The organism is Ensifer sp. KUDG1 (genome assembly GCF_050434285.1).
Lineage (GTDB): Bacteria > Pseudomonadota > Alphaproteobacteria > Rhizobiales > Rhizobiaceae > Ensifer.
In genome coordinates this window covers 957,385-1,064,276 of record NZ_JBNDIG010000001.1, presented here as the reverse complement: position 1 = coordinate 1,064,276, position 106,892 = coordinate 957,385, and the positions used below count along the sequence as shown (strand labels likewise).

The 106,892-nt window shown below is 61.9% G+C and carries 130 protein-coding genes (2 of these 130 only partly in view); 65 read left to right on the top strand and 65 right to left on the bottom strand.

Annotated features, from left to right (window positions below; translation table 11 throughout):
• Together M2267_RS05290 and M2267_RS05285 are read left to right on the top strand one after the other, a co-directional pair.
• Nucleotides 1-411, top strand: the 3' portion of a protein-coding gene (locus tag M2267_RS05290; protein ID WP_429112972.1) for a hypothetical protein. It extends 396 nt beyond the left edge of the window; 411 of the gene's 807 nt are visible here — the last part of the coding sequence; its start codon lies off the left edge, out of view; it ends in the stop codon at nt 409-411.
• Nucleotides 412-424: 13 nt separating this feature from the next.
• Entirely contained in the window at nt 425-1,339 is a 915-nt protein-coding gene (locus tag M2267_RS05285) for an SU10 major capsid protein (RefSeq protein ID WP_429112970.1), read from the top strand.
• A gap of 136 nt (nt 1,340-1,475) precedes the next feature.
• Here the strand turns inward: M2267_RS05285 and M2267_RS05280 are convergent, their stop codons facing one another.
• The 5 genes from M2267_RS05280 to M2267_RS05260 all read right to left on the bottom strand — a co-directional run bounded on the left by M2267_RS05280 (nt 1,476) and on the right by M2267_RS05260 (nt 5,561).
• Entirely contained in the window at nt 1,476-1,859 is a 384-nt protein-coding gene (locus M2267_RS05280) for a hypothetical protein (RefSeq protein WP_429112968.1), read from the bottom strand.
• A gap of 99 nt (nt 1,860-1,958) precedes the next feature.
• Complete coding sequence (locus tag M2267_RS05275; RefSeq protein ID WP_429112965.1) at nt 1,959-2,999, bottom strand: hypothetical protein; 1,041 nt, start codon at nt 2,997-2,999, stop codon at nt 1,959-1,961.
• A 108-nt stretch (nt 3,000-3,107) separates the two neighbouring features.
• Entirely contained in the window at nt 3,108-3,725 is a 618-nt protein-coding gene (locus tag M2267_RS05270) for a recombinase family protein (RefSeq protein ID WP_429112964.1), read from the bottom strand.
• Between the two features lie 170 nt (nt 3,726-3,895).
• Nucleotides 3,896-4,825, bottom strand: a complete 930-nt coding sequence (locus M2267_RS05265; RefSeq protein ID WP_429112961.1) for a hypothetical protein — start codon at nt 4,823-4,825, stop codon at nt 3,896-3,898.
• Nucleotides 4,826-4,835: 10 nt separating this feature from the next.
• Entirely contained in the window at nt 4,836-5,561 is a 726-nt protein-coding gene (locus tag M2267_RS05260; protein ID WP_429112960.1) for a hypothetical protein, read from the bottom strand.
• A gap of 114 nt (nt 5,562-5,675) precedes the next feature.
• Between M2267_RS05260 and M2267_RS05255 the strand changes: the two genes are divergently transcribed.
• Entirely contained in the window at nt 5,676-5,954 is a 279-nt protein-coding gene (locus M2267_RS05255) for a hypothetical protein (protein ID WP_429112958.1), read from the top strand.
• Between the two features lie 6 nt (nt 5,955-5,960).
• Here M2267_RS05255 and M2267_RS05250 read toward each other — a convergent pair whose 3' ends face one another.
• The 4 genes from M2267_RS05250 to M2267_RS05235 all read right to left on the bottom strand — a co-directional run bounded on the left by M2267_RS05250 (nt 5,961) and on the right by M2267_RS05235 (nt 8,089).
• A complete protein-coding gene (locus M2267_RS05250) occupies nt 5,961-6,875 on the bottom strand; it encodes a hypothetical protein (protein ID WP_429112956.1) in 915 nt (304 codons plus the stop codon).
• Between the two features lie 88 nt (nt 6,876-6,963).
• Nucleotides 6,964-7,218 carry a hypothetical protein gene (locus M2267_RS05245; protein ID WP_429112954.1) on the bottom strand — a complete coding sequence of 85 codons (255 nt, stop codon included), beginning with the start codon at nt 7,216-7,218 and terminating at the stop codon, nt 6,964-6,966.
• A gap of 63 nt (nt 7,219-7,281) precedes the next feature.
• The gene (locus M2267_RS05240; protein WP_429112952.1) at nt 7,282-7,677 is read right to left on the bottom strand and encodes a hypothetical protein; all 396 of its coding nucleotides are present in this window, start codon (nt 7,675-7,677) and stop codon (nt 7,282-7,284) included.
• A gap of 262 nt (nt 7,678-7,939) precedes the next feature.
• The gene (locus M2267_RS05235) at nt 7,940-8,089 is read right to left on the bottom strand and encodes a hypothetical protein (RefSeq protein ID WP_429112950.1); all 150 of its coding nucleotides are present in this window, start codon (nt 8,087-8,089) and stop codon (nt 7,940-7,942) included.
• Nucleotides 8,090-8,400: 311 nt separating this feature from the next.
• Here M2267_RS05235 and M2267_RS05230 point away from each other — a divergent pair, with 311 nt between their 5' ends.
• The 3 genes from M2267_RS05230 (at nt 8,401) to M2267_RS05220 (ending at nt 9,169) form a co-directional block, all read left to right on the top strand.
• Nucleotides 8,401-8,532, top strand: coding sequence for a hypothetical protein (locus M2267_RS05230; RefSeq protein ID WP_429112949.1), 132 nt, complete (start codon nt 8,401-8,403; stop codon nt 8,530-8,532).
• A gap of 63 nt (nt 8,533-8,595) precedes the next feature.
• Nucleotides 8,596-8,871, top strand: coding sequence for a hypothetical protein (locus tag M2267_RS05225; protein WP_429112948.1), 276 nt, complete (start codon nt 8,596-8,598; stop codon nt 8,869-8,871).
• Nucleotides 8,872-9,037: 166 nt separating this feature from the next.
• The gene (locus M2267_RS05220; protein ID WP_429112947.1) at nt 9,038-9,169 is read left to right on the top strand and encodes a hypothetical protein; all 132 of its coding nucleotides are present in this window, start codon (nt 9,038-9,040) and stop codon (nt 9,167-9,169) included.
• Nucleotides 9,170-9,193: 24 nt separating this feature from the next.
• On the opposite strand, the gene M2267_RS05215 is transcribed toward M2267_RS05220, so the two are convergent.
• The 6 genes from M2267_RS05215 to M2267_RS05190 are packed head-to-tail and all read right to left on the bottom strand — an operon-like array spanning nt 9,194 to nt 11,559.
• On the bottom strand, nt 9,194-9,361 hold the full coding sequence (locus M2267_RS05215; RefSeq protein ID WP_429112945.1) for a hypothetical protein: 168 nt from the start codon (nt 9,359-9,361) through the stop codon (nt 9,194-9,196).
• The gene (locus M2267_RS05210; protein WP_429112943.1) at nt 9,358-9,834 is read right to left on the bottom strand and encodes a hypothetical protein; all 477 of its coding nucleotides are present in this window, start codon (nt 9,832-9,834) and stop codon (nt 9,358-9,360) included. The genes M2267_RS05215 and M2267_RS05210 overlap by 4 nt, the downstream gene beginning before the upstream one ends.
• A 12-nt stretch (nt 9,835-9,846) precedes the next feature.
• Nucleotides 9,847-10,311 carry a hypothetical protein gene (locus M2267_RS05205; RefSeq protein ID WP_429112941.1) on the bottom strand — a complete coding sequence of 155 codons (465 nt, stop codon included), beginning with the start codon at nt 10,309-10,311 and terminating at the stop codon, nt 9,847-9,849.
• 22 nt (nt 10,312-10,333) lie between these two features.
• Nucleotides 10,334-10,606 carry a hypothetical protein gene (locus M2267_RS05200; protein ID WP_429112939.1) on the bottom strand — a complete coding sequence of 91 codons (273 nt, stop codon included), beginning with the start codon at nt 10,604-10,606 and terminating at the stop codon, nt 10,334-10,336.
• A 59-nt stretch (nt 10,607-10,665) separates the two neighbouring features.
• Nucleotides 10,666-10,935 carry an NUMOD3 domain-containing DNA-binding protein gene (locus tag M2267_RS05195; protein WP_429112938.1) on the bottom strand — a complete coding sequence of 90 codons (270 nt, stop codon included), beginning with the start codon at nt 10,933-10,935 and terminating at the stop codon, nt 10,666-10,668.
• A 3-nt stretch (nt 10,936-10,938) separates the two neighbouring features.
• Complete coding sequence (locus M2267_RS05190) at nt 10,939-11,559, bottom strand: NUMOD3 domain-containing DNA-binding protein (RefSeq protein ID WP_429112935.1); 621 nt, start codon at nt 11,557-11,559, stop codon at nt 10,939-10,941.
• A gap of 768 nt (nt 11,560-12,327) precedes the next feature.
• Between M2267_RS05190 and M2267_RS05185 the strand changes: the two genes are divergently transcribed.
• Both M2267_RS05185 and M2267_RS05180 read left to right on the top strand, forming a co-directional pair.
• The gene (locus M2267_RS05185; protein WP_429112933.1) at nt 12,328-12,687 is read left to right on the top strand and encodes a hypothetical protein; all 360 of its coding nucleotides are present in this window, start codon (nt 12,328-12,330) and stop codon (nt 12,685-12,687) included.
• Nucleotides 12,688-12,794: 107 nt separating this feature from the next.
• Nucleotides 12,795-13,151: a hypothetical protein gene (locus M2267_RS05180; protein ID WP_429112931.1), complete on the top strand. Its 357-nt coding sequence runs from the start codon at nt 12,795-12,797 to the stop codon at nt 13,149-13,151.
• A gap of 478 nt (nt 13,152-13,629) precedes the next feature.
• On the opposite strand, the gene M2267_RS05175 is transcribed toward M2267_RS05180, so the two are convergent.
• On the bottom strand, nt 13,630-13,968 hold the full coding sequence (locus M2267_RS05175; RefSeq protein WP_429112930.1) for a DUF2958 domain-containing protein: 339 nt from the start codon (nt 13,966-13,968) through the stop codon (nt 13,630-13,632).
• Between the two features lies 1 nt (nt 13,969).
• Entirely contained in the window at nt 13,970-14,128 is a 159-nt protein-coding gene (locus tag M2267_RS05170) for a hypothetical protein (protein WP_429112928.1), read from the bottom strand.
• Nucleotides 14,129-14,416: 288 nt separating this feature from the next.
• Here M2267_RS05170 and M2267_RS05165 point away from each other — a divergent pair, with 288 nt between their 5' ends.
• Entirely contained in the window at nt 14,417-15,490 is a 1,074-nt protein-coding gene (locus M2267_RS05165; RefSeq protein WP_429113046.1) for a DUF2336 domain-containing protein, read from the top strand.
• A 65-nt stretch (nt 15,491-15,555) separates the two neighbouring features.
• Here the strand turns inward: M2267_RS05165 and M2267_RS05160 are convergent, their stop codons facing one another.
• The 4 genes from M2267_RS05160 to M2267_RS05145 all read right to left on the bottom strand — a co-directional run bounded on the left by M2267_RS05160 (nt 15,556) and on the right by M2267_RS05145 (nt 19,481).
• Entirely contained in the window at nt 15,556-16,479 is a 924-nt protein-coding gene (locus M2267_RS05160) for a MerR family transcriptional regulator (RefSeq protein ID WP_429112927.1), read from the bottom strand.
• Nucleotides 16,480-16,543: 64 nt separating this feature from the next.
• Nucleotides 16,544-16,903: a DUF1491 family protein gene (locus tag M2267_RS05155; protein ID WP_429112925.1), complete on the bottom strand. Its 360-nt coding sequence runs from the start codon at nt 16,901-16,903 to the stop codon at nt 16,544-16,546.
• A gap of 78 nt (nt 16,904-16,981) precedes the next feature.
• Nucleotides 16,982-17,944 carry a peptidoglycan-binding domain-containing protein gene (locus tag M2267_RS05150; protein WP_429112924.1) on the bottom strand — a complete coding sequence of 321 codons (963 nt, stop codon included), beginning with the start codon at nt 17,942-17,944 and terminating at the stop codon, nt 16,982-16,984.
• Complete coding sequence (locus tag M2267_RS05145) at nt 17,916-19,481, bottom strand: sensor histidine kinase (protein WP_429113044.1); 1,566 nt, start codon at nt 19,479-19,481, stop codon at nt 17,916-17,918. The genes M2267_RS05150 and M2267_RS05145 overlap by 29 nt, the downstream gene beginning before the upstream one ends.
• A 643-nt stretch (nt 19,482-20,124) precedes the next feature.
• Here M2267_RS05145 and M2267_RS05140 point away from each other — a divergent pair.
• The 3 genes from M2267_RS05140 to M2267_RS05130 all read left to right on the top strand — a co-directional run bounded on the left by M2267_RS05140 (nt 20,125) and on the right by M2267_RS05130 (nt 22,077).
• On the top strand, nt 20,125-20,571 hold the full coding sequence (locus M2267_RS05140; protein ID WP_043620146.1) for a DUF5330 domain-containing protein: 447 nt from the start codon (nt 20,125-20,127) through the stop codon (nt 20,569-20,571).
• A gap of 184 nt (nt 20,572-20,755) precedes the next feature.
• Nucleotides 20,756-21,481, top strand: a complete 726-nt coding sequence (locus M2267_RS05135) for a hypothetical protein (RefSeq protein ID WP_429112923.1) — start codon at nt 20,756-20,758, stop codon at nt 21,479-21,481.
• A 173-nt stretch (nt 21,482-21,654) separates the two neighbouring features.
• A complete protein-coding gene (locus M2267_RS05130) occupies nt 21,655-22,077 on the top strand; it encodes a SufE family protein (RefSeq protein ID WP_429112921.1) in 423 nt (140 codons plus the stop codon).
• A gap of 131 nt (nt 22,078-22,208) precedes the next feature.
• Here M2267_RS05130 and mucR read toward each other — a convergent pair whose 3' ends face one another.
• The 8 genes from mucR to M2267_RS05090 form a co-directional block, all read right to left on the bottom strand.
• Complete coding sequence (gene mucR / locus M2267_RS05125; protein ID WP_043620098.1) at nt 22,209-22,640, bottom strand: exopolysaccharide biosynthesis transcriptional regulator MucR; 432 nt, start codon at nt 22,638-22,640, stop codon at nt 22,209-22,211.
• A gap of 401 nt (nt 22,641-23,041) precedes the next feature.
• The gene (mnhG, locus tag M2267_RS05120; RefSeq protein WP_043620151.1) at nt 23,042-23,383 is read right to left on the bottom strand and encodes a monovalent cation/H(+) antiporter subunit G; all 342 of its coding nucleotides are present in this window, start codon (nt 23,381-23,383) and stop codon (nt 23,042-23,044) included.
• A gap of 14 nt (nt 23,384-23,397) precedes the next feature.
• The gene (locus M2267_RS05115) at nt 23,398-23,781 is read right to left on the bottom strand and encodes a cation:proton antiporter (RefSeq protein ID WP_043620100.1); all 384 of its coding nucleotides are present in this window, start codon (nt 23,779-23,781) and stop codon (nt 23,398-23,400) included.
• On the bottom strand, nt 23,778-24,254 hold the full coding sequence (locus M2267_RS05110; RefSeq protein WP_043620102.1) for a Na+/H+ antiporter subunit E: 477 nt from the start codon (nt 24,252-24,254) through the stop codon (nt 23,778-23,780). The genes M2267_RS05115 and M2267_RS05110 overlap by 4 nt, the downstream gene beginning before the upstream one ends.
• The gene (locus M2267_RS05105; protein ID WP_043620104.1) at nt 24,251-25,813 is read right to left on the bottom strand and encodes a Na+/H+ antiporter subunit D; all 1,563 of its coding nucleotides are present in this window, start codon (nt 25,811-25,813) and stop codon (nt 24,251-24,253) included. Before M2267_RS05105 ends, M2267_RS05110 begins: the two co-directional genes overlap by 4 nt.
• Nucleotides 25,814-25,820: 7 nt before the next feature.
• A complete protein-coding gene (locus tag M2267_RS05100) occupies nt 25,821-26,198 on the bottom strand; it encodes a Na+/H+ antiporter subunit C (RefSeq protein WP_192447472.1) in 378 nt (125 codons plus the stop codon).
• Entirely contained in the window at nt 26,198-26,617 is a 420-nt protein-coding gene (locus tag M2267_RS05095) for a Na(+)/H(+) antiporter subunit B (RefSeq protein ID WP_429112919.1), read from the bottom strand. Before M2267_RS05095 ends, M2267_RS05100 begins: the two co-directional genes overlap by 1 nt.
• A complete protein-coding gene (locus M2267_RS05090; protein ID WP_429112918.1) occupies nt 26,614-28,974 on the bottom strand; it encodes a putative monovalent cation/H+ antiporter subunit A in 2,361 nt (786 codons plus the stop codon). Before M2267_RS05090 ends, M2267_RS05095 begins: the two co-directional genes overlap by 4 nt.
• Nucleotides 28,975-29,395: 421 nt before the next feature.
• On the opposite strand from M2267_RS05090, the gene M2267_RS05085 reads away from it, so the two are divergent.
• The 3 genes from M2267_RS05085 (at nt 29,396) to M2267_RS05075 (ending at nt 32,111) form a co-directional block, all read left to right on the top strand.
• Nucleotides 29,396-30,988 carry an EAL domain-containing protein gene (locus M2267_RS05085; RefSeq protein WP_429112915.1) on the top strand — a complete coding sequence of 531 codons (1,593 nt, stop codon included), beginning with the start codon at nt 29,396-29,398 and terminating at the stop codon, nt 30,986-30,988.
• 84 nt (nt 30,989-31,072) lie between these two features.
• Nucleotides 31,073-31,480 (top strand): peptide-methionine (R)-S-oxide reductase MsrB, encoded by a 408-nt coding sequence (gene msrB, locus M2267_RS05080; RefSeq protein WP_043620111.1) that lies wholly within the window; start codon nt 31,073-31,075, stop codon nt 31,478-31,480.
• Nucleotides 31,481-31,586: 106 nt separating this feature from the next.
• On the top strand, nt 31,587-32,111 hold the full coding sequence (locus M2267_RS05075) for a hypothetical protein (protein ID WP_052201899.1): 525 nt from the start codon (nt 31,587-31,589) through the stop codon (nt 32,109-32,111).
• 7 nt (nt 32,112-32,118) lie between these two features.
• Here the strand turns inward: M2267_RS05075 and trhA are convergent, their stop codons facing one another.
• Nucleotides 32,119-32,775 carry a PAQR family membrane homeostasis protein TrhA gene (gene trhA, locus M2267_RS05070; protein WP_429112912.1) on the bottom strand — a complete coding sequence of 219 codons (657 nt, stop codon included), beginning with the start codon at nt 32,773-32,775 and terminating at the stop codon, nt 32,119-32,121.
• Between the two features lie 207 nt (nt 32,776-32,982).
• Between trhA and M2267_RS05065 the strand changes: the two genes are divergently transcribed.
• Entirely contained in the window at nt 32,983-33,489 is a 507-nt protein-coding gene (locus M2267_RS05065) for a GNAT family N-acetyltransferase (RefSeq protein ID WP_429112909.1), read from the top strand.
• Between the two features lie 2 nt (nt 33,490-33,491).
• Here M2267_RS05065 and M2267_RS05060 read toward each other — a convergent pair whose 3' ends face one another.
• Nucleotides 33,492-33,836, bottom strand: a complete 345-nt coding sequence (locus M2267_RS05060) for a TraR/DksA family transcriptional regulator (protein ID WP_429112906.1) — start codon at nt 33,834-33,836, stop codon at nt 33,492-33,494.
• Between the two features lie 65 nt (nt 33,837-33,901).
• Nucleotides 33,902-34,324, bottom strand: coding sequence for a universal stress protein (locus tag M2267_RS05055; protein WP_043620117.1), 423 nt, complete (start codon nt 34,322-34,324; stop codon nt 33,902-33,904).
• Nucleotides 34,325-34,624: 300 nt separating this feature from the next.
• On the opposite strand from M2267_RS05055, the gene M2267_RS05050 reads away from it, so the two are divergent.
• Nucleotides 34,625-35,503, top strand: a complete 879-nt coding sequence (locus M2267_RS05050; protein ID WP_429112902.1) for a VOC family protein — start codon at nt 34,625-34,627, stop codon at nt 35,501-35,503.
• A gap of 61 nt (nt 35,504-35,564) precedes the next feature.
• Here the strand turns inward: M2267_RS05050 and M2267_RS05045 are convergent, their stop codons facing one another.
• Nucleotides 35,565-35,933 carry a winged helix-turn-helix transcriptional regulator gene (locus M2267_RS05045; RefSeq protein ID WP_371258899.1) on the bottom strand — a complete coding sequence of 123 codons (369 nt, stop codon included), beginning with the start codon at nt 35,931-35,933 and terminating at the stop codon, nt 35,565-35,567.
• 117 nt (nt 35,934-36,050) lie between these two features.
• Here M2267_RS05045 and M2267_RS05040 point away from each other — a divergent pair, with 117 nt between their 5' ends.
• The gene (locus tag M2267_RS05040; RefSeq protein ID WP_429112900.1) at nt 36,051-36,890 is read left to right on the top strand and encodes an SDR family oxidoreductase; all 840 of its coding nucleotides are present in this window, start codon (nt 36,051-36,053) and stop codon (nt 36,888-36,890) included.
• 166 nt (nt 36,891-37,056) lie between these two features.
• On the top strand, nt 37,057-39,216 hold the full coding sequence (locus M2267_RS05035) for an inverse autotransporter beta domain-containing protein (RefSeq protein WP_429112898.1): 2,160 nt from the start codon (nt 37,057-37,059) through the stop codon (nt 39,214-39,216).
• 61 nt (nt 39,217-39,277) lie between these two features.
• Here the strand turns inward: M2267_RS05035 and M2267_RS05030 are convergent, their stop codons facing one another.
• From M2267_RS05030 to M2267_RS05020, 3 genes are all read right to left on the bottom strand, one after another.
• On the bottom strand, nt 39,278-40,036 hold the full coding sequence (locus M2267_RS05030; protein WP_429112897.1) for a class I SAM-dependent methyltransferase: 759 nt from the start codon (nt 40,034-40,036) through the stop codon (nt 39,278-39,280).
• Nucleotides 40,037-40,149: 113 nt separating this feature from the next.
• Complete coding sequence (locus M2267_RS05025; RefSeq protein WP_429112895.1) at nt 40,150-40,515, bottom strand: SH3 domain-containing protein; 366 nt, start codon at nt 40,513-40,515, stop codon at nt 40,150-40,152.
• 168 nt (nt 40,516-40,683) lie between these two features.
• Entirely contained in the window at nt 40,684-40,956 is a 273-nt protein-coding gene (locus tag M2267_RS05020) for a DUF2798 domain-containing protein (RefSeq protein WP_043620131.1), read from the bottom strand.
• 147 nt (nt 40,957-41,103) lie between these two features.
• Between M2267_RS05020 and M2267_RS05015 the strand changes: the two genes are divergently transcribed.
• Nucleotides 41,104-42,024 carry a LysR family transcriptional regulator gene (locus M2267_RS05015; protein ID WP_429112894.1) on the top strand — a complete coding sequence of 307 codons (921 nt, stop codon included), beginning with the start codon at nt 41,104-41,106 and terminating at the stop codon, nt 42,022-42,024.
• 3 nt (nt 42,025-42,027) lie between these two features.
• Here M2267_RS05015 and M2267_RS05010 read toward each other — a convergent pair whose 3' ends face one another.
• Nucleotides 42,028-42,429 (bottom strand): winged helix-turn-helix transcriptional regulator, encoded by a 402-nt coding sequence (locus M2267_RS05010; protein ID WP_043610890.1) that lies wholly within the window; start codon nt 42,427-42,429, stop codon nt 42,028-42,030.
• A gap of 137 nt (nt 42,430-42,566) precedes the next feature.
• On the opposite strand from M2267_RS05010, the gene gstA reads away from it, so the two are divergent.
• From gstA to M2267_RS04985, 5 genes are all read left to right on the top strand, one after another.
• Nucleotides 42,567-43,181 (top strand): glutathione transferase GstA, encoded by a 615-nt coding sequence (gene gstA, locus M2267_RS05005; protein WP_429112892.1) that lies wholly within the window; start codon nt 42,567-42,569, stop codon nt 43,179-43,181.
• Nucleotides 43,178-43,573: a nuclear transport factor 2 family protein gene (locus tag M2267_RS05000; protein WP_429112891.1), complete on the top strand. Its 396-nt coding sequence runs from the start codon at nt 43,178-43,180 to the stop codon at nt 43,571-43,573. Before gstA ends, M2267_RS05000 begins: the two co-directional genes overlap by 4 nt.
• A 9-nt stretch (nt 43,574-43,582) precedes the next feature.
• Nucleotides 43,583-43,795, top strand: a complete 213-nt coding sequence (locus tag M2267_RS04995; RefSeq protein ID WP_429112890.1) for a tautomerase family protein — start codon at nt 43,583-43,585, stop codon at nt 43,793-43,795.
• Nucleotides 43,796-43,945: 150 nt separating this feature from the next.
• On the top strand, nt 43,946-46,054 hold the full coding sequence (locus M2267_RS04990; RefSeq protein ID WP_429112888.1) for a S9 family peptidase: 2,109 nt from the start codon (nt 43,946-43,948) through the stop codon (nt 46,052-46,054).
• A gap of 67 nt (nt 46,055-46,121) precedes the next feature.
• Nucleotides 46,122-46,640 (top strand): DUF1697 domain-containing protein, encoded by a 519-nt coding sequence (locus M2267_RS04985; RefSeq protein ID WP_429112887.1) that lies wholly within the window; start codon nt 46,122-46,124, stop codon nt 46,638-46,640.
• 57 nt (nt 46,641-46,697) lie between these two features.
• Here M2267_RS04985 and M2267_RS04980 read toward each other — a convergent pair whose 3' ends face one another.
• Nucleotides 46,698-47,312: a TetR/AcrR family transcriptional regulator gene (locus M2267_RS04980; protein WP_043610901.1), complete on the bottom strand. Its 615-nt coding sequence runs from the start codon at nt 47,310-47,312 to the stop codon at nt 46,698-46,700.
• A 238-nt stretch (nt 47,313-47,550) separates the two neighbouring features.
• Between M2267_RS04980 and M2267_RS04975 the strand changes: the two genes are divergently transcribed.
• The 8 genes from M2267_RS04975 to M2267_RS04940 all read left to right on the top strand — a co-directional run bounded on the left by M2267_RS04975 (nt 47,551) and on the right by M2267_RS04940 (nt 56,451).
• Entirely contained in the window at nt 47,551-48,507 is a 957-nt protein-coding gene (locus M2267_RS04975) for a homocysteine S-methyltransferase family protein (RefSeq protein ID WP_429112885.1), read from the top strand.
• Nucleotides 48,508-48,660: 153 nt separating this feature from the next.
• Nucleotides 48,661-50,166 (top strand): protein adenylyltransferase SelO, encoded by a 1,506-nt coding sequence (locus tag M2267_RS04970; RefSeq protein ID WP_429112883.1) that lies wholly within the window; start codon nt 48,661-48,663, stop codon nt 50,164-50,166.
• A 423-nt stretch (nt 50,167-50,589) separates the two neighbouring features.
• Entirely contained in the window at nt 50,590-52,923 is a 2,334-nt protein-coding gene (locus tag M2267_RS04965; RefSeq protein ID WP_429112881.1) for a glucose/quinate/shikimate family membrane-bound PQQ-dependent dehydrogenase, read from the top strand.
• Between the two features lie 104 nt (nt 52,924-53,027).
• Nucleotides 53,028-53,495 (top strand): hypothetical protein, encoded by a 468-nt coding sequence (locus M2267_RS04960; RefSeq protein ID WP_429112880.1) that lies wholly within the window; start codon nt 53,028-53,030, stop codon nt 53,493-53,495.
• Nucleotides 53,496-53,721: 226 nt separating this feature from the next.
• Nucleotides 53,722-54,597 carry an alpha/beta fold hydrolase gene (locus M2267_RS04955; RefSeq protein WP_429112877.1) on the top strand — a complete coding sequence of 292 codons (876 nt, stop codon included), beginning with the start codon at nt 53,722-53,724 and terminating at the stop codon, nt 54,595-54,597.
• 124 nt (nt 54,598-54,721) lie between these two features.
• Entirely contained in the window at nt 54,722-55,135 is a 414-nt protein-coding gene (locus M2267_RS04950) for a MerR family transcriptional regulator (RefSeq protein ID WP_043610910.1), read from the top strand.
• Nucleotides 55,136-55,349: 214 nt separating this feature from the next.
• Entirely contained in the window at nt 55,350-55,853 is a 504-nt protein-coding gene (locus tag M2267_RS04945; protein WP_043610912.1) for a GNAT family N-acetyltransferase, read from the top strand.
• A gap of 10 nt (nt 55,854-55,863) precedes the next feature.
• Complete coding sequence (locus M2267_RS04940) at nt 55,864-56,451, top strand: DJ-1/PfpI family protein (RefSeq protein ID WP_429112873.1); 588 nt, start codon at nt 55,864-55,866, stop codon at nt 56,449-56,451.
• A 53-nt stretch (nt 56,452-56,504) separates the two neighbouring features.
• Here M2267_RS04940 and M2267_RS04935 read toward each other — a convergent pair whose 3' ends face one another.
• The 4 genes from M2267_RS04935 to M2267_RS04920 all read right to left on the bottom strand — a co-directional run bounded on the left by M2267_RS04935 (nt 56,505) and on the right by M2267_RS04920 (nt 59,570).
• Complete coding sequence (locus tag M2267_RS04935; protein WP_043610916.1) at nt 56,505-57,179, bottom strand: nitroreductase family protein; 675 nt, start codon at nt 57,177-57,179, stop codon at nt 56,505-56,507.
• 59 nt (nt 57,180-57,238) lie between these two features.
• Entirely contained in the window at nt 57,239-58,153 is a 915-nt protein-coding gene (locus M2267_RS04930; protein WP_429112871.1) for a c-type cytochrome, read from the bottom strand.
• A gap of 105 nt (nt 58,154-58,258) precedes the next feature.
• On the bottom strand, nt 58,259-58,705 hold the full coding sequence (locus M2267_RS04925; protein WP_043610920.1) for a c-type cytochrome: 447 nt from the start codon (nt 58,703-58,705) through the stop codon (nt 58,259-58,261).
• A gap of 229 nt (nt 58,706-58,934) precedes the next feature.
• Complete coding sequence (locus tag M2267_RS04920; protein ID WP_043610921.1) at nt 58,935-59,570, bottom strand: LysE family translocator; 636 nt, start codon at nt 59,568-59,570, stop codon at nt 58,935-58,937.
• A 131-nt stretch (nt 59,571-59,701) separates the two neighbouring features.
• Here M2267_RS04920 and M2267_RS04915 point away from each other — a divergent pair, with 131 nt between their 5' ends.
• Nucleotides 59,702-60,397 carry a helix-turn-helix transcriptional regulator gene (locus M2267_RS04915; RefSeq protein WP_043610923.1) on the top strand — a complete coding sequence of 232 codons (696 nt, stop codon included), beginning with the start codon at nt 59,702-59,704 and terminating at the stop codon, nt 60,395-60,397.
• An 84-nt stretch (nt 60,398-60,481) separates the two neighbouring features.
• Here M2267_RS04915 and M2267_RS04910 read toward each other — a convergent pair whose 3' ends face one another.
• The gene (locus tag M2267_RS04910) at nt 60,482-61,084 is read right to left on the bottom strand and encodes a superoxide dismutase (protein ID WP_043610924.1); all 603 of its coding nucleotides are present in this window, start codon (nt 61,082-61,084) and stop codon (nt 60,482-60,484) included.
• A 218-nt stretch (nt 61,085-61,302) separates the two neighbouring features.
• Here M2267_RS04910 and M2267_RS04905 point away from each other — a divergent pair, with 218 nt between their 5' ends.
• From M2267_RS04905 to M2267_RS04890, 4 genes are all read left to right on the top strand, one after another.
• Nucleotides 61,303-61,641 (top strand): hypothetical protein, encoded by a 339-nt coding sequence (locus M2267_RS04905; protein WP_429112865.1) that lies wholly within the window; start codon nt 61,303-61,305, stop codon nt 61,639-61,641.
• A gap of 215 nt (nt 61,642-61,856) precedes the next feature.
• Nucleotides 61,857-62,198, top strand: coding sequence for a hypothetical protein (locus tag M2267_RS04900; RefSeq protein ID WP_192447501.1), 342 nt, complete (start codon nt 61,857-61,859; stop codon nt 62,196-62,198).
• 146 nt (nt 62,199-62,344) lie between these two features.
• Nucleotides 62,345-62,926, top strand: a complete 582-nt coding sequence (locus M2267_RS04895; RefSeq protein ID WP_429112863.1) for a TetR/AcrR family transcriptional regulator — start codon at nt 62,345-62,347, stop codon at nt 62,924-62,926.
• Nucleotides 62,927-63,110: 184 nt separating this feature from the next.
• On the top strand, nt 63,111-63,626 hold the full coding sequence (locus M2267_RS04890) for a hypothetical protein (protein WP_429112861.1): 516 nt from the start codon (nt 63,111-63,113) through the stop codon (nt 63,624-63,626).
• Nucleotides 63,627-63,701: 75 nt separating this feature from the next.
• Here M2267_RS04890 and M2267_RS04885 read toward each other — a convergent pair whose 3' ends face one another.
• Nucleotides 63,702-64,583 carry a branched-chain amino acid aminotransferase gene (locus M2267_RS04885; RefSeq protein ID WP_402323114.1) on the bottom strand — a complete coding sequence of 294 codons (882 nt, stop codon included), beginning with the start codon at nt 64,581-64,583 and terminating at the stop codon, nt 63,702-63,704.
• Between the two features lie 151 nt (nt 64,584-64,734).
• On the opposite strand from M2267_RS04885, the gene M2267_RS04880 reads away from it, so the two are divergent.
• The 6 genes from M2267_RS04880 (at nt 64,735) to tam (ending at nt 69,390) form a co-directional block, all read left to right on the top strand.
• Entirely contained in the window at nt 64,735-65,268 is a 534-nt protein-coding gene (locus M2267_RS04880; protein ID WP_429112859.1) for an N-acetyltransferase family protein, read from the top strand.
• The gene (locus M2267_RS04875; protein ID WP_429112856.1) at nt 65,265-66,305 is read left to right on the top strand and encodes a zinc-dependent alcohol dehydrogenase family protein; all 1,041 of its coding nucleotides are present in this window, start codon (nt 65,265-65,267) and stop codon (nt 66,303-66,305) included. The genes M2267_RS04880 and M2267_RS04875 overlap by 4 nt, the downstream gene beginning before the upstream one ends.
• A 96-nt stretch (nt 66,306-66,401) precedes the next feature.
• Complete coding sequence (locus M2267_RS04870; protein ID WP_429112855.1) at nt 66,402-67,085, top strand: YoaK family protein; 684 nt, start codon at nt 66,402-66,404, stop codon at nt 67,083-67,085.
• A gap of 106 nt (nt 67,086-67,191) precedes the next feature.
• Nucleotides 67,192-67,752: a phosphatase gene (locus M2267_RS04865; protein ID WP_429112853.1), complete on the top strand. Its 561-nt coding sequence runs from the start codon at nt 67,192-67,194 to the stop codon at nt 67,750-67,752.
• A 190-nt stretch (nt 67,753-67,942) separates the two neighbouring features.
• Nucleotides 67,943-68,605: a haloacid dehalogenase type II gene (locus M2267_RS04860; RefSeq protein WP_034789254.1), complete on the top strand. Its 663-nt coding sequence runs from the start codon at nt 67,943-67,945 to the stop codon at nt 68,603-68,605.
• Nucleotides 68,606-68,616: 11 nt separating this feature from the next.
• Entirely contained in the window at nt 68,617-69,390 is a 774-nt protein-coding gene (tam, locus tag M2267_RS04855) for a trans-aconitate 2-methyltransferase (RefSeq protein ID WP_205239282.1), read from the top strand.
• 20 nt (nt 69,391-69,410) lie between these two features.
• On the opposite strand, the gene M2267_RS04850 is transcribed toward tam, so the two are convergent.
• Nucleotides 69,411-70,304 carry a LysR family transcriptional regulator gene (locus tag M2267_RS04850; protein WP_429112850.1) on the bottom strand — a complete coding sequence of 298 codons (894 nt, stop codon included), beginning with the start codon at nt 70,302-70,304 and terminating at the stop codon, nt 69,411-69,413.
• A gap of 138 nt (nt 70,305-70,442) precedes the next feature.
• Between M2267_RS04850 and M2267_RS04845 the strand changes: the two genes are divergently transcribed.
• From M2267_RS04845 to M2267_RS04835, 3 genes are all read left to right on the top strand, one after another.
• Entirely contained in the window at nt 70,443-71,624 is a 1,182-nt protein-coding gene (locus M2267_RS04845) for an MFS transporter (protein WP_429112847.1), read from the top strand.
• A 104-nt stretch (nt 71,625-71,728) separates the two neighbouring features.
• Complete coding sequence (locus tag M2267_RS04840; RefSeq protein ID WP_043610947.1) at nt 71,729-72,565, top strand: aldo/keto reductase; 837 nt, start codon at nt 71,729-71,731, stop codon at nt 72,563-72,565.
• Nucleotides 72,566-72,821: 256 nt separating this feature from the next.
• The gene (locus tag M2267_RS04835) at nt 72,822-73,982 is read left to right on the top strand and encodes an MFS transporter (RefSeq protein ID WP_429112845.1); all 1,161 of its coding nucleotides are present in this window, start codon (nt 72,822-72,824) and stop codon (nt 73,980-73,982) included.
• On the opposite strand, the gene M2267_RS04830 is transcribed toward M2267_RS04835, so the two are convergent.
• Nucleotides 73,979-74,890 (bottom strand): LysR family transcriptional regulator, encoded by a 912-nt coding sequence (locus tag M2267_RS04830; protein ID WP_429112843.1) that lies wholly within the window; start codon nt 74,888-74,890, stop codon nt 73,979-73,981. The genes M2267_RS04835 and M2267_RS04830 overlap by 4 nt on opposite strands.
• A gap of 105 nt (nt 74,891-74,995) precedes the next feature.
• Here M2267_RS04830 and wrbA point away from each other — a divergent pair, with 105 nt between their 5' ends.
• Both wrbA and M2267_RS04820 read left to right on the top strand, forming a co-directional pair.
• On the top strand, nt 74,996-75,628 hold the full coding sequence (gene wrbA / locus M2267_RS04825; protein WP_429112840.1) for an NAD(P)H:quinone oxidoreductase: 633 nt from the start codon (nt 74,996-74,998) through the stop codon (nt 75,626-75,628).
• Nucleotides 75,628-76,830 carry a CynX/NimT family MFS transporter gene (locus M2267_RS04820; RefSeq protein WP_429112837.1) on the top strand — a complete coding sequence of 401 codons (1,203 nt, stop codon included), beginning with the start codon at nt 75,628-75,630 and terminating at the stop codon, nt 76,828-76,830. Before wrbA ends, M2267_RS04820 begins: the two co-directional genes overlap by 1 nt.
• 73 nt (nt 76,831-76,903) lie before the next feature.
• Here the strand turns inward: M2267_RS04820 and M2267_RS04815 are convergent, their stop codons facing one another.
• Nucleotides 76,904-77,296 (bottom strand): hypothetical protein, encoded by a 393-nt coding sequence (locus tag M2267_RS04815; protein ID WP_034789243.1) that lies wholly within the window; start codon nt 77,294-77,296, stop codon nt 76,904-76,906.
• 250 nt (nt 77,297-77,546) lie between these two features.
• Here M2267_RS04815 and M2267_RS04810 point away from each other — a divergent pair, with 250 nt between their 5' ends.
• Entirely contained in the window at nt 77,547-79,121 is a 1,575-nt protein-coding gene (locus M2267_RS04810; RefSeq protein WP_429112835.1) for a helicase HerA-like C-terminal domain-containing protein, read from the top strand.
• 148 nt (nt 79,122-79,269) lie between these two features.
• Here the strand turns inward: M2267_RS04810 and M2267_RS04805 are convergent, their stop codons facing one another.
• Entirely contained in the window at nt 79,270-79,512 is a 243-nt protein-coding gene (locus tag M2267_RS04805) for a hypothetical protein (protein ID WP_429112832.1), read from the bottom strand.
• Nucleotides 79,513-79,659: 147 nt separating this feature from the next.
• Between M2267_RS04805 and M2267_RS04800 the strand changes: the two genes are divergently transcribed.
• Nucleotides 79,660-79,947 carry a DUF1236 domain-containing protein gene (locus M2267_RS04800; RefSeq protein ID WP_192447517.1) on the top strand — a complete coding sequence of 96 codons (288 nt, stop codon included), beginning with the start codon at nt 79,660-79,662 and terminating at the stop codon, nt 79,945-79,947.
• Nucleotides 79,948-80,027: 80 nt separating this feature from the next.
• Here M2267_RS04800 and M2267_RS04795 read toward each other — a convergent pair whose 3' ends face one another.
• Nucleotides 80,028-80,450, bottom strand: a complete 423-nt coding sequence (locus tag M2267_RS04795) for an organic hydroperoxide resistance protein (protein WP_043610962.1) — start codon at nt 80,448-80,450, stop codon at nt 80,028-80,030.
• A 116-nt stretch (nt 80,451-80,566) separates the two neighbouring features.
• Here M2267_RS04795 and M2267_RS04790 point away from each other — a divergent pair, with 116 nt between their 5' ends.
• Nucleotides 80,567-81,043, top strand: a complete 477-nt coding sequence (locus M2267_RS04790) for a MarR family winged helix-turn-helix transcriptional regulator (protein WP_402323127.1) — start codon at nt 80,567-80,569, stop codon at nt 81,041-81,043.
• A gap of 73 nt (nt 81,044-81,116) precedes the next feature.
• On the opposite strand, the gene M2267_RS04785 is transcribed toward M2267_RS04790, so the two are convergent.
• The 4 genes from M2267_RS04785 to M2267_RS04770 all read right to left on the bottom strand — a co-directional run bounded on the left by M2267_RS04785 (nt 81,117) and on the right by M2267_RS04770 (nt 86,416).
• A complete protein-coding gene (locus M2267_RS04785) occupies nt 81,117-81,905 on the bottom strand; it encodes a L,D-transpeptidase family protein (protein WP_043610966.1) in 789 nt (262 codons plus the stop codon).
• Nucleotides 81,906-82,044: 139 nt separating this feature from the next.
• Nucleotides 82,045-84,378: an EAL domain-containing protein gene (locus M2267_RS04780; RefSeq protein ID WP_429112828.1), complete on the bottom strand. Its 2,334-nt coding sequence runs from the start codon at nt 84,376-84,378 to the stop codon at nt 82,045-82,047.
• A 174-nt stretch (nt 84,379-84,552) separates the two neighbouring features.
• Nucleotides 84,553-85,923: a PepSY-associated TM helix domain-containing protein gene (locus tag M2267_RS04775; protein ID WP_429112825.1), complete on the bottom strand. Its 1,371-nt coding sequence runs from the start codon at nt 85,921-85,923 to the stop codon at nt 84,553-84,555.
• 124 nt (nt 85,924-86,047) lie between these two features.
• On the bottom strand, nt 86,048-86,416 hold the full coding sequence (locus tag M2267_RS04770; RefSeq protein ID WP_429112823.1) for a hypothetical protein: 369 nt from the start codon (nt 86,414-86,416) through the stop codon (nt 86,048-86,050).
• 197 nt (nt 86,417-86,613) lie between these two features.
• Between M2267_RS04770 and M2267_RS04765 the strand changes: the two genes are divergently transcribed.
• Nucleotides 86,614-87,276, top strand: a complete 663-nt coding sequence (locus M2267_RS04765) for a glutathione S-transferase family protein (RefSeq protein ID WP_429112821.1) — start codon at nt 86,614-86,616, stop codon at nt 87,274-87,276.
• Nucleotides 87,277-87,304: 28 nt separating this feature from the next.
• On the opposite strand, the gene M2267_RS04760 is transcribed toward M2267_RS04765, so the two are convergent.
• On the bottom strand, nt 87,305-88,243 hold the full coding sequence (locus M2267_RS04760) for a LysR substrate-binding domain-containing protein (RefSeq protein ID WP_429112820.1): 939 nt from the start codon (nt 88,241-88,243) through the stop codon (nt 87,305-87,307).
• 89 nt (nt 88,244-88,332) lie between these two features.
• On the opposite strand from M2267_RS04760, the gene M2267_RS04755 reads away from it, so the two are divergent.
• A complete protein-coding gene (locus M2267_RS04755; protein WP_429112817.1) occupies nt 88,333-88,527 on the top strand; it encodes a hypothetical protein in 195 nt (64 codons plus the stop codon).
• Between the two features lie 40 nt (nt 88,528-88,567).
• Complete coding sequence (locus M2267_RS04750; RefSeq protein ID WP_429112815.1) at nt 88,568-88,948, top strand: MmcQ/YjbR family DNA-binding protein; 381 nt, start codon at nt 88,568-88,570, stop codon at nt 88,946-88,948.
• Here the strand turns inward: M2267_RS04750 and M2267_RS04745 are convergent.
• Nucleotides 88,924-89,514 carry a dihydrofolate reductase family protein gene (locus M2267_RS04745; protein ID WP_429112813.1) on the bottom strand — a complete coding sequence of 197 codons (591 nt, stop codon included), beginning with the start codon at nt 89,512-89,514 and terminating at the stop codon, nt 88,924-88,926. The genes M2267_RS04750 and M2267_RS04745 overlap by 25 nt on opposite strands.
• Before the next feature lie 166 nt (nt 89,515-89,680).
• On the opposite strand from M2267_RS04745, the gene M2267_RS04740 reads away from it, so the two are divergent.
• Nucleotides 89,681-90,586 (top strand): bestrophin family protein, encoded by a 906-nt coding sequence (locus M2267_RS04740; RefSeq protein ID WP_429112812.1) that lies wholly within the window; start codon nt 89,681-89,683, stop codon nt 90,584-90,586.
• Between the two features lie 17 nt (nt 90,587-90,603).
• Here the strand turns inward: M2267_RS04740 and M2267_RS04735 are convergent, their stop codons facing one another.
• Both M2267_RS04735 and M2267_RS04730 read right to left on the bottom strand, forming a co-directional pair.
• Entirely contained in the window at nt 90,604-91,224 is a 621-nt protein-coding gene (locus M2267_RS04735) for a glutathione S-transferase family protein (protein WP_429112810.1), read from the bottom strand.
• A gap of 261 nt (nt 91,225-91,485) precedes the next feature.
• Complete coding sequence (locus M2267_RS04730; RefSeq protein WP_429112808.1) at nt 91,486-91,857, bottom strand: DUF4406 domain-containing protein; 372 nt, start codon at nt 91,855-91,857, stop codon at nt 91,486-91,488.
• A gap of 92 nt (nt 91,858-91,949) precedes the next feature.
• On the opposite strand from M2267_RS04730, the gene M2267_RS04725 reads away from it, so the two are divergent.
• The gene (locus M2267_RS04725; RefSeq protein ID WP_429112807.1) at nt 91,950-92,702 is read left to right on the top strand and encodes a DeoR/GlpR family DNA-binding transcription regulator; all 753 of its coding nucleotides are present in this window, start codon (nt 91,950-91,952) and stop codon (nt 92,700-92,702) included.
• 69 nt (nt 92,703-92,771) lie between these two features.
• On the opposite strand, the gene M2267_RS04720 is transcribed toward M2267_RS04725, so the two are convergent.
• Complete coding sequence (locus tag M2267_RS04720) at nt 92,772-93,779, bottom strand: asparaginase (protein WP_429112805.1); 1,008 nt, start codon at nt 93,777-93,779, stop codon at nt 92,772-92,774.
• Nucleotides 93,780-93,850: 71 nt separating this feature from the next.
• Between M2267_RS04720 and M2267_RS04715 the strand changes: the two genes are divergently transcribed.
• The 3 genes from M2267_RS04715 to M2267_RS04705 all read left to right on the top strand — a co-directional run bounded on the left by M2267_RS04715 (nt 93,851) and on the right by M2267_RS04705 (nt 95,468).
• Entirely contained in the window at nt 93,851-94,588 is a 738-nt protein-coding gene (locus M2267_RS04715; protein WP_429112803.1) for a DUF3750 domain-containing protein, read from the top strand.
• 88 nt (nt 94,589-94,676) lie between these two features.
• Nucleotides 94,677-95,162, top strand: a complete 486-nt coding sequence (locus M2267_RS04710) for an NUDIX hydrolase (RefSeq protein WP_429112802.1) — start codon at nt 94,677-94,679, stop codon at nt 95,160-95,162.
• 30 nt (nt 95,163-95,192) lie between these two features.
• Nucleotides 95,193-95,468: a hypothetical protein gene (locus tag M2267_RS04705; protein ID WP_429112801.1), complete on the top strand. Its 276-nt coding sequence runs from the start codon at nt 95,193-95,195 to the stop codon at nt 95,466-95,468.
• A 12-nt stretch (nt 95,469-95,480) separates the two neighbouring features.
• Here the strand turns inward: M2267_RS04705 and M2267_RS04700 are convergent, their stop codons facing one another.
• From M2267_RS04700 to M2267_RS04685, 4 genes are all read right to left on the bottom strand, one after another.
• Nucleotides 95,481-96,479 (bottom strand): NAD(P)H-quinone oxidoreductase, encoded by a 999-nt coding sequence (locus tag M2267_RS04700; RefSeq protein ID WP_429112799.1) that lies wholly within the window; start codon nt 96,477-96,479, stop codon nt 95,481-95,483.
• Nucleotides 96,480-96,575: 96 nt separating this feature from the next.
• Complete coding sequence (locus M2267_RS04695) at nt 96,576-98,372, bottom strand: EAL domain-containing protein (RefSeq protein ID WP_429112798.1); 1,797 nt, start codon at nt 98,370-98,372, stop codon at nt 96,576-96,578.
• Nucleotides 98,373-98,591: 219 nt separating this feature from the next.
• On the bottom strand, nt 98,592-99,026 hold the full coding sequence (locus M2267_RS04690; RefSeq protein ID WP_429112796.1) for a DUF3995 domain-containing protein: 435 nt from the start codon (nt 99,024-99,026) through the stop codon (nt 98,592-98,594).
• Between the two features lie 33 nt (nt 99,027-99,059).
• The gene (locus tag M2267_RS04685; protein ID WP_429112795.1) at nt 99,060-99,461 is read right to left on the bottom strand and encodes a hypothetical protein; all 402 of its coding nucleotides are present in this window, start codon (nt 99,459-99,461) and stop codon (nt 99,060-99,062) included.
• An 83-nt stretch (nt 99,462-99,544) separates the two neighbouring features.
• Here M2267_RS04685 and M2267_RS04680 point away from each other — a divergent pair, with 83 nt between their 5' ends.
• A complete protein-coding gene (locus tag M2267_RS04680; protein WP_429112793.1) occupies nt 99,545-100,120 on the top strand; it encodes a TetR/AcrR family transcriptional regulator in 576 nt (191 codons plus the stop codon).
• Nucleotides 100,121-100,122: 2 nt separating this feature from the next.
• Here the strand turns inward: M2267_RS04680 and M2267_RS04675 are convergent, their stop codons facing one another.
• A complete protein-coding gene (locus M2267_RS04675; RefSeq protein ID WP_034789210.1) occupies nt 100,123-100,671 on the bottom strand; it encodes an HdeD family acid-resistance protein in 549 nt (182 codons plus the stop codon).
• A gap of 146 nt (nt 100,672-100,817) precedes the next feature.
• Between M2267_RS04675 and betI the strand changes: the two genes are divergently transcribed.
• From betI to betA, 4 genes are all read left to right on the top strand, one after another.
• Entirely contained in the window at nt 100,818-101,420 is a 603-nt protein-coding gene (gene betI, locus M2267_RS04670) for a transcriptional regulator BetI (RefSeq protein ID WP_043620060.1), read from the top strand.
• The gene (betC, locus tag M2267_RS04665) at nt 101,417-102,952 is read left to right on the top strand and encodes a choline-sulfatase (RefSeq protein WP_429112792.1); all 1,536 of its coding nucleotides are present in this window, start codon (nt 101,417-101,419) and stop codon (nt 102,950-102,952) included. Before betI ends, betC begins: the two co-directional genes overlap by 4 nt.
• A gap of 1 nt (nt 102,953) precedes the next feature.
• A complete protein-coding gene (betB, locus tag M2267_RS04660) occupies nt 102,954-104,417 on the top strand; it encodes a betaine-aldehyde dehydrogenase (protein ID WP_429112791.1) in 1,464 nt (487 codons plus the stop codon).
• Nucleotides 104,418-104,634: 217 nt separating this feature from the next.
• Nucleotides 104,635-106,284 (top strand): choline dehydrogenase, encoded by a 1,650-nt coding sequence (gene betA / locus M2267_RS04655; protein ID WP_429112790.1) that lies wholly within the window; start codon nt 104,635-104,637, stop codon nt 106,282-106,284.
• Nucleotides 106,285-106,288: 4 nt separating this feature from the next.
• On the opposite strand, the gene M2267_RS04650 is transcribed toward betA, so the two are convergent.
• On the bottom strand, nt 106,289-106,771 hold the full coding sequence (locus M2267_RS04650; RefSeq protein ID WP_429112789.1) for a DUF6644 family protein: 483 nt from the start codon (nt 106,769-106,771) through the stop codon (nt 106,289-106,291).
• A protein-coding gene (locus M2267_RS04645) for a DUF6152 family protein (RefSeq protein ID WP_429112788.1) crosses the window boundary here: on the bottom strand, nt 106,768-106,892 show its final stretch. The gene runs 265 nt beyond the window's last position; only the last 125 of its 390 coding nucleotides appear in the window; its start codon lies off the right edge, out of view; the stop codon is at nt 106,768-106,770. The genes M2267_RS04650 and M2267_RS04645 overlap by 4 nt, the downstream gene beginning before the upstream one ends.

The following is a 106,892-nucleotide window of genomic DNA, read 5'->3' as shown; positions in this document are numbered from 1 at the left end:
CTCGCGGAACAGAATATCCGCTGGGAGAAAGATCAGCACGCACTCAAGCAGACCGCTGCACTCGAAGAATTTTCGACCAAATACGTTGAGTTTGCCGACAAGCAGAAAGCACCGGCACTCCTGAACGAACTCGGTCAGTTCCTCTCAGATAACGGCTTTGGTCGCGAAGAAATCGAAGGCATTGCCGACGCTCGCATCATGGACATTGTTTATCGCCTGTACCGTTCTGAGGTCGTGGCGAAGCAGGTTCCGCATGCGGTGAAGGCGCTGGAGAAGCGCGCTCAAGCAGTTTCGCCGGGTACTTCTAGAGGTGCGTCTGCTACGGAAAATGGGTTCCAGAAGGATGCACAGAAATACAAGCGCACAGGCGATTTCAACGACGCCGTAAGCGCAATCAGCAAACTACTATAAGGAGAAGCCAAAAATGGCCACACTAAAGACTACCGATATCAAACACGCCCGCGAAGACCTGGGCAATTTCATCTCCATGATCTCGCCGGAAGAGACACCGGTTCGCACCGAGATCGGCAAGAGCAAGGCAAAGGGCACGTACCACGAAACCCTCAGCGACTCGCTCGACGCTCCGAACAAGGACAACGCTGCTGTTGAAGGTGCTGACGCTCCGCTCAACGCGCTGACCACTCCGCTCCGCACTGGTAACTGGACGCAGATTTTCACCAAGGACGGTGCTGTTGCCCGTACTGTTGAATCTGTCGACAAGGCAGGCGCTAAGAGCGAAAAGGCTCGTCAGATCGCCAAGAAGGGTCTGGAACTGAACCGCGACATCGAGGCTGCTATCGTTTCCTCGAACGCTTCCGTTGCTACTGGCGCTCGCAAGTTGGGCGGTATGGAAGCATGGATCAAGACCAACGCTGATCACGGCGCAGGCGGTGCTACAGCAGGTTTCTCCAACGGTCTCGTTGGTGCAGTTACTGCCGGCACGACTCGTCCGCTGACAGAAGCAATGTTCAACCAGATGGCACAGGACGTTTGGGTTGCTGGTGGTGATCCGACTCTAGTTATCGCTCCGGGCAATCTCAAGGTTGCCATCTCGAAGTTCGACGGCAACGCTACGAAGTATCAGGAAGCCAACAAGTCGAAGACCATCTACGCCGGTGTTGACGTGTACGTTTCCAACTTCGGTACACACCAGATCATCCCACACCGCTACATGAGCGAAACAACTATCATTGCTTTCGACAAGAGCCTGTGGAATGTCGCTGTTCTCGACGGCGTACAGAAGCACGATCTGGCCCGTACAGGTGACGCTGAGAAGTTCCAACTGGTAACAGAACTGACTCTCGAATCTCTCAACGAAGCAGGTTCGGGTACCCCTTAACCTCGCTGTATGACGCTCCATTGGACCCCGCGGTAGCAAAGCCGAGCATAGCCAGGCCAAACGCTACAGGTCATGACAAAGCCCTAGCCGTTTCCGACTAGGGCTCCCGATTGCTTGCGCAAACAACCGTTGCTGTTTACTTGGCCTTGTTTTTCGCACGGCCCTTCTTGAGCCGTTCGCTGCGCTCGGCGGAGAACTGCGTGATGTGCTCCTGCAGTTTCTTGTCCTGCTTGATTGCCTCACGTGCAGCGTCGAGGATCGTAACTACACCGTCGAGATCAGCAGCGCGGAACAGTTTGCTGCCGGCAATCTCGAAAGCATTGCGGCCGATCCGTACGATGTAGCCAGCACCGTCCTTGCGGAACCACGTGCTGCGAGAGTTAACCGGCTTGCCTTCCTTCATCTGCTTGGCAAAAGCAATCTGCGTATCGATCTTGCTGTAGAAGATGTCCAGCGGATTACGGCCACCAACGGTACCGGTCGTTGCACTTGCTTTGAGGAGTTCCAGTGCGTTCGTCATTTGCTATAGCCTTTGCACCAGCGCCCAATTGCGCTGTGCTGTCCGATCAATAGCCTTTGAGAAATCAGGGCAACCGAAGATAAATGCTCCTAAGCGGTTTTATCTCCCCAATGATGTCAGCATGGTATCGAGATTGTCAGCCAGCACTCCGGTAAAATCGTCAAGGTCGCGCTTCATTTCGAGCATTTTCACGAGGTCTGCGCCGCTTAAGCCTATAATCAGTTTGCCGTGCTCCCTAAGTGCTCCTTCCCTGGCATGCTTCGCTCCATCATCCTCCCCATTTCGAGCGATCATTATCGCGACCGTGCGGAGAGCATGTGTGAACAGATACTTTTCAGTCGAGTAAATCTGGTCCTGCCCAATCGCGTCTTTGTAGTTCTTGAACTCGAACACTATATAACGAGATCTGAAATCAGAACGTAGATGAGCCCAAAAATTATCCGGCTCCGAAGGCTTTATGCTCGCTATCAAGTCAATAACATGGAAGCGATCGGCCACAGGATGTTGGTCGTGCAGTACTCCTAATTCGTCTCCGAAAAGTTCAGCGATTGCTTCGAAGCAGATTGCCTCGTAGGGAGGTCCTAAAGATTGCGGACAGGTATCGTGCCTACGAATGATGCTATTGATCCTCTCAGAACTGTCATCCAGAACGACCGGTTCCAGAGCGGTCAATTCTGCTCTCGGCTCAACTGCTTCTAAACTAGATACTCGCAATAATTCATTTAGTCGGTCAATTAGACGCAAGTTGCCAGAACTCAGTGATCTTAAATTTTCCGCAGTTAGAATCTCGTACGGAACGGCGAAATCCGTACGATATCCGCCTCTTCCACTCGTTTCACTTACGATTAAGATCGCTTTTTGCTTTCCCGCTTCGTGAGCGACATTGGTTATTTTCTCAAGGATACGATTTATTACTCCGGGGCCGGGTCGGTGGGTGCGGTAAAATTTGATCTCTACGCCGACTTCGGCTCCGCTCGGGTCGACCCCTTCGAAATCGAAACCCTGCGCTGGGATATATTTTGAGTCGCTGGCAGACCCATCGTGTAGCGGCCACTTCGACTTGTAGCCCGCCGACAAAAGGATTTGGATAGCGATATCCTCAAACTCATACGCGAACCCAATTACGCTTCTTATGTTCATCGGCCCCTCGCCCAATTTCAAAACTTGCAGAAAATCGCATCAAATGGTTTTCAAGCACATAAAGATTTTTAAGACCCCATAGGGGGTGGTGCCCCTGCGATATCCCCCTCACCTACCGATCCTGCGAAGTAGCCGAACCACCTGTCCGGGTCCCCATTCCGCGCCACGTGGCGTTCGTATACTGGCTTCGTTCAATGCACGCGCAATTGCTGCTGGGCTATCTATACCGCTGTCTATCAGCGTCTGTAGGTGCCGCTGAATGCTATCGGCAAATGCTCCCGCTTCCTGAACACGCGCTGCATTAGTTCCCCATTCCGAACCTCGTGCACGATTTGCAGCAATTGCTTCCTTCGTGCGATGGCTGATCATCTCACGTTCTTTTTCCGCTACTGCTGCCATTATGTGGAATTGGAAGTTATCTGCGTGCGACATATCACATGCCTTGATCGGCACGTTGCGCTTCAACAATCCCGATATGAAATGCACATCGCGTGACAAGCGGTCGAGTTTGGCGATGACCAGCACTGCATTGTTCTGCTTTGCTAGGTTCAGTGCCTTCTCTAATTCTGGTCTGTCATCGCGCTTTCCAGATTCTACCTCTGTAAACTCAGCGATGATTTCCTGTCCGTGTGTGAATTGGAGAACTGCTGCGCGCTGCGCTTCGAGACCTAAGCCCGACTTCCCCTGCATCTGTGTGGAAACACGATAGTAAGCGACGTATTGCATTGGCGACCTCTGACATTGAACGTGCGTTCTTTGTCTGTTGCCAAAAAGAATGCAAAGCGAGCGAAAAGATAGATTGCCCTTTGAAGCAAAAGGCACAAAATTCGCCGTTTTGAAATATCTACGCCGAGTTTGGATACGTTTGCTGTCGCTGTGTGTAAATTGACTATCCGTTAGATATCCAACTTATACTGCTGATTATCTGTTGATCCGATATCCATATTGATGGACATGGCACGCTTCATTCGGATGTCTATGTCATTCTCGATCCATTGCGTTAATACAGATCTTTTTGCCTGTTGCATCATCTTCTTTGATTGATCGATCTCATTTTTAAGAAACTCACTTTGGTTGTTGTTTTCCCGATCCTCGAAATACATAAGCGCCCGACATGCCGCGTCCCAACTGACCAACTCATCCAATACCGGCTTTAGATCGTTGTATAGTTGCACACCATATACGAATTCTATCTTTGTCGCATGTCTGGCTATTTCCTCCGCACGCTCCAACGTGAGTTCTTCTCCGTCCCAGTTCTCCATAGCGTTCGTAAAGAACACATACAAAGCGAAACGCTCTTGAAACAAGGTCACGCGATAGTTCGCCTGCGCGACATCCTGTTGTAGTTTGATCTGCTCTCGCAATGCGTTCGATTGCGTCCACATGAGATTGGTTTGTTCATTCGCGGCTTTGGCCTGCTCATCGGCTGCCTTCGCCTGATCCACCATCACCTTACGGTTAGCCGCGATTTCCTGCCTTTGCAGTGCTAATTCCTTGCTTTGCAATCGGACTGTCGCGATTAGCCAGAGCAATGCCAAAGGGGATATGATACCGGCGATGAAATCCCCGAGACTGTTGAGTTTGATCTGATCAACGATCTCCCCGATGCCGTTGATGCGCCCTGACAACCACCAACCAATTGCAAAAGCACTTAATGCGGCGACAAGCCCCACATAGATCAGTGTCATCCACCAAAATACGCGGGTGTTGTCGAGGCCTTCCGTAGTTTTTAGACCGGCTTCTTTATTCTGGTTTCCGCCCTTATGATCTGCGAGATCGTCAATCTCCTCCTCAGCCATCGTCGATGGATCGATCACGTTCACCATTATCAGTCCCCTATTCGATGTCCTCTGGAAGCCTTAGCGATTCACCTAGAACCTCATCCACACGTTCCATCGTTAGGTTATCAAAGAACCATTGTTGCTTCTCATGAATAGCAACCAATGCGTCATTCCACTCCTGCCGCGAACCCGGAACAATTCCTTGTCTCTCTAGCGTTCTTTCTAACGCCTCAAGCGCATAGACCAGCCTACGGAGTTCTCTTGCTTCCTCGATGAACGTCGCAATCCAGTTGTTGACGACATCACCAAAGACGAACTTGGCATCGGCTGCACACCTATGGATGAGTTTCCTTGTTTCCTGTGTCACATCACCATCGGTGATTATTGCGAACTCAACATCGAGAAGCCGTTGGTAAGCAATCATTCTCTTGTCGTGAACCTGAACTTTATAGTTGGCCCTTGCCGCACTTAACGCGATGGTATTTTGCCTTTCAATTTGCCGCATTTGGGCGTCGATAACACCTTGGCCTTTATTGAACTGGTCACGTGTCTCGTTCAGTTCTTGGCGCTGCGTGAGGACTGCTGCTGCAAGGAGAACAAAGGCCGGGAACGCGAATATGCCCGCGAGGAAATCACCGACCGTGTTTAACTGGGTATTGCCGTGGAAGAATGTCCAGATTGATTGCGGACCGAGAAGCCAGAGGAAGACGCCCACATAGCCTATGACGACCGCAAGTCCCCATGCGATCCAGTTCGTCTTCGTGGCCTTCTTATCCGACATACCCGGTCCTATCGCTCCCACTTATGCGAGTTGGAAACACTGTAGAATCCTACAATTTCGAACCCGCGCTCGAACAACTATAACGGGCGCGTTGATTCACGGAAGGGCACCGGGATGGAATTCACTTTGTGGGCGTATCAGGTCACGCCGGGATCGGATCATAACCTGTACTTCGCGGAGCATGAGGCCGATTGCCGTCGTGCTGCACTTGAGCAACGTGCCGAAGTCAAAGAGGGCGATCCCGATGACGACGAATTGGGCGCGATGGCGCTCTACGTGTTTGTGTTCCGGGTCATGACTGCCGGGGAACTCGTTGCGATTCTGAATGGCGAGACCTCGCTAATTGAGACCTGCGCCGTAGACCGGAAACTTGTCGGGTTGATTGCAGACTAAGCCTGCTTATTCGAGGCCGTAGTATTTGAGGAGCGCTTTTTCCAAAATTACGCCGCCAGTCTGTATCCCTACATTCCAAGCGCCAGAGGCGGCCTTGCCGAGCATCTTGCCAACCCATTGACCGACCTTTGGGCCATACTTCTTGTCAGCGCTGATCTGAGGTTCGCTTGCGATGGCGACTTCAAGTTCCTTGATGTCTTCCTCTGCAATTCCATGCTGCATCAACTGCTGTCGGAGGTCACCAAAATTGCCCTGGCCTACCGTGATGTTAACGGTCGCATTTTCTCCGTTCCCGACGACCCCCGCATTGCCGTTGATGGTCGTGTTGAATATCTGGTTCACCGTCTTTTCCACCGCTGGCTCCTTAATCGAGATGCCGCCGACTTCGCCGGCGTTTGGATATTTTTTTGACAACGCAAGAGCGAATTCAAGGACACGATTGCGAACAGCATCAACGATCCCCAAGACCTGAGATGCGGGAATTTCCCCCCAGAATCGAGATATATTAAAACTGCTGTCAAATATTCCGCTTTGCTGCAATATCAACGAATAGTTGTCGAGGTTTATGTTCATCGTAGCAGACCCCTTGATTTCATCTTCATGGATCGTGCCAATCGCTTGACGGCATTTGAACATATCGAAATCGGGATCATCCAGCGCAGTAGCAACGAGGGCCTGCGGTACTGGCTGATTTTTCACCTGCCACGCAAGATTGTTCGCGCTCACCTTAAAGTTTATCCGTATCTTTCGATAATCCGGGACTTCGGCATCTGCTGGATAGCCCTTAAGTTCGTAGAGCACCCAATCCTCAAGAAGGCCGCTGTCGAGGTTGTGGGCGAGAACTAAGCACTTGCGCAGAAGCGTCGAGGCAGGCGTGGTATCGGAAATCGCGTCGTTTTGTATTTCTGCCAGCAAGCCCATTTTTCACCCCGCGTTGTGCCGCCTAAATTTAGGGGCGCGCGGGATCAGTTACCAGAGATTGTGGTGGGTTATCCCCTGGCGTTCTCACTCAAGATTCGCCACCGTGGGTCAACTTGAACAGCATCGCGTCTTCGATACTGGCAAGGATTACCTCGATGCGGTCTTCGTCAGACCCATCGATCTCGTATGTGAGGTCGGGGAATTGAGGGTATCTTTTGCGAATTGCCATATCGAGCAACTTCCGCGCTATTCGTCCTGTCTCATAATCGTCGCAGCCCGGACACCACTTCATCGCCTTTCCGTAATAATCGGGCCAACTGAATAGAACTTTGATCTTGTGCACGATGCATACCTCCTGAATTCGTGTATCGAAGGTATTTATCGCCTCGTTTCAACGTGATGCCGATCAGTCGTCTACATCCTCTGGATTGACTGCATCTGCAATTCCTTTGGCATCCAAAGTTTCGGGGAGTCTCGGATTTGCAGCCCAACGCTGTGCAAGCCTCACTGCGCCCTCAGCGAGTGATAGTCCGATCATGCCGATTGCAAATGCAAGGCCATTGTTGGTTGCTAAATCCAGCATATTAAGCCCGATCCAACCACCGATTACCGGTGATAGATAGATCGCACAAAGCGCACCAACGATTGATCCCATTACGACTTCATACCAGCAGCGATTGCCCTGTATGAATGCGCGGACTAGCGCACCCGCAAGCCCCGCTAGTAGATGTGCCGGATTGATACCAACGCTTGTGAGGAATGCGGCGAGTGCCTTGATGAATGCGATTGTAGATTCGAGCATGATGGGTTTCTGCCTAGTTTTGAACCCATCTGTAATGCGAGTTCTGCTCGTGTATTTAATCGGAGCAGTCGATTTCGACTTCATATGGAAAAGCCCGGGGAAATGAGTGAACCCGGGCTTTCCATCGAACAGGAGTAGTATGCAGTAGGCTTTCACCTACATGTTTATTTATGCCAAAGCGCTGGAAACGCGCTCATTTGTCGAAACGAAAAAGCCTCCCGAAAATCAATCCGGGAGGCTTCTCGTTTGAACCGATTATCCCTTATGGTAAGATTCGGCCTAGCAGCGAAACGAGCGAATAAAACTTCATGCTGACATCCAGCATGCCGACCATTCGGATCGTCTCGCCCTTGGCACTGCGATATTCAAAAGCGACCAGTGCTTGCACAGGTGCTCCTTCATATTGCTGCATGGAAGCCTCCAAGGCTGACCATTCCATGCTCGTAAGCCGACGCTCGCAAGGGTTTTCCTCAAGATTACAACGGCCGTTGATGAAACCCTTGCGAGGAAACGTCGTGGCCCTTTCCGTGGGGCATTAGCGCCCGTTAAACGAGAAGATGGTGGCTCCATTTCGCGGCGTCAAGGGTTAACGAGAATTAAGAGAGATTATGAGTAGATTAACAAATGACCCCTAGATTTAGCCACGAGGGCGGCGAGCGGTTCTACGAAACAACCATCTGCTCGTACCCTGCGAAAAGTGTCGTCGCTAAGGGCTAACTGGAAATGGAACTCACCTACAACTCTGTCTCGTTCTCGCTGACCTCGGTGGTCGTCATCGTCCTCATTATCGCTGTGTTTCAACCGAGGTTGCTCCCCGCCGTGATCGAGGCGATCAAAGATTGGGGTAAGCGATAAGAGGCCTTGACCGCCTTGGGAATATGTTCCTATTTTGTTCTCGATCCGCAAATGGTGAGAGACATGAAACACAAGCGAGGAATCGAACTAACAGCACCGTTCCGACCGGCCCATTACGTCGAGCATAATCCGAGCCAGTACCACACGATCAGGGGAATGAATCAGTGGGAGGTACTTGGCGCAAAGTGTGCGGCCTGTGGACACATTGGCTGGCTCGACAAGGACGCAATACTGCGCACGTTCGGTGACATGTACCTGATGAACCTGCGTAACCGGCTGCGCTGCGAATGCGGGAGTAGCGCTGGCAATGTCGTGCTGATCGGCAATCTGCCGAGATAGGAAAAAAGTTAGCCCCGCGTGGCGCACCTCCCATCTGTTCCGGCTATGTAAGTGGTGCAGGAAATAGGGCCAACAGTAGTTAGCCCGCACTCCTCCCTAAAGGGACAACAGCCGTCGCGCTCGCGTCCGTTATCCGAAAAATCGAAACACTTGAAAGGAGACTCCCATGGAGGCTTTTGCCGCCGCTGCATGCCTGTGGATTGGAAAGAAGATTGCTGAGGACATCTACAACTGGCTGAAACCGCTCGTGCTTGCGAAGTTCAAGCGTCCGAAGCGGTATCAGATAATGTTCATCTAGGACCACGCATGGAAAACCCCGCATTCAGCGGGGTTTTTCGTACTTTATGGCCTTCCGAGTGAGGAGAACGATTTCCCTTTGATAGAAATCCCTGAGTTCCAGCAACTCCGCCGAGGGACGATCACTCCTTGCGATCGCTTCCTCGATGACTTTCAGCCGGGACTTCAGTCCTGTAATCGGGTCTTCCTTCACGCTGTGCCTCCAATTACGAACTTCTCGATTTCAGCCTTGAATGCTGCGGCTTCCGTTGCGTCTGTGAAGTGAACACGCAACGTCTTTGTAATCCAACCAAGTCCGCTATACTCCACTTTGAGACCGATTGTCTTGTGCGCACTCGGATACTGTGCCTTGATCCTAGTCAGTGCTGAAAACTTTACATCGTCGCCATACATGGGAAACATATTGCCGAATTCTCGACTAACACCGAGGATAGCGACATAGCCGCCATTTGGCCATTTCAGTTCAGTTTCCGACATGGGGGAAACATTTGGATATGTTGCAGCATACCAATCGTTGTATTCCTTCTCAATTCGCTTGCGCTTGTTCTCATCTGCTTTGTGTCCGTATCCGAACGCGCCGTCATCGATTGATAGTTCATCGTAAAGCGGACCCGCTGGTACGTTCTCAACCTTCTCGATTTGTTCCTTCTTAAAAATGTTAAACATTGTCATTACTCCTTAAAATGTCTTTCCAGTATTCATTTCGTAGAATTCAAGCGTGCCGCATCCTGCTAGGCGCTTACCAGAGCGCAGTTCATTGATTAGTGTTGGCAAGTGCTTCAGTTGCGCTTCGCTGTAATCCTTGCGCGGCAATACCTTGTCCGCATACAGACCATCGACGTATTGCTGCCACGTCTGCTTTCCACCTGTTTCACGCTTTGCAGTAGAATAGCCGAGCATGATGATCTTATCCTCACGATACACGTCACCGATCATTGCAAGTTCCTCGATGAGGAAATCGAGCCAACGACGGTCTCCATTCGAGAAGTCCATAAATGGTACTGCTGTGCGTCCGTAACGCGCGGTGTAATCCAAGCGCATGTTATTGCGCTGCATGTCGGACAGTGGGTCCAAGCGAGATGGCTTGGCTTGAACCGTGATGTTGAGATTCGAGAATATGTCTTCGAGATTAAGGGTGTTCATTTCGTAATACTCCTGTTAGAAATTACTTCTTGCTGAAATGTTCGATTGCCTTTGCAATGGCTGCGTCGGCTTGATCGAATGCGTTTAGATCGCACTTCTGTTGGTCTGCGAGTACCTGAACCAATCCCGCTTGAATTGCTTCTTTTTCTGCACGTCTGCGTGCATGAGCAGCCTTTGTCCCATCTGCAATACGCTTGCGTTGTTCAGATGTGCGCTTTCGGTTTCTGCCAACCGGCATAGGCTTGATAATTCCGAGGGTGATGAAAATGGATTTAACAATCTTATTGAGGTGCATTTTGATTTCCTACTGCAATGTTCTTCAAATGTATTTATTGTTTAGTTCTCAAATACGCTTCAAATGGCTGAACTAGGGTTTATTCCTGCGGCTGCTGCACGCTTTGCAGCCCAGTATGCGCGGGCGGCTTCGGCACGCTTTGCGTTTGATTCAGCAGTTTTCGGTTTGCCCTTGAGGCCAGCGGAGATGTTGGCGCGATGGGTTTCGTCGTACGTCTGGCCGGTCTTCGTTTCGGAGATTTGCTGCTTGACGGACTCGGGGCGTTTTTTGCCCCTCTTCGCGTCGGCCATTTTCTGCTTGCTGGCCGCTGTGTGCTTGTGTCCTCGCATGGGTCACTTCCCTTCGCGCTTTGCAGCCCAACGGGCTTTTGCTGCCGCGCGCATCTTTTCAATTTGCTCGGGGGACTTCTGCTTGCCCTTCAGCCCAGCACTGATCGCCGCGCGGGTTTCTTCATCGCGGGCCTTGCCCTTCTTCGCTGCCGCCATCTTGTGACGGGTCGCATCGGTGGCTTTTTTGCCGGTTCGCGCTTTGCGGATCAGGTTGATTGATTCAGCGCTGTGCGTATCACCGGGGCCGAACTGCGCGGCGCGTTCGCTGTCCTCGCGATTGAGGTAAGCGGCAGTGTTGGCGTCCATCACGCCCTCCTTATATGCTTTGCGGTTCTTCCAGGTGAGGACGTAACCGTAGTTAGATTTCATGAAGCGCTCGAACTTGCGCTCGGCCATTGCCTTCTCCATGCGCTTGCGACGGCTCGGAGTGATGAGAGCAAAGAACTCGGCTTCGGTGAGATTGACCGTGCGACCCTTGAGACGCTGGTACGCGATTGCGTTCTCGTACTGAGCGCGAAGTGCAGCATCGACGGCAGCGGCGATTTCGGCTGGGTCAGATCGCTTGTTAATATTGCGGATGATGTCCTGTGCGGACGCTTTTTGTGGTTTTGGCGGATAGTTCATTTTGTTCTCCATTAAGTAGCGCGGGGCTCAACAGCGCTTTCGTATTTCTATTTATGCCAATCATCCTATTACACCGGCTAAATGCCTGTCATTATTCATGGTTTTGGCAAAGAAAGACCCGGATCGTGTTGAGCAGCAATCCGGGTCAGCATGTTTGGAGAACATGTGGTCACGATGACCAAAAGTATTTATCACATTGGCATTACTTGGCTTGTTCGTTAGATTTGATTGCACCGTTCACGTACTAGGTTGATTAGACCCATATACATTAGAACAGGCATTACACTGACAAGTAATAGAATAATTAGATCCATATACATATATGTATATGGACCCAAATAGTCCCATTTCTTATCAGCGCAAAGCGCTGGCGACTGCGTCTCGCTTCGCGTTCTTTCGTTGGCACTCAAGACCCGCTCTCTCGACTTGGCGCGGTCGCTTTCGCTCCTTCCCAGTTGGGAAGTCCCATTCGGGACAGGCGGCATAGCCGTTGGGTTTGGTCGCTACGCTCCACGGTTCCCGTTTGGGTTATTGGGTTTATCGTTGGCTGGACCATTGGTGGGTTGATAAAAATGGGCGACGACGAGCAGCACCTAAGTCCCCAGCAGAGACAGGCCGGAAACACATCAAAGAGCGTCTTCCGCTGCGATGCAGGTCTTCCGTACAGCAAAGTGCGCGGTGTCGTGCTGGCGCTCTATGAGCCTCTATGACGCGTTGTCGTTGACGCGGAAATCAGCCATCAATACCCCATGCAAAAGGAGATCGTCGATGTACGCTGGCGAACGGGAATACGATGAAGATGTTCACTACTTCGAGGTGGCTTGGGCGAAAAGACCTGATGTGACCTCGTGCCCCGTTACGTACTTCGCCCGCTACGAGGATGCCTTAGGATACGCAACGTTTTTGAACGACGAGCGCCAGTGCGTCTGGATTAGCGAACGGGAAAAAGACGCCGACTGGAAGGTCTTCTGGTGGGGAACACAGGTCACTGAGTTTTACGAGTATGGTCCGCAGGGCAGAGGCTTTGGTGTCTACCCAGACGGTACTGGTCACGACAATGACCGGCGCTTTTATCGGTATGTGCCGCTCGACCCGGAATACCATCGCAAAGGCCAACCAGTCGCGTAAATATCGTGGGCACAAAAATTGCCCGGACTGCTCGGCCCTGAGAACAATAGCGTTCTCAGGGTTTTTCTTTATCGACGGGCTGACATCGACGGCTGCACAATACGCGAATGGACCTACATTCTGAGATCACCAAAAAATTCGACACATTCTCCCTGCGTCAACGTCACGGCTTGCGACAACAAGTGGATATGACAGCGGATGATTTCATTCGCTTCATTGTCAAGCACGGAATCGTTGATCGCGTGGTAGCGCGCAAGAAGGGTTTGCCAATTAAACGTATCGATGGCTGCAAGCCTTGGAGCATCGACAACATAGAAGTTCGACATCGACAAGATGCGGCCAAAGCACAGTCTGAACGGAGAAAGAGACGGACAAAGCCACTAGCCAGATACGGCGGTGAAGTCCTGACAGTTGCGGAATGGATAGACGAACTAAGGGAGCAACAAGAAAGCTCCAATGCATAAATACATATGCATTAGATTTTCCTTTTCCTCGGATCAAATGCCTACAAAGACCCTACTAGGAACCTCACCCTAGTAGGGTTTTCTTTTGTTGCAAAAGTGCGCGCTACGGCACTAGCGTTAGGCGGTATAGTGTGAGGTGTTATTGTGACTATTGCAGACGGAATTGAATGGATAATGAACCGACCGCTTCACAACATTGCGGTCGTACTTGGAACAGCATTAGCAGTTGCAGTCTTTTACGGACTAACACGGAAACAGAGACGCGAGGAGGAATAACCCATGCATATCCTGCTTACACTTTTTTGTATCTGGCTGGTCGTCGTTGCGCTTGGATGGACCATATTGGGCATCTTTTGGCTATGCCAGAAAATCAGCGACTTCGAGAACTGGTGCAATCGTAAAATTGCAGAACGCTTCGGCGTCTAGCATCAATCATGGTAATGGCTCGGAACTGTCTCCGAGCCATTACCATGATTGATCAGGCGTGATCGGGATCGACAATGCGCCTGTGCTGTTTTGCTGCAAGCGCCCACACGCTCAACGGCTTATCCGTGTGGAAGTACAGATCGCGCTCGATCGTCAGACCGGCTGGACCTCTAACGCTCTCCAGCTCCTCGACACTGACATAGCCGAGTTCAGGTTCGCCCATGCCGAGATCACAGAGGCCGAAGCAAATGCCGTCCTCTTCCATCTCCGTCAGAATCCACGTTGCCCCTCCCCACGGTACGAAGAATTTGACCACCGGAATGTGATCGTCTTCGCGACGGGTGTTGTTTTCGATCAGTTGGGCTTTGATTTCGTCGGTGAGCAATTTCATGTCAGTTCACCGACTTCATGCCATAGACCTCGATATCGTATCGAGTTTCATTGATTCGCCGCCATGCGCGCCATGCAGCAACGCTTGGAAACTCTCTGTCGAAGCGTTCACCAGCGAACATGCCCCATACGCGAAATGCAGTGTTTTGTTCTGCTTGCATCTGTATCTCCATTTGCAACTAACAATGGAGACACTAAAGCCACACACCAAAAGGGCGAGCGCAAATATTCAAATTATCTGAAATAAATCGTTCATGCTCTGTTAACCGTGATCCGTTACCCTTTCTTAGCGTCAGCCTAAAGCAAGGTAAAGCAAGTATGGACGTAGAAAGCGTGTAGAAACATACGCTTAGCACAAACCAGTGCAGTGTATGTAATGCGCGCTAGACTAACGCTTTTCTTCTAATTTTTGCGACGTGTGCCGTTCCGGATCGCCGGCAATGGCGATCATGTTTTGCGTGCAGGGAATTATCGTGACGGATCGCTTTCGTGAGTTGGAAAGGCCACAGACTGGCCGCTTGAAGGACGTCGTCCTGATGGCGACCGTCACGGGTTTCGAAAGCCTGCGTTTCCCTCGCAAGTCCGACATGAAGCAATTTGCCGAGCTGTTCGAGCCGCTGTTCCTCGGCTCCAGCAACGAAGCCCGCCGCCAGGCGGCAGCAGCCCTTTCGCAATGCCAGCAAATCCCGGAGACAGTCGCAGCGCTGATCGGCGGCATGCCGATTGCCATCGCAGCGATTTTCCTGACCCGCTCGAAGGCCATCGCGGACCGGACGCTGATAACGATCATCCGCGAGCGCGGGCCGGAACATGCGGCCGCCATCGGCCGCCGCCCGAACCTCTCCCCCCTCGTCGTCGATGCGCTCGTCGAACATCACAACCCGCCGGGACTGGCAGCGCGCAGCAGCCCCGTGAAAGCGGCAGAAGCCGAACAAACGAGCCAGGAAGACGAGGCCGCCTCGTTGCGCTCGGCGCGCGAAGAAGCGCTTCGCCGCGAGATCAAGGCGCTTGCCGGCGCCCGTTCGCGCGATATTCCACAGACGCCGTCGTCGACGACGATTACCGACGTCATGGCTGCACTGCTCGTGCGCTTTGCCAGGAGCGGCGAGATCATCCTTTTTTCGCGTGTCCTCGGCCAGGCCCTCGACACCAGGGATGCGCAGGTCGAGCGTATCCTGCTCGATATTTCCGGACAGCTGCTGGCAACGAGCCTGGTCGCGCTCGACATCGAGGCGGCCGATGCCGGTTTCATGCTTCAGGCCCTTTATCCGCATCTTCGCGAGCCCTTTGGCGACACCAGCCATGCGGCAGCCTTGATCGGCGCCATGGACCGCAGCGCCTGCCGCGCGCAACTGGATGCCTGGCTCAAGGCGGAAGCCGAAGAAGCTACGCCCACGGCACGGCACGAAGCCTATTTTGCCGAAAACACTGCCAACGACACACGCCACGTCGGCGCGCGCAAGGTTGCAGCCACGTCCGTCAACGTGCAGCCGCAGCGACTGTTTGGCCGCCGCCGCGGCTGATACACGCTTCCGCCCACGGGAGGCATGTCCGGCAATGCCGGCCCAATGGAGCCGAGGTCCCTACCCTAGAAGAGCTGTTTCATCGCGTCGATGATCCAACTCCACTCACGACCGGTCGGGGCCTGCGGCGCTTGCCCTTGCAGTATTGCCATCAATTCCTGGTAACGCGCCGAACGCGCGTGGTGCTTGCGGTACTGTTCGAGCTGCCACTCCAGGAAAGCCTCATCCGGCGCCCGCTTCATCGCCCTTGAGGACTGCGCCAGCCAGTCGGCGGCGATTTCTCTGGCGACGGCCGACTGAGGCCCCAGGCCATTGTCGATCGCTGCCCTCACCCGCGCGAAAGTGGCGTCCGCCGCCTGGGCGTAGGCGGCGGGGTCGAATTCCTCGGTCCACAGGTTCGACATATGGGCGCGCATCTCGGCGGCATAGGCCTTGTCGGACAGCATCTCCATCAGTTCCGACCAGGCGTCGATCTGTTCGGCTGTCGGGTCTTCGGGCAGATCCGGCGTACTGGCATCCATCATCTTCTTTTTCCACGCCGTATCCATCTGTGCGCCGCCGGCGACGTCATCATAGAAACGCTCGAGCGCGGCACGAAATTCCGTCTTTGAAATCCTGGTCACGGTCCACAATCTCCTGAGATCCGTTGGGGAGGGTTCATGGATCTTCAAAGCCATTCGCAGGGCCGTGGCGATCCGTCGCTTTGACCGGATCTCCGTTTCGAGCGTCCGAAGCCGCAACGCCAGAACGTCGGCAAGCGAGGTTCTATTGGCCAGGATCTTGCCGATGTCCGTGAGGCTCACGCCCGCTTCACGCAGGGCAAGCACGAGGTCCAGCCGCGCCAGGTCGGCCCCGGAATACATGCGGTAACCGCTCTCCGTCCGTGTGGACGGTGGCAGCAACCCCTTGTCCGAGTAAAACCGAAGCCGCCGGACCGGTATGCCGCTCAGCTTCGAAACTTCGCCTATCGAAAAGATTTGATCGTCCATGAACGCGTCCTACGGCCTCCACCAAGTGGAGAGTCAAGCAGGCCGGTGCAATCGGCAAGAGGTGTCAGGGTCGGCCTTTGCCATCGTCGGCAACGACCTCGAACAGGTCGTTGCGGTCGTCCAGTTCGATCTCCACGATCCAGCAATCCGGATCGAAGCGGATCTCGCTTGCAAGCGCCGCATCGACCTTTTCGGCGTCGCTGTCCTGCAGCCGCACCTCGAACTTGCGGCCGAGATCGATCTCGTCGGCGAAGAAGTTCTGCGGCGCCGGGGCAAAGAGCGTCTCGGTACCCACCCGCGTCCGCTGGCGAATGAAGATTGCGCCAGCGTCCTCGGCTCCCTTGCGCAGCACCGCCGCATAGCCACCGAGCGAAAACGCACGACGCAGCAGGGACGAGACGAAGATATGGGACTTCAGGCGCATGGGAGGCTGATACACGCGCACGGCGAAGGAGGCAAATCGCGCCTGAGCGACGACAGGGGTGAGCGCGCGTCAAATGCGTCAGAGCGCGCCGATTTCCTTGAGCTTCTTCAGCACTTGCGGATTGGGTTCGCCGGTTTGCGGCAGGCGGTAATGTTTTTCGAAGTGGCGGATCGCTGCGCGCGTCTGCTCTCCGGCAACGCCATCGACCGCCACGTCCGCATAGGCGAGGTTGCTGAGACCCTTCTGGATGTTCAGCACCAATTCGCTCGACACTGGAATTTCCGCACGCGGAACGAAGGTGCTTTCCTTCTCGGCCGAGCGGATGGCTGCAGCGACCGGATCAATCTCCACGCCGCCGCCCTTGGCTTCCGAAAGCGGCCGTCCAGCCGGAACCGCGGCAGCCTTTTCAGCCGGTGCAGATCTCAAGACCTGGAGCAGCTCGACACTCGCCGCGCCGGTCCCCGTGCGGCCCGCCCGCTCCTCGAACCTCAGGATTGCCGCAGCCGTCCGCGGGCCGCTCCGTCCGTCCGGAGCGCCGTCATAAAGGCCGATGCGGCCCAGTTCCTTCTGGATCTCCGAGACAAGCTTCGACTGCGCCGGATCCGGCACGCTCGCCACCCGTTCGGGCGACGGCTTTTCCGACTGCGGATCCGCGGATGCAGCCGCGATCACATCCTCGACGTTTTCAGTTTTTGCCTCACCCTCGCGCTCGATGACGAAGGTGGTTACCTTTCGCGGCTCGATCTCCTCGCCCTTGGCGATCGCGATGCGCTGCGCCGTTTCGGCGCTGACAAGCGGAACGCGGGTGCGCAGAAGCGGCGACGGGTGCGAGCCGTGCTGATACCACATGGCATTGGCCGCGACGAAGGAGAACACGACGAGAAAGGCGGCCGAGCCGCCGGACACCAGCGGATGGCGCGCCATCAGACGACCGGCAAGCCCAGCACCCCGTCCGGCAAGGACCAGCCCGCGCACGGCCAGGCCGGGCGTTTGCCGCGCGGCCTTCTTCCGTTCAGGCTGTTTTCGCTTGCGCGGCGCCATATCCCCGTTCCTCGTTCAAACTTTTCCCCTCGAACCGCCCCCCTTCGGCGGCCGGGGCGACATCACAATCCTTCAGGCGCGGCGGAAACTCCACCGTCACCGGCGCACGTGCTTCTTCCTGCTCCGCGCAGGCGATACCGGAGCCATCGCGCGGCAGCGTGACGACGATAACGGTCCCCTCGCCCTCGCGGCTGCGGATGGAAAGCTCTCCGCCGTGCAGCGCAACCAGGCCCTTGACCAGCGAGAGGCCAAGGCCGGTGCCTTCGTAGCGGCGAGTATAGTCGTTCTGGATCTGGACGAAAGGTTGACCAAGCAGCGCCAGCTTGTCGGCCGCAATGCCGATGCCGGTATCGCTGACGGACAGCTTCAGCATCGCCCCGTCGGCCTCGGCGTCGATCGTGACGACACCGCCCTGATCGGTGAACTTGACGGCGTTGCCGACCAGATTGATGAGGATCTGCTGGAAGGCGCGCTGGTCCGCGTTGATCTCGCCGATGCCGCGGGTGATGCGGCTTGCGAGCTTGACGCCCTTTTCCGTGGCCTGGTGCGACAGCATCGCTTCGCAGGCGGAAACCGCCTCGGCGACACCGAAAGGCTCGGGCATCAGCTCGTAGCGACCGGCCTCGATCTTGCTCATGTCGAGCATGGTGTTGACGACGGAAAGCAGGTGCTCGCCGGACTTGTGGATCAGGCCCACATATTCGCGCTGGCGATCGTTCTCGAGCTTGCCGAAATATTCGCCTGCAAGCACGTCCGAAAAGCCGAGAATGGCGTTGAGCGGCGTGCGCAGTTCGTGGCTGACGGCGGCCAGGAACCGCGTCTTGGCATCGTTTGCCGATACCGCCTCAGCGGTTCTGGCTGCAGCTTCGGCACGCAGGCCCGCTTCCTGCGAGACATCGCGCGACTGGGCGAGGATCGCGACCAGGCGACCATTGTCGTCGCGCAGCGGCGCCAGCTCGCAGGACATGTAAACGAACTGTTCGCCCTCGATCGGCAACGTGCGCCGCTCGATGCGGATGTCGACCGTCGCCCGGTCGCCGCCCTGGCGAAGGATGTCGATCGCGCTCAGGAAGGTGATGCGATCGGAAACGTGGATCTGCTCGATGAAACCGCGTCCTGCCGGATCGCGCATCAGGGTCAGATGCTCGGCCGCGTCGCGGCCATGGACGGAAAGCACGTTGCCGCGCAGATCGTGCACGGTCACCAGGCCCGCAAAGAGGTCATAGGCGGCAGAGAGGTCCGGCACGACCGGATCCGATACGGCGGCCACCTCTTCCGGCGCGCGGCCGCGAACAATCGCGCCAGCGGCCGCAAGCAGCGAGGCCGAGGCCCAAAGAGCGGTGCCCAGAGGGAGAGCCGAAGACACGGGCATGGCGAGCGACAGGGCAAGCGGCACCGCCGGCAGAGCCGTCAAGGAAACAGCCGCGAGAGTACGCAGGCGCTTCGCATGGCGGAGGTCGGCCGGCGAAGACGCTTCACGACGGGGAAGCCACAGGGCCGCGACCTCGTCCACACGGGACGTCCATCTGCCAGCCATGTTACGCAATACGCTCACGCTTTACCCTGCTACATTTGTTGTTCTTGCGAGACCGACACTCTGTGTTTTCACGACCCTTTGGATCGAGACTCAAGCCGCCTCGTGACATGTCGGAATCTCGCATCCCCGGCTTAATGAAAGAATAAACGCGGCCGTGCCGGAACCGTGCGAAACGGTCGAAAAATCCCGTTTTGAGCCAAATCGGGCGACCTTCATTTCTTGTGGTTAATGGGGCGTAAGCAGCGGATTTCTGTGCATTTTCTGCACTGTGTTAACGATTGTGGCGCGGGTTTTGCGGTGTGATTCCCGCTGCCTTCGGGGTTGCCGCGCGCGGCTCTGCCACGAACCTTAACGGCAAACGCTAAAATGCGACACAAATGCCCCCGCAAATCGCCGGACACCGGCATTTCCTTAAAATTTGAAGCAAATGCCGCTCGATTTCGAAAAGCCGTCTTGTGATTCCCACCGTAATGTCGATCTCAACAAGGGGCCGGGCACCAAGAGAACGCCGGCAGGCTCCTAAGGTTTAGAAGGTGGCGTGAACGGGTATCAGGGGATACCACGGCGCTGCGGGATGCCGAAGGTGCAAAAGCCGGCTACAAGACTGGCGGGCCGCGGCAGCCGAACGAAGGATGGGCAGAACATGTGGTTTCTCATCAAGGCGACATTCTGGTTTTCGCTGGTGCTGGTGTTGCTGCCATTCCTCGACCCTTCGAGCGCGCAGAAACTCGAACACGCCCCGAAAGTAGAACTGGGCGACACCTTCTCCGCTGCCAATGAGGCGTTCCAGTACATCAGCGCCATCTGCATCCAAAAGCCGGATGTCTGCGAGAAGGGTGCCGAAACCTTCGTTGCCCTGGGCCACCGGGCGCGCGAAGGCGCCCGCATCGCCTACGAATTCCTCGATACCCAGTTTGCCGAAACCGATGCAACGACGCCGGATGCCAAGGTGACGACCGGTACGGTCACGCCGGCTGCCGACATGGTAACTCCGGCGACCGAGGTCAGCACCATCGACGCCGAACCCGTGTTCAAGCGCACCCCGGTTCCGGAAAAGCGCCTCGACCCCAAGGCTGCCGTTATCCAGTAACAGCACCCCTTCCGCACATTTCTGACTTACTGCCTGACTTGCCGTCCTGTTGCGGCCGCCGCGAGGAGCCCATCCCCTCGCGGCGTTTTCTTTTTTGCGCCCGCAACCGCTGATTTTCTCGCCGCACAGCCACACGCAAGCCCTGCCTGTTTAGGTCCGCCATACCGACAGGTGGAGGCAGACAATGCAGATCTATGGGCTTTTCTCGAACGCCGGCGTGACACGCCCGGCAACGTCCGGCGCCGCCCCCGGAACAGTGGGCGAAAGCAAGAGCCCTGCGTCAACCGCCCTGCTTCTTGGCCGCGACGACGAAAGTGCTGCGAACCGCGCTGCTGCCGTCAAGAAGAAGCTCGACGAAGTCAAGGAGCAGCTCCGAATGCTCCGGTTCTTCGCATCGGACCCGGAAACGCTTGCAAGGCTTGCCAAGCAGCTTGCACAACAGCTCGGCACGGCCGCCCAGCAACTGGCCGGCGCCGGCGGCGGGGGAGCTGTCAGCGGCGTCTCATCCGCCGCGACTGCGGCCACCACGGCAGCCACCGCGCTTGCCGATGCCGGTAGCGGGCAAGCGGAAGCGTCCGGCGCGCAAGCCGATGCCGCCGCGGCTGACATTGAGGCTGAGCCCTCATCGGGACCGGCAAGCTTTGCCGAACGCGCCTATCGCGAATTCGGCGGGGATAACGACGGCTCCGATCCCGTGGCGAAGGTGGCAGCCGAACTCAAATCCGTTGCCGAACAGGTGAAGCAACTGCTGCGCAAGGCGGAGCAGGAATTGCGCGCCAAGGGATCCGGCCGTGATGCGGATGAGGCCCGTACTGCCGGCCAGGCGCTTTCGGCCGCCACCGGCAATATCGAGGGCGCCGGCGGTGGCACGACCGTTTCCCTCAGCATCCCGACAAGTATCTCGGTCTGACAGGGAAAGCGGTTGCCGTATCCGTCGCACATTTGCCGGTTCTCAATGGCTCTGCCATCGCCTATATGATGGCTGAAAGCCCGAGCGCCTGACGGCGGCGGGCAAGAACAGGGATGAAAGTGTTCGCGGCAAGGGCCGGCGAGCTTATAATCACCCGACGAATGGACCGGACCATGACGACGCTCGACCAGATCATCGACGATTTCGCCTTTCTTGAAGAATGGGAGGATCGCTATCGCTTTGTGATCGAGCTCGGCAAGGCGTTGCCGGAGATGCCTGAAGCCAAGCGCACGCAGGAAAACAAGGTTCAGGGCTGCGCCAGCCAGGTGTGGCTCGTGACCAATGCGGCCGGCAATCCCGAGGATCCCGTCCTCAACTTCGAAGGCGAATCCGACGCCCATATCGTGCGCGGGCTCGTCGCGATCGTGCTGGCCATCTACTCCGGCAGGCATGCCTCCGAAATCGCCAGGATCGACGCGATCGACACCTTCGGCAAGATCGGCCTGATCGAACACCTTTCGACCCAGCGCGCCAACGGCCTGCGCTCGATGATCCGCCGCATCAAGAACGAGGCGGAGCTTCGCCTGGCGGCTTGAGCAGAGTGCCGGCCGGACGCGCAATCTTTCCATCCCATGCAAACACAAAGGCCGGACACTTTGGTCCGGCCTTTGTGAAACATGCCCATATCCGTCATGCGCCGGGCAGTTGGGCCCGCGAGACGAAGGTCTTACTTGCCGCGACGCTTGCGGCGCTGGCCGAGGCCCATTTCCTTGGCGAGGCGCGAACGTGCTTCCGCATAGGCGGGCGCGACCATCGGGTAATCGGTCGGCAGGTCCCACTTCTCGCGGTATTCTTCCGGCGACAGATTGTGGTGGGTCATCAGGTGGCGCTTCAGCGACTTGAAGGTGCCACCGCATTCGAGGCAGGTGATCTGGTCGTCCTGAACGGACTTGCGAACCGATACGGCCGGCTTCGGCTTTTCGACGGGAATGACGACCGGCGCGGGAGCCGCCGTGTTGTTCAGCGCCGAATGCACATCTGCGATCAGCGTGGGAAGCTCGGCGACCGGAACCACATGATTGCTGACGTAGGCGGCAACGATTTCCGCCGTCAGCTCAACCAGAAGTTCATGGCTCGCGCCAAGCGCTGTTTCAGTCATTTCTTTCTCCTATCGGACTTAAGCACAACCCGAAACGGCGTTTCGGGGGAGGAACGCTTGCAAGAGCCGTCAGGAAGCCTTGGCTGCCTTGGGATGGACCATCAACGCGGCAAGGAGAAACACCGGCCGCGATATCAAGAGCTGGAACTTGATTACAAAACCTGCTGCCGAGTCACCGGTGACGACCGAACTCTCAAAGCAACGATCAACATTCACAACTCAAGCTGGAATTTCAGATCAAAGTATTTTCCACGACGACACTTTACATTTACTCGATTAACATCGATGCGCGAAATGTCCAAACATAAATTTAGCGGCACTTAGCAAGTTTATCTCCAAATTGCTAAAATGGCCACACTCGATCGTAATGTTCTGAAATACAGTTTCAGAACTGTCGTCGATCAGTCGCGACGCGGCTCTTCCTTTTGCGGAAGCTGATCTATGACAGACAGCTTAGTCAGCCTGTAACCTGCCTGATGTGCGGCTTTTGCCAAGAGATGAGCCGAGATCGGCGCAGTCAGAACGAAGAAAAAGAAGCCTGCAAGCGCGCGAATCAAAATAGCCGGATCGAGAGAATGCACGCCCGCGGCCAGAAGCAACAGGCCCGATCCGATCGTGCCGGCCTTGGAGGCCGCATGCATGCGCGTATAGAGATCGGGGAAACGGACGATGCCGATCGCCGCCAGCAACGAAAAGATCGCACCACCGACCAACAGGACGGCGACCAGCAGGGTAACGGCCATATCGAGCACCGGGCTCATCGGCGTCCTCCCTTGCGTTTGCGCTGCGTCGATTTGCCCCTTGGCGCGGACCCGCCTTTGGCCTGCGGCACGCGTCCGTCGGCGACGGCTTTCTCGGGCGAGAGGCCGCGCGCCAGCACGAAGCGCGCAAAGGCGACCGTCGCCAGGAAGCCGACGAGACCTAGCGCGATGGCGATGTCGATGTAAAGGTTGAAGCCCGTGCGGATCGCCACGACTGCAATCAGACCAATCGCAATCGCCACCAGCATGTCAAGGCCAAGCACCCGGTCAGGCAGCGTCGGGCCGCGAATGATGCGCCAGACCGTCACCAGAAGAGCGATGGACAGCACGACAAGCGCAAAACCCGTGGCAAGGGATTCTATCTGATCGGCCAGGGTCATTCGAAGGCCTCCTTGATCCGGCGCTCGAAGCCATTGGCGATATCGCGCCTGAGGCCACCCGGATCGGCGCAGTCGAGCGCATGGACATAGAGCGTCTTGCGATCGTCGGAGACGTCGACCGACAGCGTTCCCGGCGTCAGCGTGATGAGATTGGCCAGCAGCGCGATTTCGAAGTCGCTCTTGACCGTCAGCGGATAGGCGAAGATGCCCGGCTTCAGCACCATCTTCGGCTGGATGACCAACAAGGCGACCTTGGTCGCCGAGATCGCCAGTTCCTTGAAGAACAGCGCGGTCAGCAGGAAGAGCTTGATCGGGCGCACCGGGTAGGCAACGGGCTCAAGCTCGCGCCGGATGAGAAAGAGCGACAACGCTCCGACGGCAAAACCGAGGATCAGGTTGGCAGGCGAGAAGCTGGCGCTGATCGCGCCCCAGATCGCCGTGAACACGAGATTGATGGTCAGGAACTTGGTCACGGGGCACCTCCCGGGAAGACCGAGTTCAGGTAGGCCGACGGTTCGGAAAGGCCTGCGGCGGCATTCTGAACCATGGATAGCAGTGGCTCGGGATAAAGGCCGATGGCGAGCGCCAGCACAGTCAAGGCGGTGAGCGGCAATAGTGCCGCCGGCGCGATCGTCGCGGATGCAGAGGCGCCCTCACTGGACCCCGCATCGCGCCAATAGGCGAGCAGGAAGAAGCGACCGGTGACGATGGTCGTGAGGAAGCCGGTCAGAAGCAGGACGGCTGCTAGCCACCAAGCGCCGATATCGAGCGCCGCCTTGACCAGCATGACCTTCGGCCAGAAGCCGGAGAACGGCGGCAAGCCGGACACGGCGAAGGCCAGCATGAGCGTCAGCGCGGCGAAACCGGCATGGCGGCGATAGAGGCCTGCCAGCGAAGTCAGCGAGAAGCTGCCGCCGAGCCTCGCTGCGACACCGGACGCGAGGTAAAGCGCGGTCATGACGAGCATCGAATGCAGCGCATAGAAGATCGCGCCGCCGATACCACCCGGGCCGCCGACGGCGACGCCGGCAAGGATCGAGCCGATGCCGGAGACGACGAGATAACCGAGCATGCGGCGGAAGTCCGACTGGGCCAGCGCACCAAGCACGCCGACGAGCATCGTCAGCGCGCCGGCAATGGCGATGACGAAGCTCAGTTCCTCGCGCTCGACCGGGAGCAGCATGACGGTGACGCGAATGAGCGCGTAGATCCCGACCTTGGTGAGAAGGCCGGCAAACAGGGCCGAGACCACCACGCGCGGCGTATGGTAGGACGCCGGCAGCCAGAAATTCACCGGAAAGGCTGCGGCTTTCATGCCGAAGGCAAGCAGGAACAGTGCCGTCAGCGTCATAAGCGGCGCTGTGCCCGCGAGCCCCTCGGCCTTACGGGCGATGTCGGCCATGTTGAGCGTGCCGAAGCTTGCATAGAGATACCCTGTGGTGATCAGGAACAGGGTAGTCGCAACGAGGTTGAGGAAGCCGTATTTCACCGCGCCGTCGATCTGCTCGCGTTCGGAGCCGAGTACGATCAGGCCGAAGGACGAGATCAGCAGCACCTCGAACCAGACGTAGAGATTGAAGACATCGCCGGTCAGGAAGGCGCCGGACACACCTGCCATTAGCAGCATCAGGAACGGATAGAAGCCGTAGCGCCGGCCGCTGTCGTTGATATCGGCAAGCGAATAGATGCCGCCTGCAAGCGCCACGACGGAGGCGGTGAGCGCAAAGAGCGCGCCGGTCAGATCGACGGTGAAGGCAATGCCGAAGGGTGGCAGCCAGCGCCCCATCACCATCGTTACGGGTCCGCTTGCAAGCACATGGCGCAGAAGAAGCACATCGATGATGACGAGCCCGGCCAGTCCGGCAACGGCGACGTAGGGATGCCAATCGATCTTCCGGCGCAGCATTACGAGCAGCGCGCCGATTGCGAGGCACCAGGCAACCGGCAGGATCACCAGCCAGTCGGCAGACGCGACGGGCTCGAGCACGAGCGCGGCGGAGAGATCTGCGGGAGGAGAGGTTGTAGCGGCCATGGGTCGGTCAGTATCCAAGCGGCGGGGCCGGCTCGTCCTTCGGCTCGGCAACGCGCATCTCGTCGGTGTTGTCGGTTTGCAGCTCCTCGTAGGCCCGCCAGGCGAGAACCAGCAGGAACGCGAAGAAGGAGAAGGAGATGACGATCGCCGTCAGGATCAGCGCCTGCGGCAGGGCGTTGGCGGCGGGACCGACGAGCGCATCCTGATCGCCAGGGACGACCGGTGGCACGCCGCGGGTCAGCCGACCGCCGGTGAAGATCAAGAGGTTGACGGCATTGCCGAGGATGGCGACGCCAAGCAGCACCCGGATGATATACTTCGACAGGAGCAGATAGACGGCGACCGTGAAGAAGATGCCGACAAGCAGAGCGAACCAGGCCTCCATTACTCGCCTCCCCGCTCTTCGAGCGAAAGCGCAATCGAACTGATCGCACCGACGACCACCAGATAGACGCCGCAATCGAACAGCATCACCGTCGAGAGCGGCACTTCCAGGCCGAGCACCGAAGGATAGATCCACAGGCCGGTCATGAAGGGCACGCGGGCGGCGATAGAGACCAGGCCGGCGATCGTCGCGGCCAGGAGGCCCGCCCCGGCAATCGCCATCGGGTGGAAATAGATCGCACGACGCACCGTCTCGACGCCGCAGGCGATGCCGTAGATCGCCAGCGCCGACACCGCGATCAGGCCGCCGATGAAACCGCCGCCGGGCTCGTTGTGGCCGCGCAACAGGACGAAGATCGAAAACAACACCATCAGGCTCGTCAGGAACGGCGCGACGGCGCGGAAAATCACCGACTTCATGCGCGCTCCTCCGCATCCGGATCGTTATCGGCGATACGCCGGAGCGAACCTGCCCTCAGGCGAACGAGCGACAGGATCGCAAGGCCCGTGACCATCACCACGGCGATCTCGCCGAGCGTGTCCGTGCCGCGGAAATCGACGATGATGACGTTCACCACATTGGCGCCGTGGGCGATCGACTTCGAATAGAGGTTGAAGAAGTCGGTGAGCGTCGTATCGAAGGGCACCCCCGTCACTTTCAGCAGCATCAGCCCGAAGCCGAGGCCGCAGGCGAGTGCGATGGCGAGATCCGGGATCTTCTGCGCAAGCGGACGATGGTCCGACGGCGAAAGCCGGAGCCGCGTCATCACCAGCGCAAGCACGACGACCGAAAGCGTCTCGATCATGAACTGAGTAAAGGCCAGATCCGGTGCGCCGTAGAGGAGGAAGATGACGGCGACGGCAAAGCCCTGGATGCCGAGCGAGACGATGGCGGTCAGCCGGTCGGCGGCAAGCACCACCGCGACGAGGCCGATGACCGCGATCGCCATGATCGCCAGTTCATGCAGCGGCACGTCTGCGGCAAAGAACGGCGCGCGCGGGAACTCGCCATAGGCGATCGGCACGACCAGGAGCACAAAGGCGACCAGGATGAAGGTCGCGGTCATGTAGACTTCGAGGCGCCCCGACTGCAGCCGTCGCGTCAGCGCGACGGAGAAACGGACGAGGCCGCGAATGAACTGGTCGAAGCCGCGATCCGGACCCCAGCCGATATCGGAAAGGATCGTCGCCATGAAAGCGCGCACGCGGTCGAGCTTCAGATAGAAGCCGATGCCGATTACGGCGGTCGCGATCGACATCATCAAGGGTAGGCCAACGTGAGGAAGGACCGATATCGTCACCGTCCGCGGCTCGCCGGCAACCGCCGACGCCATCGGCGTCGATACCAGTTCGTGCGTCAGCCCCGAAAGCAAGGCGGCGGAGAGCCCCTTGGCCGCGAGCAGCGCAGGGCCGAGCCAGAGCAGGATCGGCGCCTCGTGCGCCGCCTTCGGCGTCTCGACCTTGGCGCCGATGAACGGCTTCAGCGCGACTGCAAAGGCCACGGCGAACATCAGCGCGTTGCCGAGGATCGCGATTGCGGCAAAGACCAGGGAACGGCGATCAAAACCGGAGAGAGCGTAGTAGATCTCCTCCTTGGCGATGAAGCCGAAGAAGGGAAACAGCCCGCCCATCGAGAACGCCGCGGCAAGCGCGATGACGAAGGTGAGCGGCATGGCGGAGCGAAGGCCCCCTAGCCTCGTCACGTCGCGCGTGCCGGTCTCGTGATCGATGATGCCGGCGACCATGAACAGGGCGCCCTTGAACAGCGAATGGGCGACGAGGTAGAGCACCGCCGCTTCGATCGCATGGGGCACGTCAAGCCCGATCAGCATGACCAGCAGGCCGAGCGACGCCATCGTCGTATAGGCGAGCATCAGCTTCAGATCGGTCTGGCGGCAGGCAAGAGCCGCGCCAATGACGAGCGTCGCACCCCCGAAGAGCGGCAGAAGGATCTGCCACTCGGGCGTGCCGCCGAGCACCGGGTTCAGCCGCATCAGCAAGTAGACGCCAGCCTTCACCATGGTCGCCGAGTGCAGGTAGGCGGAGACAGGCGTCGGGGCTTCCATGGCGTTCGGCAGCCAGAAATGGAAGGGGAACTGCGCCGACTTGGTAAAAGCGCCACCGAGAACGAGAAGCAGCGCCGCCAGATAGAACGGGCTTTCGCGCATCTCTGGCCCGAAAGCCGACAGCAGCGAGAGCTGGGTGACGCCGCTGACATTCCAGATGATCAGCAGTCCTGCGAGCAGGAACAGGCCCCCGCCCCCGGTCACGACCAGCGCCTGCAGAGCCGCGCGCCGCGCCGCCTCGCGCGAATGATCAAAACCGATCAGCAGGAACGAGGTGATCGAGGTCAATTCCCAGAACACGAACAGCATCAGGAAGCTGTCGGAGACCACGAGCCCGAGCATCGAGCCCATGAACATCAGGATGAAGGAAAAGAACCGGCCCTGCTGCGGGTGGCCTTTCAGATAGCCACCGGCATAAAGCACGATCAGCATGCCGATGCCGGCAATCAACAGGACGAATGTGAGCGACAGCCCGTCGATCAGCCAGGAAAAGCTGACATTGAACGAAGGTATCCAGGCATAACCGCCCGTAACCACCTCGCCCTTGGCCACTTCCGGCCAGAAACCGGCGAAGTGCAGAACGACGCCCAAGGGGAACAGCGCAAGCACCCAGGCCGCATTGTGGCCGAGAAGGCGCGTCAGAAGCGGCGCGAGCAATGCCGCGACGAAAGGCAGTGCAAGGGCCAGAAATGTCAGGGCCGCAACATCCATCGTCCAGGCCTGCTCCTTTTAATTCATCGTATAATCGATCGAACCCCCGACATAAAAGAAGGGGGTTGGGGTCTCAAGCCTTATCCAGATAAAATCGGCGTTATGTGTCTGCCAGTTCGGCCGGACGAACCGAAGCGGAGCCCCTGCAATACCAGATTCGCGCGCTTTAGGCGGCGGCCGCCAACAACAATTAAAATGCTGTTAGCAACATCTTCATCGGGCGGCGGGGGATAGATCGAACATTCTGGAAACCGAACTGCAAGACGTGATAGTTGTATTTGCAGACACCCTCAATTCAGAATGAACAGACGCGACGACGACGCCGGCAGACCTTGCGACGGCTGAGACGCGGTTGCCGGTGCCGCAGTCGCTAGCGGCAGGCACGAAACAGAAGACCACACATCGAATGGGCGGGACCCGCTTGGAACGATCTCGCATAGTCGTCATCGCCAGTATCCTGGCTGCCCTCGGCGCGATCCTGCCGATGCTGGCAGCCTATTACCTTTCCTGGTCGATCGCCGTGCGTAGCGAGCAGGCACGGCTTGCCCGCCTCGCCGACTATGCCATCATGCGCGCCGACGCCGCGCTCGATGAGGCGTCGCGGGCGCTGAAGACAGCCGACCGGCTCGACCTTCCGCCATGCATGGCCACACATATCGCGGCGCTGCGCTCGCTGGTCGTCAACATCACCGCCATCGAGGACATCGGCTATTTCGAGAACGGGCTGCTCAGATGCACCTCGTGGGGCTACCCGCCGCGCCGCCTCACCCGCGCACCGCCTGCCGATTTCTTCGCAAGCAACGGCGTGGAGGTCATCCCGCGGATGTATCCGACAATCAGCACCGGCGCGCCCATGACGGCATTCCGGTACCATTCCTACACGGTGCTGACCAACCCGGTCCGTTTCGTGGACGTGATCGCAGAGCCCGGCACCCGGCTTGCCGTCGCCACCAAAAACGGCGTGCTGGTCAGCACCCTCAACGATCCTGACCCGCAGCTTACGGAGCAGCTTGCCGATCTTCCGAAGACCGGCAGCAATGCCGACGACCTCTTTGCAACGTCACGGGATGCCAACTGGATCGCGGTTGCCACTGCGCCCAGTATCGCCATTCTCAGCGACATGGATCGGGAACGCCTGCTGCTGCTGCCGGGCGGGGCGCTGGTTGCGGCGCTGATGGTCGGGCTCGTCGTCTGGCTGTCCCGGCGTCGCCTGTCGCCGCTCGGCGAGCTTTCGATTGCCGTGCATCGGCGCGAGTTCATCGTGCACTACCAGCCGCTGATCGAGCTCAAGACCGGCATCTGCGTCGGCGCGGAGGCTCTGGTGCGCTGGCGGCGGCCGGATGGGCAGATGGTCCGGCCGGATCTCTTCATCCCTCTTGCAGAGGAAAACGGGCTGATCGAGGAGATCACCGATCAGGTTCTCTATGCGACGATCGCCGAGCTGAAGAGCGTGCTCGTCGCCGACCGCTCGCTGCACATCGCCATCAACCTCGCCGCCGACGACCTGAAATCCGGGCGCATCCTGCCGGTGATCGAGAGGGCGCTTCGAAACACCGGCATAATAGCGGAACAGATCTGGCTGGAGGCAACCGAACGCGGCTTCATGGACGTGAAATCCGCCCGGACGACGATCGAGGAAGCGCGTCGGCGCGGCCACTCGGTGGCCATCGACGACTTCGGCACCGGCTATTCGAGCCTGCAATACCTGCAGGAGCTTCCGCTCGATGCGCTGAAGATCGACAAGTCCTTCATCGACACGATCGGCACCGATTCGGCCACCAGCTCGATCACGCCGCATATCATCGACATCGCCAAATCGCTCGATCTCTACATCGTCGCCGAGGGGATCGAGCGGCAGGAACAGGCCGACTATCTCATCGAGCGGGGCGTGCAATACGGCCAGGGCTGGCTGTTCTCCAAGGCGCTGCCGGCGGCCGAGTTCATCACCTTTTACAACGACAGCAAACGCAGGCTCGGGGCCGGGCCGGCGGTGATCCGCCGCGAAATCGCTTGAGGTCCGTCGCGGAACGGGCGCTGGCGATGTTTGCGCGCGCGGTCGCGCATTCCTATATAGTCGCCGCAACGACAGGAGACTTTCATGACGACCGTAAAGACGCCGAAAGTGGTGAAAACCGATGCGGAATGGCGGGCGCAGCTCTCGCCGGAGCAGTATCGCATCACGCGACAGCAGGGCACCGAGCGTCCGTTTACCGGTCCTTTCCTCAGCAACAAACAAACCGGCACCTACGAATGCGTCTGTTGCGGCCGGGCGCTGTTCCGCTCCGACACCAAGTTCGATTCCGGTTGCGGCTGGCCGAGCTACTTCGCCGCGATCGACGATCAGGCGATCCGCGAGATCGAGGACCGCTCCCACTTCATGGTGCGCACCGAAATCCGCTGCGCCGATTGCGACGCCCATCTCGGTCACGTCTTTCCCGACGGCCCGCCGCCGACGGGGCTGCGCTATTGCCTGAACGGCCATGCGATGACGTTTACCGAGGATTGACACCGGAGCCTGGAAGGAGTGGCATGGGGTGCTGTTCCGCCGGGAACCGCCCCGTGGCGCCAACCGCGCTAGAAGTAATAGATCGAGCAAGCGAGAGGAGGTCCGCATGCTACGCATCCTGACTGCCCTCGCCTTGCTGCTCCCTTCCGCCCTGACGGCGTCGGCGGCAGAGGATTGGGTTCCCTACGCCAACGCCCGATTTGGCTATGTGCTCGACATTCCCCCCGGCTTCGAACTGCAGAGCGAGGGCGATAATGGCGATGGCGCGAGTTTTCATGCCAGCGACAACGGCGCGACCCTTTCGGTCTTCGGCAGCACGCTCATGGACGGTGACTTCGAGACCGACGTCAACGACCGCATGGGTTACGAGCGGGAGGGTGACTGGCGGATTTCCTATTCCCGCGTGACGGCGGCCTGGGCGAGTTTCTCGGGCGCGCGCGGTGACGAAGTGTTCTATACCCGCGCGATCGCGCTCTGTGACGGCAGCGCCGCCTATTTCCGCCTGCAGTATCGCAAGACCCGGCTCACCAGCTTCGACGGCGTGATTTCGCGCATGGCGGAGGCCCTGAGGCCTTCGGAAGGCTGTCAGCATCCACCGATCGCTGCTGCGGCCGGCGAAGCGCCGAACTGATCGCCCCTCAGGACGCGGCGCTGAAACAGGTCAGCACGGCCGAATAGTGCACCGCCGCGCCTGTTACGACGAAGCCGTGCCAGATGGCGTTCTGGAAGCGCAGTTTTTCCCACACATGGAAAATCACGCCGGCGGAATAGATGATGCCGCCGATCAGGATCAGCACCAGCGTCGTTGCCGTCAGCGCCGACAGCAGCGGGCCAAGCGCGAGCACGCCGCTCCAGCCCATGGCGAGATAGAGCAGGATCGCCAGCCGGTCGAAGCGCCCCGGAAAGAGACACTTGATGGCGACGCCAAGACCGGCGATCGCCCAGATGCCGATCAGCATCACGAACAGGAACGGATCATCGAGGCCGCGCTGCAGGAACGGCGTATAGGTGGCGGCAATCAGAACGAAGATCGAGGAATGGTCGAAGCGGCGCAGGAACCACTTGGTGCGTGAAACCGGGTAGAGATTATAGAGAAAGGAGATCGAGAGGGTCGCAAGCAGCCCGGCGCCATAGACGGCCGCGGCGGCGAGCTGCCCCGTCGTGCTCCATAGCGTTGCGTAGAAGATCAGCGCGGTCACGCCAACCAGTGCAGCCGCCAGGCCGATGCCATGAACGATGCCGTCGGCAATCAGTTCCGAGCGGTCATAGTTCCATTTGACGCCTGCGAATTCCACGTCTTCCCTTTCCCCGAGCCTTTTCTTCTCCAGCGGCGCGCATGCCCGTCGCACCGCAACGTTTCCACCATCCTGCCACAAGGCCTCTTCGCCGCAAAGAAGTAGCGGCGTGGCAAAAGCATCAACTTTTGCAACGCACTACAACAATGCCATAACAAATCTGCGAAGTTTGGAACGAGACTTGCCCAAGGCCACGGCGATGACCACATGAACGGCCGGAACACGCCGATCGGGAGGATCATCATGTCAGTCTTGCGCACCCCTCAGCCGGAGGAAGCGGCCGTGCTCAGCGACCTCTGCCTGCGATCGAAGGCTATTTGGGGCTATGACGAGGCTTTTCTTGAAGCATGTCGACCGGCCTTGACGCTCACGGCCGACGACTGGACGGATTCGGACCTGCAGGTGGCCACGGACGGCGAACGCATCGTCGGCCTGGCGCAGGTCCGCGGGAGCGGCAACCACGTCGAACTCGACAAGCTGTTCATCGAACCGGAAGCACGGGCGGCAGGCATTGGCCGACGGCTTTTCGACTGGTGCGTCGCCGCGGCGCGCAGGCGTGGTGCAACGGTCATGACGATCGACGCGGATCCCGGTGCCGCCGACTTTTACCGCCGCATGGGGGCCGTCGATGATGGGGTCGTCGCGTCGAGCGTGATCCCCGGGCGGTTCCTGCCCCGGCTGAAAGTGGATTTGGGGAGCGGCACGACCGCCTGACGTCACCGCCCGCCGCGGGCGACCTCGGCGGCGCAGTCCTGACAGAGCGGCGCATGAGGAACGGCCTGCAGGCGCGCCGCCGAAATCGGCAGGCCGCAGCGCACGCAGATTCCGAAGGTGCCGGCGGCGATCCGATCGAGCGCGGCGTCGATCCCGCGGATTTCCTCCTGGCCCGCAAGGCCAAGGCCTTCGAGCACCTCGTCCCCTTCCCGCTCGGTCACCCGGTCCGGGACATCAGCATTCATCGGCTCATCGAGATCGTGCTCGATCTTGACCAGACGCCCCTGCAGCTCGGCCTTGCGGCGGGTCAGGCGGTCGTGAAAGTCGTCAAGCCCATGTTTGTCCATCTGAAGACTCCTTGGCGGTGGCGGCGCGAAGGTCACGCGCCGCATGCGCTCTTGTTGTTCGTGGCTTACCGGTCGACGAGAACGGCACAGGGGCAATGGCTGACGACCCGGCTTGCCGTCGATCCGATGAAGTAGTCGATGAGGCCCGGCCGATGGGATGCGATGATGACGAGATCGGCGTTTTCTTCGCTGGCAAAGGCGTTGATGGTGCCGGCGGCCCCGCCGGTGCGGATTTCGATGCGGCCCTTGATCCCGTGCTTGGTTTTAAGCGCCTCGAGCGTCTTCAGCGCCTGCTTGCGGGATTCCTCGACCATTTCCAGCGGGAAGTCGACGATCATGTAGCCTTGCGCATAGGCGTTCAGGTCCTCGACGACGTTGAGCAGGATAATCTCGCCCCCTTCATCGATCAGCTTTTCGGCAATGCCAAGCACGGATTCGCCGTGTTCGAGCTGATCCATGGCAATCGGGACGATGATCTTCTTGTACATGCTGTACTCCTTCTGTTGCCCACTCGGATCGCCAGGCTGCTGCCACAGGCCAATCCCTCGTCTCAAGATTGCGCCTCGACGGCATCTTCGGCTTTGATTGAAATCAAATCGAAAGCGCTGCGCGCGCACGGCCCCACTCGAAATGAGGTAGGGCGACGACAATCACTGTCAACGCGCGTCGAACACAACATCAAGTGACTGACAGTCTTCCGTGAACGAACGAGGCGGCCCATATTCCGAGCAGTTTCGACGAAACTGAAACGGCGAACCGGCCGTAGCTTCGATACCAAGGAGACCGATATGACCTCGCAGGAGACTTTCCACATGCTGACCGACCATGCGCTTGCCATGCCCGCGCATGTCGAGCATGCGCATCTGGTCGTCCAGGACCTGCCGGCCGTTTCCGCCTGGTATCAGAAGATCATGGGCTTGAGCCCGATTGAAACCAGCAAGAGCGGCGAGACGCTCGGCGTCAACGGCCGCCCGCTGCTGACGCTGACGACCGAGGGCAACGCCGCGCGGGCACCGCGCAACGCGCCCGGCCTGTTCCACAACGCCTTTCTCGTGCCGAACCGCGAAGAGCTCGGCCGCTGGCTCGCGCATATCGCACACAACAATGTCCGGCTGCAGGGCGCGTCCGACCACCTGGTCAGCGAGGCGATCTACCTTGCCGATCCCGAAGGCAACGGCATCGAAGTCTATCGCGACCGACCGCGGGCCGAATGGAGCTTCAAGGCCGACGGCACCGTCGGCATGGATACGCTGCCGCTCGATCTGCAGGCGCTCTACGACGAAGCGCCCAAGGACAACTGGGGCGGCATGGCGGACGGGACGGCCATCGGCCATATCCACCTGCAAGTTTCCGATATTCCTCAGGCCGACGCCTTCTTCCGCGATGTGCTGGGCCTGGGGCTGATGGCACGCTATCCCGGTGCGAGCTTCTTCGGCGCGGGCAAGTACCACCATCACGTCGCCGCCAACATCTGGAACTCGCGCGGCGCGCCGAAACGTGAAGGCCACATGACAGGACTGTCGGACTACACGATCCAGTACAAGGAGCCGGCTGAACTCACGGCAGCGCTTGCGAAGCTCGAAGCGCTGGAAATCGCCGTCAACCGCAACGGCAGTGGCCACACCCTCGTCGATCCCTGGGGCATCGGCCTCAAGCTCGTCGCCTGATCCTCTCTCCCAGGCCACAGGCGCCTTTGCGCCCGTGGCAAACTTGCCGGCCGCAGCCGCCTCAGGCGCTGCGGTCGTATTTTTGCTGGGCTTGCAGCACGGCCTCTATGTTCTCCTCCGCCCAGCGCGTCAGCGCCGCGACCGTCGAGGTCAGCGTGCGGCCGAGCGGCGTGATCGCATATTCCACCGTCACCGGCACCGTCGCAAAGACGCTGCGGCTGACGAGCCCGTCCCGCTCCAGCTTCTTCAGGGTCTGGGACAGCACCTTCTGCGAGACGCCGTCGATCTCGCGCTTCAACTGGTTGAAGCGCACCGGCTGTTCATCGAGCTTTCCGAGCACCAGCACGGCCCACTTGTCGGCAAGCCTGTCCAGCACCAGGCGGGTCGGACAGGTCTGGATATAGACGTCGTACTCCATCGGGCACCCCATCGCGGTTTCCGGGCGGAAACCATGTCACCAAAAACTGCCTCCTTTACAGCATTTTCCCGCACGAATATCTAGTATCCATTAGCAACATGGTTTCATTTGGATACTTAGGAGAAAACGATGGCAGGCAAGATTCTGGTTCTCGGATCGAACGGAACGATCGGCAGCAAGGTGGTGCGGGGACTGGTCGCGCGTGGCGAGACGGTCAAGGCCGCGTCCCGCAAGGCGACAGCCGTTGACGGCGCGGAAGCCGTCGCCTTCGACTACGAGGATGCCGCAACCTTTGGCCCGGCGCTCGAAGGCGTCGACCGTCTGTTCGTGCTGACACCGGCGGGATATCTCGATCCGGTCGGGCTGGTCGGACCGATCATGGCCGCCGCTGCCGCGCGCGGCATCAAGGTTGTGCTGATGACCGTCATCGGCGTCGACGCCGACGACAAGATCCCCTATCGCCAGCTTGAGCTGCAGCTCGAGAAAAGCGGAGCGCCCTTCGTCATCCTGCGACCGAACTGGTTTTCCGACAATTTCCAGAGCTACTGGATAGAAGGTATCCGCCACGGCGCGATCGCGGTTCCGGCGGCCGAAGGCAAGACGAGCTTCATCGACACCCGCGACATCGCCGAAAGCATCGTGGCAGCGCTGACGAGCGACACCTTCAACGGCCGCGCCTTCAACCTCACCGGGCCGGAAGCGCTGAGCTATGACGAGGCGGCAGCGATCCTGTCGCGTGTGACCGGCAAGCCGGTCGCCTACACGCCGGTCGATGACGGGACCTTCGTCGGCATGCTGGTCGGCGCTGGCGTGCCTGAGGACTATGCCCGCTTCCTCGCTTCGATCTTCCATCCCGTGCGCGAAGGCTGGGTGGCAAACCCGACCGGCGATGTGAAGACGCTGACCGGCCACGCGCCGCGCAGCCTGGAAACCTACGCCAGGGACAATTCCGAGGCCCTCAAGGCCTGACCGGCCCCCCACGATGGCCGCCCGTCCACACCCGGGCGGCCTGCGTCAACACGCCGCTGGATAGTTCGCCGACAACCGATCAATAAACTTGAGTATTATACTCACATATTTTAACCGCATGCCCAATCGGCCTCGCCCAAGGCCGCATACATGCGGAGTTAATAATATGAAAAATAAGAATTTTCTTGCTGCTGCCCTCGCAAGCAGCGCACTTCTTTCGAGCCCCGCGCTGGCGGTGGATTTTCGTCCGCAGGCGGAAATCGAAGGCGGCTTCTTCAGCGGAGGGTCAGCTGCCGGCGGCGGCTTCTTCCTCCCCTTCGTGCTCGATTCGGGCAATGCGATTTTCATCGATACACGCGGTACCATTGCCAATGACTCCGTCCGACAGGGCTCCATCGGTGCGGGCTATCGCTTCCGCGCCAACGACCAGTGGGTCATCGGCGGCTACGGCTATTACGACTATCTGAAAAGCGACTACGGCAATTCCTTCAGCCAGCTGTCTTTCGGTCTCGAGGCGCTCAGCGGTGACCTCGAAATGCGCAGTAACTTCTACCTGCCCCTGACCGGCGCCAAGACACTGAGCGCCTTCAATGCCGCCTATGTGCGCGACCACGTGCTCGTCTTCCAGGAAGGCAAGGAACGGGCGCGGCGCGGCATCGACGCCGAAATCGGCGGGCGCCTGCCTGTTTTCGCCGAAGACTCCAACGTTCAGCTGAAGGTTTTCGGCGGCAGCTACTGGTACGGCGGCCGCAACCTCGGCGACATGTTCGGCGCCAAGCTGCGTGCAGAGCTGACCTTTGCCGACCTGCCGGGTCTTTCAGAGGAATCGACCGTCTCGCTCGGCGTGACCGGCACCTATGACAACGAGGACAAGCTGAAGGGCGCCGTCATGGCACGGCTGCGCATCCCGTTCGGCGCGACCGGCTCGACCGCCGACGCCTTCGATCCGATGACCCAGCGTGTCGAACGCGCCACCCGCATCCGCACCCATGCCGGCGCCACCGGCGACGTCGAGGCCGCACAGCTTGCCGGCACCGGCCGTAACGCCGGCCGGGTCGTGACCGTTTCATCGGCCTCCGGCAATGCCTCCGACATCAACGCCCTGATCGGCGCTGCCGGCGCCGACGCGCTGATCCTTGCAGACGGCAACCTCGGTCTCGACCGGACACTCGCGCTCGGCAACGGCCAGACGCTCCTTGGCGGCGGCGGCGCAATCGCCGTTAACGGCGCGCGCAGCGGCGCGACCGCAACCTTCGTCAACCGGGGCGCAGCCACGACGATCACCGGTTACAACCCGGCCCAGGACGTCATTGCCATGGCGTCGGGCAGCACCATCTCGTCGCTTTCGGTCCGCGGCGGTCTTGCGGGTATTTCGGCGACCGACGCCAAGGGCGTTACCGTCGACAATGTCGATATTGCCGCGACCAACCACGACGGCATCCGCTTCACGCGGGTCGATGGCGCACTGGTCCAGAACAGCCGCATCCACGACCTCTACATCTGCGAAAACAACACGACCTGCGAATTCTCGATCTACAACCCCAACAAGGCACCCTATGCCGCCGTCAGCTCCGTCGGCAGCCGCAACGTAACGGTGCGCGATACTGTCATCGACAAGGTCACCTATGGGGTCTTTGCCGGCGGCGAGTTCAGGAAAGTCGGACGGACCGATTACGAACTGGTCACCGGCACGCAAAACGTCACGCTCGATAACGTGACGATCAGCAACTCCCGCCGCGAAGGCGTGCTGCTCGTCGCCGGCAAGGATGTCAGCCTCAACCGCGTGACGGTCGACAATGCCAAGCAGGACCGGGACATGGATCTCGTGGTGCTACAAGGCACCTCCAATGTCGCGATCAACGACATGCGGCTCTTTGGCGGCATCAACGGGCTGATGCTGGTATCGAGCCCGAACCTCGATGCGACGACCACCAACGTCAACGTCAAGGGACTGACCGTCGACGGCACCCGCAACGCCGGCATCTTCTTCAATCCGGTCTCGGGGATTTCGCTCGAGGACGTCAAGGTAACGAATGCCGGCACCTATGGCGCCTTCATCTACGGCAACGAGTTCGAATTCCTTGGAGGACCGGTGCGCGACATCGTGCTGAAGAACATGACCGTCGACAAGGCCGGGAAGGCCGGCCTCTACTTCTCGGGCCCGGCCGAAGACGTCACCGGCAATGTCAACGTCACCAACACGCCGAAGGATTGCACACTCGACAATGGTTGGTCGGCCGGGACGATCACCCAGTCACCAGGCTCTGTTCTGACCGTCAATGGCGCCAAGCTCGACCAGGGCAACGCCGCGGCCCGTTGCCGCTGATAGCCCGAAGCCACGCCCGGGCGACCGGGCGTGGCTCTTTTTGCCGGTTTGCTTCGGTGCACTATGCCGGGCGGCGGCATTCGAAGGTGACAACATGGTCACCTTCCTTTGGAGCACGGCCCAAGGCATAGTCGCCGGAAACGACGAGATCGACGAAGCCGGCCGCCTGTAGCGTCAGTGCCATTTCCTGAACGCCCCACCAGCGCATGGTGAAGAATTCAAGCTCGCTCGACGCCAGTCGTCCTTCTTGCCAGAGGTCGTAGCGCAGGTGGGAAACGGTCGTCTGGCCGATGATGTCGGTCTTCACCCGCTGGCTGGTCAGGGTCAAAAGCTCGCCCGCCTCCGTCTGCCAGCTGCGCACATTCGGCTGCAGGTCCGCGACCATGTCGCCCGGGTAGAGATCGAAGATCAACCGACCACCCGGCGCCAGGTGATCGTAGAAGCGCTTCAATACGGCCGATGCCGCTGCATGATCGGCGATCAGCTGCAAGGAACCGGCGGGCACGACAATCGCCTCGAAACGCTTGTCATAGGTGAAGCTCTCGAAGGTCTGGCGAGACAGGGCCGGCGCAAAGCCGCGGCCAGCACATTGGGCGAGGCAATAGTCGAGCATGTCCTGCGAAGCATCAAACCCGGAGACATCGAAACCGGCCTCCAGCAACGGGATCAGCGCTCGACCGTTGCCGACAGCCGGCTCCAGGATCGGCCCACGACAGCCGTCGAGCCTCTTCCGGTAATACTCGATGTCGCCGAAAGACTTTCCAATATATTTGTCTAAATTATAAACATGAGAGGCAAGTCTGCCATAGGTATTGTTCACGATACCTCAGCTCCCGATAAAACAAAGCAACGCTGCGCTTTATACGGAAGTACGTGACCAGGGGTTGTTGTTTGCCGGCCACGCCTACGGTTTATCGTCGCCGCCCAAACGCGTCAGAAGCGCGCCGGCCGGATGAACTTGCCGTAGACCCAGCCCTCCTGCCAGTTTCCGTTGCGCTGCGGATCGTGCCAGATCTGGCACCAGGTGGCTCGCACGGCCCGGCGCTGGGCGGAAACCGACCAGCGAGCGATGCGCTTCAGATCGACGCCGTTCATGCAGCGGCCGGTCATCTGCAACTTCGTGCCGTTGGGATAGCCGGCGCGGATCGCCGAGGAGGAGGATGGCCAGGCCCGCGCGTTGAGCACGTCGTTCCAGTCGACCCCCGACACTTCCCAGGCGACGAACGTGCTTGCAGTGGCGGGAAGTGCAGCGGAGAGCGCCCCGGCCAGGATGGCCGCCGGCATCAGTTTGTTGAACATGCCCATCTCGATTGCCCCTTGGTCAGGCCGCCGGTTGTTGCGGCAGGAAACAGAATGCGGCCCCTCGCCTGAATTGCAACTGAATGGATTTCACGACGAGAGCGCCGCCCCTATCCGAGAACGACCTGGGCGAAGCCGCCCGTCCCGGCTTTCCGGGACGGGGCTTTGTCAGCCTGGCAGGCGGCAGACGACGCCGACCAGCCGCGCGACCACGGGGCGGACCATGAGCACGCAGAAAAAGGCGACGGGCATGGCAAGCGCGTAGGAACCGAGCACGCGGGCCGGGTAGCCGGCGTCAATGCCGGTGTTGGCGCCGACGATGACGCAGCACATCAGGAACGCCATGATCGCCGACATGAAGAAGGCAAAGGCAATGGGCGCCGCGCGCGACGGCAGCTTGCGGCTACGCGCGAGCCGCGGCGCCGATAGGGTGTCTTCCATCGGAAGTCTCCTGGTTTGATCGAGGGGACCACCCCCTCGTTTCTGGCCGCACTATACGGATCGAGTCTTCGCCAGGTAGGCCATTGCAGCCTTGTTCAGAAACAGGCAAAACCATCGAATAGATGTTTCTATTCGATGGATTGTATTATGGACACTTTGCGTGGCGTCGAGAGTTTCGTCAGGAGCGTCGAGGAAGGCAGCATCGCTGCTGCAGCGCGAAAGCTCGGGATTACGCCCGCTTCCGCGAGCCAGAACATCGCCCGCCTGGAACGAACGCTCGGCAGCCGGCTCTTGAGCCGCACCACGCGCCAGCTGGGTCTGACCGAGAGCGGGCGGATCTACTACGAGCGGGTGCGCGGCGTCGTACACGAGCTGGAGCTTGCGGCCGCCGCCGTCTCGGCACTCAGTGCCGAGCCGCGCGGACCACTCAAGATCGCCTCGTCCGTCGCCTTCGGCCGGCATGTGGTTGCGCCGCTCGTTCCCTCCTTCGCCGCCAGATATCCGGATGTCTCGATCGAGCTCGTCGTCACCGACCGCGAGATCGACCATATCGGCGAAGGCATCGACATCAGTGTGCGCTTCGGCCTGCAGCTCGAACAGGGGCTGATTGCCCGCAAGCTGGCCTCCGTGCCGATGATCATCTGTGCGGCCCCCTCCTATCTGGAGCGGCGCGGGCGCCCGCAGCGGCCGGAAGATCTCGTGCACCACGATTGCCTCGTCTACCGCTATGCCGGGCATGGTCGGATCTTTCGCTGGGCGTTTACCCGCGACGGCCTGCGCTTCGAGCCGGAACTGAAGGCGACGATCGTCAGCAACGATATCGACACGCTCGCCGAGATGGCGATCGCCGGCGCCGGCATCACCCGGCTCGGCGCCTTCATCGCAGCGCCCTTGATCGAGCGCGGGCTGGTGGTGCCGCTCTTCGGCGAACTGCCGCAGGAGGGATTGGCCAGCACCGACCACGAGCCCTTCGACTTCTACGCCTGTTTTGCCGACCGCCAGGCGCAAACGCCGAAGGTGCGCGCGTTCATCGAGCATGCGGTGCAGAGCCTGAAGGGGCGCTGGTAGGTCTTATCCACCGGTGGCCGGGACCGGAGCGGCAGGCGTTTCCTTGCGCACGACCTCGACGCCTCGCCGCTGCTTCAGCCGATAGCCGACCTCGACGATGGCATGGATGGCCGGGATGAACTCCGCGCCGAGCTCACTGAGGCTGTATTCCACGGAAGGCGGCGACGTCGGCATGATCCGCCGCTCAACAGCGCCCTTCTCCTCAAGCTCCTTCAACCGGGTGCTCAGCACCTTTGCCGAAATACCGGGCACGTCGATCCTCAACTCGCTGAAACGGCGCGGCCCGGCGCTCAAGGACCAGAGGATGTTCGGCGTCCATGCGCCACCGAGCAGCACCATGCACTCGCCGACCGGGCAGTTCGGCGGCAAGGCCGCAGCCCGATTTTTCCGAATTTTCAAGCTCATGGGCAAAACTTTGCAGTTACCGCCGGGAAACCGGAAAGGGAGGTAACATAAGGTTATCTGATATACAAAGGTTATCGCTTCGGCTTAGGTTCCGCCGTCCTCGACAAACGGGCAATCATTTCAGAAGGAACCAGATCATGAAGCTCTATTACGCCCCCGGCGCCTGCTCGCTTTCCCCCCATATCAGCCTGCACGAGGCCGGCGCCGACTTCGAGATCGTCCGGGTCGATACCAAGACGCATCGCACCGAGACCGGTGCGGATTACAAGGCGGTCAACCCCAAGGGCTATGTGCCGGCGCTGGTGCTGGAAGGCGGCGAAGTCGTTACCGAAGGTGCTGCCGTGGTGCAGTACATCGCCGATCGCTTTCCGGCGGCGAAGCTTGCGCCTAAAAACGGCACGCTGGCGCGCACCCGCCTGCAGGAACAGTTGAACTTCATCGCGTCGGAACTGCACAAGGCCTTCTCGCCGCTGTTCAACCCGAACGCATCCGCCGAGGCAAAGGAGGCAGCCACGCTGCAAGTGGCGAAACGCTTCGGCCATGTCGAAAGCCTGCTTGCGGACGGACGCCCTTATCTGCTCGGGGAGGCCTTCTCCGTCGCCGACGCCTACCTCTTCACGGTCGTCAACTGGAGCAGCGGCACCGGGATCGCGCTCACGCAATGGCCGCATCTCGCCGCCTACATGCAACGGATCGGCGCACGTCCTGCCGTGCGCGCCGCGATGCAGGCAGAAGGCCTGGTCGCGGCATGAGTGCGTCACCGAAGGATCCGCAGTTTACAGCCGTCATCGACGTCCTCCAACGCTACTTCGACGGGCTCTATCGCAGCGACGCCGACATTCTCAGGCAGGTCTTCCACCCGAAAGCGCTCTATGCCACCGCGACAGACGGAACCCTGCTCGAACTCGACATGGACAGGTACTTTCCGATCGTCGAAAAACGTCCCTCGCCCGAAAGCCGAGGCGAAGCGCGCATCGACCGTATTCTCTCGATCGAATTCGCCGGCCCCGTAACCGCGTTTGCCAAGGTGCAATGCGCCATCGGCGAGAAGGCCTTCACCGACTTTTTGTCCCTGGTCTTTATCGACGGCCGCTGGCAGATCATCGCCAAGGTCTTCCACTACGACATCGCATCAGCGCAATAGGAGAAGCTTGTGCCCTACGTAAACATCAAGATCACCCGCGAGGGTGCAACCGCCGAGCAGAAAGCAGCCCTGATCAAGGGCGTCACCGATCTGCTCCACACCGTGCTCAACAAGGATCCGGCCACCACCTTCGTTGTCATCGACGAAGTGGCGCTCGAAGACTGGGGCGTCGGCGGGCTGCCGGTCGATGCGTATCGACGAAAAGCCAAGGATAATTCCTAGCCGACCGCATCGCCCCTTGCCCGCTGCGGGCAAGGGGCGATGCGGTCGTCCGATGGCACACCGGCCGTTGGGCGACCGCTTTGCGCTTGATCGCTTTCGACAGGGTCTCTATCTCATTGTCTCCCGCCGCATTGATCCCGGAGACGTATCTTGTCCGTATTCAGCAACCTCCCCAAAGCTCCCGTCGCCGCAAAGAAGCCGGTCAGCGACACGCGCCACGGCATTACCCGCACTGACGACTATGCCTGGCTGCGCGCGGACAATTGGCAGGCGATGTTTAAGGATCCCTCGATCCTCGATCCGGATATCCGCAAGCATCTGGAGGCCGAAAACGCCTACATGAACGCGGCGATGGACGACACGAAGGCGCTGCAGAAGACGCTTTTTTCCGAGATGCGCGGCCGCATCAAGGAGGACGACAGCTCGATCCCGGTCAAGGATGGTCCCTTCGCCTACGGCCATGCCTATGTCACCGGCGGCGAACAGCCGCGGTACTTCCGCATTCCCCGTGACGGCGACCACAAGGACGAGGCGATCCGGCAGTTGCTGCTCGACGGCGACAAGGAAGCGGAAGGCAAGGCCTATTTCCGCCTCGGCGGCCTCGACCATTCGACCGACCACAGCCTCGGCATCTGGGGCTATGACGACAAGGGTTCGGAGTATTTCACGCTCCGGGTGCGCAACCTAGCAACGGGCGAGGACCTCGCCGACGTGATCGAGAACACCGGTGGCGGCGGCGCCTGGGCGCCGGATGGCAAGAGCTTCTTCTACACGGTGCTCGACGACAATCACCGCCCGTCGAAGATCTTCCATCATATCCTCGGCACCGCCCAGGCTGACGACCGGCTGGTTTTCGAGGAGACCGATCCGGGCTTCTTCATGTCGGTCGGCGACTCGCTGCTCGACGACTTCATCTACATCGACATTCACGATCACGAGACCAGCGAGTACCGGCTGCTCTCGACCAAGGATCTTCTGGCTGAGCCGAAGCTCGTCGCCGAGCGCGTCACCGGCCTCGAATATGCAATGACCGAAGGCGGCGACGTCTTCTACATCCTCACCAATGCCGATGGCGCCAAGGACTTCAAGATCGTCGAAGCGCCGGTTACTGCACCCGGCAAGGAGAACTGGCGCGAGGTGGTCCCGCACAAGCCGGGCACGCTGGTCCTCAGCCACATGGCCTATGCCCGCCATCTCGTCTGGCTGCAGCGCCGCGAAGGCCTGCCTGAGATCGTCATCCGCGACCGCAAGACCGGTGAAGAGCATGCGATCGCCTTTGCGGAAGAAGCCTATTCGCTCGGCCTTTCGGGTGCTGCCGAATACGACACCGACGTCATCCGCTTCTCCTATTCCTCGATGACCACGCCGTCGCAGCTCTTCGACTACAACATGGCGACACGTGCCCGCACGCTCCTGAAGACCCAGGAAGTGCCTTCGGGCCATAACCCGGACGACTATGTCACCCGCCGCGTCTTCGCGCCCTCGTGGGACGGCACCGAAGTGCCGGTGACGCTGCTTTACCGCAAGGACACGCCGCTCGACGGTTCGGCGCCCTGCCTGCTCTATGGCTACGGCGCCTATGGCATCACCATTCCGGCCGGTTTCAACACCAATTGCCTGTCGCTGGCCGATCGCGGCTTCGTCTATGCCATCGCCCATATCCGCGGCGGCAAGGATCGCGGCTTTGCCTGGTACGAAGACGGCAAGATGGCCAAGAAGACCAATACCTTCAAGGATTTCATCGCTGCCGCTGACTATCTGAATCAACAGAAGTTCACGTCCTACGCGAAGATCGTCGCAGAAGGCGGCTCGGCCGGCGGCATGCTGATGGGCGCGATCGCCAACATGGCGCCGGAGAAGTTCACCGGCGTTATCGCCGCCGTCCCCTTCGTCGACGTGCTCAACACCATGCTCGACGACACCCTTCCGCTGACCCCGCCGGAATGGCCGGAATGGGGCAACCCGATCGAGAGCCGGGAGTTCTACGACATCATCGCCGGCTACTCGCCCTACGACAATGTCGAGGCGAAGTCCTACCCGGCGATCCTGGCGCTCGGCGGCCTCACCGATCCGCGCGTCACCTATTGGGAACCGGCCAAGTGGGTCGCGCGGCTGCGCGAGAAGACGACCGGCAGCGCGCCGATCCTGTTGAAGACCAACATGGATGCGGGCCATGGCGGCGCGTCGGGCCGCTTCCAGCGGCTCGAGGAAATCGCCTTCGAATACGCCTTCGCCATCAAGGTCGCCGGCAAGATGTAAACGGATCGGGATGAGGAACCTGTTTGCGGTTCCTCGTCCCTTTCTCACCTTATCCCGGAGTCCCGCCATGTCCGTCCACGTCGCCCTGCTGCGTGCCGTCAATGTCGGCGGTACGGGATCACTTGCAATGGCCGACCTCAAAGCGATCTGCGAGGGGCTCGGCTTTGCCGACGTCAGGACCTACATTCAGAGCGGCAACGTGCTGTTCCGCTCCGATCTGCCGGCGGCAGAAGCAGCCGCAATGCTGGACAGCGCCCTTCAGGAAAAGCTCGGTAAGGCGCCGGGCGTAATGATCAGGAGCGGCGCGCAATTGCAGGCGATCGCCGATCAGGCACCCTTCCCGGACGCCAAGCCCAATCTGCTGCTTGTCGTTTTCCTGCGCGAGCCGGCGCCATCAGACGCGCTCGACAAGCTTGTGGCACCCGATGGCGAAGAAGCCCAGGTTGCCGGAACTGAGATCTATATCCACTTCCCGAACGGCTCCGGCCGGTCGAAGTTCAAGCTGCCGGCGGCCAAGTCCGGCACGGCGCGCAACCTCAACACGGTGCGCAAGCTTGCTGCGATGGCGCTTGAGATGGAAGGCTGACGCTCCTCAAAGGCGCCGTTCCGGACCGAAAACCGCTTCACACTTTTCCGGAAGTGCTCATGCCGCCGGCTGGAACAGTAGCCGGACAAAGGACCGGAGCACCAGCAGTTGCTGTGGCAGGCTTTCAGGCTGCTTCAGCGCCTTCGACAGGATGATCCCACCTTCAACCACGGTCGAGACCATGTCGGCAAGCTGGTCGACGTCAAGCGGTTCGCGTGGCCGGTAGACCTGCATGATCGCCTCGAACATCGTGCCAAAGCGCCGACGCCACTTCAGCGCCGCCTGCCGGTTGATCTCCTGGATCTCGCGATCGAAAGCACGCTCCTGCGTGCACATGACCGCGACCAGGCAGCCGGGATGGCCGTTCGGCAGGTCGGCGAGAATTTCCGACAGCATCTTCAACCCCAGGAGAAACGCCTGCAGCGGGTCGTCGGACAGTTGATGGGCGCGGCCGAAGATCTCGTCGTAGATGCGCTCGTCGTTCTCGATGTAGCGCTCGAGCAGAGCCCGCGCGAGCTCGTTCTTGTCACGAAAATGGTAGAAGAATCCGCTCTTGGTGATGCCGGTTTCGGCGATCAACTCGTCGATCGACGTCGCGCCGAACCCCTTGGCAAGCACCGCCGCCTCGGCAACGTCGAGGATTCTGGCGCGCGTTTCCTCACCCTTTCGCATTAGCTGCTCCCTACCATTGGTACGGTTTCCAGCAATTACTCGGCGGCCAGCCCCTAGCGCAGCGACGGCAACAGAACAGTAAGTCACTGATTTTGCGACAGTAATTTAGTATATTAGCAATAGTATACCGCAAGTCGTCTAGTTTAGAAGATGATCATAAGGCAGAAATTTACTTGGCTCTGCGGTGTTGGAGGCATCCGCGGGCCCTTCAGCCAAGACTGAACCGGTGGAGACCGATATGGCCAAATACAGACGCAGCCTGCCGCTCTTGAAGGGTGGACTGTTCCTGAGTGACGGCGGCATCGAAACGACGCTGATCTTTCATGAAGGCATCTCCCTCCCGCATTTCGCCGCTTTCGTGCTCATTTCGACGGCGGACGGGCGGCGACGCTTGCTCGACTACTACAAGCGATACCTCGCGATCGCCCAGCAGCACGGCACCGGCTTCGTGCTCGACACGCCCACCTGGCGCGCCAGCGCCGACTGGGGCATGAAGCTCGGCTATGACGCCTCGGCCCTCGCCGAGGTCAACCAGAACGCCATCTACATGTTGGCGGAACTGCGCACCGAGTACGAACGTCCGCAAGCACCGATCGTGCTGAGCGGCGCCATCGGGCCGCGCGGAGACGGCTATCGCCTGGGCCGCATGAGCGCGGACGAGGCCGAGGATTATCACGGGCCACAGATCTCGGCCTTTGCCGCCAGCGACGCCGATATCGTCGGCGCCTATACGCTGACCAGCATCGACGAGGCGACCGGCATTGCCCGGGCGGCCCAAAGCCATGGCATGCCCTGCTCGATCGCCTTCACGGTGGAAACCAACGGCCGGCTCCCAGACGGCCGTACCCTTCAGGCCGCGATCGAAACGGTGGATGCAGAAACCGGCGGCTATCCCCACTACTACATGGTCAATTGCGCCCATCCCGATCATTTCGAGACCAGCCTTGATACGGGGAGTGCCTGGGCGCAGCGCATTGCCGGTATCCGCGCCAATGCCTCCAGGATGAGCCATGCCGAGCTCGACAACAGCGAGACCCTGGAAGCCGGGGATCCCCTCGACCTCGGCCGGCGTTATCGGACACTGACGACCCATTTGCCACGACTGCGCATCCTTGGCGGTTGCTGCGGCACCGACCATCGCCACATCGCGGCAATCTGCGAGGCCTGCCTTCCACCGACGGCGCTCAGCGCCTGAGGCGCGGGGCCTCGCCCTCCCCGGCCCTCTCGCAAGCAATTGCGGGAGGGCGCCCTCTCGTCGCCACCCTCGCGAAAGCGATAGCGGTCGTGTAGACTTGGGCGGAAAGGACGGCAGCCGGACATCCCGGCAAGAGCCGTTGACCGCATCGTCATGAATTACGCTCCCCCGTCGCCGACCGGAAATGCCGAAGCCTTTGCCTTCGACAACAGCTACGCGCGCCTGCCGCAGCAGTTCTTCGCGCGCGTCGCGCCCACTCCGGTGGCGGAGCCCTGGCTGATCAAGCTCAACAAGCCATTGGCCGAGGAGCTCGGTCTCGACGTGGCGACGCTCGAACGCGAGGGCGCCGAGATCTTTTCGGGCAACCGTCTTCCCGCCGGTGCCGATCCGCTCGCCATGGCCTATGCCGGCCATCAGTTCGGTACCTTCGTGCCGCAACTCGGCGACGGCCGCGCGATCCTTCTTGGCGAGGTGATCGACCGCAACGGAAAGCGGCGCGACATCCAGCTCAAAGGACCGGGCCAGACGCCCTTCTCGCGGCGCGGCGACGGGCGCGCAGCGCTCGGCCCCGTGTTGCGCGAGTATATCGTCAGCGAGGCAATGTACGCACTCGGCATTCCGACGACACGGGCCCTTGCCGCCGTCGTCACCGGACAACCGGTCTACCGCGAGCAGATCCTGCCGGGCGCAATCGTCACGCGGGTTGCGGCAAGCCATATGCGCGTCGGCACCTTCCAGTTCTTTGCAGCGCGTGGCGACATGGAATCGGTAAAGGTGCTTGCCGACTACGCGATCGATCGCCACTACCCCGAGGTCAAGGACGCTGAACGACCCTATCTGGCCTTCTACAAAGCGATGACCGCGCGCCAGGCGGAGCTGATCGCACGCTGGCTGCATGTCGGCTTCATCCATGGCGTGATGAACACGGACAACATGACGATCTCGGGCGAGACGATCGACTTCGGCCCCTGCGCTTTCCTCGACACCTATGATCCGAAGAAGGTGTTTTCCTCGATCGACCAGGTCGGTCGCTACGCCTATGCGAGCCAGCCGGCGATCGGGCAATGGAATCTGGCGCGGCTGGCTGAAACGCTGGTGCCGCTGTTCGACGACAACCAGGATACGGCGGTGGAACTGGCCAACGATGCGCTCGGCGAATACGGCGCGATCTTCCAGCGCCACTGGCTGGACGGCATGCGGCGCAAGATCGGATTGGCCATGAGCGAAGAGGGAGACCTCGACCTGTTGCAGGCGCTGCTGACGGCGATGCATCAGGGAGAGGCGGATTTCACCCTCACCTTCCGGCTGCTGTGCGACAGCGCTCGCGACCCGGCCGCCGACGCCGTGCTCACCTCGACCTTTGCCTCGGCCGAGGCAATCGGGCCGTGGCTGCAGAACTGGCGTCAGCGTCTCAGCCGTGAGCAGGCGACGCCGGATGAACGCGCGACCGCCATGAAGGCGGTCAACCCGGCCTATATTCCGCGCAACCACCGGATCGAAGAGGCGATCGCCGCGGCGACGGAGGATGCAGACTTCTCGCTCTTCGAGGCCCTCGTCGAAGTGACCGCCAACCCCTATGCCGACCAGCCGCAGTTTGCCCGCTACCAGGCTCCGCCGAGCCCGCAAGAGGAAGTCCAGCGCACCTTCTGCGGCACATAGGCGCCGTGCGGGAATGCGGCACACCCATGCCTGTGTTCCCGCAGTCCCTGGGCATTCGCTGCCAGACAGATTCACCCAATCGCTCTATGTCGCTGTTTTTACGCGATGACCTTCGGTCGATCGCTCTCGGGCGACGCGCTGTCCGCAGCGGTTCAATGCGCGTGGCTCACGCTCGGCCGTCCCTCGCTTGAGCGCAAGCTTATTGCGGGCCTGCGAAAATTTCCGCATTGCGGAATGTGGCTATTGAAAGGCAGAGATCGCGCGTTAGGTGCTAGAAGGACAGGCGCTCTGCGCCTTGCCTGACCGGGCGGCCGCGACATGCGCGACCGCCGCCTCAAAGCCCACCTGTCTCACGCGGTCCGGCGAGGACCGCCGCAATGGAAAGGTGCCACGGCACCGTTCTTCGATGCGGGAGTTCCCATCATGCTCGTACTGACGGCCATCGTCTTTGCTCTCATCGGCCTCGCGCTTGGCGGCGGCGGCGCCAAGCTGCTGACGCTTGGTGGCAGCCCCTATTACCTCGCAATCGGCATCGGCTTCCTGCTGACGGCGGTGCTGCTGTTCATGCGGAAATCGGCGGTGATCTGGCTCTATGCGTTCATGATCCTCGGCTCGCTCGGCTGGGCGGTGTCTGAGGTCGGTTTCGACTGGTGGCAGCTTGGCCCGCGTGGCGGCGTCATCGTCCTTCTGGGGCTCTGGCTGCTGCTACCGGCCGTGCGCCGGCCGCTCGGCTTCGAAAGCCCGACAGGCGAGCGTTATGCCGTGAGTGCCTGGCCGCTGGCCCTTGCGGTGCTGGTGTCGGTCGGTGTCGCCGGATACGCGATCATGCAGGACCCGCACGACATCCGCGGCGACCTGCCAAGCGATGTCGTCGCGGAAAATCCGCCGCTCGGCGGCTCGGTACCGCCAGACGAATGGCACCAGTACGGGCGCACCGCCTACGGCCAGCGCTATTCGCCGCTCGATCAGATCACGCCTGAGAATGTCGCGGGGCTGAGGGTCGCCTGGCAGTACCAGACCGGCGACGTCAAACGCCCCGACGACGTGGGCGAAACCACCTATCAGGTAACGCCGCTCAAGATCAAAGACACGCTCTATGCCTGCACGCCGCACAACTGGGCGATCGCGCTCGATGCGGCAACCGGCGAAGAGAAGTGGAAATATGACAGCAACTCCGGCATGAACCCGGACCGCCAGCACCAGACCTGCCGGGGCGTCACCTATTGGGCCGACCCGGCTGCAGCCCCGGGCGGCCCCTGCGCCGAACGCGTGTATCTCCCAACTTCGGATGCGCGCCTGATTGCGCTTGATGCCGCGACCGGCTCGGTCTGCACCGGCTTTGCCGACAACGGCGTGCTGCATCTCGAAACGGGGATGAAATACAATCCGGCCGGCTACTATTATTCGACATCGCCGCCGGTTGCCGTCGGCGGCAAGCTCATCATCGGCGGTGCGGTCAACGACAATTATTCCACCCAGGAACAGTCCGGCGTCATACGCGCTTTCGACATCAACACCGGTGCACTGATCTGGAACTGGGACAGCGGCAATCCTGACGTGACGACACCGCTTCCAGAGGGGCAAACCTACACGACCAACTCGCCGAACAGCTGGTCGGTGATGAGCTATGACGAGGGCCTCGGCCTCGTCTACGTTCCCATGGGCAACCAGGTGCCCGACCAGCTCGGCATGGGCCGCAGCGAGCACGTCGAAAAGTACTCGTCCTCGATCGTCGCGCTCGACATCAACTCCGGCGCGGTGCGCTGGGTGCGCCAGACCGTGCATCACGATCTCTGGGACATGGACGTGCCGGCCCAGCCGGCGCTGCTCGACATCACCAAGGAAGACGGCACCGTCGTGCCGGCGCTGGTCGGCCCGACGAAACAGGGCGACATCTACGTGCTCGACCGCAGGAGCGGCGAGCCGATTATCCCGGTCGAAGAGGTCCAGGCGCCGGGCGGCGCGATCCCGGAGGACTTCACCGCCCCGACCCAGCCGGTCTCCGGCCTCACCTTCATGCCAGCGCCGCTGCAGGAAAAGGACATGTGGGGCGTCACGCTGTTCGACCAGCTCGCCTGCCGTATCGCGTTCCGGTCGCTGAAATACGAGGGCCGCTATACGCCGCCGTCGATCGAGGGCACGCTCGTCTATCCCGGCAACTTCGGCACCTTCAACTGGGGCTCCGTGGCGATCGATCCGGAACGGCAGGTGATGTTCGGCATGCCGACCTATCTCGCCTTCACCTCGCGGCTCGTGCCCCGCGACCAGGTGCCGCCGAAGGGCCAGGACGAGAAGGGCTCTGAACAGGGCCTCAACCGCAACGACGGCGCGCCTTACGGCGTGTTCATGGGGCCGTTCCTCGGGCCGCTCGGCATTCCCTGCCAGGCGCCGCCATGGGGTTACGTCGCTGGCGCCGATCTCAGGACCGGCAAGATCGCCTACAAGCACAAGAACGGCACGGTCGAGGACATGACGCCGTTGCCGCTGCCGTTCAAGGTGGGCGTTCCCGGCATCGGCGGGCCGATGATCACCAAGGGCGGCGTCGCCTTCCTGGGTGCCGCGGTCGATGATTACCTGCGCGCCTATGACCTGACGACCGGCCGCCAGCTCTGGGAGGCGCGTCTCCCCGCCGGCGGCCAATCGACACCGATGAGCTATGCGGTCGGCGACAAGCAGTATGTGCTGATCGTTGCCGGCGGCCACGGCTCGGTCGGCACCAGGCCGGGTGACTACATCATCGCCTACACCCTGCCCTGAGGCGCGCGAGATATCCCTAATTCTCGCTAGAGGGTTGCAAAAGCAAGCTCCGCGCAAGCCCGCGACAGCAGCTTCCCCCGGACGACAGATTCCGGGGGATTCCCATGAAGATCGACAACAGCATCTCGAGCTACTACTTCTCCCAGCGCCGCCAGCAGGGGGGCACCATCGCGCCGATCGAAGAGAGCGGCAGTGATGCGCGCCCACGCCAGGCACCGACGATCGCGCCGCCTTCGACATCGAACGCGCTTTCCAACGCACTGTGGATGACGGCGACCCGGGACGGCGAGAGCACGGCTTCGATTTCCGCCAAGGAAGGCCCGGCGGCTCCGGACGGTTCGGTCGGCGACGAGTTTCTGAACGAAGCGAAGAAGAGCCTCGTCGAGAGAATCCGCGAACAGGTCCTCAAGGCAATGGGCCTGACCGAAGGGGATCTCAAGGAGATGCCCGCCGAAGAGCGCCAGGCCGTCGAGGAAGAGATCCGCAAGGCCGTCGAGCGCGCCATGGGTGTGGAGCAGCAGCGCGACACCGCGACCGCCGATATCGCCAATGGCGGCGGCGACACCCTCTGACTGGGCCGCTTGTGCCGATCGGCTTGTCTCGTTCGGACAATCGATGATATCCAGCGATCTCCAGAGAGGACCAAGTTCCATGCGCCTGATCCGTTAGCGACGTTCACCGGCAGAAAACGACCGACGCCAAGGCCGCCTTTCGGCGGTTTTTGGCATGGCTTTTTCCGGCCGCCTGAACGCCTGACATGGATATGACCGTTCACCGGCCATCGCTAGGATCATCCTCATGACCACCAAAGACGGATTTGTTTCCGAAGCCGGCAGCCTTCGCGCCGGCCCCTTCGACCTCAGCTATCGGATCGAAGGCAGCGGCATGCCGCTGCTCGTCGTCGGCAGCGCCACCTACTATCCGCGCACCTTCTCCCAGGCGCTTCGAGAGAGGTTGCAGCTGGTCTTCATCGACCATCGCGGCTTCGCGCAGGCGCGGACCGACTATGCCGCTGTCGATATCGGTTTCGAGACGGTGCTCGATGACATTGAGCGGATGCGCGCGCATCTGGGTCTAGAACGCTTCCCCATTCTCGGCCATTCCGGCCATGGCTACATGGCGCTCGAATATGCCAAGCGGCATCCGGAGAAGGTCAGCCACGTGATCATGGTCGGCACCGGCCCGAGCCATTCGGCCCGCCACATGGCGCTCTCCGATCGGATCTGGGAAGAAACCGTGTCGCCTGCGCGCAAGGCGATCTTCGAAAAGGAGATGGCCAAGCTTGGCGACGACATCGCCGCACGGCCTGAGGCGCGCTTCAAAGCCCTGCTGATCCGGCTCGGCGCGAAAAGCTGGCATCAACCGGATTTCGACGCAGCACCGCTTTGGCGCGATGTGACCATCAACAATGCGGTGTTCGACCATCTCTGGGGCGAGGTCTTTCGCGACATCGATATCCGCAAGGGTCTGAACAGGCTGGCGGCGCCGGTGCTGCTTGCGCTCGGCCGCTCGGACTATCTCGTCGCTCCTGCCTTCAGCTGGGATGAATATCGGGCGGACTTCAGAGACCTGACGGTGCGGCTCTTCGAGGAGAGCGGGCATACGCCGCAGCTGGAAGAAAGCGATCTCTTCGACGAAGCCCTGCTCTCGTTCCTCAAAAACCACCGCGGCTAGACCACGCCGGCTCGCAGTGTCCAGCATTCGGAGGGGCCGGGACCGGCCCCTCCTCCTCCTTGCCATTGACACAGAATTAGGCTCAACTATCTAATGCTCCAGAAGCTATAGGTTTGAGGCGAACATGTATTCCATCGGCGATCTCTCCCGGCGCACCGGCGTCAAAATCCCGACGATCCGCTATTACGAGCAGATGGGGCTGATCGCGGCACCGGAGCGTTCCGAAGGCAACCAGCGGCGCTACGAGAAAAGCGAGCTTGAGCGGCTGGCCTTCATCCGCCATGCGCGCGACCTCGGCCTGTCGATCGATTCGATCAAGGATCTGCTCGCCCTCAGCCAGCATCCGGAGCGCCCTTGTGGCGAGGCCGACCGCATCGCCAGCGAGCACCTCACGACGGTCCGCGAGAAGATCGCGCGGCTGAAGAAGCTGGAGCAGGAACTGGAACGCATCGTCGCCTGCGACGGCAACCACACCGTCGGTGATTGCTACGTGATCCGGGCGCTCGCCGACCACTCCATGTGCGAGAGCGAGCACTGAGGCGGCAGCTTAATTAGCCGCCTTGAAAAATCCCCGTTGACAAAAGTGCGAAAACAAACAATCTAGCGCCCATGATCAAGAACGCACCCATTTGCCGCGTGTATTTTTGGCTGTTCCGATAGGAGCGGCCTGCTGATCATATTCAACAAGGCCGCCATCAGGCGGCTTTTGTTTTTCCGGCTCCTGATGGCGAGAAAACCCGAGGAGCCGAGACATGCTACAGACCGCCATCCCTACCCTTCATGCGACCCCGGCGACACGCCCGCCGATGGTGACGATCCGCTCAGCCAAGCAGCGCGACCTGCCGGAGCTGCGCGACATGATCGCGGAGCTTTCCGCCCATCACGGCGACGCCGCCCCGATCACGCCGGAACAGCTTGAGCGCGATCTCTTCGGTCGCATGCCCTGGATCACGGCGCTCGTCGCCGAGGCCGGCAACCGGCTGATCGGCTACGCGATCCTGGTACCGATCTACCGGGCAGCCGAAGGCGCGCGCGGCATGGAGTTGCATCACCTCTTCGTTCGCCCGGAAAACCGCGGCACCGGCATCGGCCGCCACCTGGTCGCCAAGGCGCGCGAGCAGGCGAAGATGGCCGGCTGCGACTTCCTTTCGGTCAGCGCCGCCACGGGTAACTTCCAGGCACACCATTTCTACGAATCCGAACGCTTCGTCCCTCGCCCGGTGACCGGCATGCGCTATATGCAGAAGCTTGGCTGAGGAGCTGCCGATGCGTCTTGCAATCGTCCTGTGCGAGGGTTTCGCCGATTGGGAATGTGCGCTGTTGATGGCGGCGGCACGCACCCATCTCGGCGTCGATATCGAGGTTGCCACCGTCGACGGCGCGCGCGTCACCTCCATGGGTGGCCTCGACGTTTCGGCGCATCTCTCGGTCGATGCCCTCGATCCGGCCGGCTTCGACGGGCTGGTGATCTGCGGCGGCGCCATCTGGGACACGAACGAGGCGCCCGATCTCTCCTCGACGATCCGCGCCTTCGATCGCAACAAGCGTGTGGTCGCAGCCATTTGCGGCGGCGTCCATGCTCTTGCGACATGCAGCCTTCTCGACCGCATCGAGCACACCGGCAACAGCGCCGAAAGCCTTGCGGCGCTGACCGGCTATCATGGTGCTTCGCACTATCGCGATCAGCCGCAGGCGATGCGTAGCGGCCATGTCGTCACCGCCGCCGGCACGGCGCCGATCAGCTTTACCGGCGAGATCCTGCATGGCCTTGGCCTCGGCTCACCCGAGCTCGACGGCTTTCTCGCACTTTACGGGCGGGAGCATCGGCCCGACGACAGCGGCAGCATCGGGTAAGCCGCTTTCCGTTTCGGGGCGGAAAGCGGCCTCCCCTCTGTTTGAAAACAGGCCTAGAGCCAGTTGGAGATCTGATCGAGCGGCTTCTTCACCTTGCCGGCGACCGGTACGGTCGCATCCGGGGCGGGATAGCCCACCACCAGGATCAGGAACGGTTTTTCACTGTCCGGCCGGCCGCAGATCTCGTTGAGGAAGTTCATCGGCGCCGGCGTATGGGTGAGTGTCGCAACGCCCGCGTGATGCAGCGCCGTGATCAGGATGCCGGTGGCGATGCCGACGCTTTCGTTGATGTAGTAGTTCTTCTTCAGGTCGCCCGGATTGGGGCCGCCGCGCTTCTGCGAGAAGACGACGATCAGGTAGGGAGCGGTCTCAAGGAAGGGTTTGTCTTCGTCGGTGCCGAGCGGCGCCAGCGCATCGAGCCACTCCTGCGGAGCCTTGTCCCGATAGAAGATGCGCTCCTCCTCTTCCGCCGCGTGGCGCACCTCGGCCTTGATCCGCGCGCTCTCGATGACGGTGAAATGCCAGGGTTGATGGTTGGCGCCGCTCGGTGCCGTACCGGCCGCCTTCAGACAGGTTTCGATGACCTCGCGCGGCACCGGGCGGTCGCTGAAATAGCGCGTGGTCCGGCGGCGGTTGACCTCCTCGTAGAAGTCCGCGGCGCGCGCCACCATCTCCTCGGGGCTGCGTTCGATCCACTGGTCGTAGGGCGCGGTTTCGTGTGGGCGCATTCAGTCTCCTCCTCGTTGCGAAGCGGAGTTGAGCGCGCCTTGCCTCTCAGATCAAGGCCTTACAGCGACGGTACCGCCTTCAGGTAGGCGGCGATCGCCTCGCGATCGGCCGGCGTCAGTTTCGCCATGTTCTTCTGCACTTCCACCATGGAGCCACCGACGGAATCGAACTCCGGCGTGAAGCCCGTCTCCAGATAGGAGGCGATATCCGAGGCGCTCCAGCTGCCGATGCTCTTGGAGCCGGGCGTGATATCGGGGATACGGCCCTCGCCTTCCGGGTTCGGCGCGCCGGCGAGCCACTGGTCCGGCTCGAAGCCACCGAGCGCATTCCTCGGCGTGTGGCATTCACCGCAATGGCCGGGCCCCTCGACAAGATATTGCCCGCGGCCGAGCTTCGGATCGCTGGCGTCCACCGCGGCGCGTGGCTTGTCGGTCAGGAACAGCAATTTCCAGCCACCCAAAGCGATCCGCATGTTGTAGGGGAACGGCAGTTCGTGCGGCGGCGCCACCTCCGTGCTCTTCGGCAGCGTCTTCATGAAGCCCCAGAGGTCGTTGACGTCCTTGGCCGTCATGCGCGCATAGGAACCATAGGGAAACGACGGATAGAGATGCTCGCCGTTGCGCCCCACCCCGCGGGTCATCGCGTTGCCGAACTCCGCCAGCGTCCATGCGCCGATGCCGGCGGTTTCGTCCGACGAGATGTTCGGCGCGTGGAAGGTGCCGAACGGGCTCTTCAGCGGTGCGCCACCGGAAAGCACCAGACGCGCGTCGCCTTCAGCACCCTTACTGGCATGGCAGCTGACGCAGCCGCCGGCCCAGAAGACCTGTTCGCCATTGGCAAGATCCGGCTCGCCCAGGCCCTCCCAATGGGAGGCACTCCAAGGTGCCGGCTTCGTCAGCCACCAGAAGGCGGCACCGCCGACGACGCCCAGCACAACAAGACCCGAAACCAGCTTTCTCGCCCGACGACCCATAGTTCCCCTCATGCCCTGCCGAAAACAGCGTGCTCAATACGAATGGAGGCACGCGGCGGGACGTCGCGTGCCTCCTCATTCAGCCGGATAGGACGTTGTCGCCTATCAATTCTTCTTCAGGCGGTAGCTCTCATGACAGCTGCCGCAGTCCTTGCCGATGCCGCCGAGGGCCGCGCCAACGGCTGCCTGGTCGGCCGGAAGCTGTGCCAGCACCGCTCCAGCATCCGTGCCGAGCTTGGCGGCCTTGGCCTTGAAGTCGTCCATGTTTTCCCAGATCTTCGGGCTTGCCTCAGTCTCATGGCCCGTTTCCGAGCCGGCCGGGAAATGGTCCGGGAAGGTCTTCATCGTTTCGCTGATCGTCGTCAGCGACGCTTTGACGACCTCGGCGTCATAGGGCTTTTCGCCCTTGGCGATGCCGGCAAGGGCGCCGGTCGCGGCACCCACCTTCTTCATCGCCTGCTGGCGAACCACCTGCGGCTCGTCGGCTGCGGTCACGGCAGTAACACCCAGGCCCGCGAGAGCGGCAGCCAACATGAGTGCGCGTATTTTCATCAGGATCTCCCGGTCAATGAAATTTATTCGGCGAATCTGCCTGCCTGGCCTTCATGCCCAATGCGCCGGCATGATGTCATTTTGAGTATTCGACGGAAGTAACATTTATTTGATGCTCTTGTTAGGACAAAGGAATTTCCGTCGATCGGCGCAATTCCGGGATCTCCACGAGCGCGCCAATAACATGACTTTAATATTCATGTTTATACTTGCAGAAACCGGGGCGGCATCACCGCGCCGACCAACCCTGCCATACGGTGAAGGCGGCGACCAGAACGAGCACGGCCCCGGCGGCTCGACCGATCCACACGGTCGTCTCGGGGCTGCCGACCAGAAAGTCCCGACCGCGGCCTGCAGCAAGGGCAAGACCGCCATAGACGGCGAGCTGCGTCGCAGCGATCATCGCCGCCATGACGAGGGCCTGCGACCAGATCGGCCCGAACTGCGGCTTGAGGAACTGCGGATAGACCGCCAGCATGAAGAGATAGGCCTTGGGGTTCATCAGGCTCGTCAGCGCGCCCTGTCGGAAGCTTGCCCAGCGCGAGAGCTTGCCTGAGCCTTCGATGCCACCGATGGTGATCGAGCTTTTGACCAGGGAAAAGCCGATCCAGGCGATGTAGACGGCACCGGCGACGAGCAGCACGTTGAAGAGGCCGGGCACCAGATGCAGGATGACGCTGACGCCGAGTGCTGCATAAAGCGTATGCAGCACGCCGCCCGCCATGATGCCGGCGGTCGCCGACAGGCCGGAGGCCCGGCCGCCCGTCAGCGAGTTGGCCAGGACGAAAACCATGTCCATGCCCGGCACGATGATGATGCCGAAGAGAAGGGTGAAAAAGAGCCAGAGATTTTCCGCGTAGGTCATGTCAGTTGTCCGTCGTCCTGGTTTTGATTTCTCAAGACGAATTGCTGTTTTTTCAATTCGTTGGCTGATGGTATAAATTCTGGCAACTGACAAGGTAGTGTCAGGAGCGTTGACGACGGGAGCGGTTTTCGATGCGCAAGGCGGCACGGCTTTTCGAGATCATCCAGATCCTCCGGCTTGCGCGAAAGCCCGTTACGGGCGCGCAGATGGCCGAGACGCTGGAGGTGGCGGTCCGCTCGATCTACCGCGACATCGCCGCACTCCAGGCGATGCGCGTGCCGATCGAGGGCGGCCGCGGCATCGGCTACATCCTTCGGCCCGGCTTCGACCTGCCGCCGCTGATGTTTTCGATCGAGGAAACGGAAGCGATCGCCCTGGCGCTGGCGTTGCTGGCGCGAACCGGCGACGAGGAGCTGAAGGCGGCCGCCGGTCGCGTCAATCAGAAGATCACCGCCGCCGTGCCCGAACCGCTCAGATTGGCGTTCCGCTCGCAGGCGCTGCATGCCTGGGGAACGATCGCCCCCTCGCCCGCCGGCATCGATCTCGCCCTGGTGCGTCGGGCGATCCGCGACGAGCAGAAGCTCGAGCTCGACTATCGCGACGAAATGGGCCGCGCCACGGAACGCACGATCCGGCCGGTCGCGCTGATCTACTATTCGGAAACCGCCAACATCGTCGGCTGGTGCGAATTGCGCCAGGCGATCCGCAACTTTCGCGCCGACCGCGTCGAGCATTGTCAGACGGCGGACGCCTATTTTCCCGGCGAAGGAGACCGTCTCAGGGACCTCTGGGTCAGTGGCTGGAAGACACCGCCCGCGGCTGCCTGAGCCTGGCCCCACCCGCATCCAGCACAAACGAAAAGACCCGGCGCAAGCGCCGGGTCCAAACGTCATGCATCGAAGACGGGCAGCTTACTTGGAAGCCGCTTCGTACATTTCGAGCACGTAGTCCCAGTTGATCAGGCTGTCGACGAAGGCTTCGAGATACTTCGGACGGGCGTTGCGGTAGTCGATGTAGTAGGAGTGTTCCCAGACGTCGACGCCGAGGATCGGCGAGGCGCCGTGAACGAGCGGGTTTTCGCCGTTCGGGGTCTTGGAGATTTCGAGCTTGCCGTTCTTGACCGAGAGCCAAGCCCAGCCCGAGCCGAACTGGCCGGTGCCGGCGGCGATGAAGTCGGCGCGGAACTTGTCGTAGCCGCCGAGGTCGGACTTGATGGCCGCTTCGAGCTTGGCCGGCAGGCTGGTGCCGCCGCCGCCCTTCTTCATCCACTTCCAGAAGTGGACGTGGTTGTAGTGCTGGCCGGCATTGTTGAACAGCGGCTGGTTGGTGCCGTAGGACTTCTTGACGATCTCCTCGAGCGACAGGTCGGCGAGGCCGGCCTCTTCGGCAAGCTTGTTGCCGTTGGTCACGTAAGCCAGGTGATGCTTGTCGTGGTGGTACTCGAGCGTCTCGCGCGACATGTAGGGCGCCAGCGCATCGTAGTCATAGGGAAGGTTCGGCAATTCGAAAGCCATGTGGGCATCTCCTCTTGGCATGGAATTTCGTCGGGAAATCCGTGAGCGGGAACATAGGCACCGACCCTCATGGAGGCAACCGATGCAATGCCAATTTTTCCTCAACCCACGGAATATACTTTCAACATCATTTTGAAAGCATGACACTTTCGAGCACATTCATGCCACGGTTCGCGTGCAGCTTCGCGACCGTTGCAACCACGCACAAAGGACAGTCCATGCCGCAGCGTCTCATCCCCGCCTTCGCCCTCGCCGCCGCCACAACGTTCATTGCGTCTACGGCCGCCGCCTCCTCCGGCGATGCATGGGAAAGTTTCCGGGCAGAGGTCTCGGAAAAGTGCCTGGCGGCGGCCGCGTCGCTGGAAAAGGCAAGCGCGGTCGTCGACCCCTTCGGCTCGGAAAGCTTCGGCCTGGCGCTGGTGATCGGCACGCCCAAGGGGTCCGACACCGCCGTGACCCAGATCTGCGTCTTCGACAAGCAGAAGAAGACGGTGGAGCTCGGCGGCGAACTGGCACCCGATACGGTCAACATCGCCGTTCCGACGAAGGCACGGTAGATCAATGAGCGAGGGTCGCAGGCGACAGCTATCGCGGCCCGGCCGGTTGTGCCTGACTGGGTCAAGAGGCGCGGGCACTCCACGTCGTAAGCCGGTCGCAGCGGCGACGGTCCGTGGTGCGATCTCCAGCCCGTCACAACCTGCCACCGTCGGCCACAATGAGTTGCGAATCGATACACATGCAATTACCGGGGCAACACCAACCGGAGATTGTCATGAAGTCCCTACGCATCGCCTCACTTGTTGTTGCCCTCACGACCCTTGCCGCCTGCGCACCATCACAGGACGAATATGCCCGCCTGCAGACCGCAGTCCAGGGCAGCCCGGCCATGCAAAAGGCGCTGCACAAGGATTGCGTCAGCAAGAAGTGGTCGAAAGCCGACCGCGAATACGGCGCCTTGCTGATCAGCGTTCCACCGGCCAAGGTTCAGGCCGTCGTGTGCAAGCGCATCGTTAATGCCATGGCGTCCGGCCGGCTCAAATATGCCGACGTCCGGCAACTCACGAGCAACCAAGGGCCAACGGTGAACCTCATCAAGATCCTGCAGGGCCGATAGGCCAGCGGCCGCATCGGCAATCATCGACGCCCAGCCGGTCAAGCAGCCCGGCTGGACGTGGCTGCCTGACCCGACGAGCGATACAGCCGCCTTGCGGACATGGCTTGTCGCTTGAGCTTCAACAGCACCGTTGATAGATCTTGGTCATGGTAAGCGATACCCACGAGAGAATCCTGGACGCAGCCGAGCGCCTCATGGTGTCGAGGGGCTACAATGCGTTCAGCTATGCCGACATCTCCTCCGAACTGGGCGTCGGCAAGGCGACCATCCATCATCACTTCCCGACCAAGGCCGACCTCGCAACCGCTGTGCTTGCCCGTTATCGCAAGAACAATCGCCGCAGCGTCGAGGGACTGTTTGCCGCCGTCAGCGATCCGGTCGCCCGGCTCGAAGCCTATGTCGGCTACTGGGAAGACTGCATCGCCAAGCAGAATACGCCCTTCTGCATCGGCGCCCTTCTCGCCTCGGAGATCCCCGCCCTTCCCGATAGTGTCGTCGCGCAGGTGCGCGGCCATTTTGCCGATCTTTCCGGATGGCTCGGTGCGGCGATCGAAGACGGCGTGACCAGCGGCCACCTGAAGGCAGCGCATGGGCCGAAGGCCGAGGCCGAGACCCTCATGGCCACCGTTCACGGCGCAATGCTCGCCGCACGCGTTGCTGGCTCCGATCCGGCGGTGTTTTCCGCAATCGCCCGACCGGCACTGGATCGTCTGGTGGTCGGGCCGTGACGGGGGATCAAAAGCCGTGACGACAAAATGGGCATTGGCAGCACGGTGTTCCCGTGGGAACGGCAGGTTCAAGCCGCCGGCACTAGAAATTGACGTAACGGACGCGATGGCAAAGGGACCATTGCGTATTCTTTTGACAACCGCGCCGACCAACTAGTCGGTCGAGACCTGAAGGAGCAAGTTCATGGCAAATCCACTTTCTACGCTCGGCATCTTCCATACCGCAATCAGTCTCGCCCCTGTCGCTGCCGGCCTCTACGGCTTTGGACGCTACGGCGCGATTGTCCCTTCCACCCGATCCGGCAAGATCTATCTCGCCACGCTCATTCTTGCGGTTCTGACCTCTGCCGGGCTTTCAAGCACCGGGGGGTTCAACGCGGGGCATGCGCTGGGACTCGTCACGCTGGCAGTGGTCGCCGGAAGCCTGGCGGTCGACAGGCTCGCCTTCGTCGGACGCCTGAAGCCGTACCTCACGACGCTGGGTCTCTCGTTCAGCTACTTCCTGCTGATCGTGCCGGCAATCGCCGAAACGCTGAAGCGCCTGCCCGCCTCGCACCCGCTTGCCAGCGGGCCGGAATCGCCGATCGTACAAACAACACTGCTTGTCTGGCTGGTGATTTTCCTGTCCGGTCTTTCCGTGCAGGCCTACCTGATCCACAGGCGCGCCGCAGCCACGGCGCGCGCTCCGCGCACGCATTGATGTCCGATAAGAACGGTTGGCCGCCTTCACCGGCGTAGCGGCCCCGGCCGCACGCTGATGAAGGCCCCGGCTGCGTCAGATGTCGCGGGCCGCGTGCGCCCAGTCCATGTAGAGATCGCGCGCCTTGGCGGCGACCGGGCCTGCCTGCAGGTCGCGGCTTTCAAGACGTGTCACCGGCAGAACCTTGGAGTAGTTGCCGGACGTGAAGATCTCGTCGGCCGCTTCGAAGTCGGCCATCGTCAGCGTTGCCTCGACCACTTCGAAGCCGGCTTCGCGCAGCAGCGTCATGACGCGGAAGCGGGTGATGCCGGCAAGGAAGGTGCGGTTGGCAGCCGGCGTAAAGACGACGCCGTCCTTGACCAGGAAGACGTTGGAAGAGCCGGTCTCGGCAATGTTGCCGAGCATGTCGCGCACCAGCGCATTGTCGAAGCCGCGCGAACGGGCCTCGGTCAGGATGCGCGCATTGTTCGGATAGAGGCAACCTGCCTTGGCGTCGGTCGGCATCGATTCCAGCGTCGGCCGACGGAAGGGCGACAGCGTCAGCGACGAGCCGCCATGGCCGTTGCCCATCGGCGCCTCGAACAGGCAAAGCGCAAAACGGGTCGATTCCGGATCGATGGCGACGACGCCGGCTGCGCCATGCTCGGCCCAGTACATCGGCTTCACGTAAAGTGCTGTCTTGCCGTCGAATTTCTTGGCGCCTTCCCAGGTCAGCGCCTCGATCTCTTCCGCCGCCATCGTCGGCTTCAGGCCAAGCGCGGTCGCCGAGCGGTTGACGCGCTGGCAATGCAGGTCGAGGTCGGGGGCGACACCGTCGAAGACGCGGGCGCCGTCGAACACCGTCGAGCCCAGCCACATCGCGTGCGAGGTCGGGCCGATCAGCGGCGGATTGCCCGAGAGCCATTCACCATCGACATAGGTCCAGGTCACTGAGCGGGGGGATGTATCGACGGCCATCTGCGTCTCCTTGAGGTTTTTATTCTAGTCTTTCCGCATACCCCGAAAAAACAGCATCGGGGTGAATGGGTCTATCAAAAAATGTCATGGCGGCCGTTCTGGTACCGCGACGGCCTCTCGCTTAGTCTCCTCGGCAAAGAAAGGGAAAGCCGTGCGCATCAAGCATCTCGACGCAGACGACGTGGATATCTTCCGCCGCATCAGGCTGGAAGCGCTCAACCGCGACCCCGATGCCTTCGCCTCGACGGCGGCCGACTGGGAGCGGCTTTCAACGGAAGAATGGCGGACGCGGCTGACCGCCAACGCCGTATTCGTGGCCTTCGACGGCGATGAACCGGTCGGCATCATGGGGCTGATGCGCGAGCGCGCGAGCCGGCTGGCGCACCGGGGCACGATCATCATGGTCTATGTCCGCAGCGCGGCACGCGGGTCCGGCGTGGCCCAGCAGCTTCTCCAGCAATTGACCGACCACGCACGCTCGGCCGGCATCCGGCTGCTCGAACTCGTGGTGCGTGCCGACAATCCGGCGGCGATCCGCTTTTATGAACGCGCAGGTTTCTACAAGATCGGGCACGTTCCCGGCGGCATGCGCGACGGCGACCGGGAGGTCGACGAATTTCTGATGGCGCGCCACATCGACGGCCGCGCCGCACCCATTCAGCCATTGCAAGGAGCGCCCCGATGAAAGCCATGTATTACGACGCCTTCGAGAAGATGCCGGAAATCCGCACCCTTCCGGATCCGACACCGACGGAGAACGGCGTGGTCATCAAGGTCGAGGCAACAGGGCTTTGCCGGTCGGACTGGCACGGCTGGATGGGCCATGATGCCGATATCCGCCTGCCGCATGTGCCCGGCCACGAACTGGCGGGCGTGGTGACCGCTGCCGGCCGCGGCGTCATGCGCTACAAGGTCGGCGACCGGGTCACCGTGCCCTTCGTTTCCGGCTGCGGCCGCTGCGGCGAATGCCGTTCCGGCAACCAGCAGGTCTGCGAGGCGCAGTTCCAGCCGGGCTTCACCCATTGGGGCTCGTTTGCCGAATATGTGGCGCTCGACTTTGCCGACCAGAACCTCGTGCACCTGCCTGAAAGCATGGATTTCGCCACGGCTGCGAGCCTCGGCTGCCGCTTCGCCACCTCCTTCCGCGCCGTCGCCGACCAGGCCAAGGTCAAGGGCGGCGAGTGGGTGGCGGTGCATGGCTGCGGCGGCGTCGGCCTCTCGGCGATCATGATCGCGGCCGCCCTCGGCGCCCAGCCGATCGCGATCGACATTGCCGAAGACAAGCTCGCCTTCGCCAGGAAACTCGGCGCGGTCGCAGTCATCAATGGTCGCGAGGTTGAGGACGTGGCAGCGGCAGTGAAGGATATCACTGGCGGCGGCGCCCATGTCTCGATCGACGCGCTCGGAAATCCGGTAACCTGCTTCAACTCGATCAAGAACTTGCGCCGGCGCGGCCGCCACGTCCAGGTCGGGCTGATGCTCGGGGACCAGGCGACGCCGCAGATCCCGATGGCGCAGGTGATCGGCCACGAGCTCGAAATCTACGGCAGCCACGGCATGCAGGCCTGGCGCTACGACGCCATGCTGGCGATGATCGCCGATGGCAGGCTGAAGCCGCAGCAACTGATCGGCCGGGAAATCTCTCTCGAGGAGGCGATCCCCGCCCTCGTCGCCATGGACCGCGCCACCGATCTCGGCATCAGCGTCATCACGCGTTTCTGATAGCACGCCGGAAACGTCGGCAGGCAATATGACACGCGCCCATTCCGACTCACCGTCCGCATGCGCTAGCCTTGCGCCCAATCGGGGGCAAGGCAGATGACCATTGCGAGACGTCGAAGACTGATCAAGCGGCAGCGCACCGGCACGGCGCTGGCCGTCGCCGCGACGATCTCGTTTCTCGCCGGCATGACCGACGCGATCGGGCTCTTGAGCATCGGCGACTTCGTTTCGTTCATGAGCGGCAACACGACCCGGGCGGCGATCGCGCTCGGCGACGGCGATTTCATCGGCGCCCTGCTGCTGGTCGGCGCGCTCGGGGCGTTCATCCTCGGCAACGCGCTCGGCGTGATCGCAGCCGCACGCCTAGGCGTCGTCGGCGTCCTCTCGATGGTCAGTCTGGTGCTGATGCTCTGCGCCGGCTTCGGGATCTCGATGCCACGCCCCTTCTATTTCTACGGCATCGTGCTTGCCATGGGCCTGGTCAACGCCGCCGTCGAACACATCGAGGGTCTGCCGATCGGGCTTACCTACGTGACCGGCGCCCTTTCCCGTTTCGGGCGCGGCATCGGACGCTGGCTGCTCGGCAACACCAACCGCCAATGGCTCATGCAGATCGTGCCCTGGCTCGGCATGTTCTCAGGCGCCGTCGCCGGCGCCGTGCTGCAGCGACACTTCGGCCCGGCGTCGCTCTGGGCCTCCTTCGCGCTCAGCACCGGGCTCACGCTGGCCACCATTCTGGTGCCGTCGCGCTGGTCGAAGCGCTACACCCATCCGGGTTGATCCTGCTCCGGCCACAGCTTTTCGCCTGTCGCCAAGTTTTTGCCCTTAAGCCCGGACGGGATTCAGGGCAAAATCCGCGCTGAAGAATCACGAGCGAGGTCCTGCCATGGCGCTTGCGGCAGCCGTTACTGCGGATGAACTTTACCATCCCATCCTCAAGGCCAATCCGGCGCATCCGTCCGGCTGGCCGATCCGGGTCATCGTCAGCTCGCAGACCGAGGCGCGGCACAATCGCGCGCTCTGGGCGCCGACGCACCTGATCTCCATCCGTGCGCCCGGCAGCCGGCTTCTGTCGATGATCGAGCTGCCGCCGGAAAATCACCTGGAACTGTTTTTCGGCGACACGACCGATCCGGACGAGCCGGATGCGGCGCGTCCGCAGGCGGTCGAGGCCGCTTTCGCTTTCGTCGACCGGCTGCCCGAAGACGCGCATCTGCTCGTCCATTGCCTGCGAGGCATTGGCCGCGCGACGGCGCTGACGCTCGGAATTCTGGCGCGCTACATGCCGCCGGAAGATGCGGCCGCAGCCCTGCATGCGTTGCGACCGGAGGCCAAGCCGAACCGGCATGTGGTCAACCTTTGCGACACGGCGCTCGGGCTCAAGGGCAAGCTCGCCAAGCAGGCGCTGCGCTTCCCGGCGAAAGTCTGGAAACCGGCCAAAGCCTGAGGCAGCAAACCTGCCTTCGAGCGGCCGACCGTTGTGCGATGCACAAATATTTGACATGATCCGCGTAAAGAACGGTGACAGCGTGCTGCCCGATCGGGCATGATGCTGTAAGCCTTTGTTTTCGGATGGGCTTTGACGCGGCATGTGTGCCCTGTCGGCCAGCGCCGAAGACAGCAGACGGGAGGAAACGATGTCCCACGCGGCCTATGTGTTTGACGCCTACGGCACGCTCTTCGACGTGCATGCGGCCGTCAGGCGCCACGCTGAGGAGATCGGGCCCGACGGGCAGGCTTTTTCCGAACTCTGGCGGGCCAAGCAGCTTGAATATTCGTGGGTGCGCTCGCTGATGGGCAGCTACCAGGATTTCTGGAAGCTGACCGAACAGGCGCTCGACTTTGCCTTCGCTCGCTTTCCCTCCGCCGACCCGAAGCTGCGCAAGCGGTTGCTCGACGCCTACTGGACGCTCGACTGCTACCCGGAAGTGCCGGCAGTTCTGAAAGGTCTCAAGGAGCGCGGGGCGCGGATCGCCATCCTCTCCAACGGTTCGCCGGCCATGCTCGCGTCAGCCGTGCGCAACGCCGCACTCGATATCGTCATCGACGACGTCTTTTCGGTCGATGCGGTCAAGGCGTTCAAGACGGCACCTGCCGTCTACGATCTCGTCACCACCAGCTACAGGCTCTACCCGCACGCCGTGTCGTTCCAGTCGTCGAACCGCTGGGACATTGCCGGGGCAACGAAGTTCGGCTTCCGCACCGTGTGGATCAATAGGGCGGACATGCCGGACGAATATCGCGATCACGGTCCGGCGTTGATCCTGCCCTCTCTCGAAAGTCTGCAATTCGGTATCTGAAGGAGTTCCCGATGGCCTGGTCGCCCGCGCAGTATCTGAAGTTCGAAGACGAACGCACCCGGCCAGCCAGAGACCTTCTCGCCCAAGTGCCCGACCTGCCGGAAGGCCTCGCCTTCGATCTCGGCTGCGGCCCGGGAAACTCCACCGAACTCATCCGCGACCGTTTTCCCTGGAGCACACTTTCCGGCCTCGACAGCGACGAGAACATGCTCGTTGCCGCCGCCAAACGGCTGCCCGGAGTATCCTTCGAAAAGGCGGATCTTGCGACCTGGGTTCCTCCCACCGGCGCTTCGCTGTTTTACGGCAACGCCGTCTTCCAATGGCTTCCGAACCATCTCACGATCTTCGAAAGGCTGATGAAGGCGCTCGCCTCCTGCGGCACGCTCGCGGTGCAGATGCCGGACAATCTTGCAGAGCCGAGCCACGTGCTGATGGAAGAGACCGCGCGCAGCCCGGCTTTCGCTGAAGCGTTTGCCGGCAAAACCATCCGCCGCAACCCGATGCCACCGCCGGCAACCTATGTCGAATGCCTGGCGCCATGGGCAGCGCGTATCGAGGTCTGGCACACGATCTACTATCATCGCCTCGCCAATGCGGAGGCGATCGTCGAATGGGTGAAAGGGACCGGCCTTAGACCCTATCTCGACGCCCTGCCCGAGGGCCGGCGGAGCGGCTTTCTCGCCGACTACACCGACAGGATACGCGCAGCCTATCCGGCGACGAGCGACGGCAAGGTGCTCCTGCGTTTTCCGCGGTTCTTCATCCTGGCGGTCAAGGCGGCCTGAGTTCGTTGCCCGCCAAGCGCTTACATGCGCTCGGCGAGAAAATCGATGAAGGCGCGGATGCGGGCCGCGAGATGCTCATGGCCGGCATAGACGGCATAGACCGTCTCGATCTCGCCCGACTGATAGTCCTCGAGCAGCGGCACCAGCGTTGCCGCCTCGAAATCCGGCTCGACATGGAAACGACCGATACGCCCGATGCCAACTCCGGCAAGGCAAAGCTGGCGGACGATCGAGCCGCTCGAAACCTGCATGTTGCCGGAGACCGTTCGGTGCTCGATCTGAGACTGGCCCGGCATGCGAAACGCCCATTCGTCGACGCTGCGGCGGAAATTGAAACGAATGCAATTGTGGCCGTCGAGATCGTCAGGGGTTTTCGGGATCCCGTGCTTTTCCAGGTAGGCGGGCGAAGCGATCACCACCGGCCGGGTTTCCATCAGCTTGCGCGCCTTCAGGGATGAATCACGCAGCGGTCCGGTGCGGATCGCCACGTCCGTGCGTTCGCCGACCACATCGATCATGCTATCGGTCAGCGTCAGGTCGAGCTGGACTTCCGGGTATCGCGCCAGGAACTCCGGCGCGAGCGGCATGATGTAGCGCTCGCCGAAACCGACGGCGGCGTTCACCCGCAAGAGCCCGCGCGGCGCCATGCGTCCGCCAGCGGCAACCACGTGCTCGGTCTCGGCGATGTCTCCGAGGATCCGTTGCGCCCGCTGGAAATAGACTTCGCCCTCCGGTGTGAGTTGCAAGGTGCGGGTCGAGCGCACGAGAAGACGCGTGCCGAGCCGATCCTCGATGCGGGTCACCAGCTTGCTGACCGCCGACGGCGAGAGTTTCAGACGCCGCGCCGCAGCAGAGAAGCTGCGGGTCTCCGACACGGCGACAAAAACCTCCATCTCACCCGCCCGGTTGTCCATGCTCGTCCTTTGAACTGAATTCACAAACGTTTGTCTGATTATGCGTATTATCGCAAGGAGTGCAAAGGGTCATATTCCCCCCGACTTCAACAACAGCCACACGCCCGGTGCTCCCAGCCGGGTGGGAAAGGTCTCGTCGTGCCTATTGCCATACTTGCGCTGACGATCGCGGCCTATGCGATCGGAACCACGGAATTCGTGATCGTCGGCCTGCTGCCGACGGTCGCCACCGACCTCAATGTCACCCTGCCGCTCGCCGGCCTGATCGTCAGCGTCTATGCGCTCGGCGTCACCTTCGGCGCGCCTGTGCTGACCGCCCTCACCGGCCGGATCGAGCGCAAGCCGCTGCTGATCGGCCTGATGGCGCTGTTCATCGTCGGCAATGCCGCCGCAGCATTGTCGCCGAGCTATGAACCGCTGCTCGTCGCCCGCGTCATTTCCGCCTTTGCCCATGGCGTATTCTTCTCGGTCGGTTCGACCATTGCCGCCGACCTCGTACCGGAAGACCGCCGCGCCTCGGCCATTGCCATGATGTTCATGGGCCTGACGGTCGCGATCGTCACCGGCGTTCCGCTCGGCACCTGGATCGGCCAGACCTTCGGCTGGCGCGCCACCTTCTGGGCCGTGACCGGTCTCGGCGTCGTCGCTCTTGGCGCGATCGCGGCCCTGTTGCCGAACACGCTCTCCAAGGCCCCGCCGGCAAAGCTCATCGACCAGGTCCGAGTGCTCGGCTCCGGCCGCCTGCTGATCGTCTTCGCGATGACTGCGCTCGGTTACGGCGGCACCTTCGTCGCGTTCACGTTCCTCGCGCCGATCCTGCAGGACATCACCGGCTTTTCGGAAAGCGCCGTCAGCCTGATCCTGGTGCTCTACGGGATCGCGATCGCCATCGGCAACATTGCCGGCGGCAAGATCGCCAACCGCGATCCGGTGAAGGCGCTGATCGGCCTGTTCCTTGCGCAGGCGGCAGTCTTGGTAGTCTTCACCTTCACGGCGCCTTCGCCGGTGCTGACGCTGGTCACCCTTGCCGCACTCGGCTTCCTGTCCTTCGCCAATGTGCCGGGCTTGCAGCTCTATGTGGTGCAGCTTGCCAAGCAACACCGTCCCGGCGCCGTCGATGTCGCCTCGGCGCTCAACATCGCGGCCTTCAACCTCGGCATCGCCGTCGGCGCCTGGCTCGGTGGCGTCATCGTCGCCTCGCCGCTCGGCCTCGGCATGACGCCCGTCATCGGTGCCTTGCTCGTCGCCGCCGCCCTGCTGCTGACGCTGCTCAGCGGTGCCCTTGATCGTCGCACCGGGGCGGCCTACCAAACGGCTTGAACCGCCGTTCCCGAGGACCACCTATAGCCTCATTCCTTTTTCGCCCGGCCAAGTGGCCGGGCGCGCATCAAGCATAACATACCAAGTACAAGGAGTTACCCACCATGCATTCCGTCAATTCCAACGGCGCCAACATTCCGGCGCTCGGCTTCGGCACTTTCCGCATGCCCGGCGCCGACGTGCTGCGCGTTCTGCCGGAAGCCTTGAAGCTCGGCTTCCACCACGTGGACACCGCACAGATCTACGGCAACGAGGCCGAAGTCGGCGAAGCGATCCAGAATTCCGGTGTCTCCCGTGCCGACATCTTCCTCACCACCAAGGTCTGGGTCGACAAATATGCCCATCGCGACTTCCTCGTTTCGGTCGACGAAAGCCTGAAGAAGCTGCGGACCGACCATGTCGATCTGCTGCTCCTGCACTGGCCGGGCGGCAGTGACGTGCCGATGGCCGAGCGCATCGGCGCCCTCAACGAAGTTCAGAAGGCCGGCAAGGTCCGCCATATCGGCATCAGCAACTTCAACACGGCGCAGATGGAAGAGGCCGTGAAGCTCAGCGACGCGCCTGTTGCCACCAACCAGGTCGAATACCACCCCTATCTCGACCAGACCAAGGTGCTTCAGACCGCCCGCAAGCACGGCATGTCGATCACCGCCTATTACGCCATGGCAAACGGCAAGGTGCCGAACGATCCGCTCCTGAAGGAGATCGGCGCCCGCCACGGCAAGACCGCCGCTCAAGTCGCGTTGCGCTGGCTGGTGCAGCAGAAGGACGTGATCACGCTTTCGAAGACCGCGACGATCGATCGCCTGAAGGAAAACTTCGCGATCTTCGACTTCGCGCTCGGCGACGGCGAAATGGCCGAGATCCACACGCTTGCGCGTGCGGACGGCCGCATCGTCAACCCGGAAGGCCTCGCACCGGTCTGGGACAAGGCCGCCTGATCCTAGGTTGGGCGGGATGCGGGTGGAAACCGCATCCACTTTTCCTCATCCCGCCTCTTGGATTGGGGCGGGATGCCGGCGGAAAACCGCGCACACTTTTCCTCATCCCGCCTCTTGGATTGGAGCGGGATGCGGGCGGAAAACCGCGTACACTTTTCCTCATCCCGCTCGGTCATTTCGCCGCCGGCCAATTCCCTGCCGGCGGCGGATACGATATGGACATCGCCTTGAAGACACCGATCAGAGGGAGGGGGCGATGTCGTTGCAGGATGCTGAGGCGATAGATTTTGCCCCCGACTGGCCGGCGATCATCGCCGTGGTTCTCGGTGTCACCGCCTTCTCCGTCGCGCAAGGGCTGACCTATCCGCTGATCTCGCTCTCGCTCGAGAGCCGCGGCGTTTCGGCCGGCATGATCGGCCTTAACGCCATGGCCTTTGCCGCCGGTCTCGGTGCGGCAACGCTGCTGCTCGGGCGGTTAACGCGGCTTGCTTCGGCCGACAGGCTGATCATCGCCAGCCTGATCGGCTGCTCGGTCTGCCTTGCCACACTTGCTTCCACGTCCGAACTCGCCATCTGGTTTGTCGCCCGTTTTGCCCTCGGCTTCTTCGTGAGCCTGGTGTTCATGCTCGGCGAAGCCTGGCTGAACACCGCCTGCCCGGACCGGCTGCGCGGCCGCGTCTCCGGCCTTTACGGCGCCGGCATGTGCGGCGGATTTGCTGCCGGCCCGCTTGCAATTCCGTTGCTTGGAACCAGCGGCGGCCTCGGCTTTGCGCTGCTGGCGATCTACATCGCACTCGTCGCCTTTCTGACCGGGCTCCTGACCATGGGCGCGCGCACGCGGCCCGAACCCTCGTCGACCCGCGACCTCTTTTCCTTTTTCACCAAGGCGCCAATCCTGATCCTGATGGTGCTGATGTTCGGTTTTGCCGATATTGCCGCGATCTCCGCCATGCCCGTCTACTTCGTCAAGACCGGGCACAGCCAGGCGTTTGCGGCCCTCAGCGTCACGGCGCTCGCCATACCGACGGCGCTCGCGCAGCCTTTCATCGGTGTGTTGCTCGACCGGCTGCCGCGCCGCCGGGTGGCGATCTCGGCTGCCGCGGTCGCTGCCACCGGCTATCTTCTCGTGCCGTTCCTCTCGTCCGACGTGGCGCTGCTTCTGACCTTCGCCTTCATCGGCGCGGCGAGCTTCGCGCTCTATACGGCAGCACTCACCATGCTCGGGGAAGAGTATCGCGGCAGCATGCTGGTTGCCGGCAGCGCCGCCTTTTCGCTTGCCTATGCCGCCGGCAGTGCCGCTGGCTCCGGCGCGACCGGCGCGCTGATGAACTTCATCAATCCGGTCGCCGGCCCGCTCGGCGTGGGCCTCGTGCTCGTAATCTTCACGCTTGCCTTCGCGTTCAACGGCCGACGCTAGCCCTCGGCGCAGATCCGGGCGAGAGCCTCGCTGAAAACACGGGCCGCCGGTCCGAGCGGCTCGTCGATCCGGTGAATGAGATAGGCTTCGGCGCCCACCTGGCTGTTGCGGCCAAGGGCTGCCGTCGGCATGCGCACGAGCCGGCCTTCGGCAAGGTCGCGCTCCACCTGCCAGAACGGCAGCCGACCCCAGCCGAGGCCCGAACGGATCATCGCATGTTTCGTGTCCTGGCTGCTGACGCGGCAGGTTTGCGGCGAGAGCACGCCGAAGTCGCGCCCGACCGTACGCTGCGACGGATCCGACAGGACGATCTGCAGATGGTCCGCAAGCTCGGCAGTGTCGAGCACATCTCCCCCTGCGCGCAGGCCCAAGGGATGATTTGCAGCGACGACCGCGACGAGTTCGACCGTCGCAAGCGCCCGACGGGCGATCGCCGGATCACGGAAATCCTCGCCGACGGTGATGCCGAGCGTGAAGCGGCGATCGACCAGGCCATCGAGCGGCCCGCCGAGCGGCAGGACCGCAAGCCGGATCGACACATCCGGATAGGCGCACCGCATCTCCTTCAGCGCCAGGCCGACGGTCTCGATCGGAAACAGCGTGTCGACGACCAGGGAAAGCTCAAGCTCGATGCCTTCGCCGAGCCCGCGTGCCCGGGCGCGCATCGCGTCCACCCTGAGCAGGATGTCGCGGGCGTTGGCGAGCAGCGCCTGCCCTTCCGCCGTCAGGACCGGCCGATGGCCGGAACGGTCGAACAGGGCGACACCGAGTTCGGCCTCCATGTTGGCGATGGCATGGCTGACGGCCGACTGCACCCGTGACAGCCTGGCGGCACCGGCGCGGAAGCTTCCGCTTTCGGCGACGGTCACGAAGGTCCGCATCTGATCGAGAGTGAGCGCATCCAGCATGATCGATTCCATAGATCATCTTGATGAAAATTATATCACTCCAAGAGATCAAGAAAAGCACCCATCTTTTCCTTGAACAGAGATGCTCTCCAGAAAGGACAGCGGATGACCAAGGTGCTCGTACTTTACTATTCCTCCTACGGCCATATCGAAACCATGGCGAAGGCGGTGGCCGAGGGCGCCCGCGCCGCCGGCGCCGACGTCGCGTTGAAGCGTGTGCCGGAGATCGTGCCCGAGGCGGTAGCAATCAAGGCAGGCTACAAGCGCGACCAGGAGGCGCCTGTCGCCACGGTCGCGGAACTTCCCGACTACGATGCGATCATCATCGGCACGCCGACCCGGTTCGGCAGCATGGCGGCGCAGATGAAGAATTTTCTCGACCAGGCGGGCGGCATCTGGGCGCAGGACGCGCTGGTGGGGCGCGTCGGCGGGGTCTTCACCTCGAGCGGCAGCCAGCATGGCGGCCAGGAAGCGACGATCCTTGCCACTCATACGGTTCTCTTGCATCTGGGCATGGTGATCGTCGGCCTGCCCTATACATTCAAGGACCAGATGCGCATGGACGAAATCACCGGCGGCTCTCCCTATGGCGCCACCACGCTGGCCGACAACGGCCGTGGCGGCGACCGCCAACCGAGCGCCAACGAACTGAACGGCGCGCGCTTCCAGGGTCGCCACATTGCGGAACTCACGGCCGCCCTCGTCGCCGGCCGTGCGCGCGTGCCGGAGCCCGCGTGATGACCGCCACGGCAATCCTTATCCGGGACAGAACCGACTGGACCGGCGTGACAACCGTGGTTGCAGCCGGTGTGGTCGCCGCCATGCAGGTGGGCAAGGGCTTGATTGCCGGGCCGCTGCTGCAGTCCGATCTGGGGCTTGACCTCTCCGCCCTCGGCTGGATCACCTCCGTCTTCGCCATCGTCGGCGTCGTCGGGGGCATGGCCGCCGGCGCATTCGTCACGGCGGCGGGCGACCGTCGTCTGCTTGGCATCGGCATGGCGCTGCTGGCGCTCGGTTCTTTTGCCGGCGCGGCGAGCCCGGCATTCACACTGCTACTGCTGTCGCGCATCATCGAGGGCTTCGGCTTTCTGCTGGTCGTCGTCGCCGGCCCGGCCATCCTCATGCGGCTGGTGACGCAGGAGCGCCGCGATGTCGTCTTTGCGCTCTGGAGCTGTTTCATGCCCGCGGGCATGGCGATCGCCATGCTGACGGGGCCTGCCTTTGCCGACTGGCAGGCGATCTGGTGGAGCAACGGCTTGCTCACGCTTGCGAGCCTCGCCTCCATCTTCCTCGCCGTTTCGCCGTCCCGGCAAGCATCGCGTGTCTCCACCCGCTTCAGGGACGATGCCGCGGAAACGCTGACGAGCCGAGGCCCGGTGCTGCTCTTCGTGCTTTTTTCGCTCTACAGCCTGATGAGCTTCACGCTTTCCAGCTTTCTGCCGATCCTGCTGATCGAGCGCCTGCAGGTCTCGCTTGGAACCGTCGGCCTCCTGAGCGCCGTCATCACGCTGGTGAACGTCTTCGGCAATCTGGCCGCCGGCCATCTGCTGTCCCGCGGCTTTGCCCGCGGCAGGCTGGTCGCGAGTGCCGCACTCTTGACCGGCGTGTCCGGCCTTTGGATTTTCCTGAGCCCGTCAGGCGGACATCTGATCCTGGCGCTCTGCATCCTGTTTTCCGCGATCGGCGGGCTCATCCCGGCGACGCTGATCTCTTCGGTGCCGCTCCTGTCGCCGCGTCCGGCGCTTGCGCCAATGACGATGGGCCTGCTGATGCAGGGCAGCAACTTCGGGCAGCTCGTCGGCCCTGTTGCGGTCGGAACCGCAATCGAACACTACGGATGGGCTTCAGGGGCGGTCTTCATCGGCGCCGGCGCCGTTCTTTGCATCGCGCTGGCGCCCACACTCGAACGGACGCTACGGGAAAGCAGATCCGAACGCTGACACCAGCCGCAGCCAACAAAAAACCCACCGGCAGATGCCGGTGGGTTTCGTTTTTGCAGTCGAGACGCCCGTATCAGACGAACTGGCTGAGACCCGGAACCGAAGCGACGACTTCGTCGACCACGTCGGCGCCAGCCTTCTCCTTGGCGAATGCGATGGTTTCCTTGGCAAGCCCGGTGATTTCACCCATGCCGAGGCCCTGGCTCATCAGCTGCTGGCCGAGCGCCATGACGCCGCCGCCACCGATCGCCGACATCAGACCGCCGAGCAGGCCGCCGCCGCCGGTGCCTTCGCCGTTGTACTGCGCGATCAGCTCGGACGCGCCCGGGATCGCTTCGATCATCTGGGCAACCGGACCGTCGGCGGCTTCGCGCTGCAGGAAGCCGAGAATCATGCCGACAGCCTTTTCGGCCGTTGCCGGCTCGATGCCGACATTTTCAGCAACGCGCGTGACCAGTTCATTCATGGAGAAACTCCCTCATTTTGGATTTTTGACGTTGACGTCAAGGTAAACGATCGCTCGCCAAATAACAAGCCGTGAGCCGTGACTATCGACCCGTCTATATCGCCGCTTTCGGGTCGCGGATGGGCACAGCCTTGTTGCCGGGCGCAACCGCACCACCTATAACAGAAATCCAGGCACATTTCGATGACGGCGCGCCACCGCGACACTGCGAACCGCCCGCTTTCATTGATGAAACGGAGATGAAGCCCACATGTTGGAAGAAGGCAAGCTCTTTATCGGCACCAGCCGCAAGCCTGATGATTCGATCAACAAGGGCGAGTATCTGGAGCTCAAGTTCGGCAACCGCCACGGCCTGGTAACCGGCGCCACCGGCACCGGCAAGACGATCACCCTGCAGGTGCTCGCAGAAGGCTTTTCCAACGCCGGCGTCCCGGTCTTCTGCGCCGACGTCAAGGGCGACCTCTCCGGCATCGGCGCGATCGGCGAGGCCAAGGATTTCATCTTGAAGCGTGCGGAACAGATCGGTCTGCCGACGAACCCGTACGAGTTTCAAGAATTCCCGGTCATCTTCTGGGATCTCTACGGTGAAAAGGGCCATCGCGTCCGTACCACCATGTCGGAGATGGGCCCGCTGCTCCTGTCGCGGCTGATGAACGCCACCGATGCGCAGGAAGGCGTGCTCAACATCGCCTTCAAGATTGCCGACGAGGGCGGACTGCCGCTGCTCGACCTCAAGGATCTGCAGGCGCTGCTCAACTACATGGGCGACAATGCCAGCGCGCTCTCCAACCAGTTCGGTTTCATATCCAAGTCCTCGGTCGGCTCGATCCAGCGCGAGTTGCTGATCCTCGAACAGCAGGGTGCCGAACATTTCTTCGGCGAGCCGGCGTTGAAGATCTCCGACATCATGCGCACCACCAATGACGGTCGCGGCGCGATCTCGGTGCTTGCCGCCGACAAGCTGATGATGAACCCGCGGCTTTACGCCACCTTCCTGCTCTGGCTGCTGTCGGAACTGTTCGAGGAACTGCCGGAAGTGGGCGACCCGGACAAGCCGAAGCTCGTCTTCTTCTTCGACGAGGCGCACCTGCTCTTCAACGACGCGCCGAAGGCGCTGATCGAGCGCGTCGAACAGGTCGTGCGCCTGATCCGCTCCAAAGGCGTCGGCGTCTATTTCGTCACCCAGAACCCGCTCGACGTGCCGGACACGGTTCTCGGCCAGCTCGGCAACCGCGTCCAGCATGCGTTGCGCGCCTACACGCCGCGCGACCAGAAGGCGGTGAAGACCGCCGCCGACACCTTCCGCCCGAACCCGGATTTCGACTGCGCCACCGTGATCACCAATCTCGGCACCGGTGAGGCTCTCGTCTCCACGCTCGAAGGCAAGGGCGCACCCTCGATGGTCGAGCGCACGCTGGTGCGCCCGCCGCAGTCGCGCGTCGGCCCGCTGACCGAGGCCGAGCGAAAGAAGGTCATGGACGTCAGCCCGGTCCGCGGTCTTTACGACGAGGATTTCGACCGTGAATCGGCCTACGAGATCCTGGCAGCACGCGCCAAGAAGGCATCCGACGCGCAGGCCGAGGCCCAGGCTCAGGCCGGCCAGCAGACGAGCGAGGCCAGCACCGGCGGCAGCCGCTGGACGCTTCCGGGCTTTGGCGACGACGATCAGGCGGCACCGGCCGGCAAGCAGGCGCGTCCGCGCAGCTCGGGCTACCAGCGCGAGACGGTCGTCGAAGCGGCAATGAAATCGGTCGCCCGCACGGTCGCGACCCAGGTTGGCCGCGCCCTGGTGCGCGGTATCCTCGGCAGCCTCAGCCGGCGCTAACCGAGGCCGACCACGCGGCCCATGCATTCCCACGCGCCCTGCCCCCATCAGGGCGCGTCGGCGCACCGAATTTCTGAAGAAAGCTTAAGTCCAACGCCGAGTGCCGGAACGGCGCGGCGAAATTGCCCGACGGCCTGCCGTGCCGCCATCAATGCCGCGTCTTGGGGACAGTGACTGCGCTCAGGCGGCGCCCGCTCACCGCGACGGCGGCGCGCTGGGTGGCGGCGTATTCGTCCGTCAGCTCCAGCAGAGCCAGAGCGATCTCGTCCCAATGCCACCCTGCCCGCTCGGCGAGATCCGTCAGCAGTTCGAACTCCTCGCGCAACGCGGTTGCGCATTCGAGCTCGCGCTGGGCGAGTGTGCAGGTTCTGGATTTCGGCCTGGCGATCATCCTATTTTACCTCCTGCTCATCAACGCCCAGCCGAACCATAGGTTCCAGCAACGCCCTGCCGGAGCCTCGGTTCAAGCACCGCTCAACGCCCTCCAAGGGGAACCAATCGGTCGCCGGGCCGTTGGCTAGGGACAGGAGGTACTGTCATGAAGAAAATCATCCTAGCCAGTTTTGTGGCGAGCCTTGCCTTTTCCGGCGTCGCCCTGGCTCAGACCACGACGGTCGTCGTTCCCGGCGAGGTCAAAACTTACGTCCTTCAGCAAACCAGCCCGTCGGTGACCTATGACGGCACCGTCGTGGTGGGCGAGCCCCTACCCGACACGGTCGAGGTCTACCCGATCCCGCAGCAGCCAACCTACGGCTATGTCGTCGTCAACCAGCAAAGGGTGCTGGTCGATCCGCAAAGCAGGCGGGTCATCGAGGTTCTACAGTAGACCGGCACGAAGCATGCCGGAAATAGAAGAAGCCCGACGGAGACCGCCGGGCTTCTTTCAATAGGGTATCTGAGAGAAACTCAGGCGACGGTGAGCTTCACGTCGATGTTGCCCTTGGTCGCATGGCTGTAAGGGCAAACGATATGCGCCTTCTGAACGAGATCTTCGAGCACGGCCTTGTCGACGCCCGGCGAAGAGATTTCGAGTGCGGCGTCGATGCCGAAGCCGGTGCCATCTTCGCGCGGACCGATGCCGACGGTTCCCGTCACCGTGGTGTCTTCCGGAAGTTTTACCTTCTCCTTGCCGGCCACGAATTTCAGCGCGCCGAGGAAGCAGGCCGAGTAGCCGGCTGCAAAGAGCTGCTCGGGATTGGTGCCGCGGGCGCCGTCGCCGCCGAGTTCCTTCGGAACGGTGAGCGTGACGTCGAGCACGCCGTCGGCGCTCTTGGCCTGGCCGGCGCGGCCACCGGTTGCAGATGCTGTGGTGCGGTAAAGAATGGGCATTGGCGGGGTCTCCTTTGCGTTTCCTGAGTGAATGCGATTTAGATAGCGCAAAATTCAATTGTACGCAAATTAATTTTGCAAATTGCATTTCGGACGTCTTTTTGCGACAATGGTGCATGGCGAACAAGGCGGCACATAGCGACACCATTCCCGAGGAAGCACTCGCGCTCGGCAAGCAGCTGTGTTTTGCGGTCTATTCTGCGGCGCACGCATTCAACCGCGCCTACAAGCCGCTGCTCGATCGTTTCGGCCTCACCTATCCCCAATATCTCGTGCTCCTGGCGCTCTGGCAACAGGACGAGATGACCGTCAAGCGGATCGGCGAGGAGATCGGGCTGGATTCAGGAACGTTGTCTCCGCTTCTCAAACGCCTGGAGGCAGCCGGGTATGTGGGCCGCCAGCGCGATCCGAGCGACGAACGACAGGTGATCGTGCGGCTGACGGACAAGGGCCAGGACCTGAAGAACGAGGCCTTCGGCATCCTGGCGGGCATCAGCAAGGCTTCGGGATGCAGCCTGAAGCAAGCGGAAGACATTCGCGAGACGCTGCATCAGCTGACGCGACAGCTCAATGCCGGCCCGGGCGAAGAGTGACCGGCCTGCCTTCCGCTCGACGTAAGGGTGCCGCGCATTAATGTGAGGGGCGGATATCCGCCCCTGCCCGTCATCAGATGACGAGGATCGGCGCCTTGCCGCGGACGCGATCGTAGAGATCCATCACATCCTGGTTGAGCATGCGCACGCAGCCGGACGAGACCGCCTTGCCGATCGACTTCCATTCGGGCGTGCCGTGGACGCGGTAGAGCGTGTCCTGGCCGTTCTGGAAGATGTAGAGCGCCCGCGAACCGAGCGGGTTGTTGAGGCCCGGAGCCATACCGCCGTTCTTGGCCGAATAGGGTTTTAGCTGCGGCTGGCGCGCGACCATGCTGTCGGGCGGGGTCCAGCGCGGCCACTTCTGTTTCCATTGGATGACGCCGCGGCCGGACCAGGCGAAACCCTCGCGACCGAGGCCAACGCCGTAGCGCAGCGCCCGGCCACCCGGCTGGATCAGGTAAAGGTAACGGTCGCCGGTATCGACGACAATCGTTCCCGGTTGTTCGCCGAAGGGGTCGCTGACCTCCTGGCGATAGAAGCGCGCGTCGATCTGACGGAACGGCACCTCCGGCACCTGATAGCCGCTGTCGCTCACAGAGGCATAGATGTCCGAGACATAGAGGCCCTGCGGCGGCAGACCGGTCGGAACCGGCCCTGGGCCATCCTGCCTCTCATAGATGCCTTCGGCGCGCGGATCGGTAAAACGTCCCTCGACCGCTGGATTGCGGAACACCGGCGCCGTCTCATAGCGAAAGACATCCGTGTTCATCGACGAAGTGCAGCTTGCAAGACCGGCGGAGGCGAGCGCCACGCCGGACGTGCGAAGAAACTGGCGACGGGAGAAAAGGACTGAAGAGGACATCGAACTCTGGGGGCTTGAGTGCGGCATGAGGAGTGCTGCATGAATTTGCTTAACGAAATGCTACGCACAGCCCCCACGGATTGGGGCGATGCTTGCATTTACGGCTGGAACGAAGCTTGCGTCGCGCGGGCGGCAGGGCTCAAACGCTGTGGATACTGAACCGCGGCTGAAGCATGAGCGCCTCGAAATCCGGAGCCGAGAGCGGCCGGCTGAAGAAGTAGCCCTGGATCTCGTCGCAACCGCTCTGGCGAAGGAATTCCACCTGGGCCTGGTTTTCCACACCCTCTGCGATGACACGCAGGCCGAGGTTCCGCGCAAGTGAAATGATCGCGGCGGTGATCGCATTGTCGTCGAGATCGGTCGGAATGTCGGCGACGAAGGACCGGTCGATCTTCAGGCGGCGCACCGGAAAACGCTTCAGAGCGCTGAGGCTCGAATAGCCGGTACCGAAATCATCGATCGCCAGATGCACTCCGATCGCCTGCAGCTCGTGCATGGTGGCGATCGCGCCCGGGACGTCCTGCATGATCAGGCTCTCGGTCAGTTCCAGTTCGAGGCAGAACGGGTCAAGTCCGGTCTCTGCGAGAATTGCCGCAACGTGGGCGGCCCAGTTGCGCTCGCGGAACTGGCGCGCCGAAACGTTGACGCTGATGATCAGCGGCGGCAGGCCGGCATCCTGCCAGGCCCTGGCCTGGCGGCAGGCGGCGCGCAGCACCCAGTCACCGATCGGAACGATCAGCCCGGTTTCCTCGGCGAGCGGAATGAACGCCGCCGGCGAGACCGTGCCACGCTCGGGGTGACGCCAGCGCAGCAAGGCTTCGGCGGCGAACACGCGGCCATTCGCCAGATTCATCTGCGGCTGGAACTGCAGGAAGAACTCGTCGCGCGCAAGCGCCTTGCGCAGTTCTTCCTGCTGCTTGAGCTTCTCATGGGCCTTGGCGGCCATCTCTTCGGTAAAGACCTGCAGGTTGTTGCGGCCGAGCTCCTTGGCCCGGTACATCGCCATGTCGGCATTGGCGAGCAGTTCGCCGACCGTCTTGCCCTGATTGGGAAAACAGGCGACCCCCATGCTGCAGGTGACCTGCAGGCTGCGGCCCTCGATCTGCATCGGCGCTGCGATCGCCCGCCGGATATCCTCGAGCCGTGCCAACACGATATCGCGTTCGCAGGGAAGCCCGTTCAAAAGCAGGATGAACTCATCGCCGCCGACCCGCACGACCATGTCGGACTTGCGCACAGAAGCCCGCATGCGCGAGGCCGTGACCTTCAGGAGTTCGTCGCCGGCGGCGTGGCCGAGCGTGTCGTTGACCAGCTTGAAATTGTCGAGATCGAGGAAGGCCAGCACGGCCCACTGGCCGCTGCCGCGCAAGGCTTCCAGCGCCTCGGCGACCTGCTCCTCGAACAGCGCACGGTTCGGCAGGCCGGTCAGCGCGTCGTGGTGCGCCATGAAGCTGATGCGATCTTCCGCCTGCTTGCGTTCGATCGCGATGCCGGCGAGATGCGCCGCCATTGCGATCAGTTCCTTCTGTCCGTCGTCGGGCACGCCGACCGATTCGGAATACAGCGCAAAAGTGCCGAGCACCTTGCGTTCGCGCGAATGGATCGGGGTCGACCAGCAGGCGCGGAAACCGTACGGAACCACCAGTTCGCGATAATCGTCCCAGAGCGGATCGATCATAATGTCCGAGACGATCACCTGCTCGCCGCGCCAGGCGGCCGTGCCGCAGGAGCCCATGCGCGGGCCGATCTCGACGCCGTGAATGGTCGCGCAATAGGCCTCGTCGAGGCTTGGCGCTGCGCCATGGAAGAGATAGCGGCCATCGGCCGACAGCAGCAGCACCGAGCCCTTGATGCCCGGCATCAAGGCTTCGATCAAGAGGATCATGTCGCGAAAGAAGGCGTCGAGCGGCCGGCCATTGGCAATCATTTCCAGCAGGCGCGCCTGCCCTTCCAGCAGCCGCTCGGCCGCCTTGCGGTCGGAGATGTCACGCGAGACGCCGACGATGCCGACGATCTTGCCGCTCTTGTTGCGCAGCGGCACCTTGGAGGTCATCAGCCAGCGATCGCGGCCCTTGCTGACGATGGCCCGTTCCTCGATGCCGAAGATCGGCTCGCCGGTTTCGATGACTCGACGCTCGATGTCGGCGATCGCCTTGGCCATCTGCGGCGGATGGAGGTCGAAATCGGTCTTGCCGACGATATCCTTCAAGGCTTCGAGCCCGTTGTCGGCAACCGTCACCTGGTTGGCGATCAGGAACCGCCCCTCTACATCCTTGGCGTAGATGTAGTCGGGCACATGGTTGATCATCGTCTCCAACCAGTAGTGGCGGTCGGCGATGTCGGGTTCACTCGGAAAGATGCGCGCGACCTCCTTGGCCAGCCGATTGCTGGCATCGATCAGGCGGCGCGTTTCCTCGTTGCCACCAGCATTGAGAGCGGCATATCGCGGATTGCGGGACGTGTTCTTCGCCAAGCAAGGCCTCCCGACGCTCTTCGTCGCGTCGCTGGTCGATCTTTCCCCACTTCACGTTAGACGAGCAAGAGTTAGCCCTTCCTAAATAACTGTAGAAAAATCGTGTAGAGGTTGCAACGACCAAGTTGCAGCGGGCGATAGAAGGGGCGGACGACGCCACCCCTTGCTGTTCGTTCAGGACAGCCGCCGGCGCACCGTCGCAACGCGCATCAGCAATTGATCGGCGATCACCATGACGACGATCGCAATGCCGGTCAACGGAAACGCCAACCCGAAGGCAATCGCCATGAGCCACAATCCCACATAGACGCTGCGCTGCGGCGGCATCGGGGGCACGCCGATGCGTCCCGCCGGGCGGCGCTTCCACCACATGACGACGGCGGAAAGAGAAACCAGCACGATGGAAATGCAGGCGGCCAGCATCAGCAGCTGGTTGAAACGTCCCCACTCCTGCCCCTTGTGCACGTTGATGCTCCACTCGATCGCCTTGCCGAGCGCCGGGTAATCGCCAAAGGAGATGTCGACGAGCGGCTTGCCGGAATATTGATCGATATGGATCGTGCGCTCCCGGGCAAGGTCGGCGGGAAAGATCGCTGCCGTATAGACGCCGGTCTCGTCGAGCGGGATCGCCAGCTCGTAGCCGGGCAGCATGCCCGCAGCATCCGCGATGGCGACTGCGCGATCGATCCCGACCGGCTCACCCGTAGCACCGCTGGAGGCCGGAACCGGCGCGTTCTCCATCAGCCAATTGGCCTTGGGCAGCACGTCGGTCGACACCTTGCTGGAGGTCGGAACCTCATCCCAAAGCGCTGCCGGATAACCGAGCCCCATCGCCGTCAGCTTGCCGTTGACCGTCGCACCCCAATAGCCCGACCACAAAAGCCCCGAAAAGGCGAGAAAGACGATCAGCAGGCCGGCCCCAATGCCGGTCACCGCATGGAGATCGCGCCAGAAGACGCGACGCGCCGGCGTGCCGCGCACGGTCAGAACACCACCGGTCTGCTGGCGCGGCCACCAGAGATAGATGCCGGTGAAAACCAACAGGATGGCAAAGCCCGCGACGATCTCGATGATCGTTTCGACCGACTTGCCGAAATAGTCGAGGCTGTGCAGGTCCTCGACCACCTGGTTGAATTCCTCCGATGGCGCGACCCGGTCGAGAATGGCTCCGGTATAGGGATCGACGAAGACCAGCATGCGGGCCTTGCCGATGCCGACCGTGACCCGTGCGGAACGATCCGCACCCGCCGGTGTGCGGTAGGAGACGGGCGCGCTGCCGGGCACCGACTCGACGGCGGTGGCGACGATTGCGGAGGGTGACATCCGCTCCGTGCCCGTGGGCACGACGTTGCGGTAGGCAAAGACGGTATCGTCGATCTCGTCGTTGAAGAGATAAAGCCCACCGGTCAGCGCCAGGCTGATCATAAAGGGGATGACGAGCAGGCCGGCAAAGAAGTGCCAGCGCCAGATGGCACGGTAGAGCGAGATGCCGCGCTCTGTGGCCGCGGGGCTTTCCACGGCACTGGTGAAGGATGCGGTTGTCATGGTTTTCTCCGGGAAGGACCGTTTGCACGGCTTCGCCTCTTGGTGATCGGTACGACTGCCGATCGCGGCAACGCGCGTCGAAGAGTGACGCCCATGGACCGATCAGCTGTCGTTCAAGCGCGTATCAGGCGGAGAAAACCGTTGGTGGCGCCCTTGGCCCCGCTCCGGTCAAGAGCACCGAGCGAACGAAACCGAAATCGCCGGCCGGAGCGGAAAGTGGAGCCGTCCGGGCTTGTGACGGCAAGGCGACCGGGTAAGGCGCAGGCAGGTCGGCGGGCGCAACCAGGCAGCAGGACTGGCATCCATGCCCCTTCGCGCCGCCTTTTCCATCGGGGTCGTCGTGGCCCGAGAGGCAAAGATCGGCAAGGCTGCCATCGGGGAGCATGTAGGCGGTCGCATCCGGCGACCGCGGCATGGCGGCGGCCGGCTGCTGGATCAAGGCCGAAACGACGAGAACCAGCGCGCAAAGCATGCGCGCCGCCAAGTTCGTCAACCGATCCCCCAAAATCCCTGCCAAATCTATCCCCAAACCGATCAGCGACAGCTAAAGATCCGCGGCCGCAAAGGCAAGCCGGCAAAGCGCCGCACGGCGCATCAAAAGATTTCATGTGTGCTATCAGCGCCGCCCGCTTCCGTCGCCCCCGGCGCTTGCCTAAGACAGACGACAACGCAGGACGGGAGGAAATCGACATGCTGACGATCTATGGGGTCTATCGCTCGCGCGCATCGCGCAACTACTGGATGGCGCGGGAGCTCGGCATCCCTTTCCAATCGGTGCCGGTCATCCAGGCGCGCCGTGTCGCCGATCCTCTGGCTGCCGATGCGCCGATCAACACCAAGTCGCCCGCCTTCCTCGCCGTCAACCCGATGGGGCTGATCCCCGCGATCGAGGATGACGGCGTGGTGCTGACGGAATCGCTTGCCAACAATCTCTATCTCGCGCGCAAACACGGCGGGCCACTGGCGCCTGCCGATATCGCCGAGGAAGGCCTGATCGGCAACTGGACGATGTGGGGGGCGACCGAGGTCGAGCCGCACGCCGTGGAGATCATCCTGACCTACGACTACGGGACCGAGAACACCGACGAAGGCAAGGCGACGATCGCCAGATGCGTGACGTCGCTCGACAAAGTCTTTGCCCGCATGGAAAGCCACCTCGACGGACGCGACTATCTCGTCGGCGATCGCTTCACCGTGGCCGACCTCAATCTCGCGGAGGTCTTCCGCTACGCCATGAGCCAGACGCAGCTGTTCGAAAAGCATCCGCGGGTTTCGGCCTGGCTTGCCCGCTGCCATGCCCGCCCAGCCTTCAAGGCGATGATGGAAGAACGGCTGAAAGAGTTGGCGGACTGAGGAGCGGTCAATAGGGGGCCTCCCGCGATCAGCCCATGGTCGCCGCGTTAAAGCCAACACGCGGCGCCTTGATGTCGAGCAGGCGCATGCCCTCCTCCACCTCGTCACGAACCCAGCGCTTGAACGCCTTGGCGGCCTTGCTTTCGCGCCGTGACGGCGCGCTGACGAAGTAGTGGCCAAAGCCCGTCGGTACCCGGATGCCGAACGGCACCACCAAGCTGCCCTGCGCGATCGCAAAGCCGGCGAGCGTCTGCCAGGCGAGCATTACCCCTTGCCCCGAGATCGCCGCATCGAGCACCAGCGACGCCTCGTTGAAGGTGTGGCGCACGTTCATTTCCGCGCCCGAGAGCCCGACTTCGCGGAGCCACACCTCCCAGCTGAACATCGAATGGCCGTCGATAACGGCCGGCAGTTTTAGAATATCTGCAGGCTTCCGAAGCCCTTCGGCCATCGCCGGCGAACAGACCGGAAAAACCTCCTGCTGCAGAAGAGGCTCGGACTTCACCCCCGGCCATTCCCCCGTACCGACGCGGATGCCGACATCCACGTCCGACGTGTCGAGATTGACGAGCTTGGTCGTCGCGTCGATGCGCAGGCGAATGTCGGGATGGCGTTCGGCAAAACGATTGAGCCGATAAACCAGCCAGCGGGCGGCAAAGACCGGCGCGACGGAGATGGTCAGCACCGACTCGTCTCGGCGACGCGCCGAAGCCACGGCCTCCGCCAGTTCGTGAAAGGCATTGCCGATGCGCGCGAGGAAGCGCTGGCCGAAATCGGTCGGCACGAGGCCGCGCGGGGTGCGCTCGAACAAGACGCGGCCGAGCTGGGCCTCCGCCTTGGCGATCTGCTGGCTGACGGCGCCAGGGGTCACGCCCAACTCGTCCGCCGCCGCGGCCAGCGATCCCAGCCTGCCGGCAGCCTCGACGGCGCGCAGCCCGTTCAAATGCACGGAATTCAGATCTCTCATATAGTTTTTCTAAACACGATCTCTGCCATTCTCAATTGAAAAGATTACAGGACAGGCGGATCATCCAAGCATCGAAAGGATGGTCCGCCATGTTTAGGCTTCTCTCGAAACTGACGCCGCTCAAAACATCCGACAACCGAAGGGACGATGCGCCGCTCGCCTGGGCGCGCGATCCGCTGCAGCATCCGGATCTCGAGCGGATGGATGAGCGCGAACTCGGTGACCTGCCCTTCCCGGGCTGGCCGTGGCCTCGCGCGGCGGAGTGCACCGGCAGCCGCCTCTAGGGCCTGCGGCTTTGCAGCCGCGATCTGATATGCTGGCCGGATGAGCGACGATCTCGAGCGCAACTTCATCCGTGTCGTCAGGCTGGCGGAGGCAGCCGGCCTGCCCGAGGTGACGATCGGCACGTCCTACGGCACACCGGCGCTGCTGGTGAAGGACAAGAGTTTCGTGCGCATGAAGGATGGCGAGACGCTGGTCGTCATGTGCGCGCTCGAAGAAAAGGAAATGCTGCTGGAGCTCGACCCAAGGCTCTACTTTCAAACGGATCACTACAAAGGCTGGCCCGCCATGCTGGTACGGCTCGCGGAGATCGACGACCAAAGCCTCACCGGGCGACTGGTTGCCGCCTGGCGCGAAAAGGCGCCGAAGCGGCTCGCCGCGACCTTCCTCGACGCCGGTCAAGCCCCGCCGCCGACCCTGTAGACCAGGCAGACCCTGCCACCATCCAGCCGCTTCACGTCATCGAGCTGCACGTGATGACGCGCAGCCACGGTGTCGAACAGCGCCTTGCCCTTGCCGACCACGAGCGGGTGGATGGTGAGCCGCAGCTCGTCGATCAGGCCGTGATCCATCAGGCTCGACACCGTGCACGCGCCGCCGACGACATAGATGGTGCGGCCCGGCGCCCGCTTGAGCGCCTCGATTTCGGAGGCGTCGCGCACGATCCTGGCGTTTTCCCATTCGACGTCGGAGCGGGTTTTCGAGAGGACGTAATGCGGCGTGCCAAGTGCGAAGTCCGCGTATTCGATTTCTTCAGGCGTCGGCAGCTGGCCGGTGAACTCCAGTGGCGCATGCGGGTCGCGCTTGATCGCGCTCCAATATTGCTCGTAGCCCGAATACATGCCGCTCCCGAGGACGCAGGCGTCGATCTCGGGCAGGAGGTCGAACGTATCCGACCAGGACTCGACCCAATCCGTATAGCCATCCGGCCCATCGATCAGACCGTCGATGGACATCTGCATGCCTGCAACCACCTTGCGCATCGTCATTGCCTCCCTGTTGGCGTTACACGCCAAGGACGCGCGGCAGAGAGAACGCCCGACATCACCGACAAGATAATCCTGGCTATGCGGGAACACCTCATCGAACGGACGGCCCTTCCATTTCGAAGCCGGCGCCTATACCGGTTAAGCGAACAGCCGGACAGGTATTCCCATGATCGTTCGCAACCGCCCTACCCTTTTGAAACTCTTCTTCATCCTCCGAGGGTCGGTCATCCAGCGGATCTTTCCGCAAGTGCTGTTCGTCTTTGCCCTCTCTGCCCTTGTCGTCTGGGCGCACCGCGTCGATCCAGGCCTCGTGCCGAGCGTCAACAGCGGCCCCTTCGCGCTGCTCGGCATCGCACTCTCCGTGTTTCTCGGCTTCCGCAACAATGCCTGCTACGACCGCTGGTGGGAGGCGCGAAAGGACTGGGGACAATTGATCTTTACCGCGCGCGACCTCGCCCGCCAGACGCTGATCCTTGCCGAGGCCGAGCGGCAGCGGCTGCTCGACATCACGATCGCCTTTGGCCACGCACTGGTCTGCCATCTGCGGCCTGGAAGCGATGTCGGCAGGCCGCTGGGGCGGCTGCCGGCGGATCTTTCTGCCGGCTACAAGGCCAGCCGCAACGGACCGGATTTTCTGCTGCGCGAAATGGGCCGCATTCTCGCCGGCCTGCGGGGAACCGGGACGATCAGCGATTTTCAGTGGGCACAGCTGGATGGCACGCTCGGCAGGATGTCGGCCATGCTCGCGGCCTGCGAGCGGATCCGCAACACACCTGTGCCGTTCGGCTATACGCTGCTCCTGCACCGCACGGCCTATCTCTTCTGCTTCCTGCTGCCTTTCGGCTTTGCCGATGCGCTCGGCTGGGCGACGCCGTTTGTCACCGCGCTCGTCGCCTACACCTTTTTCGGCCTCGACGCGCTCGGCGACGAACTGGAGGAGCCGTTCGGCGTGTTGCCGAACGACCTTCCGATCGTCGCTCTTGCCGAAACGATCGAAATCAATCTGCGCGAGGCGCTCGGCGAGACCGACCTTCCGCCTTTACCGCAGCCGAAGAACTACATCCTGATGTAGCCGCCGCTACCGAGGCGTCACACCTTCATTGTCGCCAGCACCCGGGCGACGGCCGGGCGTGCGGTCATGCGGTTGCGATGATCAACGATTTTGGGGAAGCGCGCGGGATCCACACCATCGGGCTCGATCCAGCCGGCGACGGTGAAAAGATAGGGATCGGCGATCGAATAGCTGTCACCAAAAACGAACGGCCCTTCGAACATCTTGCTTTCGATCAGTTCGTAGCAGGCGGTCATGTTGGAGGCGACCTTCGCCTTCATCGCCTCGTGCGCGGCCGGATCGTCGGCCCAGCGTGCACCGCGGCGACCATGGGCGTGGGCGATATGCACCGTCGAGCAGAGGTAATTCAGAAACGATTGCAGTTGCGCGAAGGCGAAGGCGTCGTTCGCCGGGGCGAGTTTCGCGGCCGGAAAGGCCTGCGCGATATAGGTCAGGATCGCCGGCGTTTCGGTGATGACGCCCCGGTCGGTCACGAGCGCGGGGACCCGCGCCTTCGGGTTCACCGCGAGATAGTCGGGCTTGGTCTGCTCGGCTGTCGAAAAATCGACACGGCGCGCCTCATACTCGGCGCCCGCTTCTTCCAGCGCGATATGCGAGGCCAATGAACAGGTTGCGGGGGCGTAGAACAGTTTCAACACTTTAAGCTCTCCTCTGCGATCATGCGGATCGGTTTACGTGATGTCGATCAACCGATCCGGCTCTGTCATTTGCGGTGGGTCGAAGCGGCATGCGAACGGAGAACGTACGCTTCCTGCCGTGTCGCTCCAAAGCAAAAACCGGCCGCAGAAGAAAGGAAGTCACCTCGATTGACAAGCAGAAGTGGCAAGGCGGCGAAGGATCGCTGCCATCCGCCGTCGTTAGGGGTGCCCGGCAGGCTGCAACTGCCGGGTCTTGCACGCTCACGCGACCAGCGGCTCGCTGCAGCCGGGTACGTCCTCCAGGCGATAGTAGACGGGAATTCCACGTTCACGGGCGATGCGCACGTCGTTGTCCGCCCCCTTGCTGTCGCCCGGCAGGCGCAGAACCGCATCGCAAAGCGCCAGCAATCGGCCCGCCACCGGATGAAAAATCTCCTCATAGAGGTCGTCGCCGATCCGCGCGCCGCCAGCCGCATGCCAGACCGGCAGCGCCACCCACTCGCCGATCATCGGCACGTGGCCTGCCTTGAACAGCGCATAGGACGGCTCTTCCAGCCGCTGCAGGTTGGCGGCCATTTTGGCCGGGTCGTCCCCGGTTCCAGAACGATAGGGGCCCGCGATCAAGATCAGCATTTTTCTCTCCCGAGATGCGATGAACGATCCAGATTATTCTGGAATATTCATGATATTTCGTGCAATATCGTGAAGAGTCAAGGAGACATTTCATGCTGACGATACAGAGGCGGGCTTTGATTTCTGCGCGGCTGGCACGCGATGGCGAGGTCGTCGCCAAGCGCATGGCCGACGAGTTGAACTTGTCCGAGGACACGATCCGGCGCGATCTGCGCGAAATGGCGGCGGAGGGACTGTTGAAGCGCGTGCATGGCGGCGCGCTGCCCCTGGTGCCGCCGCTGCCCAACTTTGCGGCGCGTCAGGAGATTGCCGGCGACGTCAAGCGCCGGCTCGGACAAAAGGCGGCTGCGATGATCGAGGCCGGTCAGGCGATCTTTCTCGACGGCGGCACGAGCAATGCAGAGATTGCCCGGGCGCTGCCGCGCGACATGCGGCTGACCGTCGTCACCCACAGCCCGACGATCGCCGCCGAACTCGAGCGCCACGAGGCGGAGGTGATCCTGATCGGCGGCCGGCTCTACAAGCATTCGATGGTCGCGACGGGAGCCGCAGCGGTTGCAGCGATTGCCGGCATCCGCGTCGACCTGTTCTTCCTCGGCGTCACCGCCATTCATCCGGCCCACGGGGTTTCGACCGGCGACTTCGAGGAAGCGGCCGTCAAGCGCGCGATCCTCGGCCAGGCCGCGGAAACCTACGTGCTCGCAACGATGGAAAAATTCGATGCGGTCTCGCCGCACCACGTGGCGGCGATCCCTGAACTCTCGGGCGTCATCGTTCCGAACGAGATTAGCGACGACATGCTTGCCCCCTACGACGGCACGGACATTGCGATTATCGGCGCTTGATGGCGCGCTGCGCCAACGGGCGGACCGTCGGGAAATTGAGCGGGCCGAGACGGCCCGCCCCGCTGCGGCTCAGGCGGCGAAGGCGTCGGTCACCCTGACGTCGCCGACATGGATGCCGTTCCAATTGTGCATGGAGTGGTTGGCCTGTGCCATCAGTGCCGCGTGCAGCTCGGGCTCGTCCCGGAAGAAGCGGGCAAGCGTTGCAGCGACCATGGCTTCGGCGGCCCGGGTCGTACCGTCCTCACACTTCAGCGCGATCGCGATGCCTTTTTCCGGAATGGCGGCGCAGAACACGCCTTCCGCACCGGTCTTGGCGAAGATGCGGCCAGGCGCCGTCCTCATCAGCCGTGTGCAGGCGCGCTTGGTGCCGGCAACATAGAAGGGCTCGGCCATGCAGGCCTCTATCAGCCGCTTCGAGGCGCGGGCACGTTCGGCTTCGAGGCCGACACCGGTCGCCATCTTCGCGAAGCCGTGTGCGAGCCCCTTCAGCGGCACCGCATAGGTCGGGATCGAGCAGCCGTCGACGCCGCAATTGTCCTTGGCAAGGATCGCGCCCGTCAGGCTTTCCATCGCGCCGCGGATTTCGCGCTGCAGCGGATGGTCGTACCCGACATAACCCTTTACCTCGGTGCCGGAATGGCAGCAGGCACAGATGAAGCCGGAATGTTTGCCGGAGCAATTGTTGTGCAGCGCCGTCGGCGCCTCCAGGCTGCGGGCCTGGCCGATCAGGGTTTTCTGGTCGGAAGACCAATGGGCGCCGCATTCGAGCGCTGAGACATCGCGGCCGGCAGCGGCCAGCATCTTGGCGGCCAGCTCCACATGTTCCGGCTCGCCGGAATGGGAGGAACAGGCAAGCGCCAGCTCCCGGTTGCCGAAGCCGTAGGCGTCGGCCGCGCCGCTTTCCATCAACGGCAGCGCCTGCATTGCCTTGCAGGCCGAACGCGGGAAGACGGCACCGTCAGTTTCGCCCAGCGAGAAGACGGTCCGGCCGTCGCCATCGACGGCAATGACTACGCCACGGTGGCGGCTTTCGACGAGGTTTCCGCGGGTAACTTCGACGAGAACGGGATTTGACATGCCTTGCCCTCAAATATCCGAAATTGCTCCGTGCATTTAGCAGGATTTTACCGGCAAGAAACGGAGTTTTCATGAAATTCGCCCGCAGGCTGGTCGCCGCCTTTCTCGTCATCTACTTGCTGCCGGCGCTGGCCTCCGCCGGCTGGTGGTACATGCAGGACCGGCCGCAAAGCTGGCGTGACGCCGATTGGTCCTCGGCCGGCATCCTGCCGAAAGCGGCAGAAAGCGCGGACGCGGCGATCTACGTGTTCTCGGCGACCACGGGCGGCATGAAGGGTGCAGTCGCGAGCCACGCCTGGATCGTGACCAAGAATGAGGGCGCTGCCACCTACGATCGCTACGACAAGGTCGGCTGGGGCAAACCGATCCGCAAGAACGGCTATCCGGCGGATGCACGCTGGTACTCGAATGAGCCGCGGCTGGTCGTCTCGGTGACCGGCGCTGACGCCACGCGGCTGATCCCGAAGATCGAGGCGGCAATCGCCAGCTACCCTTACGCTTCGCCCGGCGGCTACCGGATCTGGCCCGGCCCGAACTCCAACACCTTCGTCGCCCACGTGCTGCGCACCGTATCGGAACTCGGCGCTGTCCTGCCGCCGGACGCCGTCGGCCGCGATTATCTGCCGGAGGGCAAGCTGTTCCAGATCGATGCCGACGGGCGCGACCTGCACGCCACACTCTATGGCCTGGCCGGCATCTCGGCCGGTGTTCGCAGCGGCCTCGAGCTGCATTTCTTCGGCCTTGTCGCCGGTTTCGACTTCGCCAATCCCGGCATCAAGGTCCCGGCGATCGGACGCATCGGCATATGATGGCGCTGGTTCGACGGGCGATCGCTTAAGTTGAGCGCCGGCGGTTTGCGTTGCATGGTCCGCCGGTCGAATGAGAAGGACGCGCGCGATGCATGAAATACCGATCAGGAGCTTTGCCGTTTCGGTTGTCGTTCTCCGCCCGGCCGGGAGCACCTTCGAGGTACTCCTTCTCAAGCGCACCGGAACACTCGCGGGAACCTGGTGCCAGGTCGCCGGCGCGATCGAAGCGGATGAGACGGCCTGGCAGGCGGGCCTGCGCGAAGTCGAGGAGGAAACGGGGCTGCGGCCCGACCGTTTCTATTCCGCCGACATCTGCGAGCAATTTTACGAGGCCGACCGCAACGCCATCAGCCTGCTGCCCGTGTTCGTCGGCTTTGCGACTGAGGGCGCCACGGTTCGGCTGAATGCCGAACACAGCGACTTTCGCTGGGCAAGCTTTGACGAAGCGCTCCGGATGGTGCCCTTTGCCGGGCAGAGGAAAGTGCTGAAGCATGTCCGGGAGGAATTCATCGACAATGAACCGAACCCCTGGCTGCTGATCCAAGGCACAGCGCCGGCCGAGTCGACCGGTTAGGCGAGGCTTGGTCCAGAGCAAGTCCCAAACATGGAAAAGGGCCGCGCGAGGCGACCCTTCCATGAGTTTTGGCCGTATGACTGGCCCGGGCTGTTAAACCCGAAGGAAGGCGGGGATTACGCCGAGGGCTGCCTCGACATCTTCACCTCTTCCATGCCCTTCACCAAGACCGAAATCTCATTAGACATTGGACCACCTTCCTTTCTGTTCGTTGCTGATGATTTGAAGGTAAGCGATCCGTCAGCGATTACAAGGGCGACGATGGTCGAAGATCGTTTTCTCGTCGCACCGCGAATTGCGGGCTGATGATCCGAGGGATCACAGGGACATGATGATCTTGCCGATATGGTCGCCCTCCTCCATCTGGCGATGGCCGTCGGCAACCGCGCTGAAGGGCAGAACGGAATGGATGACTGGTGCGACCTTGCCCGTTTCCAGCAGTGGCCAGACCTTCTCCACCAGGCCGTCGCGGATCGCCTGCTTTTCCGCCGCCGTGCGCGGACGTAAGGCCGAGCCCATGACATGCAGCCGTTTGGTCAGGATCGGCGCGATGTTCGCCGCCTCGACCTTGGCGCCGCCGAGGAAAGCGATGATCGACAGGCGGCCATCCTTGGCGAGCGAGCCGATGTTGCGGTCGAAGTAGCGGCCCCCGACCATGTCGAGAATAACGTCGACGCCGCGGCCGCCGGTCTCTTCCAGAACGACCGTCTTGAAGTCCTCGTCGCGATAGTTGATCGCGCGCCTGGCGCCGAGCGCTTCGCAGGCCCGGCATTTCTCGGCACTCCCGGCCGTCGCGAAGACCTCGGCGCCGAAGGCCTTGGCGAGCTGGATCGCCGTCGTGCCGATGCCGCTGGAGCCGCCATGGATGAGGATCGTCTCGCCGGCCTTCAGCCCGGCCATGTCGAAGACATTGGCCCAGACGGTGAAGAAGGTTTCCGGCAGGGCGGCCGCCCTCACGGCGTCATAACCCCTGGGCCAGGCGAGCGCCTGGGTCGCGGGCACTGCCGTATATTCCGCATAGCCGCCGCCATTGGCGAGCGCGCAGACCTTGTCGCCGATGCGGAAGCCTTGGGCCCCCTCGCCGATCGCCACGACTTCGCCTGCCACTTCCAGGCCGAGGATCGGGCTTGCGCCAGGCGGCGGCGGGTAGTCACCTTTGCGCTGCAAAACGTCCGGACGATTGATGCCCGCCGCCTCCACCCGAACGAGGATGTCGCCCGGCTTGACCTCCGGCAACGGTCCTTTCTTCAGGATCATGTTTTCCGGCCCCCCCGGGGCCGGAAGGTCGACGAATTGCATTTCTGATGGAAGAGACATGGCATTACCTCGCGAATTCTCAAGGCGCATAGGTAGCGCCGGAAAAGCGAGGCGAAAAGGCTGATTTGTCGCGCGGCCGGTCGTCGAGGGCGCTATTCAGCCGCCGAGCGCGTCCATCACCAGACCGGTCTCGCTCGCCTTGGCACGCGACTTGATTTCGGCGATGCGGGCGCTGACGGCCTGGGCGTCGGAGAAAACGAAGCCCTCCGGCAGCCCGAGGACGGCGATCGAGCAGCGCATCAGCGGAAATTCCTTCGGCGCGCCATCGCGGCCGTGGCCGCTGATGCGCCCCTCCGCCTGGTGTTCCGGCGAATAGAGCTGACAAACGTCGGAGCGGAAATCGTCGAGCAGGCGATTCAGCACCGCCTCCAGTTCCTCCACCGAACAGCCGCTGACGCCCACGAAAAAGTCGTCGCCGCCGACATGGCCGAGGAATTTCTCCTCACCGATGAAATGGCGCCTGAGAAGGGCGGCAAAGAGCGTGATGGCGAGATCGCCCTTCTGGAAGCCATAGGTATCGTTGAAGGGCTTGAAGTCGTCGAAGTCGCAATAGCAGAAATAGCGGGCATGATCGCCGTCGAGGATCGCGTCCTGGACATAGTCGCGGATGGCGCGGTTGCCGGGCAGACCCGTCAGCGGGTTCTGCTCCTGCGCCATCTTCAGTTGTTTTTCGTTGATGATCTTCAGAAGCGACGAGGCCGAGAGCGTGCCGGCGTAGCGCATGTTTTCCGTCAGGATCAGGCAGTCGCTGCCGTCCATGCCGGCGAAGATCTTCAGCATCTCATCCGCCGGCGTGTCGAGATCGGCGATCGGCGCCGGGCTTGCGAAGTGCGAGATCCGCCGCTGGTAGATGCGGTTCTTCAGGAGATCGCGGCCGAAGGGGTGATAGATCAGCTCCTTGACGTGATATTCGTGCAGGATGCCGCGCGGCTCGCCATTGGCATTCAGGACTGGGAAGAAGCCCTGGCGCGGATTGCGCCGGAAGAGATCGAAGACGGAATCGAGCTCGTCGCTCTCGCGAACGGTCGGCAGTTGCTCGATCTGCTTGCGGATCAGGATGCCGTCGAGCGAAGACGAGGACCGCCGGCTGACGACGCTCTGATCGAGATGCGGATAGGCGGGCAGAAGCTCGCTCAGATGCGTCGTCGGCCGGGCGACGTAGTAGCCCTGCACCAGATCGCAGCCGAGGTCGCGGCAGGTGAGGAATTCCGCCTCGGTCTCGACGCCTTCGGCAATCACCCGGGTGCCAAGCACATGGGCGGTGTTGACCGTGTGGCGGACCAGATGGCGCTTGCGGGCATCGGCCTCGATGCCGGAGATGAAATGCCTGTCGATCTTCACATAATCGACCGGCTGGTCGCAGAGGAGCTTCAGCCCGTTGAAGCCGGCGCCGAAATCGTCAATCGCCAGCTTGAAGCCGGCAAGGCGGAGATCGCGCACGAGGGCCGAGAAATCCGGCATCTTGCCGCCGTCGAAGCGCTCGGAAAGCTCGAAACAGAGTGCCGACGGGGCGATGTTGGCGCGCCTCAGGTGGTTGACGAGGCGTTCGACAATGTCGCCTTCGCCGCCGACAAGGCGCGAGTCGAAGTTGAGAAAGAGCGTGCGGGCGGAATGATCGGGCAGCGTCGCAAAGCCGGCGACGGCGCGACTGTTGATCATATGCTCGAGCGCCAGCAACTGCCCCTCTTCTTCCGCCTTGTCGAGCAGTTCCAGCGGCGAGGCAAAGCCGAGTTTCTGGAAGCCGCGCATCAGGGATTCGTAGCCGAAGACGGTGCCGGTCGCCGCTTCTGCGATCGGCTGGAAGGCGGTTTCGATCACCAGCTTGGCGAGCGTTACGATCTGGTCGTCGCCGAACCGGCGCAACGAGAGAATTTCGGCGGGGGCGGCGGACATGCCGGGCTCCAGAAATATGGGACGGACGGTCGAACGCCGGCAGCATGGCCAGCAAGCGTCAACGAAGTCTTTCTCCATTATGAAGCTTTGATGAAAGCTATGTGACAGCCGCCACTGCGCCAATCAGATGCAAACACTCTAATGAAATCAGTGATTTCATGAGCAAGTCCTGTGATCGGTCGGCGTCTGCCCAATCCTGACCGTCGAGCCAGGATGGGATCAGGCGAGAACGAGCAATGCCAGGTATCCGGCACCGATGGCCAGGCAGAGCGGACCGTAGATGCGGCGGTCGAGCGTCACGAAGGGCTCCGTGCCATGGCGTTGGTGGAACGCGGTGGTGTAGGCCAGGAGACCACGGGCGGCGAAGACGGCGGCAAGCCCCGCAAGGCCGCCATAGGCGAGGACCGGTGGCAACATGCCGGCAAAGACGTGCGTCACGGACAAGGGCAGGATCGCTGCCGCAAAGAGCAGTGCGACGACGACCAGCGTTAGCCAGGCCGGCGGCATCACCGACCGGTGCTTCGTGCCGACCACCGTGCGCACCAGCGTCTCCTCGTCGTCACAGGGCCAAAGTCCGCCGAACGCCCAGTAGGCATGCAGCCCGGCGATACCGGAAAGGACAAGGAAAAGCAGGATCGCGATTGCCGTCGACATGATGGTTCCTTGCTTGCCTATGGGCGGACCGCCTCAAGCGGCCATGGTTGACGGAGACCCTTTGCCCGAGCGCACGCCGATCGCCGCGAGCGCGGCCATGAGGAGAAAGGCTGCCCATTGCGGCGTGGTCGAGAGAGAACCGAGATAGGCAAGGCCGTAACCGATGAAGAGCACCGCATAGGCGAGATATTGCACGATCACCGCAGCGGCGAGCGGCACACGGTAACGTCCGTTCACGGCGGCAAACAGCAGGGCGAGACTGTTGACCAGGAGGATGGCGCTCGTCGCGTGCCAGAGAAGCGAGACATAGGTCTTAAGCAGCGCCGACGGGCTGCTCGCAAGCAAGGGCACATGCACCTCCGGTCCGCCGGCAAAGAGATGAATGCCCGTTGTCGCCAGGGACAGGGTGCCCGCTGCCAGAAGCCATTTGCTCATGCGTCCGCCTCCAATTGTCACCATACGGGAGCGTATGTACGCCACCTGGTTGCATCCGTCAATACGGTGACGTATGGAAGCTCATGACAACAAAAAACACTTTGACGAGCGATGATTGGATCAAGGCTGCCTTCCGCGCACTGACGACGGGCGGCGTGCAGGCGATCCGCGCCGAGGCGATTGCGCGCGACCTGAAGGTCAGCAAGGGCTCCTTCTATTGGCATTTCAAGGATGTGCCCGACCTGAAGGCAAAAATGCTTGCCCACTGGGCGCGCGAAGCGACAGACGCGATCATCGCGGAAATCGAAGCCTTGGAAGTACCGGCGCGAGAGCGCCTGCGGTTGCTGGTGCATGCCGCGACCGACGACCGCAGCCTTCCCTATGGCGGCTTGCTGACGGACGGCGCGGTCCGCGAATGGGCGCGCTTCGACGCCATGGCCGCGACGACCCTTAAGTCCGTCGACGAAAGCCGCCTCGGCTACATCGCCGTCCTGCTCGGTGATTGCGGATTTTCGTCAGCTGAGAGCCGCAGCGGCGCCAGCGCGCTCTATGGCGCGCTGATCGGACTTGAGGCACTCGCCGCGAGCGGCCTTGCCGATCTTCGCGGCGACCTGCTCCGGCTGCTCGAGGCGCTGCTTGGCAGCAGAGCCTCAAGCTAAACTCAGCCCTTTGCCAAAACGCCGAAGGCGATCAGCGACAGGCCCTGCATGACGAGGTCAACGGCGAGGAACAGGCCGAGGATCCAGAGGCTGTTGACCGGCCAGCCGGCGGCGATGATCAGGCCGGCCACAAGCGTGACCAGGCCGCCAAGCGCAACCCAGCCCCAGCCCTGCAGCGGCCTGAGCTTCAGGCCGACCCAGATGCGGAAGCAGCCGGCGACGATCAAGGCGATCGCCATGATAAAGGTGAGGAAGGACGAGGCGAGCACGGGGTTGATGAAGGCAAACAGGCCGGCGATCGTGTAGCAGGCGCCGCTCAGGCCCCAGTAGAGCACGCTGTCCCAGCCCTTCACCTGAAAGGCGTGGGCGAGATTGAACAGCCCGCCGACCAGCATGATGATCCCGACATAATAGACGGACGCGACCGTCGCCATCAGCAGATTGCCGAAGGCAAGGCCGCCGCACATGATCAACAGCACGCCGAGGGCGACGAACCACCCCCATTTACCGGCAACCGCTGACTTGTCGGCTCGATCGAATGCGTGGGTCATCTCAACCTCCAGTCCTTTGCAACGCGAGATCGCTAACGCGGGGATTGAGCCGGATTTCTGCACAAAAGGAAAGCGAAAACACTGCCGATTTTTATTGATTGATGAGTCAATCAAAAATAGACTGATCATTGTCAAGGGAGAGACGGATGCCGAAGGTCGGGATGGAACCGGTGCGCCGCAAGGCGCTGGTGGACGCTGCACTACGCGTGATCGGCGACCAGGGCACGCTTGCCGTCACCATGTCCGAAATCGCCCGCCAGGCCGGCGTTTCCCCTGCCCTTGCCCACCACTATTTCGGCAGCAAGGAACAGTTGCTGATCGAGACCATCCGCAGCCTTCTACGGCAATTGCGCGACGACACGGTGACGGCGCTCCGCGCAGTCGTGAGCCCGCGCGAAAGGCTGAGCGCGCTCATCCGCGTCTCCTTCCAGGCAAGCCAGTTCGCCCCTGATACGATCGCCGCATGGCTTGCCTTTTACTCGGAAGCGCAGCGCTCGGAAGAGGTGCGGCGGCTGCTCGTGGTCTATGCCCGGCGGCTGCGTTCCAATTTGCTGGCGAGCCTCAAGACGCTTTGTGCCGACGATGACGCGGAACGCATCGCCGAAGGCGCAGCTGCGATGATCGACGGGCTCTATATCCGCCAGAGTCTGCGCTCCGCGCCGATCAGCATCGAAGCCTCGATCGCGCTCACCGAAGACTACGTCACCTCGCACATCGATCGGCTCACATACCGGGGAACGGCCGCATGACCGCAAGACCGAACATCCTGATCATCATGGTCGACCAGTTGAACGGAACGTTCTTTCCGGACGGACCGGCCGCGTTCCTGCATGCGCCGCACCTGAAAGCGCTCGCCGCCCGTTCGGCCCGCTTCCGCAACAATTACACCTCGTCGCCGCTCTGCGCCCCTGCCCGCGCCTCGTTCATGGCCGGGCAACTGCCGAGCCGCACCCGCGTCTACGACAACGCCGCCGAGTACCAGTCCTCGATCCCGACCTATGCACACCACCTGCGCCGCGCCGGCTATTACACGGCGCTGTCGGGCAAGATGCACTTCGTCGGGCCGGATCAGCTGCACGGCTTCGAAGAGCGGCTGACGACCGACATCTACCCGGCCGATTTCGGCTGGACCCCGGATTATCGCAAACCCGGCGAGCGCATCGACTGGTGGTACCACAATCTCGGCTCGGTCACCGGCGCCGGCGTTGCCGAGATCACCAACCAGATGGAGTATGACGACGAGGTTGCCTTCCTCGCCAACCAGAAGCTCTACCAGCTTTCGCGCGAGAACGACGACATGGACCGCCGCCCCTGGTGCCTGACGGTCTCCTTCACCCATCCGCACGACCCTTACGTGGCGCGCAAGAAGTTCTGGGATCTCTACGAGAATTGCGAGCACCTGCTGCCCGAGATCGGCATGCTGCCGGAGGATGAGCAGGATCCGCATTCCAAGCGCATCATGCATTCCTGCGACTACGTCAATTTCGACCTGACGGAAGACAATGTCCGCCGCTCGCGCCGGGCCTATTTCGCCAACATCTCCTACCTCGACGAGAAGGTCGGCGAGCTGGTGGACACGCTGAAGCGCACCCGCATGCTCGACGACACGCTGATCCTCTTCTGCTCGGATCACGGCGACATGCTCGGCGAGCGCGGCCTGTGGTTCAAGATGAACTTCTTCGAGGGCTCGGCCCGCGTGCCGCTGATGGTCGCCGGTCCCGGCGTCGCGCCCGGCTTGCATCTGGCGCCGACCTCCAACCTCGACGTGACGCCGACGCTTGCCGATCTCGCCGGCATTTCCATGGACGAGATAAAACCCTGGACCGACGGCATCAGCCTCGTGCCCATAATCAACGGCGAGGAGCGCTCAGAGCCGGTGCTGATGGAATATGCGGCGGAAGCCTCCTACGCACCACTCGTCGCCATCCGCGAAGGCAAGTGGAAGTACATCCACTGCGCACTCGATCCCGACCAGCTCTACGATCTCGAGGCGGACCCTCTGGAACTGAAGAACCTCGCTGCCGATCCGGAGACGCCGGTTCAGGCCGCGACCCTGCAGGCGTTTCGCGACATGTGCGCCGCCCACTGGGACATGGAGGCCTTCGACGCCGCCGTGCGCGAAAGCCAGGCACGGCGCTGGGTGGTCTACGAGGCGCTTCGCAATGGCGCCTATTATCCCTGGGATCACCAGCCGCTGCAGAAGGCATCCGAGCGCTACATGCGCAACCACATGAACCTCGACAATCTCGAGGAATCCAAACGCTACCCGCGAGGAGAATGACATGAAAGCCCAACCGCAAGCCTCGCACTTCATCGACGGCGAATATGTCGAGGACATCGAAGGCACCGTCATCGAGAGCATCTATCCGGCGACCGGCGAAGTCATCGCGCGGCTGCACGCGGCAACGCCCGCGATCGTCGAAAAGGCGATTGCGGCGGCAAAGCGCGCCCAGCCGGAATGGGCAGCGATGAGCCCGACCGCCCGCGGCCGTATCCTCAAGCGCGCCGCCGAGATCATGCGCGAGCGCAACCGCGAGCTCTCCGAGCTCGAAACGCTCGACACCGGCAAGCCCATCCAGGAGACGATCGTCGCCGACCCGACCTCGGGTGCCGACAGTTTCGAGTTCTTCGGCGGCGTCATCGCCACAGCGCTCAACGGCGACTACATCCCGCTTGGCGGCGACTTCGCCTACACCAAGCGCGTGCCGCTCGGCGTCTGCGTCGGCATCGGCGCCTGGAACTATCCGCAGCAGATCGCCTGCTGGAAGGGTGCGCCAGCGCTCGCCGCCGGCAACGCCATGGTCTTCAAGCCCTCGGAAAACACCCCGCTCGGCGCGCTGAAGATCGCCGAGATTCTCGTCGAGGCCGGCCTGCCGAAGGGCCTCTACAATGTCATCCAGGGCGACCGCACGACCGGCCCGCTGCTCGTCAACCATCCCGACGTCGCCAAGGTGTCGCTGACCGGCTCGGTTCCGACCGGCAAGAAGGTTGCGGGGGCCGCCGCCGCCGAACTCAAGCACGTCACCATGGAACTCGGCGGCAAGTCGCCGCTGATCGTGTTCGACGATGCCGATCTCGAAAGCGCCATCGGTGGCGCCATGCTCGGCAATTTCTACTCGACCGGCCAAGTCTGCTCGAACGGCACACGCGTCTTCGTGCAGAAGGGCATCAAGGAACAGTTCCTGACGCGGCTGAAGGCCCGCACCGAGGCGATCGTCATCGGCGACCCCATGGACGAGGCGACGCAACTCGGGCCGATGGTCTCGGCGCCGCAGCGCGACAAGGTCTTCTCCTACATCGAGAAGGGCAAGGCCGAGGGCGCACGGCTCGTAACCGGCGGCGGCATCCCGAACGCCGTCAACGCAGAGGGCACCTATATCCAACCGACCGTCTTTGCCGACGTCACCGACGACATGACGATCGCCCGCGAAGAGATCTTCGGACCCGTCATGTGCGTGCTCGATTTCGACGACGAGGCGGAGGTGATCACGCGCGCCAATGCGACCGAGTTCGGCCTTTCGGCCGGCGTCTTCACCGCCGATATTACCCGCGCGCACCGCGTCGTCGACCAGCTCGAAGCCGGGACGCTCTGGATCAACACCTACAATCTCTGCCCGGTGGAAATCCCCTTCGGCGGTTCGAAACAGTCAGGCTTCGGCCGCGAGAATTCGGTCGCGGCGCTCAACCATTATAGCGAGCTGAAGACCGTCTATGTCGGCATGGGGCCGGTGCAGGCGCCGTATTGAGTTTGAGGCTAAGGCCGCCCCTCACCCTAACCCTCTCCCCGCAAGCGGGGAGAGGGGACGTGCCCCACCAGCGGTTTGAGAGTGCAGAAGAGGATGCGGAAATGTCCCTTCGCCCCGCTTGCGGGAAGAAGGTGCCGGCAGGCGGATGAGGGGCGCCCCCTCACCGCGCGGATGAAGGCGTGCCGAGGGGCATCCAGCTAGAAGAAAGACCACGCTTATGCAGGCAGATTACATCATCATCGGCTCCGGCTCCGCCGGTTCGGCGCTCGCCTATCGTCTCTCGGAAGACGGCAAGAATACCGTTTTGGTGCTGGAATATGGCGGCACGGATGCAGGCCCTTTCATCCAGATGCCGGCAGCGCTTGCCTGGCCGATGAGCATGAAGCGCTACAACTGGGGCTACCTCTCCGAACCCGAGCCGAACCTCAACAACCGGCGTATCACCGCGCCGCGCGGCAAGGTGATCGGCGGCTCGTCCTCGATCAACGGCCTCGTCTACGTGCGCGGCCATGCGGAAGACTTCAATCGCTGGGAAGACCTCGGCGCGCGCGGCTGGGCCTACGCGGATGTGCTGCCCTATTTCAAGCGTATGGAAAACAGTCACGGCGGAGAAGCTGGCTGGCGCGGCACCGACGGACCGCTGCACGTCAAGCGCGGGCCGGTGCACAACCCGCTGTTCCATGCCTTCATCGAAGCGGGCCAGCAGGCCGGTTTCGAAGTGACCGACGATTACAACGGCTCGAAGCAGGAAGGCTTCGGGCTGATGGAACAGACGGTCTGGCAGGGCCGGCGCTGGTCGGCGGCAAACGCCTATCTGAAGCCGGCGATGAAGCGGCAGAACGTGTCGCTGGTGCGCTGTTTCGCCCGCCGCATCGTCATCGAGAACGGGCGAGCGACCGGTGTCGAAATCGAGCGCGCCGGCAAGATCGAGATCGTCAAGGCCAACCGCGAAGTGGTCGTCTCGGCATCCTCGTTCAATTCGCCGAAACTGTTGATGCTCTCGGGCATCGGCCCGGCCCAGCACCTGAAGGACATGGGCATCGAGGTGAAGGTCGACCGGCCGGGTGTCGGCGCAAACCTGCAGGACCATATGGAGTTCTATTTCCAACAGGTCTCGACCAAGCCGGTGTCGCTCTATTCCTGGCTGCCCTGGTTCTGGCAGGGCGTTGCCGGTGCGCAGTGGCTGTTCTTCAAGAAAGGCCTCGGTATCTCCAACCAGTTCGAGGCGTGCGCCTTCCTGCGCTCGGCCCCCGGCGTCAAGCAGCCGGATATCCAGTACCATTTCCTGCCGGTGGCAATCAGCTATGACGGGAAGGCCGCTGCCAACACGCACGGCTTCCAGGTGCATGTCGGCTACAACCTGTCGAAGTCACGCGGCAATGTCACGCTGCGCTCGTCCGACCCGATGGCCGATCCGGTTATCCGCTTCAACTACATGAGCCATCCGGAGGACTGGGAAAAGTTCCGCCACTGCGTGCGCCTCACCCGCGAGATTTTTGGCCAGAAGGCCTTCGACCACTACCGCGGCCCGGAGATCCAGCCGGGTGAGAACGTCCAGTCGGACGAACAGATCGACGCGTTCCTGCGCGAGCATCTGGAAAGCGCCTACCACCCCTGCGGCACCTGCCGGATGGGCGCCAAGGACGATCCGATGGCGGTTGTCGATCCCGAGACCCGCGTCATCGGCGTCGATGGCTTGCGTGTCGCCGACAGCTCGATCTTCCCGCACGTGACCTATGGCAACTTGAACAGCCCGTCGATCATGACCGGGGAGAAGGCGGCCGACCATATTCTTGGCAAGCAGCCGCTCGCCCGCTCCAACCAGGAGCCCTGGATCAACCCGCGCTGGCAGGTCAGCGACCGGTAAGCGGCTATCCGATGAAGCCGATCCAGCGGCCGGCGAGCACTGCGGCGAGCCACAGGGCCAGCGAAACGAGCGCCTGCAGCCGCAGACGGAGGGCTATCATGCCACCCGTCAAGGCGGTCCGCCAGGCCGTACCCAGGCGCAGCGACAGCGCATTGAGGACGCCAAGCGCCAGCAATGCGAGCTTCGCCAGAAATGCCGGATTTGCGAGATAGGCCGCGGGCCTGACGCTGAAGAGGCAGAACCCGGTGGCGACAGCCAGCAGGAGGCCGATGGCGGCGGCGCGCGTAAGGAACGGGCCGAGCACGTCGACCGGCGCATGTCCGAGGAGCCCCAGCAGCCGCAGGTCGAGCGGCACGATCGCGCCGATCAAGAGCCCGATCGCCAGGATGTGGGCCGCACTGACCACGAGATAGAGCAGCACCGAGCGCCTGAGTGCTGCCCCAACCGGCCAGCCGGAGACCCATTCGGCAAGCTCGGCCGGACTCATCCCCCAGCCCGGATGCGTTCCGGATAGATGTCATAGGTCTTGCCCGCGACCGTGATCCGCACGGCCTTCATGCGCTTTTCGTTCGGGTCGAGCGAGCGATTGCCGAGAACAACGACCTCGT

Coding starts and splice junctions, on each gene's coding strand:
- M2267_RS05285 (WP_429112970.1), top strand. CDS start 425: ATGGCCACACTAAAGACTACCGATATCAAACACGCCCGCGAAGACCTG.
- M2267_RS05280 (WP_429112968.1), bottom strand. CDS start 1,859: ATGACGAACGCACTGGAACTCCTCAAAGCAAGTGCAACGACCGGTACC.
- M2267_RS05275 (WP_429112965.1), bottom strand. CDS start 2,999: ATGAACATAAGAAGCGTAATTGGGTTCGCGTATGAGTTTGAGGATATC.
- M2267_RS05270 (WP_429112964.1), bottom strand. CDS start 3,725: ATGCAATACGTCGCTTACTATCGTGTTTCCACACAGATGCAGGGGAAG.
- M2267_RS05265 (WP_429112961.1), bottom strand. CDS start 4,825: ATGGTGAACGTGATCGATCCATCGACGATGGCTGAGGAGGAGATTGAC.
- M2267_RS05260 (WP_429112960.1), bottom strand. CDS start 5,561: ATGTCGGATAAGAAGGCCACGAAGACGAACTGGATCGCATGGGGACTT.
- M2267_RS05255 (WP_429112958.1), top strand. CDS start 5,676: ATGGAATTCACTTTGTGGGCGTATCAGGTCACGCCGGGATCGGATCAT.
- M2267_RS05250 (WP_429112956.1), bottom strand. CDS start 6,875: ATGGGCTTGCTGGCAGAAATACAAAACGACGCGATTTCCGATACCACG.
- M2267_RS05240 (WP_429112952.1), bottom strand. CDS start 7,677: ATGCTCGAATCTACAATCGCATTCATCAAGGCACTCGCCGCATTCCTC.
- M2267_RS05235 (WP_429112950.1), bottom strand. CDS start 8,089: ATGCAGCAATATGAAGGAGCACCTGTGCAAGCACTGGTCGCTTTTGAA.
- M2267_RS05230 (WP_429112949.1), top strand. CDS start 8,401: ATGGAACTCACCTACAACTCTGTCTCGTTCTCGCTGACCTCGGTGGTC.
- M2267_RS05225 (WP_429112948.1), top strand. CDS start 8,596: ATGAAACACAAGCGAGGAATCGAACTAACAGCACCGTTCCGACCGGCC.
- M2267_RS05220 (WP_429112947.1), top strand. CDS start 9,038: ATGGAGGCTTTTGCCGCCGCTGCATGCCTGTGGATTGGAAAGAAGATT.
- M2267_RS05210 (WP_429112943.1), bottom strand. CDS start 9,834: ATGTTTAACATTTTTAAGAAGGAACAAATCGAGAAGGTTGAGAACGTA.
- M2267_RS05205 (WP_429112941.1), bottom strand. CDS start 10,311: ATGAACACCCTTAATCTCGAAGACATATTCTCGAATCTCAACATCACG.
- M2267_RS05200 (WP_429112939.1), bottom strand. CDS start 10,606: ATGCACCTCAATAAGATTGTTAAATCCATTTTCATCACCCTCGGAATT.
- M2267_RS05195 (WP_429112938.1), bottom strand. CDS start 10,935: ATGCGAGGACACAAGCACACAGCGGCCAGCAAGCAGAAAATGGCCGAC.
- M2267_RS05190 (WP_429112935.1), bottom strand. CDS start 11,559: ATGAACTATCCGCCAAAACCACAAAAAGCGTCCGCACAGGACATCATC.
- M2267_RS05185 (WP_429112933.1), top strand. CDS start 12,328: ATGTACGCTGGCGAACGGGAATACGATGAAGATGTTCACTACTTCGAG.
- M2267_RS05180 (WP_429112931.1), top strand. CDS start 12,795: ATGGACCTACATTCTGAGATCACCAAAAAATTCGACACATTCTCCCTG.
- M2267_RS05175 (WP_429112930.1), bottom strand. CDS start 13,968: ATGAAATTGCTCACCGACGAAATCAAAGCCCAACTGATCGAAAACAAC.
- M2267_RS05170 (WP_429112928.1), bottom strand. CDS start 14,128: ATGCAAGCAGAACAAAACACTGCATTTCGCGTATGGGGCATGTTCGCT.
- M2267_RS05165 (WP_429113046.1), top strand. CDS start 14,417: ATGTTTTGCGTGCAGGGAATTATCGTGACGGATCGCTTTCGTGAGTTG.
- M2267_RS05160 (WP_429112927.1), bottom strand. CDS start 16,479: ATGGACGATCAAATCTTTTCGATAGGCGAAGTTTCGAAGCTGAGCGGC.
- M2267_RS05155 (WP_429112925.1), bottom strand. CDS start 16,903: ATGCGCCTGAAGTCCCATATCTTCGTCTCGTCCCTGCTGCGTCGTGCG.
- M2267_RS05150 (WP_429112924.1), bottom strand. CDS start 17,944: ATGGCGCCGCGCAAGCGAAAACAGCCTGAACGGAAGAAGGCCGCGCGG.
- M2267_RS05145 (WP_429113044.1), bottom strand. CDS start 19,481: ATGGCTGGCAGATGGACGTCCCGTGTGGACGAGGTCGCGGCCCTGTGG.
- M2267_RS05140 (WP_043620146.1), top strand. CDS start 20,125: ATGTGGTTTCTCATCAAGGCGACATTCTGGTTTTCGCTGGTGCTGGTG.
- M2267_RS05135 (WP_429112923.1), top strand. CDS start 20,756: ATGCAGATCTATGGGCTTTTCTCGAACGCCGGCGTGACACGCCCGGCA.
- M2267_RS05130 (WP_429112921.1), top strand. CDS start 21,655: ATGACGACGCTCGACCAGATCATCGACGATTTCGCCTTTCTTGAAGAA.
- mucR (WP_043620098.1), bottom strand. CDS start 22,640: ATGACTGAAACAGCGCTTGGCGCGAGCCATGAACTTCTGGTTGAGCTG.
- mnhG (WP_043620151.1), bottom strand. CDS start 23,383: ATGGCCGTTACCCTGCTGGTCGCCGTCCTGTTGGTCGGTGGTGCGATC.
- M2267_RS05115 (WP_043620100.1), bottom strand. CDS start 23,781: ATGACCCTGGCCGATCAGATAGAATCCCTTGCCACGGGTTTTGCGCTT.
- M2267_RS05105 (WP_043620104.1), bottom strand. CDS start 25,813: ATGGCCGCTACAACCTCTCCTCCCGCAGATCTCTCCGCCGCGCTCGTG.
- M2267_RS05100 (WP_192447472.1), bottom strand. CDS start 26,198: ATGGAGGCCTGGTTCGCTCTGCTTGTCGGCATCTTCTTCACGGTCGCC.
- M2267_RS05095 (WP_429112919.1), bottom strand. CDS start 26,617: ATGAAGTCGGTGATTTTCCGCGCCGTCGCGCCGTTCCTGACGAGCCTG.
- M2267_RS05090 (WP_429112918.1), bottom strand. CDS start 28,974: ATGGATGTTGCGGCCCTGACATTTCTGGCCCTTGCACTGCCTTTCGTC.
- msrB (WP_043620111.1), top strand. CDS start 31,073: ATGACGACCGTAAAGACGCCGAAAGTGGTGAAAACCGATGCGGAATGG.
- M2267_RS05075 (WP_052201899.1), top strand. CDS start 31,587: ATGCTACGCATCCTGACTGCCCTCGCCTTGCTGCTCCCTTCCGCCCTG.
- M2267_RS05065 (WP_429112909.1), top strand. CDS start 32,983: ATGAACGGCCGGAACACGCCGATCGGGAGGATCATCATGTCAGTCTTG.
- M2267_RS05060 (WP_429112906.1), bottom strand. CDS start 33,836: ATGGACAAACATGGGCTTGACGACTTTCACGACCGCCTGACCCGCCGC.
- M2267_RS05055 (WP_043620117.1), bottom strand. CDS start 34,324: ATGTACAAGAAGATCATCGTCCCGATTGCCATGGATCAGCTCGAACAC.
- M2267_RS05050 (WP_429112902.1), top strand. CDS start 34,625: ATGACCTCGCAGGAGACTTTCCACATGCTGACCGACCATGCGCTTGCC.
- M2267_RS05045 (WP_371258899.1), bottom strand. CDS start 35,933: ATGGGGTGCCCGATGGAGTACGACGTCTATATCCAGACCTGTCCGACC.
- M2267_RS05040 (WP_429112900.1), top strand. CDS start 36,051: ATGGCAGGCAAGATTCTGGTTCTCGGATCGAACGGAACGATCGGCAGC.
- M2267_RS05035 (WP_429112898.1), top strand. CDS start 37,057: ATGAAAAATAAGAATTTTCTTGCTGCTGCCCTCGCAAGCAGCGCACTT.
- M2267_RS05025 (WP_429112895.1), bottom strand. CDS start 40,515: ATGTTCAACAAACTGATGCCGGCGGCCATCCTGGCCGGGGCGCTCTCC.
- M2267_RS05020 (WP_043620131.1), bottom strand. CDS start 40,956: ATGGAAGACACCCTATCGGCGCCGCGGCTCGCGCGTAGCCGCAAGCTG.
- M2267_RS05015 (WP_429112894.1), top strand. CDS start 41,104: ATGGACACTTTGCGTGGCGTCGAGAGTTTCGTCAGGAGCGTCGAGGAA.
- M2267_RS05010 (WP_043610890.1), bottom strand. CDS start 42,429: ATGAGCTTGAAAATTCGGAAAAATCGGGCTGCGGCCTTGCCGCCGAAC.
- gstA (WP_429112892.1), top strand. CDS start 42,567: ATGAAGCTCTATTACGCCCCCGGCGCCTGCTCGCTTTCCCCCCATATC.
- M2267_RS05000 (WP_429112891.1), top strand. CDS start 43,178: ATGAGTGCGTCACCGAAGGATCCGCAGTTTACAGCCGTCATCGACGTC.
- M2267_RS04985 (WP_429112887.1), top strand. CDS start 46,122: ATGTCCGTCCACGTCGCCCTGCTGCGTGCCGTCAATGTCGGCGGTACG.
- M2267_RS04980 (WP_043610901.1), bottom strand. CDS start 47,312: ATGCGAAAGGGTGAGGAAACGCGCGCCAGAATCCTCGACGTTGCCGAG.
- M2267_RS04975 (WP_429112885.1), top strand. CDS start 47,551: ATGGCCAAATACAGACGCAGCCTGCCGCTCTTGAAGGGTGGACTGTTC.
- M2267_RS04970 (WP_429112883.1), top strand. CDS start 48,661: ATGAATTACGCTCCCCCGTCGCCGACCGGAAATGCCGAAGCCTTTGCC.
- M2267_RS04965 (WP_429112881.1), top strand. CDS start 50,590: ATGCTCGTACTGACGGCCATCGTCTTTGCTCTCATCGGCCTCGCGCTT.
- M2267_RS04960 (WP_429112880.1), top strand. CDS start 53,028: ATGAAGATCGACAACAGCATCTCGAGCTACTACTTCTCCCAGCGCCGC.
- M2267_RS04955 (WP_429112877.1), top strand. CDS start 53,722: ATGACCACCAAAGACGGATTTGTTTCCGAAGCCGGCAGCCTTCGCGCC.
- M2267_RS04950 (WP_043610910.1), top strand. CDS start 54,722: ATGTATTCCATCGGCGATCTCTCCCGGCGCACCGGCGTCAAAATCCCG.
- M2267_RS04945 (WP_043610912.1), top strand. CDS start 55,350: ATGCTACAGACCGCCATCCCTACCCTTCATGCGACCCCGGCGACACGC.
- M2267_RS04940 (WP_429112873.1), top strand. CDS start 55,864: ATGCGTCTTGCAATCGTCCTGTGCGAGGGTTTCGCCGATTGGGAATGT.
- M2267_RS04935 (WP_043610916.1), bottom strand. CDS start 57,179: ATGCGCCCACACGAAACCGCGCCCTACGACCAGTGGATCGAACGCAGC.
- M2267_RS04930 (WP_429112871.1), bottom strand. CDS start 58,153: ATGGGTCGTCGGGCGAGAAAGCTGGTTTCGGGTCTTGTTGTGCTGGGC.
- M2267_RS04925 (WP_043610920.1), bottom strand. CDS start 58,705: ATGAAAATACGCGCACTCATGTTGGCTGCCGCTCTCGCGGGCCTGGGT.
- M2267_RS04920 (WP_043610921.1), bottom strand. CDS start 59,570: ATGACCTACGCGGAAAATCTCTGGCTCTTTTTCACCCTTCTCTTCGGC.
- M2267_RS04915 (WP_043610923.1), top strand. CDS start 59,702: ATGCGCAAGGCGGCACGGCTTTTCGAGATCATCCAGATCCTCCGGCTT.
- M2267_RS04910 (WP_043610924.1), bottom strand. CDS start 61,084: ATGGCTTTCGAATTGCCGAACCTTCCCTATGACTACGATGCGCTGGCG.
- M2267_RS04905 (WP_429112865.1), top strand. CDS start 61,303: ATGCCGCAGCGTCTCATCCCCGCCTTCGCCCTCGCCGCCGCCACAACG.
- M2267_RS04900 (WP_192447501.1), top strand. CDS start 61,857: ATGAAGTCCCTACGCATCGCCTCACTTGTTGTTGCCCTCACGACCCTT.
- M2267_RS04895 (WP_429112863.1), top strand. CDS start 62,345: ATGGTAAGCGATACCCACGAGAGAATCCTGGACGCAGCCGAGCGCCTC.
- M2267_RS04890 (WP_429112861.1), top strand. CDS start 63,111: ATGGCAAATCCACTTTCTACGCTCGGCATCTTCCATACCGCAATCAGT.
- M2267_RS04885 (WP_402323114.1), bottom strand. CDS start 64,583: ATGGCCGTCGATACATCCCCCCGCTCAGTGACCTGGACCTATGTCGAT.
- M2267_RS04875 (WP_429112856.1), top strand. CDS start 65,265: ATGAAAGCCATGTATTACGACGCCTTCGAGAAGATGCCGGAAATCCGC.
- M2267_RS04870 (WP_429112855.1), top strand. CDS start 66,402: ATGACCATTGCGAGACGTCGAAGACTGATCAAGCGGCAGCGCACCGGC.
- M2267_RS04865 (WP_429112853.1), top strand. CDS start 67,192: ATGGCGCTTGCGGCAGCCGTTACTGCGGATGAACTTTACCATCCCATC.
- M2267_RS04860 (WP_034789254.1), top strand. CDS start 67,943: ATGTCCCACGCGGCCTATGTGTTTGACGCCTACGGCACGCTCTTCGAC.
- tam (WP_205239282.1), top strand. CDS start 68,617: ATGGCCTGGTCGCCCGCGCAGTATCTGAAGTTCGAAGACGAACGCACC.
- M2267_RS04850 (WP_429112850.1), bottom strand. CDS start 70,304: ATGGACAACCGGGCGGGTGAGATGGAGGTTTTTGTCGCCGTGTCGGAG.
- M2267_RS04840 (WP_043610947.1), top strand. CDS start 71,729: ATGCATTCCGTCAATTCCAACGGCGCCAACATTCCGGCGCTCGGCTTC.
- M2267_RS04835 (WP_429112845.1), top strand. CDS start 72,822: ATGTCGTTGCAGGATGCTGAGGCGATAGATTTTGCCCCCGACTGGCCG.
- M2267_RS04830 (WP_429112843.1), bottom strand. CDS start 74,890: ATGCTGGATGCGCTCACTCTCGATCAGATGCGGACCTTCGTGACCGTC.
- wrbA (WP_429112840.1), top strand. CDS start 74,996: ATGACCAAGGTGCTCGTACTTTACTATTCCTCCTACGGCCATATCGAA.
- M2267_RS04820 (WP_429112837.1), top strand. CDS start 75,628: ATGACCGCCACGGCAATCCTTATCCGGGACAGAACCGACTGGACCGGC.
- M2267_RS04815 (WP_034789243.1), bottom strand. CDS start 77,296: ATGAATGAACTGGTCACGCGCGTTGCTGAAAATGTCGGCATCGAGCCG.
- M2267_RS04810 (WP_429112835.1), top strand. CDS start 77,547: ATGTTGGAAGAAGGCAAGCTCTTTATCGGCACCAGCCGCAAGCCTGAT.
- M2267_RS04805 (WP_429112832.1), bottom strand. CDS start 79,512: ATGATCGCCAGGCCGAAATCCAGAACCTGCACACTCGCCCAGCGCGAG.
- M2267_RS04800 (WP_192447517.1), top strand. CDS start 79,660: ATGAAGAAAATCATCCTAGCCAGTTTTGTGGCGAGCCTTGCCTTTTCC.
- M2267_RS04795 (WP_043610962.1), bottom strand. CDS start 80,450: ATGCCCATTCTTTACCGCACCACAGCATCTGCAACCGGTGGCCGCGCC.
- M2267_RS04790 (WP_402323127.1), top strand. CDS start 80,567: ATGGCGAACAAGGCGGCACATAGCGACACCATTCCCGAGGAAGCACTC.
- M2267_RS04785 (WP_043610966.1), bottom strand. CDS start 81,905: ATGTCCTCTTCAGTCCTTTTCTCCCGTCGCCAGTTTCTTCGCACGTCC.
- M2267_RS04775 (WP_429112825.1), bottom strand. CDS start 85,923: ATGACAACCGCATCCTTCACCAGTGCCGTGGAAAGCCCCGCGGCCACA.
- M2267_RS04765 (WP_429112821.1), top strand. CDS start 86,614: ATGCTGACGATCTATGGGGTCTATCGCTCGCGCGCATCGCGCAACTAC.
- M2267_RS04760 (WP_429112820.1), bottom strand. CDS start 88,243: ATGAGAGATCTGAATTCCGTGCATTTGAACGGGCTGCGCGCCGTCGAG.
- M2267_RS04755 (WP_429112817.1), top strand. CDS start 88,333: ATGTTTAGGCTTCTCTCGAAACTGACGCCGCTCAAAACATCCGACAAC.
- M2267_RS04750 (WP_429112815.1), top strand. CDS start 88,568: ATGAGCGACGATCTCGAGCGCAACTTCATCCGTGTCGTCAGGCTGGCG.
- M2267_RS04745 (WP_429112813.1), bottom strand. CDS start 89,514: ATGACGATGCGCAAGGTGGTTGCAGGCATGCAGATGTCCATCGACGGT.
- M2267_RS04740 (WP_429112812.1), top strand. CDS start 89,681: ATGATCGTTCGCAACCGCCCTACCCTTTTGAAACTCTTCTTCATCCTC.
- M2267_RS04730 (WP_429112808.1), bottom strand. CDS start 91,857: ATGCTGATCTTGATCGCGGGCCCCTATCGTTCTGGAACCGGGGACGAC.
- M2267_RS04725 (WP_429112807.1), top strand. CDS start 91,950: ATGCTGACGATACAGAGGCGGGCTTTGATTTCTGCGCGGCTGGCACGC.
- M2267_RS04720 (WP_429112805.1), bottom strand. CDS start 93,779: ATGTCAAATCCCGTTCTCGTCGAAGTTACCCGCGGAAACCTCGTCGAA.
- M2267_RS04715 (WP_429112803.1), top strand. CDS start 93,851: ATGAAATTCGCCCGCAGGCTGGTCGCCGCCTTTCTCGTCATCTACTTG.
- M2267_RS04710 (WP_429112802.1), top strand. CDS start 94,677: ATGCATGAAATACCGATCAGGAGCTTTGCCGTTTCGGTTGTCGTTCTC.
- M2267_RS04705 (WP_429112801.1), top strand. CDS start 95,193: ATGGAAAAGGGCCGCGCGAGGCGACCCTTCCATGAGTTTTGGCCGTAT.
- M2267_RS04700 (WP_429112799.1), bottom strand. CDS start 96,479: ATGTCTCTTCCATCAGAAATGCAATTCGTCGACCTTCCGGCCCCGGGG.
- M2267_RS04695 (WP_429112798.1), bottom strand. CDS start 98,372: ATGTCCGCCGCCCCCGCCGAAATTCTCTCGTTGCGCCGGTTCGGCGAC.
- M2267_RS04690 (WP_429112796.1), bottom strand. CDS start 99,026: ATGTCGACGGCAATCGCGATCCTGCTTTTCCTTGTCCTTTCCGGTATC.
- M2267_RS04685 (WP_429112795.1), bottom strand. CDS start 99,461: ATGAGCAAATGGCTTCTGGCAGCGGGCACCCTGTCCCTGGCGACAACG.
- M2267_RS04680 (WP_429112793.1), top strand. CDS start 99,545: ATGACAACAAAAAACACTTTGACGAGCGATGATTGGATCAAGGCTGCC.
- M2267_RS04675 (WP_034789210.1), bottom strand. CDS start 100,671: ATGACCCACGCATTCGATCGAGCCGACAAGTCAGCGGTTGCCGGTAAA.
- betI (WP_043620060.1), top strand. CDS start 100,818: ATGCCGAAGGTCGGGATGGAACCGGTGCGCCGCAAGGCGCTGGTGGAC.
- betC (WP_429112792.1), top strand. CDS start 101,417: ATGACCGCAAGACCGAACATCCTGATCATCATGGTCGACCAGTTGAAC.
- betB (WP_429112791.1), top strand. CDS start 102,954: ATGAAAGCCCAACCGCAAGCCTCGCACTTCATCGACGGCGAATATGTC.
- betA (WP_429112790.1), top strand. CDS start 104,635: ATGCAGGCAGATTACATCATCATCGGCTCCGGCTCCGCCGGTTCGGCG.
- M2267_RS04650 (WP_429112789.1), bottom strand. CDS start 106,771: ATGAGTCCGGCCGAGCTTGCCGAATGGGTCTCCGGCTGGCCGGTTGGG.